This window comes from Streptomyces sp. NPDC032126 (assembly GCF_055580085.1).
The window spans coordinates 1-113,661 of sequence record NZ_JBVIMA010000008.1 but is presented as its reverse complement, the minus strand read 5'-3'; the positions used below and the strand labels follow the sequence as shown (position 1 = coordinate 113,661).

The 113,661-nt window shown below is 69.3% G+C and carries 96 protein-coding genes and 7 pseudogenes (1 of these 103 only partly in view); 56 read left to right on the top strand and 47 right to left on the bottom strand.

All coding sequences use genetic code 11. The features are described from left to right. Positions 1-192, top strand: partial view of a right-handed parallel beta-helix repeat-containing protein gene (locus ACZ5NW_RS27970; protein WP_468746700.1) — the 3' portion only. It extends 2,922 nt beyond the left edge of the window; only the last 192 of its 3,114 coding nucleotides appear in the window; its start codon lies off the left edge, out of view; its stop codon occupies positions 190-192. 297 nt (positions 193-489) lie between these two features. After that, positions 490-3,597, top strand: coding sequence for a DUF1349 domain-containing protein (locus tag ACZ5NW_RS27965; RefSeq protein ID WP_468746699.1), 3,108 nt, complete (start codon positions 490-492; stop codon positions 3,595-3,597). 582 nt (positions 3,598-4,179) lie between these two features. On the opposite strand, the gene ACZ5NW_RS27960 is transcribed toward ACZ5NW_RS27965, so the two are convergent. Continuing rightward, complete coding sequence (locus tag ACZ5NW_RS27960; protein ID WP_468746698.1) at positions 4,180-6,459, bottom strand: MMPL family transporter; 2,280 nt, start codon at positions 6,457-6,459, stop codon at positions 4,180-4,182. A gap of 175 nt (positions 6,460-6,634) precedes the next feature. Between ACZ5NW_RS27960 and ACZ5NW_RS27955 the strand changes: the two genes are divergently transcribed. After that, positions 6,635-7,807 (top strand): sensor histidine kinase, encoded by a 1,173-nt coding sequence (locus ACZ5NW_RS27955; RefSeq protein WP_468746697.1) that lies wholly within the window; start codon positions 6,635-6,637, stop codon positions 7,805-7,807. Next, entirely contained in the window at positions 7,782-8,444 is a 663-nt protein-coding gene (locus ACZ5NW_RS27950; protein ID WP_468746696.1) for a response regulator, read from the top strand. The genes ACZ5NW_RS27955 and ACZ5NW_RS27950 overlap by 26 nt, the downstream gene beginning before the upstream one ends. A 174-nt stretch (positions 8,445-8,618) precedes the next feature. Here ACZ5NW_RS27950 and ACZ5NW_RS27945 read toward each other — a convergent pair whose 3' ends face one another. The 8 genes from ACZ5NW_RS27945 to ACZ5NW_RS27910 form a co-directional block, all read right to left on the bottom strand. Further along, positions 8,619-9,119, bottom strand: coding sequence for a GNAT family N-acetyltransferase (locus ACZ5NW_RS27945; RefSeq protein WP_468746695.1), 501 nt, complete (start codon positions 9,117-9,119; stop codon positions 8,619-8,621). A gap of 150 nt (positions 9,120-9,269) precedes the next feature. Next, on the bottom strand, positions 9,270-9,680 hold the full coding sequence (locus tag ACZ5NW_RS27940; protein WP_468746694.1) for an SgcJ/EcaC family oxidoreductase: 411 nt from the start codon (positions 9,678-9,680) through the stop codon (positions 9,270-9,272). Positions 9,681-9,727: 47 nt separating this feature from the next. Continuing rightward, entirely contained in the window at positions 9,728-10,729 is a 1,002-nt protein-coding gene (locus ACZ5NW_RS27935) for an RNA polymerase subunit sigma-70 (RefSeq protein WP_468746693.1), read from the bottom strand. A 100-nt stretch (positions 10,730-10,829) separates the two neighbouring features. Further along, on the bottom strand, positions 10,830-11,717 hold the full coding sequence (locus tag ACZ5NW_RS27930; RefSeq protein WP_468746692.1) for a carbohydrate ABC transporter permease: 888 nt from the start codon (positions 11,715-11,717) through the stop codon (positions 10,830-10,832). After that, positions 11,714-12,691 (bottom strand): carbohydrate ABC transporter permease, encoded by a 978-nt coding sequence (locus ACZ5NW_RS27925; protein WP_468746691.1) that lies wholly within the window; start codon positions 12,689-12,691, stop codon positions 11,714-11,716. The genes ACZ5NW_RS27930 and ACZ5NW_RS27925 overlap by 4 nt, the downstream gene beginning before the upstream one ends. Before the next feature lie 100 nt (positions 12,692-12,791). After that, positions 12,792-14,132, bottom strand: a complete 1,341-nt coding sequence (locus tag ACZ5NW_RS27920) for an ABC transporter substrate-binding protein (RefSeq protein WP_468746690.1) — start codon at positions 14,130-14,132, stop codon at positions 12,792-12,794. Between the two features lie 68 nt (positions 14,133-14,200). After that, a complete protein-coding gene (locus ACZ5NW_RS27915; RefSeq protein ID WP_468746689.1) occupies positions 14,201-17,170 on the bottom strand; it encodes a glycoside hydrolase family 2 TIM barrel-domain containing protein in 2,970 nt (989 codons plus the stop codon). Between the two features lie 150 nt (positions 17,171-17,320). Continuing rightward, positions 17,321-18,316: a LacI family DNA-binding transcriptional regulator gene (locus tag ACZ5NW_RS27910; protein WP_468746688.1), complete on the bottom strand. Its 996-nt coding sequence runs from the start codon at positions 18,314-18,316 to the stop codon at positions 17,321-17,323. Between the two features lie 365 nt (positions 18,317-18,681). Here ACZ5NW_RS27910 and ACZ5NW_RS27905 point away from each other — a divergent pair, with 365 nt between their 5' ends. Both ACZ5NW_RS27905 and ACZ5NW_RS27900 read left to right on the top strand, forming a co-directional pair. Next, the gene (locus ACZ5NW_RS27905) at positions 18,682-21,474 is read left to right on the top strand and encodes a DNRLRE domain-containing protein (RefSeq protein WP_468746687.1); all 2,793 of its coding nucleotides are present in this window, start codon (positions 18,682-18,684) and stop codon (positions 21,472-21,474) included. Between the two features lie 82 nt (positions 21,475-21,556). Continuing rightward, a complete protein-coding gene (locus ACZ5NW_RS27900) occupies positions 21,557-24,454 on the top strand; it encodes a glycosyl hydrolase family 95 catalytic domain-containing protein (protein ID WP_468746686.1) in 2,898 nt (965 codons plus the stop codon). Between the two features lie 92 nt (positions 24,455-24,546). On the opposite strand, the gene ACZ5NW_RS27895 is transcribed toward ACZ5NW_RS27900, so the two are convergent. Next, a complete protein-coding gene (locus tag ACZ5NW_RS27895; protein ID WP_468746685.1) occupies positions 24,547-25,533 on the bottom strand; it encodes an RNA polymerase subunit sigma-70 in 987 nt (328 codons plus the stop codon). 169 nt (positions 25,534-25,702) lie between these two features. On the opposite strand from ACZ5NW_RS27895, the gene ACZ5NW_RS27890 reads away from it, so the two are divergent. Both ACZ5NW_RS27890 and ACZ5NW_RS27885 read left to right on the top strand, forming a co-directional pair. After that, on the top strand, positions 25,703-27,199 hold the full coding sequence (locus tag ACZ5NW_RS27890) for an MFS transporter (RefSeq protein ID WP_468746684.1): 1,497 nt from the start codon (positions 25,703-25,705) through the stop codon (positions 27,197-27,199). A 227-nt stretch (positions 27,200-27,426) separates the two neighbouring features. After that, complete coding sequence (locus tag ACZ5NW_RS27885; RefSeq protein WP_468746683.1) at positions 27,427-27,996, top strand: DUF5317 family protein; 570 nt, start codon at positions 27,427-27,429, stop codon at positions 27,994-27,996. Positions 27,997-28,735: 739 nt separating this feature from the next. On the opposite strand, the gene ACZ5NW_RS27880 is transcribed toward ACZ5NW_RS27885, so the two are convergent. Then, entirely contained in the window at positions 28,736-29,542 is an 807-nt protein-coding gene (locus ACZ5NW_RS27880) for a LysR family transcriptional regulator (protein ID WP_468746682.1), read from the bottom strand. Between the two features lie 238 nt (positions 29,543-29,780). Between ACZ5NW_RS27880 and tcuA the strand changes: the two genes are divergently transcribed. After that, on the top strand, positions 29,781-31,253 hold the full coding sequence (gene tcuA, locus ACZ5NW_RS27875; RefSeq protein ID WP_468746681.1) for an FAD-dependent tricarballylate dehydrogenase TcuA: 1,473 nt from the start codon (positions 29,781-29,783) through the stop codon (positions 31,251-31,253). A gap of 102 nt (positions 31,254-31,355) precedes the next feature. Here the strand turns inward: tcuA and ACZ5NW_RS27870 are convergent, their stop codons facing one another. From ACZ5NW_RS27870 to ACZ5NW_RS27855, 4 genes are read right to left on the bottom strand one after another with little or no spacing between them, the layout of a single operon-like run. Continuing rightward, complete coding sequence (locus tag ACZ5NW_RS27870; protein ID WP_468746680.1) at positions 31,356-31,949, bottom strand: TetR/AcrR family transcriptional regulator; 594 nt, start codon at positions 31,947-31,949, stop codon at positions 31,356-31,358. Between the two features lie 29 nt (positions 31,950-31,978). Then, complete coding sequence (locus ACZ5NW_RS27865) at positions 31,979-32,314, bottom strand: hypothetical protein (RefSeq protein WP_468746679.1); 336 nt, start codon at positions 32,312-32,314, stop codon at positions 31,979-31,981. After that, entirely contained in the window at positions 32,301-32,930 is a 630-nt protein-coding gene (locus tag ACZ5NW_RS27860; protein ID WP_468746678.1) for a hypothetical protein, read from the bottom strand. The genes ACZ5NW_RS27865 and ACZ5NW_RS27860 overlap by 14 nt, the downstream gene beginning before the upstream one ends. Next, positions 32,927-34,102 carry a DUF4331 family protein gene (locus ACZ5NW_RS27855; protein WP_468746677.1) on the bottom strand — a complete coding sequence of 392 codons (1,176 nt, stop codon included), beginning with the start codon at positions 34,100-34,102 and terminating at the stop codon, positions 32,927-32,929. Before ACZ5NW_RS27855 ends, ACZ5NW_RS27860 begins: the two co-directional genes overlap by 4 nt. Before the next feature lie 275 nt (positions 34,103-34,377). Between ACZ5NW_RS27855 and ACZ5NW_RS27850 the strand changes: the two genes are divergently transcribed. The 4 genes from ACZ5NW_RS27850 to ACZ5NW_RS27835 all read left to right on the top strand — a co-directional run bounded on the left by ACZ5NW_RS27850 (position 34,378) and on the right by ACZ5NW_RS27835 (position 38,187). After that, positions 34,378-34,986 (top strand): hypothetical protein, encoded by a 609-nt coding sequence (locus ACZ5NW_RS27850; RefSeq protein ID WP_468746676.1) that lies wholly within the window; start codon positions 34,378-34,380, stop codon positions 34,984-34,986. A gap of 13 nt (positions 34,987-34,999) precedes the next feature. Then, entirely contained in the window at positions 35,000-36,340 is a 1,341-nt protein-coding gene (locus ACZ5NW_RS27845) for a Dyp-type peroxidase (protein WP_468746675.1), read from the top strand. A 27-nt stretch (positions 36,341-36,367) separates the two neighbouring features. Further along, positions 36,368-37,456, top strand: coding sequence for a catalase family protein (locus tag ACZ5NW_RS27840; protein ID WP_468746674.1), 1,089 nt, complete (start codon positions 36,368-36,370; stop codon positions 37,454-37,456). A 104-nt stretch (positions 37,457-37,560) separates the two neighbouring features. Beyond that, positions 37,561-38,187 (top strand): TetR family transcriptional regulator, encoded by a 627-nt coding sequence (locus ACZ5NW_RS27835; RefSeq protein WP_468746673.1) that lies wholly within the window; start codon positions 37,561-37,563, stop codon positions 38,185-38,187. 227 nt (positions 38,188-38,414) lie between these two features. Here the strand turns inward: ACZ5NW_RS27835 and ACZ5NW_RS27830 are convergent, their stop codons facing one another. After that, on the bottom strand, positions 38,415-40,028 hold the full coding sequence (locus ACZ5NW_RS27830) for an MFS transporter (protein ID WP_468746672.1): 1,614 nt from the start codon (positions 40,026-40,028) through the stop codon (positions 38,415-38,417). A 188-nt stretch (positions 40,029-40,216) separates the two neighbouring features. On the opposite strand from ACZ5NW_RS27830, the gene ACZ5NW_RS27825 reads away from it, so the two are divergent. Together ACZ5NW_RS27825 and ACZ5NW_RS27820 are read left to right on the top strand one after the other, a co-directional pair. Beyond that, positions 40,217-40,855, top strand: a complete 639-nt coding sequence (locus ACZ5NW_RS27825) for a TetR/AcrR family transcriptional regulator (RefSeq protein ID WP_468746671.1) — start codon at positions 40,217-40,219, stop codon at positions 40,853-40,855. 35 nt (positions 40,856-40,890) lie between these two features. Continuing rightward, entirely contained in the window at positions 40,891-41,661 is a 771-nt protein-coding gene (locus tag ACZ5NW_RS27820; protein ID WP_468746670.1) for an LmeA family phospholipid-binding protein, read from the top strand. Positions 41,662-41,706: 45 nt separating this feature from the next. Here ACZ5NW_RS27820 and ACZ5NW_RS27815 read toward each other — a convergent pair whose 3' ends face one another. Then, complete coding sequence (locus tag ACZ5NW_RS27815) at positions 41,707-42,342, bottom strand: TetR/AcrR family transcriptional regulator (RefSeq protein WP_468746669.1); 636 nt, start codon at positions 42,340-42,342, stop codon at positions 41,707-41,709. 134 nt (positions 42,343-42,476) lie between these two features. Between ACZ5NW_RS27815 and ACZ5NW_RS27810 the strand changes: the two genes are divergently transcribed. From ACZ5NW_RS27810 to ACZ5NW_RS27795, 4 genes are read left to right on the top strand one after another with little or no spacing between them, the layout of a single operon-like run. Beyond that, positions 42,477-43,622, top strand: a complete 1,146-nt coding sequence (locus tag ACZ5NW_RS27810) for a VOC family protein (protein ID WP_468746668.1) — start codon at positions 42,477-42,479, stop codon at positions 43,620-43,622. A gap of 23 nt (positions 43,623-43,645) precedes the next feature. Then, positions 43,646-44,584: a fumarylacetoacetate hydrolase family protein gene (locus tag ACZ5NW_RS27805; protein WP_468746667.1), complete on the top strand. Its 939-nt coding sequence runs from the start codon at positions 43,646-43,648 to the stop codon at positions 44,582-44,584. A gap of 19 nt (positions 44,585-44,603) precedes the next feature. Continuing rightward, positions 44,604-46,187, top strand: a complete 1,584-nt coding sequence (gene mhpA / locus ACZ5NW_RS27800; protein WP_468746666.1) for a bifunctional 3-(3-hydroxy-phenyl)propionate/3-hydroxycinnamic acid hydroxylase MhpA — start codon at positions 44,604-44,606, stop codon at positions 46,185-46,187. Continuing rightward, positions 46,184-48,151: an acetoacetate--CoA ligase gene (locus tag ACZ5NW_RS27795; RefSeq protein ID WP_468746665.1), complete on the top strand. Its 1,968-nt coding sequence runs from the start codon at positions 46,184-46,186 to the stop codon at positions 48,149-48,151. The genes mhpA and ACZ5NW_RS27795 overlap by 4 nt, the downstream gene beginning before the upstream one ends. A 435-nt stretch (positions 48,152-48,586) precedes the next feature. Here ACZ5NW_RS27795 and ACZ5NW_RS27790 read toward each other — a convergent pair whose 3' ends face one another. From ACZ5NW_RS27790 to ACZ5NW_RS27780, 3 genes are read right to left on the bottom strand one after another with little or no spacing between them, the layout of a single operon-like run. Next, on the bottom strand, positions 48,587-49,123 hold the full coding sequence (locus tag ACZ5NW_RS27790) for a hypothetical protein (RefSeq protein ID WP_468746664.1): 537 nt from the start codon (positions 49,121-49,123) through the stop codon (positions 48,587-48,589). Positions 49,124-49,136: 13 nt separating this feature from the next. Next, positions 49,137-50,183 (bottom strand): ArsR/SmtB family transcription factor, encoded by a 1,047-nt coding sequence (locus tag ACZ5NW_RS27785; protein WP_468746663.1) that lies wholly within the window; start codon positions 50,181-50,183, stop codon positions 49,137-49,139. Positions 50,184-50,210: 27 nt separating this feature from the next. After that, on the bottom strand, positions 50,211-51,419 hold the full coding sequence (locus ACZ5NW_RS27780; protein WP_468746662.1) for a M20 family metallopeptidase: 1,209 nt from the start codon (positions 51,417-51,419) through the stop codon (positions 50,211-50,213). 232 nt (positions 51,420-51,651) lie between these two features. Here ACZ5NW_RS27780 and ACZ5NW_RS27775 point away from each other — a divergent pair, with 232 nt between their 5' ends. Beyond that, the gene (locus ACZ5NW_RS27775; protein ID WP_468746661.1) at positions 51,652-52,173 is read left to right on the top strand and encodes a hypothetical protein; all 522 of its coding nucleotides are present in this window, start codon (positions 51,652-51,654) and stop codon (positions 52,171-52,173) included. Between the two features lie 230 nt (positions 52,174-52,403). Here the strand turns inward: ACZ5NW_RS27775 and ACZ5NW_RS27770 are convergent, their stop codons facing one another. Continuing rightward, positions 52,404-53,651 (bottom strand): RICIN domain-containing protein, encoded by a 1,248-nt coding sequence (locus tag ACZ5NW_RS27770; RefSeq protein WP_468746660.1) that lies wholly within the window; start codon positions 53,649-53,651, stop codon positions 52,404-52,406. Between the two features lie 395 nt (positions 53,652-54,046). Between ACZ5NW_RS27770 and ACZ5NW_RS27765 the strand changes: the two genes are divergently transcribed. Both ACZ5NW_RS27765 and ACZ5NW_RS27760 read left to right on the top strand, forming a co-directional pair. Beyond that, positions 54,047-56,347, top strand: a complete 2,301-nt coding sequence (locus ACZ5NW_RS27765; protein ID WP_468746659.1) for an alpha-L-fucosidase — start codon at positions 54,047-54,049, stop codon at positions 56,345-56,347. 126 nt (positions 56,348-56,473) lie between these two features. Beyond that, a pseudogene (locus ACZ5NW_RS27760) lies at positions 56,474-56,653 on the top strand (IS5/IS1182 family transposase); the annotation flags it as partial. A 248-nt stretch (positions 56,654-56,901) separates the two neighbouring features. Here ACZ5NW_RS27760 and ACZ5NW_RS27755 read toward each other — a convergent pair. From ACZ5NW_RS27755 to ACZ5NW_RS27740, 4 genes and pseudogenes are all read right to left on the bottom strand, one after another. After that, entirely contained in the window at positions 56,902-57,357 is a 456-nt protein-coding gene (locus tag ACZ5NW_RS27755) for a group II truncated hemoglobin (protein WP_468746658.1), read from the bottom strand. Further along, positions 57,354-57,674: an antibiotic biosynthesis monooxygenase family protein gene (locus ACZ5NW_RS27750; RefSeq protein WP_468746657.1), complete on the bottom strand. Its 321-nt coding sequence runs from the start codon at positions 57,672-57,674 to the stop codon at positions 57,354-57,356. Before ACZ5NW_RS27750 ends, ACZ5NW_RS27755 begins: the two co-directional genes overlap by 4 nt. Positions 57,675-58,055: 381 nt before the next feature. Continuing rightward, positions 58,056-58,190: pseudogene (locus tag ACZ5NW_RS27745) on the bottom strand (acyl-CoA desaturase); the annotation flags it as partial. A 136-nt stretch (positions 58,191-58,326) separates the two neighbouring features. Then, positions 58,327-59,610 carry an MFS transporter gene (locus tag ACZ5NW_RS27740; protein ID WP_468746656.1) on the bottom strand — a complete coding sequence of 428 codons (1,284 nt, stop codon included), beginning with the start codon at positions 59,608-59,610 and terminating at the stop codon, positions 58,327-58,329. A 542-nt stretch (positions 59,611-60,152) separates the two neighbouring features. Between ACZ5NW_RS27740 and ACZ5NW_RS27735 the strand changes: the two genes are divergently transcribed. The 5 genes from ACZ5NW_RS27735 to ACZ5NW_RS27715 all read left to right on the top strand — a co-directional run bounded on the left by ACZ5NW_RS27735 (position 60,153) and on the right by ACZ5NW_RS27715 (position 65,933). Next, positions 60,153-61,499: a flavin-containing monooxygenase gene (locus ACZ5NW_RS27735; RefSeq protein WP_468746655.1), complete on the top strand. Its 1,347-nt coding sequence runs from the start codon at positions 60,153-60,155 to the stop codon at positions 61,497-61,499. Further along, a complete protein-coding gene (locus ACZ5NW_RS27730; RefSeq protein ID WP_468746654.1) occupies positions 61,496-62,374 on the top strand; it encodes an SDR family NAD(P)-dependent oxidoreductase in 879 nt (292 codons plus the stop codon). The genes ACZ5NW_RS27735 and ACZ5NW_RS27730 overlap by 4 nt, the downstream gene beginning before the upstream one ends. Next, positions 62,371-63,798 carry an aldehyde dehydrogenase family protein gene (locus tag ACZ5NW_RS27725; RefSeq protein WP_468746653.1) on the top strand — a complete coding sequence of 476 codons (1,428 nt, stop codon included), beginning with the start codon at positions 62,371-62,373 and terminating at the stop codon, positions 63,796-63,798. Before ACZ5NW_RS27730 ends, ACZ5NW_RS27725 begins: the two co-directional genes overlap by 4 nt. A gap of 61 nt (positions 63,799-63,859) precedes the next feature. Continuing rightward, entirely contained in the window at positions 63,860-64,966 is a 1,107-nt protein-coding gene (locus ACZ5NW_RS27720) for an AraC family transcriptional regulator (protein WP_468746652.1), read from the top strand. A gap of 622 nt (positions 64,967-65,588) precedes the next feature. Beyond that, positions 65,589-65,933, top strand: a complete 345-nt coding sequence (locus ACZ5NW_RS27715; protein ID WP_468746651.1) for an SCO0607 family lipoprotein — start codon at positions 65,589-65,591, stop codon at positions 65,931-65,933. Positions 65,934-66,503: 570 nt separating this feature from the next. Here ACZ5NW_RS27715 and ACZ5NW_RS27710 read toward each other — a convergent pair. Further along, entirely contained in the window at positions 66,504-67,265 is a 762-nt protein-coding gene (locus ACZ5NW_RS27710; RefSeq protein WP_468746650.1) for a hypothetical protein, read from the bottom strand. A 127-nt stretch (positions 67,266-67,392) separates the two neighbouring features. Continuing rightward, the gene (locus ACZ5NW_RS27705; RefSeq protein ID WP_468746649.1) at positions 67,393-69,003 is read right to left on the bottom strand and encodes a flavin monoamine oxidase family protein; all 1,611 of its coding nucleotides are present in this window, start codon (positions 69,001-69,003) and stop codon (positions 67,393-67,395) included. 269 nt (positions 69,004-69,272) lie between these two features. Between ACZ5NW_RS27705 and ACZ5NW_RS27700 the strand changes: the two are divergent. Continuing rightward, positions 69,273-69,901 (top strand): annotated as a pseudogene (locus ACZ5NW_RS27700) (proprotein convertase P-domain-containing protein); the annotation flags it as partial. A 163-nt stretch (positions 69,902-70,064) separates the two neighbouring features. On the opposite strand, the gene ACZ5NW_RS27695 reads toward ACZ5NW_RS27700, so the two are convergent. Further along, complete coding sequence (locus tag ACZ5NW_RS27695; RefSeq protein ID WP_468746648.1) at positions 70,065-70,886, bottom strand: chitinase; 822 nt, start codon at positions 70,884-70,886, stop codon at positions 70,065-70,067. Between the two features lie 101 nt (positions 70,887-70,987). After that, positions 70,988-71,770, bottom strand: a complete 783-nt coding sequence (locus ACZ5NW_RS27690; RefSeq protein WP_468746647.1) for a Tat pathway signal sequence domain protein — start codon at positions 71,768-71,770, stop codon at positions 70,988-70,990. A 214-nt stretch (positions 71,771-71,984) separates the two neighbouring features. Here ACZ5NW_RS27690 and ACZ5NW_RS27685 point away from each other — a divergent pair, with 214 nt between their 5' ends. Continuing rightward, positions 71,985-72,488: a hypothetical protein gene (locus ACZ5NW_RS27685; RefSeq protein ID WP_468746646.1), complete on the top strand. Its 504-nt coding sequence runs from the start codon at positions 71,985-71,987 to the stop codon at positions 72,486-72,488. 56 nt (positions 72,489-72,544) lie between these two features. On the opposite strand, the gene ACZ5NW_RS27680 is transcribed toward ACZ5NW_RS27685, so the two are convergent. Further along, positions 72,545-72,973 carry a hypothetical protein gene (locus ACZ5NW_RS27680; protein ID WP_468746645.1) on the bottom strand — a complete coding sequence of 143 codons (429 nt, stop codon included), beginning with the start codon at positions 72,971-72,973 and terminating at the stop codon, positions 72,545-72,547. Between the two features lie 468 nt (positions 72,974-73,441). On the opposite strand from ACZ5NW_RS27680, the gene ACZ5NW_RS27675 reads away from it, so the two are divergent. Continuing rightward, entirely contained in the window at positions 73,442-73,912 is a 471-nt protein-coding gene (locus ACZ5NW_RS27675) for a hypothetical protein (protein WP_468746644.1), read from the top strand. Between the two features lie 521 nt (positions 73,913-74,433). Here the strand turns inward: ACZ5NW_RS27675 and ACZ5NW_RS27670 are convergent. The 3 genes from ACZ5NW_RS27670 to ACZ5NW_RS27660 form a co-directional block, all read right to left on the bottom strand. Beyond that, positions 74,434-75,366: a hypothetical protein gene (locus tag ACZ5NW_RS27670; RefSeq protein ID WP_468746643.1), complete on the bottom strand. Its 933-nt coding sequence runs from the start codon at positions 75,364-75,366 to the stop codon at positions 74,434-74,436. A gap of 360 nt (positions 75,367-75,726) precedes the next feature. Further along, a complete protein-coding gene (locus tag ACZ5NW_RS27665) occupies positions 75,727-77,427 on the bottom strand; it encodes a sensor histidine kinase (protein ID WP_468746642.1) in 1,701 nt (566 codons plus the stop codon). Next, positions 77,421-78,107 (bottom strand): response regulator transcription factor, encoded by a 687-nt coding sequence (locus ACZ5NW_RS27660; protein WP_468746641.1) that lies wholly within the window; start codon positions 78,105-78,107, stop codon positions 77,421-77,423. The genes ACZ5NW_RS27665 and ACZ5NW_RS27660 overlap by 7 nt, the downstream gene beginning before the upstream one ends. 207 nt (positions 78,108-78,314) lie before the next feature. Here ACZ5NW_RS27660 and ACZ5NW_RS27655 point away from each other — a divergent pair, with 207 nt between their 5' ends. The 3 genes and pseudogenes from ACZ5NW_RS27655 (at position 78,315) to ACZ5NW_RS27645 (ending at position 79,874) form a co-directional block, all read left to right on the top strand. Continuing rightward, positions 78,315-78,782: a hypothetical protein gene (locus tag ACZ5NW_RS27655; RefSeq protein ID WP_468746640.1), complete on the top strand. Its 468-nt coding sequence runs from the start codon at positions 78,315-78,317 to the stop codon at positions 78,780-78,782. A 403-nt stretch (positions 78,783-79,185) separates the two neighbouring features. Beyond that, a pseudogene (locus tag ACZ5NW_RS27650) lies at positions 79,186-79,696 on the top strand (SigE family RNA polymerase sigma factor). A 52-nt stretch (positions 79,697-79,748) separates the two neighbouring features. Next, on the top strand, positions 79,749-79,874 hold the full coding sequence (locus tag ACZ5NW_RS27645; RefSeq protein WP_468746639.1) for a hypothetical protein: 126 nt from the start codon (positions 79,749-79,751) through the stop codon (positions 79,872-79,874). A gap of 108 nt (positions 79,875-79,982) precedes the next feature. On the opposite strand, the gene ACZ5NW_RS27640 is transcribed toward ACZ5NW_RS27645, so the two are convergent. Further along, entirely contained in the window at positions 79,983-80,969 is a 987-nt protein-coding gene (locus ACZ5NW_RS27640; protein ID WP_468746638.1) for a LysR family transcriptional regulator, read from the bottom strand. A 94-nt stretch (positions 80,970-81,063) separates the two neighbouring features. Here ACZ5NW_RS27640 and ACZ5NW_RS27635 point away from each other — a divergent pair, with 94 nt between their 5' ends. The 4 genes and pseudogenes from ACZ5NW_RS27635 (at position 81,064) to ACZ5NW_RS27620 (ending at position 85,525) form a co-directional block, all read left to right on the top strand. Further along, a complete protein-coding gene (locus ACZ5NW_RS27635) occupies positions 81,064-82,446 on the top strand; it encodes an MFS transporter (RefSeq protein ID WP_468746637.1) in 1,383 nt (460 codons plus the stop codon). A gap of 220 nt (positions 82,447-82,666) precedes the next feature. Beyond that, positions 82,667-83,194, top strand: a complete 528-nt coding sequence (locus ACZ5NW_RS27630) for a DinB family protein (RefSeq protein WP_468746636.1) — start codon at positions 82,667-82,669, stop codon at positions 83,192-83,194. A 114-nt stretch (positions 83,195-83,308) separates the two neighbouring features. Beyond that, positions 83,309-84,155: pseudogene (locus ACZ5NW_RS27625) on the top strand (IS5 family transposase). Positions 84,156-84,334: 179 nt separating this feature from the next. Then, entirely contained in the window at positions 84,335-85,525 is a 1,191-nt protein-coding gene (locus ACZ5NW_RS27620; RefSeq protein ID WP_468746635.1) for a M20 family metallopeptidase, read from the top strand. Positions 85,526-85,719: 194 nt separating this feature from the next. Here the strand turns inward: ACZ5NW_RS27620 and ACZ5NW_RS27615 are convergent, their stop codons facing one another. Continuing rightward, a complete protein-coding gene (locus tag ACZ5NW_RS27615; protein WP_468746634.1) occupies positions 85,720-86,316 on the bottom strand; it encodes a TetR/AcrR family transcriptional regulator in 597 nt (198 codons plus the stop codon). A 338-nt stretch (positions 86,317-86,654) separates the two neighbouring features. Here ACZ5NW_RS27615 and ACZ5NW_RS27610 point away from each other — a divergent pair, with 338 nt between their 5' ends. After that, a complete protein-coding gene (locus ACZ5NW_RS27610) occupies positions 86,655-87,209 on the top strand; it encodes a TetR/AcrR family transcriptional regulator (RefSeq protein WP_468746975.1) in 555 nt (184 codons plus the stop codon). Positions 87,210-87,242: 33 nt separating this feature from the next. After that, complete coding sequence (locus ACZ5NW_RS27605; protein WP_468746633.1) at positions 87,243-87,665, top strand: hypothetical protein; 423 nt, start codon at positions 87,243-87,245, stop codon at positions 87,663-87,665. Here ACZ5NW_RS27605 and ACZ5NW_RS27600 read toward each other — a convergent pair. From ACZ5NW_RS27600 to ACZ5NW_RS27590, 3 genes are all read right to left on the bottom strand, one after another. Then, positions 87,628-88,740 (bottom strand): hypothetical protein, encoded by a 1,113-nt coding sequence (locus tag ACZ5NW_RS27600; protein WP_468746632.1) that lies wholly within the window; start codon positions 88,738-88,740, stop codon positions 87,628-87,630. The genes ACZ5NW_RS27605 and ACZ5NW_RS27600 overlap by 38 nt on opposite strands. A 604-nt stretch (positions 88,741-89,344) precedes the next feature. Further along, the gene (locus ACZ5NW_RS27595; RefSeq protein ID WP_468746631.1) at positions 89,345-90,367 is read right to left on the bottom strand and encodes an SDR family oxidoreductase; all 1,023 of its coding nucleotides are present in this window, start codon (positions 90,365-90,367) and stop codon (positions 89,345-89,347) included. Positions 90,368-90,423: 56 nt separating this feature from the next. Beyond that, positions 90,424-91,473 carry an aldo/keto reductase gene (locus ACZ5NW_RS27590; protein ID WP_468746630.1) on the bottom strand — a complete coding sequence of 350 codons (1,050 nt, stop codon included), beginning with the start codon at positions 91,471-91,473 and terminating at the stop codon, positions 90,424-90,426. 75 nt (positions 91,474-91,548) lie between these two features. Here ACZ5NW_RS27590 and ACZ5NW_RS27585 point away from each other — a divergent pair, with 75 nt between their 5' ends. The 4 genes from ACZ5NW_RS27585 (at position 91,549) to ACZ5NW_RS27570 (ending at position 94,811) form a co-directional block, all read left to right on the top strand. Then, positions 91,549-92,085, top strand: a complete 537-nt coding sequence (locus tag ACZ5NW_RS27585; protein WP_468746629.1) for a TetR/AcrR family transcriptional regulator — start codon at positions 91,549-91,551, stop codon at positions 92,083-92,085. Between the two features lie 227 nt (positions 92,086-92,312). Continuing rightward, the gene (locus tag ACZ5NW_RS27580) at positions 92,313-92,972 is read left to right on the top strand and encodes a formylglycine-generating enzyme family protein (RefSeq protein ID WP_468746628.1); all 660 of its coding nucleotides are present in this window, start codon (positions 92,313-92,315) and stop codon (positions 92,970-92,972) included. Positions 92,973-93,307: 335 nt separating this feature from the next. After that, the gene (locus ACZ5NW_RS27575; RefSeq protein WP_468746627.1) at positions 93,308-93,535 is read left to right on the top strand and encodes a hypothetical protein; all 228 of its coding nucleotides are present in this window, start codon (positions 93,308-93,310) and stop codon (positions 93,533-93,535) included. A 631-nt stretch (positions 93,536-94,166) separates the two neighbouring features. After that, positions 94,167-94,811, top strand: a complete 645-nt coding sequence (locus ACZ5NW_RS27570) for a hypothetical protein (protein WP_468746626.1) — start codon at positions 94,167-94,169, stop codon at positions 94,809-94,811. On the opposite strand, the gene ACZ5NW_RS27565 is transcribed toward ACZ5NW_RS27570, so the two are convergent. The 4 genes from ACZ5NW_RS27565 to ACZ5NW_RS27550 form a co-directional block, all read right to left on the bottom strand. After that, a complete protein-coding gene (locus ACZ5NW_RS27565; RefSeq protein ID WP_468746625.1) occupies positions 94,715-95,098 on the bottom strand; it encodes a hypothetical protein in 384 nt (127 codons plus the stop codon). The two genes, ACZ5NW_RS27570 and ACZ5NW_RS27565, sit on opposite strands and share 97 nt — an antisense overlap. Positions 95,099-95,128: 30 nt before the next feature. Continuing rightward, positions 95,129-95,512, bottom strand: a complete 384-nt coding sequence (locus tag ACZ5NW_RS27560; protein ID WP_468746624.1) for a peptidoglycan-binding domain-containing protein — start codon at positions 95,510-95,512, stop codon at positions 95,129-95,131. A 65-nt stretch (positions 95,513-95,577) separates the two neighbouring features. Continuing rightward, complete coding sequence (locus ACZ5NW_RS27555; RefSeq protein ID WP_468746623.1) at positions 95,578-96,000, bottom strand: peptidoglycan-binding domain-containing protein; 423 nt, start codon at positions 95,998-96,000, stop codon at positions 95,578-95,580. 340 nt (positions 96,001-96,340) lie between these two features. Continuing rightward, entirely contained in the window at positions 96,341-96,727 is a 387-nt protein-coding gene (locus ACZ5NW_RS27550) for a hypothetical protein (protein ID WP_468746622.1), read from the bottom strand. On the opposite strand from ACZ5NW_RS27550, the pseudogene ACZ5NW_RS27545 reads away from it, so the two are divergent. The 3 genes and pseudogenes from ACZ5NW_RS27545 to ACZ5NW_RS27535 form a co-directional block, all read left to right on the top strand. After that, a pseudogene (locus ACZ5NW_RS27545) lies at positions 96,721-97,088 on the top strand (Scr1 family TA system antitoxin-like transcriptional regulator); the annotation flags it as partial. The gene ACZ5NW_RS27550 and the pseudogene ACZ5NW_RS27545 overlap by 7 nt on opposite strands. 57 nt (positions 97,089-97,145) lie before the next feature. Continuing rightward, the gene (locus ACZ5NW_RS27540) at positions 97,146-97,400 is read left to right on the top strand and encodes a DUF6332 family protein (RefSeq protein WP_468746621.1); all 255 of its coding nucleotides are present in this window, start codon (positions 97,146-97,148) and stop codon (positions 97,398-97,400) included. A 37-nt stretch (positions 97,401-97,437) separates the two neighbouring features. Then, positions 97,438-97,593, top strand: a pseudogene (locus ACZ5NW_RS27535) (IS5/IS1182 family transposase); the annotation flags it as partial. Positions 97,594-97,685: 92 nt separating this feature from the next. On the opposite strand, the gene ACZ5NW_RS27530 reads toward ACZ5NW_RS27535, so the two are convergent. The 3 genes from ACZ5NW_RS27530 to ACZ5NW_RS27520 form a co-directional block, all read right to left on the bottom strand. Continuing rightward, on the bottom strand, positions 97,686-98,351 hold the full coding sequence (locus ACZ5NW_RS27530) for a hypothetical protein (protein WP_468746620.1): 666 nt from the start codon (positions 98,349-98,351) through the stop codon (positions 97,686-97,688). 984 nt (positions 98,352-99,335) lie between these two features. Beyond that, entirely contained in the window at positions 99,336-99,503 is a 168-nt protein-coding gene (locus tag ACZ5NW_RS27525; RefSeq protein WP_468746619.1) for a hypothetical protein, read from the bottom strand. A gap of 78 nt (positions 99,504-99,581) precedes the next feature. After that, complete coding sequence (locus ACZ5NW_RS27520) at positions 99,582-99,737, bottom strand: hypothetical protein (protein ID WP_468746618.1); 156 nt, start codon at positions 99,735-99,737, stop codon at positions 99,582-99,584. Positions 99,738-99,923: 186 nt separating this feature from the next. Between ACZ5NW_RS27520 and ACZ5NW_RS27515 the strand changes: the two genes are divergently transcribed. Further along, positions 99,924-100,130, top strand: coding sequence for a DUF6368 family protein (locus tag ACZ5NW_RS27515; RefSeq protein WP_468746617.1), 207 nt, complete (start codon positions 99,924-99,926; stop codon positions 100,128-100,130). A gap of 374 nt (positions 100,131-100,504) precedes the next feature. Here ACZ5NW_RS27515 and ACZ5NW_RS27510 read toward each other — a convergent pair whose 3' ends face one another. Beyond that, positions 100,505-101,665, bottom strand: coding sequence for a pentapeptide repeat-containing protein (locus ACZ5NW_RS27510; RefSeq protein WP_468746974.1), 1,161 nt, complete (start codon positions 101,663-101,665; stop codon positions 100,505-100,507). Between the two features lie 224 nt (positions 101,666-101,889). Between ACZ5NW_RS27510 and ACZ5NW_RS27505 the strand changes: the two genes are divergently transcribed. From ACZ5NW_RS27505 to ACZ5NW_RS27485, 5 genes are all read left to right on the top strand, one after another. Further along, positions 101,890-102,453 carry a transposase family protein gene (locus ACZ5NW_RS27505; protein WP_468746616.1) on the top strand — a complete coding sequence of 188 codons (564 nt, stop codon included), beginning with the start codon at positions 101,890-101,892 and terminating at the stop codon, positions 102,451-102,453. A gap of 410 nt (positions 102,454-102,863) precedes the next feature. After that, positions 102,864-103,322: an SRPBCC domain-containing protein gene (locus ACZ5NW_RS27500; protein ID WP_468746615.1), complete on the top strand. Its 459-nt coding sequence runs from the start codon at positions 102,864-102,866 to the stop codon at positions 103,320-103,322. Then, on the top strand, positions 103,319-103,663 hold the full coding sequence (locus ACZ5NW_RS27495) for an ArsR/SmtB family transcription factor (protein ID WP_468746614.1): 345 nt from the start codon (positions 103,319-103,321) through the stop codon (positions 103,661-103,663). The genes ACZ5NW_RS27500 and ACZ5NW_RS27495 overlap by 4 nt, the downstream gene beginning before the upstream one ends. 683 nt (positions 103,664-104,346) lie before the next feature. Continuing rightward, complete coding sequence (locus tag ACZ5NW_RS27490) at positions 104,347-107,829, top strand: tetratricopeptide repeat protein (protein WP_468746613.1); 3,483 nt, start codon at positions 104,347-104,349, stop codon at positions 107,827-107,829. A 142-nt stretch (positions 107,830-107,971) separates the two neighbouring features. After that, complete coding sequence (locus tag ACZ5NW_RS27485; RefSeq protein WP_468746612.1) at positions 107,972-108,094, top strand: hypothetical protein; 123 nt, start codon at positions 107,972-107,974, stop codon at positions 108,092-108,094. Positions 108,095-109,374: 1,280 nt separating this feature from the next. Here ACZ5NW_RS27485 and ACZ5NW_RS27480 read toward each other — a convergent pair. Continuing rightward, the gene (locus ACZ5NW_RS27480; protein WP_468746611.1) at positions 109,375-109,998 is read right to left on the bottom strand and encodes a TetR/AcrR family transcriptional regulator; all 624 of its coding nucleotides are present in this window, start codon (positions 109,996-109,998) and stop codon (positions 109,375-109,377) included. A 415-nt stretch (positions 109,999-110,413) separates the two neighbouring features. Between ACZ5NW_RS27480 and ACZ5NW_RS27475 the strand changes: the two genes are divergently transcribed. The 4 genes from ACZ5NW_RS27475 to ACZ5NW_RS27460 all read left to right on the top strand — a co-directional run. After that, on the top strand, positions 110,414-111,292 hold the full coding sequence (locus ACZ5NW_RS27475) for an alpha/beta fold hydrolase (RefSeq protein WP_468746610.1): 879 nt from the start codon (positions 110,414-110,416) through the stop codon (positions 111,290-111,292). A gap of 255 nt (positions 111,293-111,547) precedes the next feature. Next, positions 111,548-111,718 carry a hypothetical protein gene (locus ACZ5NW_RS27470; RefSeq protein ID WP_468746609.1) on the top strand — a complete coding sequence of 57 codons (171 nt, stop codon included), beginning with the start codon at positions 111,548-111,550 and terminating at the stop codon, positions 111,716-111,718. A 440-nt stretch (positions 111,719-112,158) separates the two neighbouring features. Continuing rightward, positions 112,159-113,178 (top strand): NAD(P)/FAD-dependent oxidoreductase, encoded by a 1,020-nt coding sequence (locus ACZ5NW_RS27465; protein ID WP_468746973.1) that lies wholly within the window; start codon positions 112,159-112,161, stop codon positions 113,176-113,178. A 118-nt stretch (positions 113,179-113,296) separates the two neighbouring features. Further along, positions 113,297-113,661 (top strand): MFS transporter (locus tag ACZ5NW_RS27460; protein ID WP_468746608.1); only part of this gene is annotated, 365 nt, incomplete at its 3' end.

Here is a 113,661-nt window from a genome sequence, read left to right as displayed (position 1 = left end):
CTCACCCGCACGGGCAGCCAGGTCAGCGGGTACTACTCCACCGACGGCAGCACCTTCACCCGGATCGGCTCGGCGGTGAACCTGTCCGGGGCGAACGCGAGCGAGGACGTGGGTGTCTTCCACACCTCCCATGACAACAAGATCTCGGGTACGGCCAACTTCAGCGGCCTGAGTATCGTCACGTCTCCGTAACCGGTTCTCCATCAAACGGGCAGAGGGTGTTCAAGATCATCTTGCGGTGCAGGGCTTGAACACCCTCTCGACCACACCGTACGCAAGCTTGGCGATGCGCTGAGCTAAATCTCAAGCTCAGGTGAAGTTCCTCCACCCCGTCGAAAACGCTGGTGAAACAGGGCCGAAGTCCCGCCGGGTCGCGACCGGGATGGGACCAGGCGCGGTGGGTGACACCCACGCATCACCGAAGGAGCCCTCGTGCTGCCACTCAGAAGAACGATCCCCTCACGCCGCCCGAGGCTGCGGATACGCGCCATGACTGCGGCGACGGCGCTCGTCGGCGCCCTGCTCTTCGCAGTCGCATTCCCCGGAACGGCTCAGGCCGCGACCATGACGACGCTCTACGCGTCCCCGTCGGGCACCGGCACCGCATGCTCCGCGAGCCAGCCGTGCTCCCTCACCCAGGCCAAAGCAAATGTGCGCGCGGTCAATGCCGGCATGACGGGCGACATCCTCGTGCAGGTGGCGGACGGTACCTACCGCCTCTCCACTCCGCTGACCTTCACTGCCGCCGACTCCGGCACCGGCGGCCACACGGTGATCTGGAAGGCCGCGCTGGGCGCGCACCCCGTCATCACCGGCGCGCAGAAGGCCACCGGCTGGACCCTGCAGGACTCGGCGAAGAACATCTGGAAGGCCGACGTCGGCACCGGGTTCGACACCCGGCAGCTGTACGTCGACGGCGTCCTGGCGCAGCGGGCCCGCTCCACGGTCAACCGCTCGGACCTGACCGTGACCACGAGCGGCTACACGTTCACCAACAGCGCGCTGAGCTACCTCAACAGCCTTGCGAACCCCGGCCGGACCGAGATCCACAGCATCGCGTCCTGGACCGACCGCTACTCCCCGGTGTCCGGCATCAGCAACGGCACCATCACCATGACCCAGCCCGCATGGACCAACAACACATTCGGCTGGGACACCCTGGAGCACCCGCTCCGGCTTGGCCCGCTCTACATCGAGAACGCCTACGAGTTCCTCGACACCGCAGGAGAGTGGTACCTCGACACCAACACCGGCACCCTGTACTACAAGCCGCTGCCGGGGCAGAGCATGAGCACCGCGGACGTCGAGGTGCCCAAGCTGCAGTCGCTCATCGACATCGGGGGCAGCTATGCCTCTCCCGCCACCCACCTCACCTTCGCCGGGCTGCAGTTCTCGGGCACCAGCTGGCTGGGCCCGAGCGGCAGCAACGGGTACGCCGCCCAGCAGACCGGGACCTACCTGGCCGGCACCTGGTCCGCCCCGTCGGACCGGCTGACCTCCTGCAGTGCAGGCTGCAAACTGTTCGAGGCGACCCGCCCGCACTGGAACCAGATGCCGGCCGCCGTCCAGGTCTCGGCCGCCGACCACATCGCCTTCACCGGCAACCGGTTCACCAACCTCGGGCAGCTCGCCCTCGGTATCGGCCAGGACGCCAACGCACACGCCACGGGTGTCGGACTCGGTGCCGACACCATCACCGCGACCGGGAACGTCTTCACCCAGGACGCGGGTGGCGGCATCGTCGTGGGCGGGCTCCAGGCGGACGCGCACCACCCCAGTGACAGCCGGATGACCAACAAGAACATCACCGTCAACGACAACGTCATCCACGACGTGGCGATCGACTACCGCGACATGACGGGCCTGCTGGTCACCTACGTCAACGGCGCGAGCGTCTCGCACAACGAGGTGTACAACCTGCCCTACTCGGGCCTCGCCATCGGCTACGGCTGGGGCGTCAACGACCCGGGCGGTAGCCCGGACTACGCGAACCGGGGCCTGTACGCCTACCAGCCCGTCTACTCGACGCCCACCACGGCCCAGAACAACACCGTCAGCGGCAACCACATCCACGACATCATGCAGCAGATGGCCGACGGCGGCTGTGTGTACACCCTGTCGGCCTCGCCCGGCAGCACGGTCACGGGGAACTACTGCCACAACACCAATAACTACTACGGCCTTTACCACGACGAGGGCTCCCGGAACTTCACCGACACCAACAACGTCGTGCGCTATACCGGCCAGTGGCTCTTCGCCCATGTCAGCTCAACCCACAACACCGGCGCCCTGACCGCCACCGACAACTGGACAGACAAGGACAACGCCAACATCAGCAGCACCGATGGCCACGGTGACACGGTCAGCGGCACCGTCGTCGTGACCGACGGCAACTGGCCGTCCGGCGCGCGGACCGTCATGGACAAAGCCGGCATCGAGCCGCAGTACCGGCCGCTGACCACCGGCGCCGTCACCGGCCCCTACAGCGCCTACTCCTCCACCCCCGCCGCCACCGGACAGACCGGCGGCTTCTTCACCGTCACCGACGCGGGCACCGACATCTGGGGCGCCGGCGGCCAGCACGACGACACCTACGGCACCGTCTACCAGGCGAACTCCGCCGTCAACGGCACCTCGGTGACCGCACGGGTCGACAACGTCGACAACACCAACTCGTGGGCCAAGGCCGGTGTCGTACTGCGCAACAGTCTCACCGGCAGCGGCTCCTCACCCGGCTACGCGACCGTGGTGGTGACCCCGGCCAACGGCGTCAGCTTCCAGTGGGACTCCAACGCCGACGGCTACCTCGACCAGCTGACCTCCACAGCCACCTCCGTCAAGGCACCGGTATGGGTACGGCTGACCCGTACAGCCACCCAGGTGTCCGGCTACTACTCCACGGACGGATCCACCTTCACCCAGATCGGCTCGGCGGTGACCCTGCCGTCCATGGCCGCCACCCAGGACGCCGGTGTCATCCACACCGCCCACAGCACCACAGTCGGCAGCGCGACCTTCAGCAAGCTCCAGATCGTCACCTCGCCCTGGCGTGCCTACGGCTCCATTCCGGCCGTGGTGAGCCAGAGCCAGGGAGTGACCTCCCTGACCAGCGCGGGCATCGACACCTGGGAAACGACCGCGCTGCACGACGACGAGTACTCCGCGGCCTACCAGCCGGCCGCCGCGGGAACCTCCTCCACAGTCACCGTCCACGTCGACAGCCAGGACAACACCAACGCCTGGGGCAAGGCCGGCCTGATGTTGCGCAACAACATCGCCGCAGCCGGCTCGTCCACCGGGTACGCCTCCCTCGCCGTCACTCCCGGCAACGGCGTCAGCCTGGAGTGGGACTCCGACAGCGACGGCTACGTCGACAAGATCACCACCAAGACCGGCCGCTCCGCCCCCCTCTGGCTCCGACTGGCCAGAAGCGGCACCTCGGTCACCGGTTCCTACTCCACCGACGGCACCACCTGGACCACCGTCGGCACCGCCGCACTGACCGGAGCGAACAGCAGCCTGGACGCGGGCACGTTCTTCACGGCCCACGCCCCGACACCCGGCACCGCGAGCTTCAGCCAGTTCTCCATCAGCTGACGAAACGGAAGGGACACCCGTCGTCGCCCTCTTCAGCCGGACCACGGCAGGATCGCCAGGCCCAGCGCCGCCTGGCGGTCCTGCGCCACACCGAGCATGGGACGCAGACATCGCGCCGCCCGGGACGGCTGATGCCGCACTCGACCGCATGCCGGGCCTTGTAGTCCTGCCGGTCGAAGGCAGGCGGACGCCCTCTGCCCCCGGCGCTTGCGGACCTGGTCGGCCGGCTCCGGGATCGTGCACCGGATCGGTTGGCGCGCGACGCATACGCCTTGTCACCCCGCACCCGCAACGGACCCAGCCGAGGACGCCCGCCACCGACGCGCGGCGCCCGGATCGCCTCCAAGGCCGGCTCGAACTGCGGGCTGTCGCCCCGCCGGCCTGCGGTGACCAGCAGCGACTACGGCTTCTGTCCGGCTCGCACGTCAGGTGGACCTTAGTGGAGAACCCGCCGCGGGATCGGCCCAGCCCGTGGTCGTCCGGTTCGGTTCCAGTGCCGCCCGGTGGTTCCTTCTGTCCGGCGCCGTCCCGGCGGGCCCCGGCGGCGTGGCACCTAACCAGAACGCTCAGCCAGGAGTCGAGTCAACGGTCAGCCAACCGTGGACGATGGGGCCCTCCGGTCGATTCCACGTCGGTGTGGTCGGCGGCGTCGATGACGACCGGGCCTCCGGGAAGCACGCGGTCCAGCCACCTCGGCAGCCACCAGTTGGCCCGGCCGAGGAGTGTCATGGTCGCCGGTACCAGCACCATGCGTACGAGCGTGGCGTCGATGCAGATCGCGGTGGCCAGGCCGAGCCCGAACATTTTGGTGGAGGGGTCCTCTGCGACGGCGAAGGACAGGAAGACCGCCACCATGATGAGGGCGGCCGACGTGATGATCCGGGCGGTGCCCGAGACGCCGTCAACGATCGCCGTGTCGTTGTCGCCGGTTCGCTGGTACTCCTCGCGTACGCGGGAGAGGAGGAACACTTCGTAGTCCATCGACAGGCCGAACAGGATGGCGAAGAGGAACATCGGGATGAACGACACCACCGGAACCGTCGTCTCCAGTCCGATGAGCGAGCCTCCCCACCCCCACTGGAACACCGCGACCATGATGCCGTAGGCCGCGCCGATGCTCAGCAGGTTCAGCAGTACCGCCTTGAGGGGTACGAGGATCGAGCGGAAGACGAGCATCAGCAGCAGGAACGACAGCGCCAGTACGGCGGCGACGAACACCGGCAGGCGTTGGCTGGTCCGGCGCCCCACGTCGGACAGGCTCGCCGCGGCGCCGCCGACGTGGGCCCTGGCCGGGCCGTGCCCGATCGCCGTGGGCAGCACGTCGGCGCGCAGCCGGGCGATGGTGTCGGCCGTGGCCTTGTCCTGGGGGCTGGTGGTCGGGAACACCACGAGAGTCGCGATGCCGGTGGCCCGATCGATGTGGGTCGGCGCCACGGACGCGATGCCCGGATCCGCCGCGACCGCTGTGACGAGACGGTCCAGCACTCCCGGCTCACCGGCGGGGTCCGCGGCGATGACGAGGGGACCGTTGATGCCCGGTCCGAACCCCTCGGCGACGAGGTCGAAGGCGCGGCGCTCGGTACGGCTGCGGGGCAGCGAGCCGTCGTCGGGCAGGCCGACGCGCAAGCCGAGCACGGGCAGTGTCGCGGTCAGCAGCAGCCCCGCCGCGCCGACCGCGTACGGCACGGGGTGCCGGCTGACGTGCCCGATCCAGCGCCGCCACCCTGCGGTGGGGGCGGCGCCCGCCGCCGTGTCCGGTCGCCGGCCGAGTCGGCCCGAACGCCTGGCCCGCAGAGCCAGGCCGATCCGACCGGCCCGGGCCAGTCGCGGGCCGGCCGCGCCAAGGAGGGCCGGCAGCAGTGTCACCGACGCGATCACCATGGTCAGGACGACGATCGAGACGGCGAACCCGCCCACCGTCATGAACGGCACGTTCGCGACCGCCATGCCGAGGATCGACACGACGACGGTGCCGCCGGCGAAGACCACGGGCCGCCCCGCCGTGGCCACCGCTCGTCCGGCAGCCTCGTGCGGATCGAGTCCGCGCGCGAGGTACTCCCGGTGGCGGGCGAGCACGAACAGCGCGTAGTCGATGCCCACGCCGAGCCCGACCATGCTGCCCAGGACCGGTGCGAAGGTCGGGACGTCCGTCACCCCCGCCAGTACCGTCATCGTGGCCACCCCGACGGTCAGCCCGAAGACCGCCATGCCGATCGGCAGCGCGGCGGCGACGAGGGAACCGAACGCCAGGAACAGGATCGCTGCCGCGGCGAGGATGCCGATCAGCTCGCTCGCGCCGCCGTCGGGGTCGGAGAAGACGTAGAAGAGGTCCCCGCCCATCTCGATGCGCAGCGGCAGCTCGGCGCGCAGCCGGTCGCCGAGATCGACGAGGGCGTCGAGGTCCTTGGCCGACAGCCGGCTCTGGTCGGGATACTGCACCCGGATGACCGCGATCCGCCCGTCGGCCGAGACAAGTCCGTCGCGCACGGCGGCGCCCCCGCCCGCGTCGAGCGCCCCCGCCGGGTCGCTCGTACCGAGCACGTGCGGCAGCCGCCCCACCTCGTCCTGGAGGCGCGTGAGAGCGGTGCGCGCGCTGCCCTGGTTGAAGAACGTCGCGTCGCCGTCGAGAGGGGTGACGACCACTTGAGCGGTCATGCCCTCCTGGCCGGTTCCGGCCCGCTCGATCAGTTCCGCGGCCCGTTGGGAGTCCAGTCCCGGAGCGGTCATCGCGTCCGAGGTTCGCCCGCCGAAGGCGATGGCGGCGAGGACGGCAAGCATGGCGGCGATCAGCCATGCCGCGATCACCCGCCAGGGACGGCGGGCGGCGCTTGTGCCCACGCGCAACAGGGCTTTCGAGAGCATCGGGTCCTCCAACCACCTCGTCGGCCGTCCTTGTACGGCCGCCGATGTCGAGGCTCCTCGCCACGGGGCTCCGAGGCATCGGCCGGCGGGCCGCGGATCCGTCGGCCGAGGGACGGAGCGACGCCCCGTCCTTTCGGCCGATGCGCGGCACGGCGAGATCCCTAGGCTGAGAAGCGTGCTGCGAGACGACGTGCGAACCCTGTGGACCGAACCCCGGCCGCCCGGCGCGCCCGCCCGGGTGTGGCGGGACTGGGCGCTGCTCGCCGCGGGACTGGGCGGTGTGGTGCTGGAGTCCATCCTGCGCGAGAACGTCGTGTGGCGGCCGGTGGCAGTGGTGTTGGCCGTCTGGCTGTGCGTGCTGCCCCTGTGGCGCCGGACCCGCCCGCTGACGGTGGTCACGCTGGCGTTCGGCTCCGCGATCCTGCTCCAGGTCGCCTCGCTGGTCGCCGCGCCGAGTGAGCCCGTCGGTTTGAACACCGGCGTGATCGTGGTCGTCCTGGTGTATGCGTTGCCCCGGTGGGGATCGGGACGGGAGATCGTGCTGGGCAGCGCGGTGATCCTCGCGGCCTTCGCGCTGTCGACCGTCACCGACGAAACCCCGGCCGCCGAACAGGTCGGGGGCTTCGTCTTCCTGCTGCTGCCCGGCTTGATGGGGGCGACCGTGCGGTTCCGGGCGACCGCTCGCGAGCGGCAACTGGAGCAGGTACGCTCCCGCGAGCGCGAGCAACTCGCCCGGGAACTGCACGACACGGTGGCCCACCACGTCTCGGCCATCGTGATCCGCGCCCAGGCGGGCCGGGTGCTCGCGGTCAGCGACCCGTCCGCCGCCGTCGAGGCGCTGGAGGGAGTCGAGGAGGAAGGGGCGCGCACACTGGAGGAAATGCGAGCCATGGTCGCCGCGCTGCGCGACCGCGGGGCAGGCGCCGAGCTGGCGCCTCCTGCCGGCATCGCGGATCTGGAGCGCCTGGTCCGCACCCCGGGCGGTCGCCTCAGGGTCGACCTGGGCCTCGACGGCGAGCTGGACTCACTGCCCCCGGCCGTGGACGCGGCCGTCTACCGCATCGTCCAGGAGTCGGTGACCAACGCCATGCGCCATGCGGTCAACGCCACCGAGGTCGTCGTCCGGGTCACCGCCGAACGGAACAAGGTACGGGTGAGCGTGCGCGACAACGGTCAACGCACCGGCCGTGGCCGCGACGGATTCGGACTCGCCGGACTGCGCGAGCGCGCGACCCTGCTCGGCGGCACACTACAAGCCGGCCCCGGCACCGACCAGGGCTGGCATGTCGAAGCCGAGCTGCCGAGAGGGAGGACCGAGAGCGGTGCCCATTCGCGTCCTCGTCGCTGACGACCAGACCATCATCCGCACCGGGTTGCGGATCATGCTCAACGCGCAGCCCGGCATCGAGGTGGTCGGCGAGGCCGCCGACGGACAGGAAGCGGTACGGCTGGCCCGCGAACTGCGCCCCGACGTCTGCCTGTTCGACATCCGCATGCCCGTGCTCGACGGGCTTCAGGCCACCGAGCTGATCGCCGGCCCGGGCGTCGCCGACCCGCTGGCCGTGGTGGTCATCACCACTTTCGACCTCGACGAATACGTCTACGGCGCCCTGCGCGCCGGCGCCCGCGGATTCCTCCTCAAGGACACGGGGCCGGAGCTTCTGGCGCAGGCCGTACGGTCGGCGTCCGACGGAGAGGCGCTCATCGCGCCGAGCGTCACCGTCCGTCTGCTCCAGGCTTTCGCGGACCTGCCCGCCGGCCGGCCCGCGGCCCAGCCGGTCTCCCCGGTCACCGCCCGCGAGGAGCAAGTGCTCCTCGCCGTCGCGCGCGGCCTCACCAACACCGAGATCGCCGATGCGCTGCACATCAGTCTCAGCACGGTGAAGACACATCTGGCCAGCCTGATGGCCAAACTCGGCGCCCGCAACCGGGTCGAGATCGCGATGTGGGCCTACGAGACGCGCCGCATCCTCCCCGGAACCTGAACACCGATCCGGACGATCACGGGCTCGTACGCTCGCGCGGCGGCATACGGGTCCCCTGGGCTGGGGCCGCACCATTCCGGACTGGGCTGACCATGCCCGCAACCGCGAGAAACGCGGCTCCCACCCACGGCGGCCGGCCGCGGAAGTTCCATCCGGCGGGATGGCTGTGACCACTCACACGGCTCGTTCCATACAGACCAGCTGATCCCGCTCGTCCCACGACTCGGTGACGGTGAATCCGAGCCGCTCATACAGGGCGATCGCGCCTACCCGCCACTTCCACACCGACAGCCGCACGGCACTGACGCCGCTTTCCGCAGCATGCACGAGCGCGGCGCTGACCAGGCTGGACGCGATGCCCCGCCCCCGGAACTTCGGGTCCGTCCAGAGCCTCTTGACCTCGGACCGTCCGTCGACAGAGGCGGTCACCACCAGGCAACCCACCGCGGTGTCCCCGCTCAACGCCAGCAGCACGACATCGTCGACGAATACGGCCTGTGGATCCGCGATCTCTATCCGGTAGCGGTCCGGCAGCCCATCCACCCCGGCGACGGCCTCACCCTTCTCGGCCTGCGTCTGCAGATGGTAGGCCGCCAGCAGATCTGCCAGCCCATACTGGGCGGAAGCGACCTGACCTGGCCAGCGGACGATGGCAACCTCGCGTTGATCAGTCATTGCGTGAGCATCGCATGACACATGCCAGGGCCAGAACGAGTATCTTGATCCACTTTCGATACCCGCCCCAATGCTGCCCTGATGGGGCGCGCTGACCCGTCGGCCTCACGGGGCGCCCCTACTGGCGCAGGGGCGCCCCGCGTTCTGCGCTTACTGCCCCGGCGCGAGGACCGGGCTGTTGTGGTAGGCGGCGATCAGCCACTGGCCGTCGCGCCGCTCGAACACCCAGGTCGCGTTCACCTTGGCCGCGTCCGGGACCTCGGTCTGGCCAGGGAACAGGATGCCGGATTCACTGATGACGATCGCGGCGTCCGTGCCGACGAAGCGCAGACTGAGCTGCTTGTTCTGGGTCGAGGTGCCCTTGAGGGGCCCGGCGAAGGCCAGGGCCATGTTGTCGCGGATGACGTCGCGGCTGCCGCGGAGGGAGCCGGTCAGGATGGCCGTGGCGTCCGGGGTGTAGTCGGCGACCATGCCGTCGGCGTCGCCGGCCTCCCATGCCTTGTAGGACTTGGCCAGGACGGCCTGGATGGCGGCTGCGTCGGCTGCGCGGTTGTCTGACATCGGGGTCTCCCTTGTGAGAGGTCCGCCCGGGGGCTCCGGGGAACTCGTCAGTACATACCGGCGGCCGAGCCGGAACTGTTCGCGTCTGCGGAAGGAAATTCTTCGGGATCGAGTCGGGGGGTCAGGCCGAAGGAGGTGAAGACCTCGGAATCCTGGAACACCGAGGTCCGGCTGATGCCTTCGGCGGTGACGGTGAAGAGCTGGAGCGTGTGCAACTCGTACGCGTCGCCGACGCGGCGGTAGGCGGCGAACCCGTGCTGGCCGTTGGCCGCAACTGCCGTGAGCCGCCAGTCCGTTCCGGCCGCCCGGAAGACCCACTCCATGAACAGGCCGTAATTGCCCGGTCCGGCGAACCAGTTGACCATGGGCGGCATCTCCATGATGACGTCCTCGGTGAGCAGCCGCTTGAGGCCCTCGACGTCGGCTTCCAGGAACGCCTTCATGTAACGGTCGACCCAGGCGCGCTGTTCGGCCGCCGTCGGCTCCGACTCGGTGTGCACTCCCTGCACGCCGGTACGCGCCCGGTGCAGGGAGCTGTTCACCGACGCGACCGTGGTGCCGAGGATCTCCGCCGCCTCGGCGGCGGAGAAACCGAGCACGTCACGCAGGATCAGCGCACCGCGCTGACGCGCCGACAGCAGTTGCAGGGCGGCGGCGAACGCCAGCCGCAGGCTGCTGCGGTTGACCACGGCGGCCGCCGGATCGCCCGCGTCGAGCATCGCGTCCGGCAGCGGCTGCAGCCAGGCCTGCTCCCCGCGGACGAGCGGGCCGAGCGGGTCCGACGCCGCCACCAGCCCCGACGGCAGCGGCCGGCGGCCACGCACCTCCAAGGCGGTCAGGCAGACGTTCGTCGCGATGCGGTAGAGCCACGTACGCAGTGAGCTGCGGGTGTTGTCGTACTGTTCGCGTGCCCGCCAGGCCCGCAGGAACGTGTCCTGGACCAAGTCCTCGGCGTCGTGCGCCGAGCCGAGCATCCGGTAGCAGTACGCCAACAGCTCCGCCCGGAACGGCTCGATCAGGCGGTCGAAGCCCTCCACCTGCTCAGTCATTCCCCACCCCTTCGCTGAGCTGCTCGCGGCCACTCTATCCAGCGCCTGTCCCACCAGGGCAGCCACGGCACCATGAGCACCAGTGCGGGTCCAGCGCACGCTACTTGAGGGAGCCCGCGGTCAGGCCCTTGCGCCAGTAGCGCTGGAGGCTGATGAAGGCGATGAGCAGGGGGACCAGCGACAGGGCCGCACCGGTGATCGACAGCAGGGGCGGCACGCCGTTGGCGAACTCCGAGCGCCACTGCACCAGGCCCACGGTGACGGGCTGGAGTGAGGAGGAGTTGAGCATGAGCGAGGGCAGCAGGTAGTTGTTCCAGATGCCGACGAACTGGAACAGGAAGACGGTCACCAGGGCCGGAGCCATCAGCGGCAGGGCGACCTGGAAGAAGGTGCGCTGTTCGCCTGCTCCGTCCAGCCGTGCGGCCTCGAGGAGTTCGTCCGGGACAGACGCCGACGCGAAGATCCGGCACAGGTAGACGCCGAACGGACTGACACAGCTGGGCAGCAGCACCGACCAGTAGGAGTTGGTGAGGTCGAGCTTGGCCATGAGCAGGAACAGCGGCAGGGCGAACATCGGCGCCGGAATGAGAACGGAGGCGAGGATGACGTTGAACACGCTTTCCCGGCCGCGGAAGCTGAACTTGGCCAGCGCGTAGCCGGCCATCGCGGACAGCAGGGTGCTGACGGTGGCGCCGACGAGGCTGTACAGCGCGCTGTTGGCGAGCCAGGTGGTGAAGATGCCGTCCTCGAAGCTGAACACGGCTTTGACGTTGTCGACCAGGTCGAAATGGGAGAACCACAGCGGCGCGCCGGTGTAGAGGTAGCCCGAGCCCTTGGTCGCGGAGACGAACAGCCACCACAGGGGGATCAGCGTGTACAGGGCCATGAGGCCCAGCACCCCGTTGACGACGACCTTGCTCGCGATCTCGGTGCCGCGGGGGGCCGGTCGGGCCGTTCGGGCCGGTCGGTCGGCGTGCAGCGCGCTCATGTCATCGCTCCCTTGCGCTGGGTGTACTTGAGGAATCCGAACGAGAGCACGAGGGTGAGCAGAGCGAGCACGACGGACTGGGCGGCGGCCAGGTTCTGGTTGCCCGTGTCCATACCGAGGGTCGTGTTCATGATCGGGGAGAACTTCGGGTCGACGCCCGGGACGCGCGCGCCGACCAGCACCGCCGGTTCGGTGTACAGCTGCGCCGTGCCGATGATGGAGAAGACCGTGGTGAGCACCAGCGCGGGACGCACCAGGGGGATCTTCACCGCCCACGCCAGGCGCCATCCGGTGCAGCCGTCGAGCGCGGCGGCCTCCATCACCTCGGAGGGGATCGTCTGCAGCGCGGAGTAGAGGATCAGCATGTTGTAGCCGGTCCAGCCCCACGTGATCATGTTCCCGATCGAGACCGGGACCCACGACGGCGACAGGAAGTCGACGTCGATCCCGATGTGGGACAGCGGTCCGGTGAACGGCGAGAGGTCTTTGGCGAGGAGGAAGGACCACATCACCGCGGCGATCGCACCCGGCAGCGCGTAGGGCAGGAAGAACGCGAGCCGGTAGGTCTTGCGCAGCCGGGCCGAGCGGGAGTCCAGCAGGAGCGCGAGCAGGAGGGCCAGGCCGAGCATGACCGGGACCTGGACGGAGCCCAGCAGCACGACCCGGACGATCGAGGCGATGAAGTCGTGGTCGCCGAAGACGTCGGCGTAGTTGGACAGTCCCGCGAACTTTGTGGACTGCGTACCGCCGAACAGCCCCGCGCGGTGGACGGTGAAGAAGCTCTGGTAGATCGCGTAACAGATCGGCGCGACCATCATGGTCAGGAAGAGCACCGCGAACGGCGCCAGGAAACCCGACGCGGTCAACGCGCTGCGGCGGCCGGCGCGCCGCGGCCGACCGGCGGGGGAGAGGCGGGTGACCGCGGGCACCGGGCGCGGCGGTGACGCGGTCCGGGTGCTGCTGGGACTGCTCATGGAAACCTCGCTGGGCGGTTCGTCGTCAGGGAGCGGGACCCCGCGGCGCCGGATAGGGGCGGCCGCGGGAATCCTTGGGGGCGGCTGGGGTTCCGCTGCCTCAGCCGTTGGTGACCGACAGTCCGAGCTTCTTGATGGCGGCGACGGTCGAGGCCTGGACCTTGGTGACCGCGTCCGGATAGGTGCCGGAGCCCATGGCGCCGGTGAAGTCCGTCTCGACCTGCTGATAGGTGGGGCCGTTGGTCCAGGTGCTGGGGACCTGCGCGGCGGAGGTCTTGTACAGGTCGCCGACCTTCTGGCCGCCGAAGAACGGGTCACCCGCCTTCAGCGACGGGTCGTCCTGTCCGGCCTTCGACGCCGGGTACAGTCCGCCCTCGATGCCCGCCTTCACGGCCTGCGGGTCGCTGGACAGGAACACGGCGAACTGCGCGGCTTCGTGGGGCGTCTTGCACCCGGTCATCACCGAGGTGGCCGAGCCGCCGTTACTGGAGCTCTTGCCGTCGCCGGCCTCCCAGGTCGGCATCGGGGCGACCGCCCACTTGCCGGCCTGGTCCTTCAGGTCCGACTTCAGGCCGCCGGCGGCCCAGGACGCGTTGACGAACGTCAGCACCTTGCCGGCTTCGGAGGCCTTGTCGAACTGCGGGTCCCAGGCGTTGCCGGTCTTCGTCACCAGACCCTTGTCCTTCATCTCCTGCCAGAAGGCGGCGACCTTGCGGGTGCCGGGGTTGTCGATGCTGACGGTCCAGCTGTCTCCGTGGGTCGAGTACCAGGACTGGCCGGTCTGCAGGGTGTAGGCCGCCATATCGTTGCCCTCGCCGGGCGGGGTGCCGAACTTCACGCTCGGGTCGGCGGCGGCGACCTTCTCGGCGTCGGCCTTGTACTCGGCCCAGGTGGCCGGCGGCTTGGTGATGCCGTACTTGGCGAACAGGTCCTTGCGGTAGAAGAGGACCATCGGGCCGACGTCCACGGGGACTCCGTAGATCTTGCCGCCGATGCTGGAGGCGGAGACGGCCGACGGGAGGTACGTGGCCATGTCGGCGCTCGCGTACTTCGTGATGTCCATGACCGTGTTCTTCACGAGCATCGACGGGATGGCTTGATACTCGATCTGGGCCAGACACGGGCCCTTGCCGGCGGTGATCGCGTTGCTGATCTGGGCGTAGCCGCCCTTGCCGCCCGACGGGATCTTCTTGAAGGTGACCTTGGTGTCCGGGTGGGCGGCGTTCCACTGGTCGACGATCTTCTCGTAGGGGGCCCAGCCCCAGAACTCCATGTTCACCGGCCCGGCCTGGCCCTTCTCCGAGTTGTCGGAGGAGCTCTCGCTGCTGCACGCGCCGAGGCCGGCCACGAGGAGCGCCGCGGTGGTGATCGTCAGAAGTCTGCGCGTGCGAATGGGGGTGATCGTCAGGAGTCCGCGGGTGCGTATGGTGGTGTTGTCCATGCGAGGGAACCTTCTGTGACAGGGGGCTGACTTGCTGGACAGCCGATGGGCGGGCGGGCAAGGCCCGCCTATCGGCCGGTGCTGAATTCGACGCCGAACGCGGTGGTGACCGCGGCCAGGACGTGCGGTGCCGACGGCCCCGGGCCGCAGGCCGTGCTGCCCAGGCCGTGGTGGGCGTGATCAAGGTGGAGATGAAGTCTGCCGTCGCGAACCAGGTCGTGCTGGTGGGCCGCGGCGGCCAGGGCTTCGGTGCTCCACGGACGAACGGTCAGGTCGATGACCGGGTCGCCGGTGATGAGCAGGGTGCCGTCCGGGGTGGTGATCCTGGCGCGGCGGACGTGGTGGCGGTTGCCGTTCTCCTGCGGGCGGACCTGAGGGATCTGCATCGCCGAGACGGTCGACAGGTGGCGGCCGACGCGGGCCGCGGCGCGAGAGTCGCGGTACGCCTCACCGGGACCGGGTCCGAACCATTCGACTTCGGCGTCGGTGCCGGGCAGCGACAGCGCGACTCCCAGGCGGGGCAGCGGCACCGACCACGGGCCGTCGGGGGTCACGACGGCGTCCAGCCGGAGCCGTGTCTGGCCCGCCGCATCCGGTGTGTCGCAGGCCGTCCAGCGGTAGACCACGCCGAGCCCCGAGACGGATCCGGCGGCGGCCAGCCGGGCGGTGACCGTCAGTCCCGACGCGTCGGCCTCGACGGCCAGGACGTCGTGGCGCATCCGGTGCAGTCCGGCGGCGAGCCAAGCGCCGATCTGGGCCTCGCCGAAGGCGCTGAGCAGGTCGTTGTCGATCGGGGCCCGCCAGACGTCCAGCCGGGGACCGTCGAGCTCCAGGTCGCCGAGCCGTGTCAGCACCCCCGTGCGGGCGTCGAATCGCGCGGGACCCAGGGCGATGTACCCGTCCCGGGCGATCGCCGGTGCCGGCGTGACGGGGGCGGGCGAGGCGGCCGGGGCCACGACCAGCCCCTGGGCCCAGGCGATCTCGTGACCGGCCCCGGCCCAGGTCTCGTCGGCGGCGAGCACCGCGGTCACGGTCAGCCACACCTCGTGGCCGGAGTCGTTCTTGCGCGCCGCGTCGAGCGCGGCGGTGACCTCGGCGGGCCATGCGACGGTGGTCGTGGCGCCTGGTGCGGTCGCGGGAACGGTCAGGCCGCCGGAGCCCACCGGCTCGCCGCCGTCCTCGACGGTCCACCGGAAGTCCAGGTAGCCGCTGCCGCGGACGTGGTGCAGGTTGTGCACGCTGATCTGTCGAGCCGTCGGGTCGATGTGGATCCGGACCGGTTCGATGACCTTCTTGTACTCGACCAGGCCCGGCGAGGGCGTGCGGTCGGGGAAGAGGAGCCCGTCGGCGACGAAATTCCCGTCGTGGATCTCCTCGCCGAAGTCGCCGCCGTAGGCGTAGTACGAGCGGGGGTCCTGCTGCCCGGTGAACCGGGCGATCCCGTGGTCGATCCACTCCCAGATGAATCCACCGGCCAGCCGTGGATGCGCCTCGATGACCTGCTGGTACTCGGACAGCCCGCCGGGGCCGGTGCCCATGGCGTGGCCGTACTCGCACAGCACGAACGGCAGGGCGCGGCGGTGGGCGTCGTCGGCCGGATCGGGCGTGGGTGCCTCCTGGCCGCGTCCCACGGCGGCCAGCTCGGCCACCTCGATGTACATGCGGGAGTACAGGTCGACGTACGCGCAGCTCGCGAAGTCGCCTTCGTAGTGGATGAGGCGGCTGTCGTCGCGCTGCCGGATCCAGGCGGCCGCGGCGGCCAGGTTGGCTCCGGTGCCGGACTCGTTGCCCAGCGACCAGACGATGACCGAGGGATGGTTCTTGTCGCGCTCCACCAGCCGCGCCGTACGGTCCAGGTATGCCTCGCGCCACGCGGGGTCGTCGCTGGGGTTGCGCCGCCAGCCGCCGGGTTCGAAGCCGTGCGTCTCGAGGTCGCCCTCGCAGAACACCCACAGGCCGTGCTCGTCGCACAGGTCCAGGAAACGGTGGTCGGGCGGATAGTGGCTGGTGCGCACCGCGTTGATGTTGTGCTGCTTCATGAGCAGCACGTCGGTCAGCATGGTGTCCTCGGTCAGGGTCCGCCCCGTCAGCGGGTGCCATTCGTGGCGGTTGACGCCCCGCAGGGAGATCCGCCTGCCGTTCACGGTCAGGACGCCGTCCACGACGGCCACGGTGCGGAAGCCGATGCGCAGCGGTATCCGCTCTCCGGCTTCGGAGACCAATTCCCCGGTGTACAGGCGCGGCTGCTCGTCCGACCAGGGCTCGATGCCGTCGATCACGTGCGGGCCGGCCGGATCGGCAGCGGATATGCCGAGTTCGGGCACCGACAGGGACACCCGGGTGGGGGCGGTGACGTCGACGGCCAGGGTGCCCTGCCCGGTGGTGTGGTCGTAGGCGGCGTGGACGAAGAAGTCCTCGACGCCGCGGGCGGCCACGGACACCGACCGGAAGATCCCGGACAGCCACCACATGTCCTGGTCTTCCAGGTAGCTGCCGGACGACCACTGGTGCACGCGGACCGCGAGGACGTTCCGGCCGGGCCGCAGCGCGGCGGAGACGTCGAACTCGGTGGTCAGGCGGCTGCCCTTGCCGTCGCCGAGCCGGATCCCGTTGAGCCACACCGCGAACGCGGAGTCGACGCCCTCGAACCGGAGCACGGCGGCCGATACCGGAAATCCGTCCGGAACCTCGAACTCGCGGCGGTACTCGCCGGTCGGGTTCTGCCGGGGCACCCGCGGCGGGTCGACCGGGAACGGGTACAGGATGTTGGTGTAGGCCGGGGCGCCGTAGCGGGGTTCGCCGGGCAGGCCGGTCATCTGCCAGCAGGACGGCACGGCGAGTACGTCCCAGGCGGTGTCGTCGAAGTCCGGCGCGGCGAAGTCCCCCGTGAGGTCGTCCAGCCCCGACGCCAGCCGGAATCTCCAGTCGCCGTCGAGCGCGATCGTGGGCAGGTCGGAGGTGAACGCGGCGCGCGGCCGCAGCCGTCCGGTGCCCGGCGACCGGTCTTCGACGTAGGCGTTGGGGTCGAGGAGGTTCATCAGTGAAGGTGTTTCCTCTCAAAAATGCCCCGTCATGGCGGGAAACGGCATGGAAGGACTGCGCCGGCCGCTCATAACGTGTGCCGGCGGCTCACAAGGCGGGTCGGCGGCTCACAACGTGGGCCGTGGCAGGTCAGGCGGTGCCAGACGCTATGCGGTCGCCCCGGGCGGGGGGCCGCTGCTGTCCCGGACGGTCAGGGTCGGGCGCAGCAGCGATACGACGTTGGTCGGCGGGCGGCCGGAGTCGACGGCTCGGAGCAGTAGTTCGACGGCCTGCTGGGCCATCTCGCGTTTGGGGAAGGTGACCGTGGTCAACGCCGGTCGGATCCGCCCGACTTGGGCGATGTCGTCGAAGCCGACGACGCTGACGTCCTCGGGCACCCGCCGCCCGGACCGGACCACCGCTTCGATGGCACCGATGGCCAGGACGTCATGGGTGGCGAAGATCGCCGTCAGCTCTGGATCCGCTTCCAGCGCCGCGCAGGCCGCGGCGAAACCGCCGGCGGCATCGTCGCTGGTGCAGGCGAACACCTTGCGGTCGTCAAGGCCGTCGGCGGCGAACGCCCGGCGCAACCCCTCGACGCGCGGCGTGTGCGCGGGGAGGTCGGCGATCACCGCGACGTTCCGGTGGCCGAGATCCCGCAAGTGGGACCCGGCCAGGAACCCGGCGTGCTGGTAGTCGATGGACACCACCGGGAGTGTGGTCGGCGGTTCGCCCTCCCAGGCGAACAGCGCGACCGGGAAGTTGGCCTCGGCGAGCATCGGCAGCTGCTGTTCGACGCCGTTGTCCCCGGCGACCAGCAGTGCGTCCACCGAGCGCGCGGTGAGGTTCTCCAGGTGGGCCCGGGTGTAGTCGGGATCGTCGCGCGTCGTGGCGAGCAGCAGGTTGTATCCGTGGCCGACCAGGAGATTCTCCACCTCCTCGACCACCTCCGAATAGAACGGGTTGGCCACCGACGGCACGAACAGCCCCACTGTCGACGTGCTGCCGGTGCGCAGTGAACGCGCCACCAGGTTCGGCTTGTAGCCGAGTTCTGCGATCGCCTTGTTGACCTTCGCCAGGGTCTCCGGCCGCACCTTCTTGCCGGACACCACGTTGGAGACGGTCTGCTTCGTGACTCCCGCCCTCGCGGCCACATCCGCCATTGTCACCACGTAGGCTCCCGAACTTTTATCGATCCACGAAAGTGGCGTCAGCGTAGGGCGGCTGTCGCAGCAGGGCAAGGCCTCGTACCGTGGCCGTGATGCAGCCGTTACGGAGCGCGGTGAGGGTGCGACGAGCAAGTTACGGCTGTTTTCCACGAGTTGAAGCGCGCGGAGCATTGACGGTTCCGGAAATGCGGCAGTAACGTCCCCGCCACGCCGATCACATGGATCGGTCAACGTGATGGTGCCTCCTTGGCCCACCGCGCGCGGTCCGGCCGCAGCATCGCGAATGCTCCGCGCCGTCTCCAGCAGGCGGCGAGCGCCTGAACAGACCTGGAGAGGTCTCGTCCTGAGGAGAGGCAGACATGATCAGACCGGCCGGCGGCGACGCCGACCCGAACCCGGCCCCGGCGCGACGCAGTTCACGCGTGAAGCGCTTCATCGCGGCCGCTGCCGGCGCCACCATCACCGCGGCGAGCCTCATGCTCACCGGCGTCGGCCCCGCACACGCCGCCACCACGGTCCACACCTACGCGCCGACAGGAGTGGGAGGCGGTACGACGACGTCGCCGGACGTGGCGTCCACCAAGTACCAGGTGCAGGTCGCCGGCACGCCCGTCCAGGCTGCGCAGTACACCGAGAACGGCCACAACTTCGACATCGCGCGCTTCGCGTCGGACTCCCGGACACCGACGATCACGGTCACCCTGCCCAGCACCACGATCGACACGGTGAACATCTACCCGGCGCGCTACTACCCCTCCGGCAGCGTCTCGGTGAGCGCGGACAAGCACACCCTGACGTTCCAGCTGTCGGCCGCCGCCGGGTTGAACCAAGCGATCGTGATGGTCAACGGCGACTCGACCAACGCCACGGGCCAGCCCTACCTGGCAGTCGTCAACGACCCTCTGGAGGACCCGGCGCAGCGCCCGGACACCACGAGCGCACCGGACGGTTCCGGCGTCAACCTCCAGACCGGTGTCCTCAACTTCCAGGAGTTCGCCGCGAAGTACCTCGCCGCGCACCCGAACAGCGCGGCACAGAAGCCTCCCGCCGCGACGACGAGTTCCATGGCCGGCAAGACCGTCAACGGCACCGCCATCCCCGCCGGGCAGAAGACCTCGGCCGGGAGCCTGGTGAGCGCGGGCAGCGCCAATGTGCGCTACCCGAACGTCCGGACGATGGCCGCCACTGACGTCACGTACGCCCTCCAGGCCGCCCTCGACACCATCAAGGCCAACCCCACGGCGCTCAACACGCTCTACTTCCCGAACGGCACCTACGTGTGGTCCGGGCTCCTGGTCAACGGTCTGGACGGCAGCAAGCTCAAGGGCGGCAAGCTGAAGATCTACACCGACGAAGGGGCCCTGCTGAAGAACCGCGTCCAGGCGTACATGGAGGCGTTCGAGCCGGCGATCGGGATCATCAACTCCAGCGACATCGAGATCGACGGCCGGGGCGTCTTCGACGGCGCCGGTGTGGCGAACTACCGCATTGATTCGCACGACGCCTACCGCAGCCAGCACCAGGGCGGCGTCACGGTGATGCACTCGTCGGACATCACGTTCGACGACACCTACGTGCGCGACGCGAAGCAGTGGAACTACGAGACCCACACGGCCAACCGGGTCACGTTCAACAACATCAAGGCCCTCACCCCGTACCGCCAGCCGTGGATCGACGGGACGGACTTCGCCAGCGGCCAGGACATCACCGCCAACGGCGTCTTCACCCTCGGCAACGACGACGCGTTCGCGTCCGGCCACTACAACCCCAGCGACGGATTCACCCCGCTGGCCTCCGGCGTGTGGAACAACTTCCAGCTCGGCACCTCCACCGCCGACGTCCAGGGCTATGTCAACGCGGTGGCCGCCCATGACACCGTCGCCGACGACCTCGGGTTCGACAACTACCACTGGGACCACGCGGACTCGAAGAACATCTCGGTCAGCAACACGCTCAACTGGTCCGTCGCCGCCGGAAACGCGATCCGGATCGGATGGAACGCGTACGGGTTCCGGCTCACCAACTACACGTTCGACAACTTCAACTCCGTGTCACCGGCGGCCGGCGGCATCTTCACGCACAACAGCCCCAAGCCGTACCCGCGGATCCAGAGCATCGTGGTGAAGAACAGCTCGATCGACACTTCCCGGTTCACCCAGGGACCGGTCGCCATCAACGGCGGCAACGGGTCCACCCAGACCATCACCGCCGAGGACCAGGCGACGTACGGACTCGCCCCCAACCCCGACGGATCGGGCAGCACGTACACCTACACCAGGAGTCCGATCGGCACGTTCACCCTCGACAACGTGTGGTTCTCGCGGCAGAACGGGAGCAGTTCGATCACCGGCGTCACGAACGCGACGCTGAAGAACCTTCGGGTCGGGGGCCAACTCGTCCAATACACCAGCCAGTTCCCGCTCACCACGAGTGGGGTCGGCACACTGACCAGCACCTACACGGACGCGAGCGGCCAGACCCGGAACGTCAAGGCCGGCGCTCTCACAGGCGGTGACACCTGGGTGGGCGCGTGGACCGGCGACCAGACCAAGAACAACTCCTCGGACCTGACCCTCATCACCCGCAACACCGGGGTCGGCCTGATGGGCGAGCAGTACACCACCGGATCCGGGGACGGAAAGCTCTCCTACCTCCAGTTCCCCCTCAGCAGCCTCACCAGGGCACCGAGCCAGGCGACACTCCACCTCACCTACGTCGGCCACCGCTATACGTCGGTCCCGTCGACCGACACCGACCAGCTCCTCGTACAGCCCGTCAGCGACACCACCTGCACCAGCGGCGGCACCTCCTGCCCGGTCACCACCATGACCTGGCAGAACCGGCCGAGCTTCACCGCCACCGCCTCCTCCGTCGCCAAGTCGGCCACCGTCACGCTCGGTTCGACCGTCATCCCGGAGGGCGGCGGGACGCACCAGGGCAACGCCGTCGACGGCCGTGACATCACCGTCGACATCACCTCCTTCGTCCAGAACGCCTACGCGGCCAACCAGTCCACGCTTCTGCTGGCCGTCGGCAACGCGGGAGGCACCAACCACGAACTGCGCTTCGTCAGCTCCGAAGGCGCCACCGGCTCCGGAAAGCTCACCAACGGGACCGCCGATATGGCGCCCGGAATCACCGTGACCCCGTAGCCACTCCAGGCCGGTCCGTCCCCGGGGGGCGGGCCGGCCTCAGCTGCCCAGGTGCACTCCCCACCGACAACGGAGTCGACCCATGTCACTGCCCGACCTTCCCCTCAACCGCCGGCGTTTCCTCACCACGGCCGCTCTCGCCGCCGGCGCCACGGCCCTGCCCGGCTTCGTCTTCGCCGACCGGGCCGCAGCGGCCGTACCGCCCCAGGTCACCCTCCCCGACCGCGGCATCTGGGACAACGCCACCGCTTCGGCCTGGACCGACGGGTTCCTGAGCGGAAACGGCGAGTACGGGGCCGTCTACTACGGGGCGCCGACGCTCGAGAAGGTGATCTTCAATCATCACCGGTTCGTACTGCCCAACGGCAGCCGGAGCGTCATGCCGCCGGTGATCTCCGGCAAGCTGGATGCGGCCCGGGACAAGGCGCTGGCCGGTGACTACGCCGGGGCCTCCACGACCTTCGCCAACGGCTGGAGCCTGCGCTGGACCCAGACCTTCCACCCCGGCTACGAACTCCAGCTCAGCACCCCGGGCATGTCCACCGTCAACGACTTCGCCCGCATCACCGACTTCCGCACCGGCGAGATCACCCACACCTGGACCGACCAGTACGGCACCTGGCAGCGCCACGTCTTCGTCTCCCGCGCCGACCAGGTCATCGTCCACGAGCTGCTGCCGGCCCCCGGCCGCACCGTGGACACCACCATCAGCGTCAACACCGCTCTGACGGGCGTGCCGACCAGCGTGTCCTTCTCCACCACCGCCACCGTCACCAGCGGCGACGGCTACCTGAACCTGCGCGGCGCCTATCCCTCCGGCGGCGCCTACGGCTACGAGGGCGTCACCCGCGTCGTGGTCTCCGGCAGCGCCTCCTCCGTCACCGCCGACGGACAGACCCTGGTCGTCGCCAAGGCCACCAAGGTGCTGCTGCTGACCAAGCTCGGCCGGTACGAGACCGCCACCGGCTGGAACAGCCGGCCCCTCCAGACCGCCCTCACCGCGCTGACCGCCGACTACGCCACCCTCCTGGGCCGCCACGCACCGAAGCACCAGGCCATGTACGACCGCTCCAGCATCGACCTCAACGTCTCCGCCGCCGACCGCCGGCTGGCCACCAGCGAGCTCATAGCCCGCCAGAACAGCAACGCGTCCGCCATCGACGTCGCCCTGCTGGAGCGGATGTACGACTCCGGCCGCTATCTCTTCATCAGTTCCAGTGGCGTCTTGCCACCCCGCCTGACCGGCATCTGGACCGGCACCTGGAACGGCTCCTGGGCCGACGATTTCACCACCGACGCCAACATCAACCTGCAGGTCGCCGGCGGCAATATCCTCGACCTCACCGACGCCATGCAGGGCTACTTCGACCTCATCCTCGGCCAGCTCGCCCACTGGCGCGACAACGCCACCAACCTCTACGGCGCCCGCGGCTTCCTCGCCCCGTCCCGCACCGACGGCGAGTACGGGCACATGCTGCACTTCAACAGCGGTAGCTTCCCCGGCGAGGCCTGGACCGGCGGCGCCGACTGGCTGCTCTACCCGCTTCTGGAGTACTACCAGGTCACCGGCGACAGCGCCTTCCTGAAGAACAAGCTCGGCCCGGCCCTGATGGAACTGGCCCTGTTCTACGAGGACTTCCTCACCCGCACCGACGCCGGCGGCAAGGCCGTCTTCGTCCCCTCCTACTCCATGGAGAACACCCCGACCAGCACCAGCCAGGCGTTCTCCATCAACGCCACCGGCGACATCATGGCCGGCCGGCACGCGCTGGAGGCCGCGATCGACGCGGCCAACACCCTCGGCCTGGAGCAGGGCAGCGGCCAGGGCGTGCAACGCTGGACCGCCCTGCTCGCCAAGCTGCCCGACTACACCGTCAACAGCGACGGGGCGCTCGCCGAGTGGTCCTGGCCGGGCCTGACCGACCGCTACAACCACCGGCACGTCCAGCACCTGTACGGCGCCTGGCCGCTGCACGAGATCAACCCCGAGGACAAGCCCGACCTGGTCAAGTACGCGGCCAAGGCCCTGGACAAGCGAGGCGACCAGAACTATTCCGCCCACGGCAGCCTCCACCGGGCGCTGGCCCGCGCCCGCCTGAAGGACGGCCCCGGCGTCTACGGCAACCTGCTGAAGATCTATGGCAAGAACATGGTGTGGCGGTCTCTGATGACGTCCCACAACCCGGACCTGACCACCTACAACTGCGACGCCGCCAACACCATCCCCGCCGTCCTCGGCGAAGCACTCGTCTACACCCGCCCCGGTGTCCTGGAGATCCTCCCCGCTCTCCCCGACCAGCTCACCAAGGGCACCATCAAGGGCGTCCGCGGCCGCAACCGCATCACCGTCCAGTCGCTGTCCTGGGACACGGCCGCCCGCACGGCCACCGTCACGCTCACCTCCGACATCGACCAGAACATCACCTTCATCTGCCGGCGCGGCATCACCTCCATCAGCACCGGCGCGACGGTCACCACGTCGTCGCTGGGCAACCACGCCCGCATCGTGTCGCTGACCGCGGGAACGAGCACCACGATCACGATCGGCCTGCTGACCGGCCCCTTCAAGCTGGTCAACCGCAAGAGCGGCAAGGTCCTGGACGTCTCCGGCTCCTCCACCTCCGACGGCGGGCCCGTCATCCAGTACACGTGGTCCGGCAGCGCCAACCAACAGTGGAAGCTGCTTCCCGACCACGACGGCTCGTTCCGCCTGTCCAACGTCCACAGCGGCAAGGTGCTCGACGTCCCGGCCGGCTCCACCAGCAACGGCACAGCCCTGGACCAGTCGTCGGACACCAACGGCACCAACCAGTGGTGGAAGCTCGTTCCAGCGGCTACCAGCGGCTACTACCGCCTCGTCAACGTCAAGAGCGGGCTGTGCGCAGACGTGCAGAGCGGATCCACCGCCGACGGCGCCAAGATCATCCAGTGGCCCGCCAACGGCGGCCCCAACCAGGAATGGCAGCCAGTGGGGCTGTGACGGCCCTGGGCAGGTGACCGGAGGCGATCCGACTCGCCCTGTCGGGTCGGCGTCGGGATCGCCTCCCCATCCGCCGTGCTTCTGGTGACTGTTCACGCTCTTTGGAGCGTGCGCGGACATCCGAAGCGGGCGATCAGTCCTAGGTTGCCGAAGCGGGTGAATGCGCTGATCTGGTTGCCTCGCAGGGTGAGTACAACCAGGCCGTTGGCCCGCCAGAGGGGTGCGGCGGGGTCCGGTAGGTAAAGGACGAGGGCTGGTTGGCCGTTGGCGCGGGTGGGCACCAGTTTGAGGTCCTGGCCATGGTGGGCTTGCAGGAGGAATTCGCCGACGGCCTCGGGCCCGCGGAGTTCGAAAGGCTCGGGTGGCATGGTGAGCCTGACGTCGCTGGTGATGAGTGCTACAAGTTCGTCCAGGTCCAGGCGCTCGAACGCGGCGACGAACCGGTCGACGATGGCGGCCTCGGCGGGGGAGTGCGGCAACGGCACATCGTCCGGGTCAGGGGTGGGCGGGAGGTTGCCCCGGGCTCGGATGAGCGCGCTGTTGACGGCTGTCGGGGTGGTGCCGAGAATGCCGGCGGTCTCGGCGGCAGAAAAACCGAGCACGTCCCGCAGCACCAGGACGGTTCGTTGCTGGGGTGGCAGGTGCTGCAGGCCAGCCACGAACGACAGGGCGATCGACTCACGTGTCGCGTACCGCGCCTCGGGGCCTGGGGTCAGGCCGCTGAGGTCGTCCGGGTAGGGCTGCAGCCACCACGGCTCGTCGGACCGGACCGGCCCGCTCCAGCGCGTGTCCTGATCAAGCGGGTCAGCCGGTTGCGGGCGGCGGGATTCGCCGCGCAGGTAGTTCAGGCAACGAGTCGTGGCGATCCGGTACAGCCACGCCCGAAGTGATCGGCCGTCGAACCGGCCGATCGAGCGCCATGCGGCCAACAGAGCCTCCTGAAGCACGTCCTCGGCGTCCTGGACGGATCCGAGAATCCGGTAGCAATGCGCCTGCAACTCACGTTGATAGGGCTCGATGAGCTCGCGGAATGCCTCACCGTCGCCGGCCTGTGCGCGGGCGAGGGTCACCTCGGTCATGGCGGACCCGTCCTTTCACCTGTCCAAAGGGCATCTCACTACCCACCTGGGCCGGTGGATTGCGCCTCCTGACAGTGCAACACCGTCTGCGGCGCGAATTCATCGGCGAATCGCCACGACGGCCGGTGTTTCAACCTACGGACCTGATCAGCGACGAACGGAGGCAGACATGACCGCGACAGACCTCAGCAACGACATCGGCGGAGGCCCGGCCGTCGCATCAGGCCAGGTGCGCAGGTGGCGGGCGTTCTCGCTGCTCGCCGTGGCGTGCTTCATGACGGCGGTCGACATGCTGATCGTCAATGTCGCCCTGCCGACGATCGGCCATGAGCTGCACTCCGCGCAGGCGGACCTGCAGTGGGTGGTGACCGCGTACGCGCTCACCTTCGGCGGGTTCCTGCTGCTCGGCGGCCGAGCCGCTGACCTGCTCGGGCGCAGGCGCGTGTTCACAGCCGGGCTGGCTCTGTTCACCGCGGCCTCGCTGGCCTGTGCGCTGGCCGCCGACGGCACGTTTCTGATCATCATGCGCGGTGTTCAGGGCCTGGGCGCCGCCATGGTGCTGCCCGCCGCGCTGTCGATCGTGATGAACATGTTTCCCGAGGGCGCCGAACGTAACAAGGCACTCGGCCTGTGGGGCGCCATCGGCGCCAGCGGCGCGACCGTCGGCGTGCTGGCCGGCGGCGCCCTCACCCGGTACGCGGGCTGGCCGTACATCTTCTATCTGAACGTGATCGTCGGCGGGGCCGCGCTGCTCCTGACCCGGCGAGTGGTGCCGGAAAGCAGGCTGCGAGGAGTACGCCGCCGCTACGACCCGCTGGGCGCCATCACCGTGACAGGTGCCCTGGTGATCCTGGTCTACGCGGTCTCACAGGCACCGACCGTCGGATGGACGGCCGCCCGGACCCTGGCCCTGCTCACGTCCTCGGCGGTCCTACTGGCCGCGTTCGTAGCCATCGAGGCCAGGTCGAAAGCGCCGCTGCTACCGCTGCGGCTGTTCCGGCTGAAGACCCTCGCCGGGGCCAACGCCGTCGGGCTCCTGCTCGGCGCCGGGTTCTACGGGTACATCTTCATCGGCACCCTCTTCATGCAGCAAGTACGTGGATACTCCGCGATGAACACCGGCATCGCCTGGCTCACCGTCGGCCTGACCGGAGTAGTCCTCGCAGGGCCGGCGCAGATGCTCGTCACCCGCACCTCCATCCGCCTGGTGATGGCGGCCGGACTGACCCTGACCGGCGCGGGGATCCTATGGGCGACCCAAGCCCCCGCCCACGGCAACTTCTGGGCGGGCCTGGCCGGGCCCCTCTTCCTCACCGGCTCCGTCACCTGGATCTTCATCCCGGTATCCATCGGAGCCCTGGCCGGCGTCACCGAACGGGACGCGGGAGTCGCTTCCGGCCTCATCGACTCGTCCCAGCAACTCGGCGGCGCGATCGGGATCGCCATCGCCTCCACCGTGGCGGCCACACGGACCCAAGACCTCCAGGCCCGAGGTCACTCCATCACCTACGCACTCACCGGCGGATTCCACACCGCCCTGTGGGTCTGCGGACTCATCACCCTGTCCGCCATCCCCATCGCCTTCCTCCTCATCCGGCGCGCCGGCATCGCCCAGCCCACAACCACCCGGCAGCGCCAAGTCGCGCCCCCGCTGAGCAGCCGTTGATCGGCGAGATCAATGACACCGTCCCCAAGCCCTGCCACACTGGCCGACGGGTCGCCTTTGGCCCCAGGCAACATGGACCGCCCGGGGGTACGAATGGACATCGGACGCGGGTGCGGGGGCCTCATCGCGGTCCTCACGACGGCGCGCCTCCGATCGCTGGGGCGTGGAAGTCCTGAACCCGGGCGCGTCGGGTGACAGGGTCGGCGCTCGTTCTGTTCGCCGGGCCGGTGGCTTCCGGGATTGCGCTGGGCTATCTCACCGGTGGTCGGCTGAGCCGACTGCTGAGTGTGCGCCTGCGTCAGCTGTGGTTGTTGTGGCTCGCGGCTGCTCTACAGATCGTGCAGCTGGCCACCGCCAACAGCCACCTCCTCCGGACGCCCCTTCTGGCATTGGTGTTCGCCCTTTCCCTGCTCTGGCTCGGGCTGAACGTCCGAGGCCGTCCCTGGCCGCTGACGGCCGCCGTGGCGGTTGCCGCTGCCGGCGCCCTGCTCAACGCCCTGGCGATCGCCGCCAACGGCCGTATGCCCTATAGCCCTTCCGCCGCGGCAGCCGCTGGACTGGCCGCCGGATCCCAGACGGCCAAGAACGTGCCCGCAGGGCACACCACGCATCTGCTCGCACTCGGCGACACCATCCCCATCCCGGCACCGCACGCCGTGATCAGCATCGGCGACCTCCTCCTGGCCGCCTCCGCCGTACTGCTCATCTCCACCGCCATGCACCACAACGCCCAGCCCACTCACGCCCGCTACGAACAGGAGACACCATGTCCAAAACCCTCACCTGGCAACGCCTGACCCTCATCGCTTTCACGCTCGCCAGCATCGCCGCCCTGCTCTACACGCTCGGTGCCCCCGACGTGACCGGCGGTTGATCACTCCAAGCACGCCGGCAATACCGACCCCGAAGGAGCCCACATGCTGCGCACGATCCCCTGGCAACGCCTGGCCGTCGTCGCTTTCACGCTCGCCAGCATCGCCGCCCTGCTCTACACGCTCGGTGCCCCCGACATGACCGGCGGCTGACCCGTCCGCGCCCGGAACCATCCCCGTCGACGCATGACTTCGGCGGGGATGCGGGCCCAGCCGGCCCCCACTCCGGAGCCCATCAGTACCGCGGCGACCGTCCGGGAACCCATCACGGCGCGAGCACCTACGAACATGCGGCGGCCGCCCGGCCCCATCGGCGTCAACCAGGGCAGGGCCGTGGCCGTCGGTGTCGCGCCTCCACTCCCGCGCAGCGTGATGAGCTGCGCGCCGCAATCACCACCTACTTGACCCGCGCCACCAGTGCACCGCGCACCCTTGCCCCCCGCCCTCTGTGTCGGCGGTGTTGCCGCCCTAGGCCTTGGCGGCCTGGATGCGCTCGGCCTGCTCCCGCAAAGCGGTCCCCGCCTGACGCTAGAGGGCATGCCGGCCTCAACGGCCACACACTCGGCCGCTCCCGCGTCCGCTCGCGCAGCTCGGCAGCCACGGGTCCTGGGCACGCCCCGCGGGACGGAGGCGATCGCCGGCAGGCACACCGCGGAACGCCTGTCTACGAACGCAGGGTCCCGGCGGTCTCGATGAACAGTTCCGCGATGGCCTGGGCCGACGGTGTCGGCGGGTTGTCGCGCAGCCGGGTGAGCAGGATGCGGCGAACCGGGGCCGAGGGGCCAAGGTCGATGGTGGTGACGTCATCGCGCAGGCCGGCCAGGGCGAACCTGGGGGCGAGCGTAATGCCCAGGCCGACCGCCGCCATGGCCTGGGCCTCCTGGTAGTCGTGTGCCCGGTAGGCGATCTTCGGCTCGAAGCCGGCGGCACGGCAGCTACGGTTGAGCAGCTCGGCGACCGGGTGATCGCCCCGAACGATCCAGCTCTCCTCGGCCAGTTCCTCAAATTCGGCGGAGTGCCGGGCGGCGAGCGGATGGCTGGTGGCGACGACCAGGCAGGTGTGGTCGTCCAGCAGATGGATGACATCGAGGTTGGTCTCGTCCAGGCGCCGCCACGGGTAGTCCCACATCAAGGACAGCTCGATCTCCCGGCTCTCCAGGAGGTCCATCAGGCCGGCGTTGCGGTCGCTGTGCACGGCCAGCTCGACCTGCGGGTACCGGGTGCGAAAGGCGCGCACGACGTGGGGCAGCAGGGATGCGGCGATGGTGGGGAAGGTGCCGATGTGCAGGGTTCCGCTGTGCAGGCCCGCGATGTCGTCGAGGGATCGGCGTGCGGCCCGCAACTGGCGATCGATCCGTGCGGCATGCTCGGCCAGCGTGCGGCCGGCCTCGGTGAGCGTGACGCCCCGGGGGTGCCGCTCGATCAGCGGCTGCCCGGCCTCCGCTTCCAGCCGGCTTATCTGCTGGGACACCGCCTAGGGCGTATAGCTCAGGGCGATCGAGGCCGCGGTGATGGAGCCCCGGCGAGCCACCTCGGCCAGCACCAGCATGCGGCGTACGTCGAGGCTCATCCCAACCGCCTTAAGCACTTATGAAAGCAGCTTCAATTTCTTTCGATTGTACTGATGGCACTGCTGGCGCATCGTCGTACTGACCGGCAGGCGGGCCGCGCAGCCGTCGACCTGCTCACCGGAACTGATGGGAGTACACATGACCGAGCAGTGGGACGTCGTCGTGGTCGGCGGCGGGAACGCCGGCTTCAGCGCGGCTCAGTCCGCCCGACAGCAGGGAGCACGGGTGCTGCTGCTGGAGAAGGCCCCCCGCCAATGGGCCGGAGGCAACTCCTACTTCACTGCCGGGGCGATGCGTACCAGCCATGGCGGGCTCACCGACCTCACCTCGCTGGTAGAGCCACTTCCCGAGGACCGCGCGGGACGCGTCGACCTCGCCCCCTACACGGACGACGACTTCCTCGCCGACCTGACCCGGGTGACCCGGGGGAGGACCGATCCCGAACTCGCCGGGATCCTGGTCGGTGAGTCCCGCGAGGCGATGACCTGGTTGCGCAGCCTCGGCCTGCGGTTCGAGCTCATGTTCCACCGGCAGGCTTACGAGGTGGACGGGCGCTATCGGTTCTGGGGCGGACTGGCCGTCGGCGTGGTCGGCGGGGGCAAAGGAATGATCGACCAACACCTTGCCGCCGCCGATCGCAGCGGCATCGAAGTCCGCTTCGACAGCCCCGTCACCGGCCTGGCCACCGGATCCGACGGCTCCGTCCGCGGCGTGGTGCTCGCCGACGGGCAGCGCATCGAGGCCGACGGCGTGGTACTCACCAGCGGTGGCTTCGAGGCCAACCCGCAGATGCGGGCCGGCTATCTGGGTGCGGGCTGGGACCTGGCCCTGGTGCGCGGAACCCCGTACAACACCGGCGACGGCATCCGCATGGCCCTGGCGGCCGGCGCGCAACCCTACGGCCATTGGAGCGGCTGCCACGCGGTGGCCTGGGACAGCAAGGCCCGAGCGACCGGCGACCGGGAGCTGACCAACCAACTCACTCGCGGCGGCTACCCGTTCGGCATCGTCGTCAACGCCGAGGGCCGCCGGTTCGTCGACGAGGGAGCGGACTTCCGCAACTACACCTATGCCAAGTACGGTGCCGAGATCCTCAAGCAACCGGCAGGCGTCGCCTACCAGCTCTTCGACGCGACGTCCGTACCGCTGCTGCGCCCCGAGGAGTACGCCTCGGCGGGTATCACCAGGGTGGAGTCCGACACCGTGGAGGGCCTGGCCAAGGAACTCGGCATGGACGAGGGCCGACTGGCGGAGACGGTCGAGCGGTTCAACGCCGCCGTTGTCCCCGGTCGCTTCGACCCGACGGTCAAGGACGGCTGCCGGACCGAGGGCATCGCCCCTCCCAAGTCCAACTGGGCCCAGCCGCTGGCCACTCCTCCGTACGTCGCCTTTCCGGTGACCTGCGGCATCACCTTCACTTTCGGCGGGCTGCGGATCGACGCCGACGCGCGCGTGCTGGACCTGAGCGGCCGCCCCGTCCCTGGGCTGTACGCGGCCGGCGAACTCGTCGGCGGGCTCTTCTGGTTCAACTACCCTGGCGGCTCCGGCCTCACCGCCGGTTCGGTGTTCGGCAGGCGCGCCGGGCGCTCAGCAGCCGCCGACACGCGTTGACAGCGCCTAAGTAGACACCCAACATGAAGAGATCCGAGTCTGAGGGAGGCTCCGGAGTGCCCGAGTTGGACGGGCATTCAGAAGTCCGGCGGCACCGGGTCGCTACGGTGCCCACGCCCGTAGTGCCGCATCCACCACCGCGTCGACCGTGTCGTGTCCGAGCCGGGCGCCCACGAGGAACCGCTGGTAGACGAGCGGGCCGACGGTCGTCATGGCGAACGTCTCGGCTGTGACGTCGTCGCGCAGGTGCCCCCGGGCGACGGCCGTGGTGATGGCGGGGCGCAGGGCATCGACGAACTGGGTCAGGAGGGTATGGCGGAGGTGCCGCATCCCCTCGTCGTGCTGGGCCCCGCCCAGTACGGCGGCGAGTACGGCCCCGGCCTGGGCGTCGTCGAGCCGCTCGCCGAGCTGGCGCAGGTAGTGGATCAGCTCGGCGCGCGGTTCGGCACCGGACGCGCCCCGCACGTCCTCGGGTGCCGGTGACAGGGGCGGCATACCGGCCTCCAGTGCCGCCAGACGCAGGCCGAGCAGCTCCGGCCAGTGGCGGTAGACCGTGGCCCGACCGACTCCTGCGCGGGCGGCCACCGCCTGGTGCGTGACGGCCTCCAGGCCCCCCTCGGTGAGCAGCTTGGTGGCTGCAGACACCATGGCCTGGCGGCTGCGCACCTGTCGTGGATCGGTTCGCTCCTCCGGCATGCGCCACCCTTCGTGTGAGACAACTTGCCTCACATGCTAGTCGCAGGGTGTCTCGGTCCGCAGGCGTCGTGGGCCGGCCGATCGCTTGCCTCGCGGGCGCGCCGGACCAGGGCGTACGAGCGGTTCGTCTGGCGCATGACCAGGGTCTGGAGAGCGAGGCGGAGTCCCCGGTCGACATCGCCTCCGACCATGAGCCAGAAGTCGGCGGCGTGATCCGCGTACGCCTCCGGGTGACGCGTCACCAGTTCCTCGTAGCGCACCGCCGCCCGGTCCCGCCATGGCTTGGCCTCCTGGTAGTGGCGGCCGGCCGCTCGCAGGGTGAGCGCGAGGTGGGCGGCGTACTCGGGATCGTCACTCGTCTCCACGAGCGGGCGCAGGCAGGCGACCGCGGTCTCGGGGTCGCCCAGGAGGAGGTGTACCTCGGCGAGATGGCCGGTCGCCGGTGCATAGCCTGGCGTGCTCCGCCTCGGCGGTCTCGCCCCGCTGTGCCTGGAGGACGGCCAGCGCCGACAGCATCCTGAAGTCGGACGGGCGGGGGGCCGCGCTCCGCAGCAGTTCGTGGGCTTCGGCATGACAGCCGACCGCCCGCAGGATCGCTGCCCGTTCCGTGTCCAGGGTGGCCTGCGCCGCGCCGGCCCGGCCCGCCGCGTCGAGGTCGGCCATGGCCTCGGCGAAACGGTGCAGGGTCGCCCGGGTGCGGGCCCGGGCCAGCAGGGCGGCACTGTCGTCAGGCGCGCTGCACACCATGCCTTCGGAGAGCTGTGCGGCCCGCTCGTAGTCGGCGACGCGGCCCAGGAGGTGTCCGCGGAGTGTGAGGAGGTCGACCAGGGCCGCCTGTTGTGCGACGGCGAGGGGCGCGGTCGAGCCGGCCCGGCTCACGGGCGCCGCCCTGCCGTCGATCTGGGCCGACAGGTTCACCAGGGCCAGGGTGCCGTTGGTCGTGACCGGTTCCCGGTCGGCGTGCACGGGCCGGCCCGTCATGCCGCTTCCACCTCGGGTTCCGGTGGGGCGAGCAGAGCGGTCATCAATGTCACGAGATCCGGCGGGCTCGGGTTGGGGGCCACGAGGTACGGGAAGTCGTGCGTGGCCGGCCGGGTGGCCTGGTCGACGCCGTCGCTGATGCGCGGGCTGTCGACGCCGCCCACCAGGAGGGTGTAGAGGGTGTCCACGATGTCGTCGTTGGGCGCACGGCCGCCGCAGGTCGCGTGGGGGCGTCCGGCGAGCAGCGCGGTCTCGATCTCGAAGCAGCTGTCCTCGGCGAACGGCTTGGAGATGTCGACGACGAGGAAGTCGGCCAGGAGGAGTTCCGTCAGCGGGTGGGTGCCCTGGTCGTCGGGCGGCCAGACGAGCTCTCCGTCGAGACGGTCGAAGAAGGCCAGGTTGGCGTTGAACCGCGCCCGGTAGGCCTCGGCGTAGTCCGGTCGTAGAGCGAAGGCATCCTCCTCGTTGTAGAGGTCTCGGATCTCCAGGTCGCTGTTGACGGGGTCGTAGCTCTTGCTCGCCAGGACGGCATTCTTGATCTCGGGTCGGCCCATGCGTTCGAGCCGGACCGGGCGCCCGCCGGACGTCACGGTCTCGCCGACGACGCCGAGCAGGGGGCCGCACTCCAGGCCGAACACCACCTCGGGGTCCACCTCGACGACGATGCTCACCACGTTCGTCCCTTCGAGGACGTTGTCGGCGCCGGGACGGACGGCCGGCTTTTGCGTGACGTCGGCGGCCAGAACGCCTGCGAGGTCGATGAAGAACGGGTCGAGTCGTGGTCCGGCGAAGATCCTCAGACCTTCGGCCTCGGTGGGCTTCTCGTCGCCGACCAGGAACAGGACCTGCTCACCGCTGGACGTGGTGCAGGTCCCTAGCTGGACCGGTTCGTCGCTGCCGGGGATCCGGCCGGGCGCGGCGAAGGTGAAATCGAGGCCGTACTCGGTGTCGCCGACCGTGAACGCGGCCCGGCCCGCCGCCTGCTCGACCGGCCGGACCCGGAAGCGGTAGGTGATCGCGTCGGAGAACAGCGCGGTGGGAGCGGCGGCAGGAAACACGTCGAGGACGAGTACCAGGCAGCCGGGGCGGTCCGGGCTGGGAAAGGCGAAGACGTCGGCGATGTCGGACGCGGGGTCGAAGAGGATGCGCGGTCCGGAGAAGTGATCCGCCATCGGGAACTCCTTCGAGTGACGGGTGGGTCGAGGTGCCCCACCTATGAGACACGATGACTCACAGATGCGCTGTGGGTCAACCTGTCTCATAGTGACGCGAGTCATGTGACCGCTCGCGAGTGGTGCGTTGACAAGCCGAAGGAGCAAACTGATGATGTAATCAGTCCTGTGGAGATGGTCAGAAAGTGGGGCTCGTCCCGCTTGCATGCTGCCCCGCAGTGGCCTATTTGTGGCGATACGTAACGTGTTGCCGCCCATGCCCAAGGAGAGGCGCCATGAGCGAGACAGACCTGCACGCCAAGTTCCAGCAGTTCCCCGATGCCGTCCGCGAGAAGGTCGAGACCGCACTGTCGGACGCCAAGATCGCCCTCAAGCTCAAAGCCGCCGAGATCCTCGCCGACAAGGAGGAGATGGCCGAGCACGCCGTCACCACCGCCGGCCGGATCGGCGCCAAGAGCGGTGAGGTGTCCGAGCTGACCACGATCCTGCCGCTGAAGCCCAACGGTGCCGCGCGGCTGCGGAAGTTCTTCGGTCTGGTCGGCGGGAACCTGGCGGGCGCAGGCCAGGTCGGCACCCTGCACAACATGCGGTTCGTGTTCCTCGACAACGACACGAAGCTGCTGTTCGCGACCGCCTTCGACGGCGAGTGGGACCCTTACATCGACGACTTCGCGACGAAGATCCCCGAGTTCATGGACTACCTGTTCAGCAACGTGGAGGGCTGGCCCGGGATTACCTCGCCGGACGTGAAGGACTTCATCGTCAAGTACCAGATCCCGGCGGAGGCGTGGTTCGTCGCCCACCCCAACCTCACCGTCGCGGAGGGCCACCGGCTCAAGCGGCAGGAGGCCGCCGTGCAGCGTTTCCTCGCCGACCTCAACTGAAGGCAGGAACGCCATGCCTTCCCCGCTGTTCCGGCGGCTGCGCCGCCCGCCCACCCTGGACCTCGACGACATCCAGGCGACGTTGCTGCGGGCCCGGCCCGAGCCCTACTTCGGCACCCACGCGATCCTGGAGATCACCGAACCGGCCGCGGGCAAGGAACTGCTGCGCCGACTGGCGCCAAGGGTGACCTCGGCGGCACGCTGGGACGAGCCGCAGCCGTCCTGGCTGGCCCTCGCCCTCAGCTATCAGGGTCTGGTCGCACTGGGGCTGCCGGAGACCTCACTGGCCTCCTTCCCGGCCAATTTCCGCGCCGGGATGGCGGCTCGCGCCGAGCGGCTGCGGGACACCGGCGTGAACGCGCCGGACCGCTGGGAGTTCCCCTTCGGCACCCCGCGCGTGCATGTCGCCGTCACGGTGTATGCCGCGAGCGAGGACGACTGGCGGGCCGAAGTCGCCGCGTACGAGAAGGAGTTGGGCGAGGTCCCGGGCGTAAAGCTGCTGTCGCACCAGGACTTCGCGGCCGACGGGTTCAACGTCTTCGGCTACCGGGACGGGTTTAGCCAGCCGGTGGTCGAGGGCAGCGGCGCCGAACCCCTGCCCGGTGACGGACGGCCCATCAAGGCCGGTGAGTTCGTCCTCGGCTATCCGAGCGAGACCGGTGTACCGCTCCCCGTACCGGCTCCGGACGTCCTGGGCCGCAACGGCACGTACGTCGTCTTCCGCAAGTACCACTCCCACGTCGCGGCCTTCAACAAGTGGCTGCACGACAACGCCTCCACCGAGGCCGAACGCGAGCTGCTGGCCGCCAAGTTGGTCGGCCGCTGGCGCAGCGGCGCACCCCTAGCCCTCTCGCCCGACCGCGACACCCCCGCGATCGGTGAGGACCCGAACCGGATCAACGACTTCGACTACTCCGCCGACCCGCGCGGACTGCGCACCCCGCTCGGCTCCCACATCCGCCGGATGAACCCGCGCGACACCAAGCTGACGGTCCTCACCGACGTCAACATCCGCCGCATCATCCGGCGCGGCACCTCCTACGGCACCCCGCTGCCCCCGGACCGCCTCAAGGACGACGGCCGGCCGCGCGGCCTGGACTTCATCGCCCTCGGCGCCCGCGCCATCGACAACGTCGAGTTCCTCCAGAGCGAATGGGTCGGCTCCGGCAACTTCATGGGCCTGGGCAAGGAGAAGGACCCGATGATCTCGCTCCAGGACAAGGGCGCCTACTTCACCGTGCCCGGCACCCCGCCACGCCGGGTGCAGAACATCCAGTCCTTCAACACCCTCCTCGGCGGCGAGTACTTCTTCATGCCCAGCCTGTCCGCCATCCGCTGGCTCAGCAGCAGCTGACCCCCACCCCGCGCGGAGACACTCCCCATGACCTCGTACGTCCGCTACAGCCCCGACCTCGAACAGCCCTTTCCGGACGAGGACGAACTCGTCCGCCAGGTCGTCGCGGCCATGGGCAAGGCCAACCAGCAGGTCGCCGACAAACACCGCCACGGCCTGCGCGACGCTCACGCCAAGAGCCACGGCGTCCTCGCCGGTGAGCTGCGCATCCAGCCCGACCTGCCCGCCCACCTCGCCCAGGGCCTCTTCGCCGCACCGGCCACCTACCCGGTGATCGTCCGCTTCTCCTCCGCCCCCGGCGACCTGCGCTCCGACCAGGTGCCCGTCCAGCGTGGCCTCGCGATGAAGGTGATTGGCGCCCCCGGCCCCCGCGCCCTCGACGACGGCTTCACCACCCAGGACTTCCTCCTCGTCAACCACCCCACCCTGCCGTTCGGCAACATCGCCGAATACGCCAAACTCCAGGGCATCCTGGAGAAACAGCCCGGCCAGAGCGACCAGCAGCTCCAGCTCACCGGCGCGGCCGCCCGAGTGGCCGCCAAGGCCCTCACGCGCGTCGGACGCCCGCTCCCGCCGGCTGTCGAGACCCTGGCCGCCGCCAACGACCACATCCTCGGCGAGACCTTCCACTCCATGGCCGCACTGCGCTACGGCGACCACGTGGCGAAGATGTCCGCCGCGCCCCGCTCGGCGAACGTCAAAGCCCTCACCGGCAGCCACGTCGACAAGAAGGCCGGCGAGTCCGCCCTGCGCGACCTCGTCGTCGACTTCTTCGCGCACAACAGCGCCGAGTACGACATCCGCGCCCAGCTGTGCACGGACATCGACCGGATGCCGGTGGAGGACGCCTCCGTCCTGTGGCCCGAGGAACTGTCACCGCACCAGACCGTGGCCGTGCTCCATCTGCCCGCCCAGGACGCCTACAGCGACGCCCGCCGCCGCTACGCCGACGACGTCCTCTCCTTCAGCCCCTGGCACGCCCTGGAGGCCCACCGCCCGCTGGGCTCGATCATGCGCTCCCGCCGCGCCGCGTACCCCGCCTCCAGCGGCTTCCGGCACCGCTTCAACGGCATCGAGCCGCAGGAGCCGTCCGACATCAAGGAGCTGCCCGCCTGACCACATGTCCCGATCGACTCCGGATGCTTCCGCGGGTCGGTCGGGACTCGCGTGCCAGAATGGAGAAGTCCGTTCTCCGCCCTGTCTTCTTCGAGGTTCCTTTCGTGTCCCAGCCCGTCGGCCGTGTGCCCCAGCGACGCAACGCACGGTCCAACCGGGCCCGGATCCTCGCCACCGCCCGCCAGGAGCTCGGGCGGAACCCCGACATCACCCTGGAGGAACTCGCCCGCGCCGCCGGTGTCGTACGGCGCACGCTGTTCGGGCACTTTCCCGGCCGGGCGGCACTCCTGGACGCGCTGGCCGAGGAGGCCGCCGAGGCGCTCCAGGCCGCCGTCGCGGTCGGCGCGGGGGCGATGGAACCGGCCGACCGGGCGCTCGCTCACTTCACGTTGTCGCTCTGGCCCGTGGGGGACCGCTACCGGATGCTTCTGGCGCTGGCCCGAAGGGACCTCGGCATGGACCGTGTCGCCGGGATCCTGGAGCCCGCCCGGGTCAGGGTCGCGGCCATCCTGGAGCAGGGACAACGGGACGGCGTCTTCCACACCCACCTGCCGGCCTCGGTGCTGAGCGTCGGCCTGGAGGCGATGACGGTCGCCCTGCTGGAGGAGGTCAACACCGGGGCGCTGGAGGACGACGGCACCCGGGTGGCCGTCACCACGCTCATCGCGGCGGGTGTGCCGGAGAAGCGGGCGCGGATCGTCGTCGACGAGGTGGCCGCCGCCGAGGGGTGAGATCGCCCCTGCAGCACGACGTGACCCCGGTGCGAAGCGCCGGGGTCTTCAGCGTGTCGACGTAAGCCTGGTCCCGGGGGGATCTGGACGGCGACGGCAAGCACAAAAAGGGGACGGTGCCGGGTGTCCCTCCCGGCACCGTCCCGGGGCCGTGCGCCGCTCAGGCACAGCCCGTCCTGGGGGTGGAGGAGGCCGGAATCGGGGTTCCGGCCTCCGGTGAACGCGGCTCAGGCGTCCACGGTCTCGGTCTGCTCCTCGGTAACCGGTGCCGCATCTGCCTCACCGTGCTTGGCGGTGTGCTTGCGGCCGGGCAGGACGGCGATGACGATCAGGGTGCCGGCGGCCATGATGATGCCGCCGATGAGGCTGGTGTGGGCGATGGCGTGGGCGAAGGACTCGTGCACCGCCCCCAGCAGGGTCTGGGCCTGTTCGGCGCCGCCCTGGGGGTTCTTGGCGACCTGTTCGGCGACCGCGACGCCGCCGCCGACGGAGTCCTTGGCGGTGTCCATGGCCTCGGCCGGGAGGTGGCCGCCGACCAGGTCGGTCAGCTTGTCCTTGTAGGACGTGGCCAGCAGCGAGCCGAGGATGGCGATGCCCAGCGAGGCACCGAGTTCCAGCGCGGTGTCGTTGGCCCCGCCGCCGACGCCCAGCTCCGACTCGGGGAAGGAGCCCATGATGGTGTCGGTGGCCGGCGACAGGCTCAGGCCGATGGCGAAGCCGAGCAGCAGCAGCGGGGCCAGGAAGTCGGTGTAGGTGGAGCCGGAGTCGATCCGCGTGAGCAGGAAGACGCCCACGGTGCCGATCACCATGCCGGTGCCGACCACGATCTTCACGCCCAGCTTCGGAGCGAGCCTGCCGGTGACGGCGGCGCCGACGAACACGGATCCGGCCAGTGGCAGCAGGCGGATGCCGGTCTCCAGGGCGTTGTAGCCGAGGACGAACTGCAGGAACTGGGTGGAGTAGTAGATCGAGCCGAAGGTGCCGAAGAAGAAGAACAGCACCGCCATCATCGAGCCGCCGAAGGGACGCTCGGTGAACTTGCGCACGTCCAGCATCGGGTTGGGGTGCTTCAACTCCCAGGCCACGAAGGCCAGCAGACCCACCCCGGCGACCACGGCCGCGGTGATCGGGCCGACGCCCCAGCCGAAGTGCGGGCCCTCGATGGTCGCGTAGACCAGGCAACCGACCGACACGATCGACAGCAGACCGCCGACGTAGTCGATCCGGCCCATGCCCTCCGCCTTCGACGGCGGCACCAGCAGCAGGGCGCCGACGACGCCGAGGACGGCGATGGGCACGTTCATCAGGAAGGTGGAGCCCCAGGCGTGGTCCTCCAGCAGCCAGCCGGCGGCCAGCGGACCAGCGGCGATGGCAAGGCCGGAGGTCGCAGACCAGGCGGTGATCGCCTTGGCGCGCTCGGCACGCGGGAACATCGCGACCAGGAGCGACAGTGTGGCCGGCATGACGACGGCGGCACCGACACCCATGATCGCGCGGGCGGCGATGACGAGGTTCGTCTCATCGACCAGGCCGCCCATCACCGAACCTCCGGCGAAGATCAGCAGACCGAGGACGAGGGCGCCGCGGCGGCTGTACTTGTCGCCTATCGCGCCCAGCACGAGCATCAGCGCGGCGTAGGGGACGGTGTAGCCGTCAATGACCCACTGCAGGTCACTGCTGCTCAGCCCCAGGTCCTTGGTCATGTCGGGGGCGGCCACGATCAGTGACGTGTTCGCCATGACGACGATCAGCAGGCTCAGGCACAGGACCAGCAGGGCCCACCAGCGCCGGTGGTAGGGCTCCGTCATCTTCTCGACGGGTGTCTTCGGAAAGAGCGGCATGGTCAGGCTCCTCGGCAGGAGGTGAAGCGGAGGCTTCGGGGGTGCGGAATCGAGTGGATCGGTGCACGTGAGGCCAGGAGGGGCCCTGCACCGGGGCCATTAATTGCCCACTGATGTGCAGACTAGTTTATTGCCCGTCGGTGTGCAACTATCGAGTCGCCCTCCCCCCCGTCGACCGGAGGCCCGACATGATCCACGCACCTGTGTCAGCCCCTTCGGGACGCAGCCGAACCCTGCTCACACGGGCCCGCATCCTCGAAGCCGCCCGGCAGGAACTCGGCCGCGACCCGGACGCGAGCCTCGGTGACATCGCCGAGGTGGCAAGGGTGGTGCGCCGTACGGTCTATGGCCACTTCAACGGCCGGGCCGCGCTGGTGGAGGGGCTGGTGGAGGAGGCCACGCGGGCCTTGCGGCAGGCGCTCGCGGTCCCGCGCGCGCCGGTGGCGGATGCCGTCACGGAGTTGGCGCGCTTCGTCCTCGCGGTGTGGCCCGTCGGAGATCGCTACCGCATCCTGCTCCGACTCGCCCCCCAGGACCTCGGGGCCGATCGTCTCTCTGAAGTCCTGGCCCCCGCACGGGACATGGCGGAGTCGATCATCGGCCGGGGGCAACGGCAGGGCGCCTTTCAGACCGGCGTACCCCCGGTCGTCCTGGCCCGGGCACTGGAGGGGTACCTGCTAGGGCTTCTGGACTGCGTGAACAGCGGGGCCTGGAGCGACGACGGCACCGGCACCGCGACCGCCGCCCTGATCGCGATGGGCGTGAACGCCGGCCAGGCCGCCACCTGTGTCCGGGGGCTCGTCCAGCCCGCGAACGACGCCGCGTAGGCGCACTGCCCCAACACCACTCGAAGAGGAGAACGATGTATCAGTCCCACCGCGACGACGAGCCCTACTACGGCGACGGCGCCGTGTATGCGAGCCCCCCGACCCGGACCAGACGGCGCATGATCATCGCCGCCACGTCCCTGGCCGCCCTGCTGGTCGGCGGAGTCTCGGTCGACCGGATCGCCGCGGCTCGCGCGGAGAGCCGTACGGCCAAGGCGTTCCAGGACGGCATGGGAACCGCCGATCGGCCGTCGGTGCAGGTCAAGGGATTTCCCGTACTGAACCAACTGGCTGCGGGCAGCCTGGACCACGTCGACCTGACCGCCCACGACATTCCGGCCGGCGGCACCACCCGGCCGCTCCCGGTGACGAGGCTGACGGTCGGGATGGACGGGCTGAAAACCTCGGGGAGCGCCGACGAGGCTCACGCGGACAGCGTCACAGCGACCGCGTTCCTGTCGTACGCCGACGTGTCGAGCGCGCTCGGCGTGCAGGTGTCACAAGGGGACGAGCCCGGCCGGATCAACGCGACCGCGAGCCTGCCGCTCGCGGGTGACGTGACCGTGAGCGCGGCCGTCTCGGCGGCGAGCGGCAACCGCATCGCCTTCACGGACGTACGCGCGGAGCAGGGTGAACTGCTCCCTCCGCTGAAATCACTGCTCGACAGGGCCCTGGACGAGCCCATACCGCTGCGGAACGTGCCCGTAGGGCTCCGCCTGCGCTCGGTCACCACCACCGAGGACGGAATCGACGCCCGCTTCACAGGCCGCTCGGTCACCTTCCGCCCGGATGCGTCGTCCGCGTGAGGTCAGGCTGCGTCAGTGGCGTCGGGCAAGGGGCGCCGCATGACGTCAGGCGGCGTCGGGCAAGGGGCGCCGGGCGACCTCGTGCGCTTCGTCCGCGGGTAGGCCCAGCATTCGCAGGACCATCTCGGCGAGGTTGATCGCGGCCTCGTCGCCGTCCACCTCGGGGCGGGTGAACCGCAGTTCCACCAGGGACAGCAGGGTGCCGCCCAGTGCGGACAGGGCGACCACGGGGTCGACGGGCGTGAAGCGGCCGGAGGCGATGCCGATCTGGAGATCACGCAAAGCGCGTCGGGACAGTCCCTTGCCCGAGTGGATGTGCCCGAGGCCACGGCGGCGCAGGACCTGCATCAGCTCCGGGTGGGTGTCGGCCATGCGGGCACTGAGCCGGAAGCCGGCCGCGACCAGCTCCGCCGGGTCGTCGATCCCCGTCAGGCGCTCGTCGAATTCCTGCCCGAACTCCTCGAGGGCGTCGACCACGGCCGTCTCGAACAACTCCGCCTTGGAGTCGAAGTGGTTGTAGAAGGAGCCGAAGCCCACGTCCGCGCGCTCGGCGATCGCCTGGATGCTCGCGCTGGTGTCGCCGCTCTCGGCGAGGATCTGCCGGGCCGCTCGCACGAGAGCCCCACGGGTCTCTGCGCGACGCCGCTCGAACCGGTTGCTGGGCGGGGCTGACGTAGACATGCGCAGATTCTAACGGTCGCCCCACGGCGATCGCAGTCCTGATGAATTCATCATTTCCTGCCGCGAACATCTTGACGACGGAACTGTCACAGTTGATGATTTCCTCATTACGGCAATGTTGCTCGGAGGGCACCATGTCTGAAACCCGCGTCAACGGGGCCGACGTCATCACGGCCCACCAGGACCTCCACAGCGAGCAGGGCGCCCTGCGCGGCGAACACCCGGGCCGTTCCCGGAACCCCGTGATCAAGGTGGCGGACCTGGCCTGGCTGGAGTTCGAGAAGCCCGACCTGGACCGGGCAGAGGTCTTCGCCCGCGACTTCGGCTTCGGCGTAGCCGCCCGCACCGCGAGCGAGCTGTGGCTGCGCGGCACCTTCGCGGGCTCACCCTGCATGGTGATCCGCCGTGGTCGTACGTCCCGCTTCATCGGTCCGGCGTTTCGCGCCGCCGAGCGGGCCGACCTGGACCGGCTGGCCCGCGCCACGGGCCGGGACGTACGGGACGCGGATGTGCCCGGCGGTGGCAAGGCGGTCGACCTGCTCGACCCGTCCGGCTTCCCCGTCCGGGTCGTGCACTGCGGCGAACAGCTCCCCGCCCTGCCGGAACAGCGGCCGCTGCTCCTCAATTTCGGTACGGATCACCGTCGTACCAACGCCACCCAGCGGCCGCCGCGCGAGCCGTCCCGCATCCAGCGCCTGGGCCATGTGGTGCTGGAGACGCGGGTGTTCGGCCGGGCCCTGGACTGGTACCTGGACACCCTCGGCATGATCGTGTCCGACTTCCTGTTCCTGGACGGGCAGCGCGGGCGCGGGCCGACGATGGCGTTCATCCGCTGCGACCTCGGCAGCGTGCCGGCCGACCATCACACCCTCGCGATGCACCTGGGACCCGGCACCGGCTACGTCCACTCCGCCTACCAGGTCACCGACCTCGACTCCATCGCCGCCGGCGGTGAATACCTCAAGGAGCGCGGATACAAGCGCAGTTGGGGTATCGGCCGGCACATCCAGGGCAGCCAGCTCTTCGACTACTGGCGCGACCCCGACCACTTCATGCTGGAGCACTTCGCCGACGGCGACCTGTTCTCCTGCGACGTCGAGCCCGGCTGGGCGCCGATGTCGACCAGCGGCCTGGCCCAGTGGGGCCCGCCGGCCACCCGCGACTTCCTCGGCGCCAGTCCCTCCCCGCAGCGCATCCGCGACGTCATCGAGGCCTTGCGCGGCGACAACGAGATGGACCCGGCACGACTGTTCGGCCTGCTCAAGGCCGCCAACTCCTGACCCACTTCACAGAGAGCCATGTCATGAGCACCAATGTTCTGCGCACCGCCGACGGCTGGTGGGTCGTCCGTGGCGACCGGGCCGTCCCTGTCGAGACCAAGGCCGACACCACCGCCGAACTGGTGGCCGACCGCGCCGCCGTCCGGGAGGCCGCCGCCTCCGGCGAGCCCGGCACGCCCGTCGCCGACCTGGTGGCGCTCTCGCCGGTCACCACTCCATGCCGGGTGGTCGCCCAGATGGTCAACTACCGCAGTCACGCCCGCGATTCAGGCTTCAAGGGCGACATCCCGCCCGCGTTCTTCCGCAAGGCGTCCGGCTCGGTCAGCGGCCCCGGCGACGCCGTCGTCCGGCCGTCGCACGTGAAATTCCTCGACTACGAGATCGAGTTGGGCCTCGTCGTGGGCGCGCCCCTGCCCGTCGGCACGGTCGTCGAGGAACGGGACCTGCCGTCGTACGTCGCCGGACTGGTGATCACCAACGACGTCAGCGCCCGTGAGGTGCAGCTGACCAAGACGCAGTTCTACGAGAGCAAGTCGTACCCGACCTTCACGCCGACCGGTCCGTACCTGTCGTTGCTGGAGCCGGAGGACTTCGCCCATCTCCTGGACTTGCGGCTGAAGTTGAGTGTCAACGGCGAGCTGCGCCAGGACCGCACCCTGGCCGACATGATCGTCCGCCCGGCGCAGGCGCTCACCCTGCTGGCCCGCTTCCAGACCCTGGACGCCGGCGACCTGCTGCTCACCGGCACCCCCGGCGGCACCGCCCTCAAGGCCCCGCCGAAGGCCGTCGAGAAGATCGGCGCGCTGCTGCCCCCTGCGGTGAAGTGGAAGGCGTTCTTCAAGAGCCAGGCGAAGAACCCGCACTACCTGAGCCCGGGAGACGTGATCACGGCGACGATCGCGACCCCCGACGGCCGCATCGACCTCGGCGAGCAGCGCACGCCCGTCGCGGCCGCGAACTAGCACCCGAGGTGAGCCGCACATGACCGTCGACGAAGCCGCACGTGTGCCCGTCGTGATCGTCGGGGCCGGGCCGGTGGGCGTGACCGCCGCCCTCCTCCTGGCCCGGCGCGGCGTCCGCAGTGTCGTCCTCGAACGCCACCAGGACGTCTACCCGCTGCCACGCGCCGTCGCCACCGACGACGAGGTGTGCAGGATCCTGCAGGCCGCGGGCGTGGGAGAGGAGTTCGCCGCGATCGCCCGCCCGGCGAACGGGCTGCGGCTGCTGGATGCCCGGCACCGGGTGATGGCCGAGTTCCGCCGCACCGAGCAGGGCCCGCACGGCTATCCGCAGACCAGCATGTTCGACCAGCCCGAGCTGGAAGGCGTGCTGCGCGACGCCCTGGCCCGGCGCCCGGAGTGCGAGCTGCGCGGGGGAGTGGAGGTCACCGGCATCGGCCCGGACACCACCGGGCCGGTGCGCGTGACGTACCGCGACGACGACGGTGAGCACGAGCTGTGGGCCGACGCGGTGCTCGGCTGTGACGGCGCGAACAGCCTTACCCGCGATGCCATCGGTGCTGTCTGGGAGGACCTGCGCTTCGAGGAACGCTGGAAGGTCATCGACGTCCGGACGGACGCCGACGTCCGCTGCTGGGAGGGCGTCGACCAGGTCTGCGACCCGCAGCGGCCGGCCACCTTCATGCGGGTGGGCGAGGACCGCTACCGCTGGGAGTTCCGACTGCGCGAGGGGGAGGAGCAGCCGGTCCGCGAGCTGGTCGCCCCGTGGCTGCCGCCCTCGTACGACGGGGACTTCGAGGTCGTCCGCGAGACGCAGTACACCTTCCGGGCACGCGTCGCCGACCGCTGGCGCAGCGGACGCATCTTCCTGCTCGGTGACGCCGCCCACCTCACCCCGCCGTTCATCGGCCAGGGCCTGTGCTCGGGCCTGCGGGACGCCTACAACCTCACGTGGAAGCTCGCCCGCGTCCTCCAGCAGGGCGGTGAAGAGCGGCTGCTGGCCACGTACGAGAGGGAACGCAAGCCACACGCCCGGCATGTCATCCGGCTCGCGGTCGCCATGGGCTGGGCCATGACCGGCGGCCAGGACGGCGCCGCCGCGATCCGCCGCAGGGCGTTGGCCGCGGCCTGCCGCATACCCGGCCTGACGGAGATGGCCGGCCGCGACCTCAGCCCGCCCCTGACCGCCGGGCCGCTCGTGCGGCGCGGGGTCCGCCGGGGCCTGGAAGGCACGCACTGCCCCCAGCCGTGGGTGAGCGTCGGCGGACGACGTACCCGTCTCGACGAGGCGCTCGGCGACTCCTTCGCCGTGCTGACCGCCTCCGAACCCGGACCCTCCCTGACCGCGCTCGCGCACGGTCTCGGCGTGCACGCGGTCGCGGTGGCCGACCTCGGCGACGACGGCACCCTCGCCGCCTGGCTGCGCGCCGGACGCGCGGACGCGGTCCTGCTGCGGCCCGACCGCGTCGTGATGGACGTCGTCCCCTCGGGCAGTCACGACTTCACGGCGACCGCCGCCTGGGCTTCCCTGCTGCACACCACCCGAAGCCCCGTCCCTTCCCAACGGACGGCGCCGAAAAGCCTGTTGAGGAGTACGACGCGATGAGCACGCCCTTCTTCACACCCGATCCGCAGACCGTGGCCGCCAGTCGCATCGCGGACTTCGCCCGGCTCCAGGGCATGGACCCGGAGGACTACGCCGCCCTGCACCGCTGGTCGGTCACCGACCTGGAGGGCTTCTGGGGCGCGGTGTGGGAGTACTTCGACATCGACGCCGACACCCCCTACGAGCAGGTGCTGGCCGAGGAGCGGATGCCGGGCGCCCGCTGGTTCCCCGGTGCCACCCTCAATTACGCCCACCACGCCCTGCGCAACGTCACGGACGAGGGTGTGGCGATCATCGCCCTGGACGAGACCGGCACCGGGTACGAGGTGACCGGCGCACGGCTGCGCGCCCAGGTCGCCTCGGTCGCCGCGACCTTGCGCGACCTCGGCGTCGGTGAGGGCGACCGGGTCGTCGGCTACCTGCCCAACACCCCGCACACGATCGTCGCGTTCCTCGCAGCCGCGAGCCTGGGCGCGATCTGGTCGGTGTGCGGACAGGACTACGCACCGAAGGCGGCCGCCGACCGCTTCGCCCAGCTCGAACCCACCGTCCTCATCGCCGCCGACGGCTACCTCTTCAACGGCACCACCCACGACCGCCGCGACGCCACCCTAGAACTCGTTCACGCGCTGCCGACACTGAAGGCCACCCTGCTGGTGGACCACGTGGGCCTGCCGTGGCAGTCGCAGACCTACCCGTCCTTGGTCGTCCCCTGGGAGGACGCCTCGACGCGCACCGAGGAACTCACCTGCCAGCCGGTGGCGTTCGACCACCCCCTGTGGGTCGTGTTCTCCTCCGGTACCACCGGCCTGCCCAAGGGCATCGTCCACGGCCACGGCGGTGTCCTGCTGGAGCACCTCAAGACTTTGGGCCTGCACTCGGACCTCGGCCCCGGCGACCGCCTGCTCTGGTACACCACCACTCACTGGATGATGTGGAACCTGGTCGCCTCCACCCTCCTGACAGGCGCCACGACGTGCACCTACGACGGCAGTCCGGCCCCCTTCGCCAAGCCCGACCGCCTTTGGGAACTGGCCGCCCGCCACCGCGTGACCGTCTTCGGCACCAGCCCCCAATACCTGCTGGGCATGGCCAAGTTCGGCATCGACCCGTCCGTCCACGACCTGTCGGCGATCCGCGTCGTCGGCTGCACCGGCTCCGCGCTCCCCGCCTCCGCCTATCCCTGGGTCCGCGACCACGTCGGCGACCACGTCCTGCTGGCCTCCATCAGCGGCGGCACCGACATCGTCTCCGGCTTCGCGGGCAGCGCGCCCAACACCCCGGTCTGGGCAGGGGAGTTGTCCGCACCGCACCTGGGCGTGGCGCTGGCCGCGTACGACGTCGAGGGCTTCCCCGTCATCGACCAGGTCGGCGAGCTGGTCGTCACCCGGCCCATGCCCTCGATGCCGCTGTACTTCTGGAACGACCCGGAGGGCACGCGCTACCGCGACGCCTACTTCTCGGCGTACGCCGGAGTGTGGCGGCACGGCGACTGGATCACGGTCACGGGGCACGGCTCGGTGATCATCCACGGCCGCTCCGACTCGACGCTCAACCGCAACGGTGTACGGCTGGGCAGCGCCGACATCCATGACGTCGTCGAACGCCTCCCCGAAATCGCCGAGGCCCTGGTCATCGGCGCGGAGGAACCCGACGGCGGCTACTGGATGCCGCTGTTCGTGGTCCCCGCGCCCGGCGTGGAACTCGACGACACCCTCCGGGAGAGGATCAAAGACGCCATCCGCACCGGCGCTTCACCCCGCCACGTCCCCGACGAGATCCTCGAAGTGCCGGGCATCCCGCACACCCGCACCGGCAAGAAGCTGGAGGTGCCGGTCAAGCGACTGCTCCAGGGAGCCGCGGTCGAACAGGTGGTCAACCCCGCCACCGTGGACAACCCCGACCTCATCGCCTACTACGCCCGCCTGGGCGCCGAGCGCCACAAGGCCAGAACCACCGAATGACCCTCACGCTCGCCCTCGCCCCGTCCCTGGCCTCCCTCCCACTGGGCCTGGCCAGCTCGCCGCCGTGCCGGTGAGACGGCAGGCGGCTGCCCACCTCTACCGCGTCGTCGGAGCCCTGGAGGGGGGCGGGGCCGCGGACTTCAGGGGGCTGATCTGGACGTCCCTGGGCGCGGCCGCCGCGACAGGCATTGCCTCGCTGATGGGCGCGGCGGCGGTGCTCCACCTACGCCACGGCGACCCGCCGCCCAGGGCCGCCCCCGCCGCTGCACTGGCCCTCATACCTGCAACGCACGAAAGTCAGACCCACGTCGGAGGTCCTCTCCCCGTGGCCGGCCGGCCTTTACCGGGTCTGCACCGCTCGCATCGTGGGCTGGACTCAGCCCGGCTGTGCGCAGGTCGAACCGGACCTTGTGCTTTGGGCGCATCTCCAGATGATCACGCGTCATCGATGTCGTTCGGCCAGGCGGACCCCACGTCCACATGGCCGAGCTCCACGCGCATCCCGGGAAGCGCCCAGGGGGCCGGGCTCGGAGAGAGCAGGGCGGTGAGAGACCGGCGAAGGCCGCTCTCGTCGCCCTCGGGGTGCTCCGCGTGCAGGCGGTGAGGCCGGAGGTCCTGAGCCAGGACCCAGCTCGGGTCCCAGACGCCGGTGCGACGGCCCCGTACGACCGCGACGGGGTCCACGACCGTGCAGTGGTACGTCACCCGGACGGGGAAACGCGCCGCGGAGTCGGACGTGCGCAGGTGCCATGTGGCGAACAGCCGCACGTCGGGGCGGACGTCGACCAGGGTCACGGCGGTGGCCCGCGTCGTGTCGACGTCGACGGCCCCCGTTCGGTGTTCCCCGTCGATCTCGTGTACGAGGACCTCACCTGCCCCCGCGACCAGCGGAGCGCGCCGCTCCCGCCACGCGCTCCATCGCAGCCGGGGCCGCAGTTCGCGGTGGCGGAGGATCGGGTACCGGGTCGTCACGCCGCCGCCTCCTTCAGTACTGCAGGGCCGTGGCCACGTCCCCGCCGATGCGCTTGACCGCCGCGAGGTCGAGACCGTAGTGGACGTAGCGGCCGTTGCGTTCCACGCGCACGAGCCCCAGGTCGCGCAGGGTGCGAAGGTGACGGGAGACCTGGGGGCGAGTCATCGACAGCCGGTCCGCGAGGTCGGCCGTGGTCATCGCCTGGCGGGCGATGAGCCGGCACAGCCTCACCCGGCGAGGATCGGTGAGCGCCAGCATGCGGCTGCGGGCCAGGGTGACCCCGATCTCCGGGGCGTGCACGGGGAAGTGGACGACTGGTGGGAGCCCCGGTTCGTCCTTCACCAGCAGGTGCGGGGCGCCGTATCGGGTGGGGATGAGCAGGATCGGCGTACGCGCCGGGCTGATCACCGCGTGGTGCACCTTGTCGAAGACGACCCGCGACGGACCGGCCGGCCGTGCGCTGGACGGGCTGAGTGAGAGCAGGGCCGCCTCCGGTCCCTCGTCCGCGAGCCGCTGCCGCACGAGGTGCGCGGCGCGGGCGAGGGCGGGCTCGGTCGTCGCCCACAGCTCGGCGAAGAAGACGCGGCGGCACAGGTCGAGGAAGGCGAGGATGTCGGTGCGCAGTCGCTCCGGGTCGCGCAGCAGGTCTTCGGCGAGGGTCGGGTGCGGTTCCGGCAGACCGGAGGCCGCCCGGCGCAGGGCGGCGGCCTGTGCCGGGTCGTGGAGCAGGCGGCTGAAGTCGAAGCCGCGGTAGCCGCTGACACAGGTGTGGGCGGTGAGTTCGGCGAACCGGTCCGTCGTCAGTTCCGGCAGGGGCGCGTTCAGCCCCGGGTAGAAGCCCCGCCAACGCAGCGCCGTCCACAGCGGGGCGAAGCGACGCAGGCCGGCCCGGAAGGCGGGCGGGGCCTCGCGGGTGGTCTCCTCGGCCCAGGGCGCGTGTTCGGTGTGGTGGGCGTGTTCCGTCAGGACGTGCAGGCTCGCTGCCAGTTCCGCGAGCGGCGACACGGTGACGGTGAAGCGGTCGGGGGCGGCCCCTTCCAGGACGATCACGACCGGCATGACGGGAAGTGTAGGCTCGCGGGCCGCTCACGTCAGCACCTCGGCTTCAGCGGCGACCTGTGCGAAGTCCGCTCGCACAGCCGCCAACAGCTCCTCGTCCGTGAGCAGTTCGGCGACCACGCGGGCCAGACCGGTCGCCGCGATCTCGGTGCGGTCGTGGGCGAGTGAGGTCGCCGCCGCCTCGCGCATCGCCTCGGAGTGGGCGGGCGTACCCGGCTCGGCGATCTGGATGTACGGGTGGATCACCGGCAGAAGCTGCGAGAGGTTGCCGATGTCGGAGGAACCGGCGGGGCTGTCCGGACCGGCGGGCGCGATGTCCAGGCCCAGTGCGCGCACCGCCTGTCCGAACCGTTCGGCGAGCACGGTGCTGTCGCGGCGCTCCGCGTAGAGCGGTCCGGTCTCCGACACCTCGGCCGTGGTTCCGGTGGCCAGCGCCGCTCCCTCGGCGGCCGCGCGCACCCGCTCGACCAGTGCCCCGGCCGATACGGCCGTACGGTCCCGTACGTACAACTCGATGGCGGTGTGGGCGGGAACGACGTTCGGGGCTTGCCCGCCGTCCGTGACGACGCCGTGCAGGCGTGCTGTCGGCGGGACGAACTGCCGCAGCGCGTCGAGGGCGGTGAGGAACAACTGGGCGGCGGCCAGTGCGCTGCGGCCCTCCCACGGTGACTTCGCGGCGTGCGCACTCACGCCGGTGAAGGCGACGCGCAGGTGCGCCGCGGCCAGCGAGTGCTGGGTGGTGACGGAGCGGTCGGCCGGGTGGAACATCATCGCCGCGTCCACGCCCTCGAACACTCCGGCCTCGGCCAGCCGGACCTTGCCGGCGCCGCCCATCTCCTCGCCGGGCGTGCCGATGACGGCGACCGTTCCCGGGTGCGCCGGCAAGGCCCGTACGACCGCGATCGCGGCCGCGGCGCACCCGGCTGCGATGAGGTTGTGCCCACAGCCGTGCCCGACGCCGGGCAGCGCGTCGTACTCCGCCAGGACGGCGACGTACGGGCCGGGCCGGCTGCCCTCGTGCACGGCCACGAACGCGGTGTCCATCCCGCCCACCGGCTCCGTCACGGCGAAGCCGGCTTCCTTGAGCCAGCGGGTCAGCGCCTGCTGGGCGTGGAACTCGGAGTACTTCAGCTCCGGCCGCGCGTGGATCGCCAGGCTGACCGCCTCCATGCGGGGGCGCAGCGCGGCGAGTTCAGCGGCCAGGGCCCCCAGCGGGGGCGGCGTGGTGGTGGGCATAGGGGCCTCCGTCGTCGTACGGGTCGAGCACCGGGACGTACGGAATGAGCCGTCACGGTGTGCGTCGAGACTGCGGCAGCCGTCGCGTCGTCGGCCCTCGATTACCGCGCCGCAGGTAACCCAGGCGGACTGCGCGCCCCGGACGGACAGGATCCGTGACGAAGTGAATGCAGGGGTGCCGGCCCGGGTCCTGCCGTGTGACTCGGGACGCTGAACATTGTGGAGGGGCAGCATGGGCTCGGAACAGGGACGACGGACCTCCGTGCGGGATCGCGCGGAGGCACTCGGTCTCGGCGAGGAGCGGGGAAGTTACGCCGTCGCAGGGCCGTGGGGAGCCCTCGCGCAGCTCGCACGGCGGTTGCTCGCAGGGCTGTTCGTGGCCTTGCTGGTCTGTCGGGTCGTCATCTCGCCGGGATTCCAGAAGGGCGTCATCGCGACGGGACCCGTGCTGCTCGCACTGTTCGGTCTCACGCTGGCCTGGCGCGGTCTCAGCGCCAGGTTCGGGCTGCGCCGGTGCTACCTCTACACCCGCGGTCTGGTGGTCACCGGCACCTTCGGCCGAGTGCGCCATGCGGTGGCATGGAGCGAGGTGACCGAGCTGAAGTGGATGTCCAACCTGACGCTCCTCCTGGCCTTCCACCGATTCGAGATCGAACGGCGCGGTGCCGGGCGCGTGGCGTTCCTGGCCCTCGGCATCAAGCCCCGACTGGTGGAGGCCCTGCGGACGCAGGCGGCAGCGAGTGGTGTCCGCTGAGAGCGGACGGCGAAGCCGACGGCCCTTCCTCAGGGGCGTGGGGGCATACGTCGGTGCCCCGGTTGACGCCCAACCGCGCGGCAACCGCAATGTTGCCGGCGCCGTCCGCGCAGGCCTCCAACGTCCGTCGCTCGCCATCGGACAACACCAGCGGCGAAAGACTGTTGTCGCCCATTCCCACAGCAGACCGCCGACCGCAGACCACCGATGTCCGCCGGCCCGGACGGCCGTCACACCGCGCGTCGCTGGATCTGCTGGTTGGCGCCGCTGCCGCAGGTCCACTGGATGAGTCGGGCGCCATCGGCCGTGGAGGCGTTCGCAACCTCGAGGCACTTGCCGCTGTGCCGGGCGACGAGCCGGTAGTAGCCGCCTCCCTGGTCCTGGAACAGCCACTGCTGGTTGGTGCCGGTGGTGCAGTGGTACTGGTTCACGAACGCCCCGTCCGTGGCGGAGGCGCCCGCGACGTCCAGGCACTTGCCGCTGTGCTGGGCGAGTACCTGGACGTAGCCGCTGCCGGCGTCCTTCAGCCGCCACTGCTGGTTGAGGCCGCTGTTGCAGGTGTACTGCAGGACGACTGCGCTGTCGGCGGCCGAGTTGTCGGAGACGTCGAGGCACTTGCCGCTCTGCCGGGCCACCAGGTTGTAGTAGGGGCCGCCGCCCACTCCGGTGACCGTGCCGGCCGCGGTGTCGGGGGAGATCTGCGGGTACCACGGCAGTGCCATGGTGGTCCGGGTCGGGAAGGTCAGCGGGAGCCAGACGTACTGCGAGTCGTTGACCGTGCCGCCCATCGAATTGCCCCAGCGGTCGCCCATGTAGAGGTAGGAGGTGCCCGAAGTGCCCTGCACAGGCAGCACGAACGTGGTCTGTGAGCCGTAGCCGGTGTCGTCCCCGACGTCGGTCATGGCCGTCCACGGCCCGGTGATGCCGGTGGCGGTGGCGTACTTCTGCTGGTTGGGCTTCCAGCCGCTGTTGCCGGAGGTGAGCATGAAGTAGACACCACCGCGCTTGAACAGGGCGGGGGCTTCGCGGTAGGTGCCGGGCCAGGGGTTGGCGGCGAGGCTGTCGTAGGCGGTGTAGTCGGGGGTGAGTTTCCAGATCTGCAGGTCGGCATTGCCGGCGGAGGAGGTGATCTGGTAGGCGGTGCCGTTGGCGTCCGCGAAGAGGGTCATGTCCCGGGACGTGGTACCGGTGGGGGGCCGGAAGCTGCCCTTGTAGGCGTAGTCGCCGTCGACGGTGTCGGAGACGGCGACGGCGGCGCGGGCCTGGGCGTCGTTGCGGTTCTCGCCGAACCAGTAGTAGTACGAGCCGACCTTGATCACCCCGCCGCCGTGGGCGTGGACCACGGCACCACTGGTGTCGGTGAACTGTGTGGCGTTGGTGACGGTGACCGCGGCGGCCTGGGCGGCGGACCCGGTGACAAGAAGCGCGGTTGCGCTCAGGAAAGCGGCCAGCACACAGGTGAGGGCGCGTCGAAGCATCAGTACCCACCTCAACGGGGGTGGCAAATTGTTGAGTTATGTGCGGCTCCGTTTGGACCGTAAGCGGGAAGCGGGGGCTTCGTCAACACCTTGACTCGACTGAATATCCGATGTCTTCGTGCTGTGAGCGCCTTGACGGACTCAACCACGTGCGAAATCAGCCGGATTCCGCCTGACCTCTGGACACGACGTGGGCTGTTGACTGTTAATACATCCGATGTCACCTCGATGAAACACACGCCTCCGTGCGGCTCTCCTGTGTCTTGCCGACCTTTGAGTGATTCATTCGATCTGTTCTACCCGGATGCTGAGCCGCAGCATCCGGGTGCTGTTCTGTGGACAGTCAGGAGAGAGCCTTGTCGTACCCGCTCACTCGGCGAAGAGTGCTTGCCGGCATGGCCGCCATGACCGTGGCGGCGGCCGTCACGCCCGCACTGGCGACGGCGGCGCACGCCGCCTCGTCCCCCCAACCGCTTCCCCTCCCCCCGCTGCGCATCCCCAAGGCGGACATGGGTCTCGAGCAACAGCCGGACTCCAAGGTTCAGTGGCTGCACGACGCCAAGCTGGGCATGTTCATTCACTGGGGGGTCTACTCGGGCCCGGCCAAGGGCGAGTGGTACATGCACAACGCCCCCGTCACACCGGACAACTACAAGAAGTACGTCACCGACGCCACAAGCGAGCAGTTCACCGCGGACGCCTACAAACCCGCCGACTGGGCCCAACTGGCCAAGGATTTCGGCGCCAAGTACACGGTGCTGACCACTCGTCACCATGACGGCTTCGCCTTATGGCCGCTCAACCACCCGAACAGCTGGAACTCCGGCCAGGCACCCCTGAGCCGCGACTTCGTGAAGGACTACGTGGCAGCAGTGAGAGCCGCCGGGCTGAAGGTCGGGCTCTACTACTCGCCGATCAACTGGCGATACCCCGGGTACTACGACGTCTACGGCACCAACTGCGTGACCAACCCCTGGGGTTACACCACCGATCCCGCGCACAAGGAGAACGCGCGGATCATGAAGACCGAGGTGTACCAGTCCATCAAGGAACTCGTCACCCAGTACGGCACCATCGACGACTTGTGGTGGGACGGCGGCTGGATCGCGGAGCAGGGCAGCGACGCCGACGGCGCCTTCTTCTGGGAGCCGGGCCAGTACCGGGACACGGCCAATCAGTGGCCGGTGGACTCCGCCTACGGCGAGACCGACAGCGGCGGCAAGCCGCTGGGGCTGATGGGTATGGTGCGCAAGCACCAGCCCGACATCGTCGCCACCTCGCGATCCGGCTGGATCGGCGACTATGCGAGCGACGAGGGCGGGTCGGTGCCCACCGGCGCGATCCGCACCGGCACGCTCGTCGAGAAGGTCTTCAGCGTCGGCAGCACCTGGGGCTACAACTCCGACGGCAAGGTGATGAGCTACGGCACGGCCATGAGCATCCTGGTCAACTCCTGGGTGCGTGACATCACCGTGATGGTCAACGTCGGGCCGGACCGGCACGGGACCGTGCCCTCGGGCCAGGCGAGCCTGCTGCGCCAGATCGGAACCTTCATGACGGCCTGCGGTCAGGCCGTCTACGGCACCCGGGGCGGCCCGTGGAACCCCGTCGACGGCCAGTACGGGTTCACCTACAAGGACAACACCATCTACGTCCACCTGCTGCCCGGCTACAGCGGCACCACCTTCACCACCCCCTCCATCGGCGACGCCCAGGTCACCCGCGTCGTCGACGTACGCTCCGGCGCCAGCCTGTCGTACTCCGTCGGCAGCGACGGCCGGGTCGCCGTCTCGGGCATCGACCGCACCACCCATCCCGAGGACAGCGTCGTCGGCGTCACACTGGACCGCTCCGTGCAGCCCGCCGACATCGCCGCCGGCAAGACGGCCACCGCCAGCAGCGAGGAGACCACCAAGGGAAACACCGCGGCGAAGGCCGTGGATGGCTCCACCGCCACTCGCTGGTGCGCGAGCAGCGGCAGCACCGGCCAGTGGCTCAAGGTGGACCTGGGATCCACCCGGTCCCTCACCGGCACCCGCATCGCCTGGGAGTCCGACGCCACCAACTACCGCTACAAGATCGAGGGTTCCACCGACAACGGCACCTGGACGACCCTCGCCGATCTGACCGCCACCACCAGCACCAACCAGGTACAGGTCTCCGTCTTCCGGGCCCAGGCCCGCTATATACGGGTGACAGTCACCGGGCTCCCTTCCGGAACCTGGGCGTCCATCCGCAACCTGGAGCTCTACGACCGGCCCTTCACCGCCGATCTCGGCACCTTCCAGCTGGTGAACCGCAAGAGCGGCAAGGTGCTGGACGTCAGCGGCGCCTCGTCCGCCGACGGTGCCTCCACCATCCAGTGGCCCTGGACGGGCGGCACCAACCAGCAGTGGAAGCTGCTGCCGAATGCCGACGGCTCCTACCGGCTGGCCAATGTCCGCAGCGGCAAGGTCCTGGACAGCCCGGGGAGTTCCACCCAGGGCTCGTCCCTCGACCAGTGGAGCGACGACGGCGGCGACAACCAGTGGTGGAAGCTGGTCCCCTCTCAGACCAGCGGCTACTACCAGCTCGTCAACGTCCGCAACGGATGGTGCGCCGACGTCAAGGACGCCTCCACCGCGGACGGCGCCCAGATCATTCAGTGGCCCTCCACCGGCGGGTCCAACCAGGACTGGCAGCTGATCGCCCTGTGACGGCGTCGCGCGAGGGGGTCTGTGCCACAGCGGCGCGGGGCCCCTCGCCTTGGCTTGGGCGGATGCCCTCTTCGAGCTCACCGACGCGGCGCTGTGCTCGGACGGAACCGGTCACCTCGCTGGTCTCCGCCGGCCGAGGAGGACGACAACGCTGCCCCACCGCAAGGTGCGTGCGCGGGTGGAGCATGTGATCGGCCGGATGAAGAACAACAAGCCCCTCCGCGACTGTCCGCAGCGTGGCGAAGGGGGCTCCACCACGCGGTCCAGGCCGTCGCTCGCATGCACAACCTCGCCCTCGCGTCATGACCACAAGACCGCACCCTTCAGAGCGGCAGCCATGCGTCAATAAGAGACCGGGTCACGCCCGCCGCGTCCCGCCGAGCCGAGGGCCGTGCCGTGCGGCTGGGGCTGCTGCACCACTCATATCCCGCCAGGTGCAGCGCCCGAGCCACAGCGACGTCCCCGCCACGGCGGTTTCAGCGAGGGGGTTTTCATTACCAGCGCATCTCAGCGCATCTGACCGGAGCCGCCCACAGGGCTTGCCCCGGCGTGGCTCACATCAGCCCGTCCCAACCCCAGCGCGGCGTCGGCCCTGGGTCGCCGAGGTCCTCGCCGACCGGCCCGGCCGAGACGTCGCGGGCGATCCGGGTTCCCCAGTCGAAGTACTCCAGGACTTGGCGACGTAGCCGCTCATCCTCCGGGAGCTCCTTGTCGACGGCGGCGGCCATCAGTTCCATCCAGCGGGTTCGCTGTTCCTCAGTGATCGACAGGCCGAGATGGCTGCGCAGCAAGGCTTGGTGACCGCCGAGTTCGGCGGTGAAGCGCGCGGGACCGCCGAAGATCTCGGCGAGCCAGACGGCGACATGCTCGACGTGCGTCCGGGCGAAGTTCGCGAAGACCGGGGAGAGCAGTGGGTCCGCCAGGACGCCGTCGTAGAAGGTGTCGCTGAGTCGGCGGAGTGTGTCGATGCCGCCTATGGCGTCGTACAGGCTCTCGGCGCGCTCGGTCATGCTTCCCCTCCGCCGGCGGATACCACGGACGTCCTCGTGTAGTGCTTCATCTCCTCGATGTCGCCGATGTAGGGGCGGATCGCGGCGAGGAACGCCGGGAAGTACGGGCCGCCGCGGAAGCCCTGCTCATGGTCCTCGACGGAGGTCCACTCGATCCGCAGGATGTAGCGGTCGGGTTCCTCGATTCCGTGGGAGAGCTCGTATCCGAGGCACTGCGGGGCGAGGTCCAGCTGCTCGGCGGCAGCCGCGTAGGCCTTCTCGAAGTCGACTTGACGTTCGGATTCGGCGATGCGGTAGCGGATGTATTCCACGATCATGTTGATCCCTCCGTAGGTCGCTGTCGCCAGGATTCCAGCGGCCGTCACAGAGCCGGCGATGTTCGCGGAAAGCGCATCCAACATATGCTCCCGACGAAGGCCCAGCTTGGCGGTCAGCAGCAACCTCCCTGGGCGCCTGTCCGCACTAGGTGCCGATCAGGGCCCAGGTCATCCCGGGGGCGAACCGGCGTTGACAGGGGAGGACAACGGCCAACCGCGTCGGCGCGGGTCCGAAAGACGTCGCAGGAGAGGCCCCGAGATGGGAGGCCGGCTGCACCGCCGGCCGCGCGCTGACGCTGCTGCCGCCCATCGTCCGTGGCGGATCTCGCCGATCCCGGCGGTGTCGCCGGTACGGCCGAGAGATCTCAACCGATACCGGGTTCAGGCTGCGACGAGTTCCTGCTCGCGGTCCGGCGTTGTGACCTCGGGCTTCTTGTTCGGCAACGAGAGCCGGAAGACCTTGCGCCACGCGGAGAACACCTGCTGGGGCAGCGGCCCGGTGACGTACTCGATCTGCTCCGCGGTCCTCGAAGTCGTCCGCCGGATCCGCGGCACCCGCGGCTTGCACGACGATCACCACACGGTCGATCGACAGACCCGGGGTCAAGGCGCGGAGCGTCCGGGGGATGGCCGGGCGGGTGGGAGATCGCGGTCAGGGCCTACGACCCCTGTCCTCGGCCATGGGCAGGACGTGGGCCGAGCCCGGGCGGCGGGTTGTCCACGCATGCGGCGGCCAGGGTGCCGTCGGGCGGAAGAAGCGCGCCGTGGTCACCAGGGCCACGGCGAGGGCGGCGGGTATCGCGTAGGCGATGCGGAAGTGGCCCGTAGCCCCCAGACCTCCGCTCGCGCCGGCTCCGACGAGCACGCCGACGTAGTTGAAGACGTTGAGCCGGGCCAGCACTGTCTCGGGGGCACCGGGTCGCAGCCGGCCGGCCGCGGCGACGCACAACGGCGTCAGGGCGGCGACTCCGAGGCCCGCGAAGCCTGCCGCGACGACCGCGTACGGCCAGCTCGGGGCCACCGCCAGACAGGCCAGGGCGATGGCCGCGAGCAGGGCCGCGGCGCGGACCACCGTCACCGGCCCGACCCGGCGCACCATGAGGTCGGCGCCCGCCCGGCCGGTCACCGTGCCCGCCTGGTAGGCCGCGTACGCGAGCGGCGCGGCGGCCAGGGACGCGGCGAGCGTCTGGTGGAGGTAGGCCGTCGACCAGGCCGAGACCGTGGAGTCGACGACGTAGGCGACGAGGAGAACGACACCGAAGGGGATGAGCCGCGCCCACACCCGCCGCCCCGGGATCTCGTCGTCCGGCTCCGGTCGGTCGCTGGACGAGGAGGGCACGGGCGCGAGGGCGTGGGGCCGGACGGTCAGCGCCAGGAGGGCCACGAGTGCGGCCTGCGCGGTCAGGACGTACTGGACGGGCCAGCCCAGGCGGGAGAGGCCCGCCGTCAGCAGCGCGGCTGCCACGCCCGCGGCGCTCCATGCGGCGTAGAAGGAGGAGAGGATGCTGCGCCCGTAGTGGCGTTCGACGGTGGCCGCGCGGGTGTTGACGGACACGTCGATGGCGCCCAGCGCCAGCCCGAAGAGGACGTACGCCGCCGAGGCGGCGGTCCGGCCGGGTGCCCACGCCACGGACAGCAGGGCCGCGGCCGCGGTCAGCACCGCCGCGCGCATGACGGCGACGGGACCCGAGCGACGTACGGCGGCCAGACCCGCGAAGCTGCCAGCGCCGGCAGCCAGGGTCAGGGCGATCGTGAGGGCGGTCATCGCCAGGGACGACAGTCCCAGACGGCTCTCCACGGCGGGCACGGTGGTGGACACGGCGGCCACGGCCAGGCCTTGGGCGGCGAACACGGTGGCCGTGACCCGACGGGCTCGCGCGAGCGAGCCGGCGCTCGCGGGCCGGGGCGGAGCCGTCGCTCCGACGGATGCGGTCATGGGGGACCCTCCTCCTGTCACGGACCGTGGACGGGCCGGCGTGCGCGCATGGGAGCAACCGTAGAAATGCGGACCGACCGGCCGGAGGACACCGACGGCCACACGGGGGACCTTGGCGGCCAGCGGCGGACGGCCTGGGGCCGGTAGCCGATGACTTCGGGGGCAAGAGCCCACGGCGGCTGGTGCCGAGGAGCCGGCGGTCGCCGGGCTGTCGGCTCCCGGCCCCCAGTCGTCCGTTTCCGGCCGCGCGCCCTCGGACGCTGACCCTGTGCCTCTCGCTCTCGGCCAGTGGGCGGTTGGCTCCCCGTTGCCCGGGCCGTCGGTTCCTCGGTCCGGGCCTCGGAAAACGGACGGGCGGGGGGTGTCTCACGGGCGGGTTCGCCGTCGGCCGGCCGGCAGGGGTATCGGTCTGTGGCGCGCCGGGGCGGTCAGTGGGTTGGCCGCTGCGGCCCCCTTTGTGGCCGCACGGGCCAGTCCGCCGGTGCTTGCGTGCTGCCTAAGTTCCTCTCACGCCGAACGTGGCGACGAGAGGAGGTGGACTCGTGAAGGAGTCCGAATTCGACACGTGTGTGATCGGTGCCGGTCCCGCTGGGCTGGCAGTGGCACGGGCGCTCGGTGAGCGACGGCTTCCCTACACGCACATCGAGCGGCACACCGGTCCGGGCGGCCTGTGGGACATCGACAACCCGGGCAGCCCGATGTATGAGTCGGCCCATTTCATCTCCAGCAAGACCCTCTCGGGCTTCGGCGGCTGGCCGATGCCCGACCACTTCGCCGACTACCCGTCGCAGCGGCAGATCCTGTCGTATCTGACGTCGTTCGCCGACGCGTACGGGCTGTCGGAACGCATCGAGTTCGGCACCGCGGTGCGCGACGTGGCGAAGAACGCGGACGGCACCTGGACGGTCACCCGTGCCGACGGGCGCACCAGCAGGCACGCGCAGGTGGTGGTCTGCACCGGCTCGCAGTGGCACCCCAACATCCCCGAGATCCCTGGTGACTTCAGCGGCGAGATCCGGCACACGGTCGGCTACCGCAGCAGCGACGAACTGCGCGGCAAGCGGGTCCTGGTGGTCGGCGCGGGCAACTCCGGCTGCGACATCGCCTGCGACGCGGCCCGTGCCGCCGGCCACGCGGAGATCAGCATGCGCCGCGGTTACTGGTTCATCCCCAAGCACCTGTTCGGCAGGCCCGTGGACACCCTGGAAGGCGTCGGTCCCCGGATGCCGAAGTGGCTGGAGCAGAGGCTGTTCGGCGCGCTCCTGCGGATCATCAACGGCGACCCGACCCGCCTCGGCCTGCAGAAGCCGGACCACAAGCTCTTCGAGACCCACCCCACGGTCAACTCGATGCTCCTGCACCACCTGCAGCACGGCGACATCACCGCGCGGCCCGGCATCGTGCGCGCCGAGGGCCGCACCGTCCACTTCACCGACGGCAGCAGCGACGACTTCGACCTGATCCTGCTGGCCACCGGCTATGTGCACAAAGTGCCCGTCGCGCAGGCCTACTTCGGCGACGAGCAGCACCCCGACCTGTACCTGTCGTCGTTCTCCCGCGAGCACGAGGGGCTGTTCGGCGTCGGCTTCATCGAGACTAACTCCGGCGCCTACCAACTCTTCGACGCCCAGGCCCAGTTGATCGCCGGTTTCATCCACGACACCCGCCAGGCCCTGCCGAACGCCGCGCGGTTCGCCCACATGATCCGCGGCGACCGCCCGGACCTGACCGGCGGTCTGCGGTTCGTGGACTCCCCGCGCCACACCGGCTACGTCGACAGCGCCGCGTACACCAAGTACGTCACCAAGGTCGCGGCCGTCATGGGCTGGCCCACCGAGGGCCGCCCGCCGGCCATGCGGGCCGTCTTCGGCAAGGAGACGGTGGCATGAGCGGCTACGACTACATGGGCAAGGTGATGCTGGTGACCGGTGGCGCGGGTGGCATCGGCAGCGCGCTGTGCCGGCGGTTCGCGGACGGCGGCGCGGTGTGCGTCGTCGTCGACATCGATGGTGAGCGCGCGCGGCGGGTCGCGGACACCCTGCCCGGCGCCGGTCACCTGGGTCTGGGCTGCGACCTGCTGGACCGGGCCGGGGTCGCGGACCTCTTCGAACAGGTCGGCGCCGCCTTCGGCCGCCTCGATGTGCTGGTCAACAACGTCGGTATGACCAGCACCGAGCGGTTCGACGTGCGCCCGGTGGAGACCATCGAGCGGGAGATCGACCTCAACATGATCTCCCCGCTGGTGGCCACCCGGCTGGCCGTTCCCCTGCTGAGGGCCTCCACCGATCCCCGTGTCGTCACCACGGTGTCCCTCGCCGGCATCTTCCCCCAGGGGGAGACTCCGATCTACGCGGCGTCGAAGTTCGGGCTGCGCGGCGCGATGCTGTCCATCGCCCTCGACCTGGGCGCCAAGGGCATTCGCGTCGGCTCGGTGCTGCCGTCGGCCACCGACACCCCGATGCTGCGCCGGGAGGCCGTGGACGGCGGCAACTCCCTGCAGTTCCAGGACCCGCCGCAGCAGCCGTCCGACGTCGTCGCCGCGGTGGTGAGCCTGCTCGACCGGCCGCGGCTGGAGGCGTATCCACGCGTCGGCGAATCGCTCCTGGTGCGCTTCTCCATGCTGGTGCCGAACCTTCTGCCACGGCTTCTGCCGCTCTTCCGTAAACGCGGCGAGCGTGGCCTGGCCCGGTACCTGGAGGATCTGCGGCGCAGAGGACTGGCCCGGCAGGTCGACGGCCGCTGGGAACTGGTGCAGGAGGCATGACCGTGACCACGCACACGGACGACCGCCTGCTCACCGTCATCAACCCGGCCACCGGGGAGATCCTCGACACCCTGCCCGCCGCCACCGCGGCCGAGGTGGACACGGCCGTGGACCGGGCGCACCAAGTCTTCGACAGCGGGGTGTGGGCGGCCCGGCCGCCCCGGGAGCGGGCCGCGGTCCTGCTGCGCCTCGCCGAACTGATGGAACGCGACGCCGAGATCCTGGCACGCCTGGACTGCGAGGACGCGGGCAAACCCATCACGGAGTGCCGTACCGGCGATGTGCCGGGCGCGATCGAGTCGATCCGCTGGTTCGCGGAGGCGGCCGACAAGGTCTTCGGCCGCACCGCCCCCACCGGCCACGACCACCTGGGTCTGATGAGCCGGGAGCCCGTCGGAGCGGTCGCCGCCGTCCTGCCCTGGAACTACCCGCTCGCCATGGCCGCCTGGAAGATCGGGCCCGCCCTCGCCGCGGGCAACAGCCTGCTGCTCAAGCCCGCCGAGGCGACCCCGCGCTCGGCCCTCCACGTGGCCCGGCTGGCGGCGGAGGCAGGACTGCCGGACGGCACCCTCGCCGTGCTGCCCGGCTACGGCGCGGAAGCGGGCCGGGCGCTCGCCCGCCACCCCGGGATCGGCGCGCTGTCGTTCACCGGCTCGACGGCGACCGGACGGCGGATCCTGGCCGACGCCGCGGAGACCAACTTCAAGCGGGTCTCCCTGGAGATGGGCGGCAAGAGCCCCCAGGTGCTGATGCCGGACGCGCTCGGCTTCGGTGTCGACCTGATCGACGACATGATCGAGGCCGCGTTCCTGACGATGGGCCAGAACTGCACGGCCGGCTCCCGGATCCTGGTCCACGAGGACATCGCCGCCCAGGTCGTCGCACGGTTCACGGCCGCCGCCGGGGCCCTGGTCATCGGCGACCCGGCCAAGCCGGACACCCGTACGGGGCCGCTGATCAGCGCTGCGGCGCGAGACCGGGTCGCCCGCGCCGTGGACGAGGCGGTCGCCACCGGAGCCGTGGCCCACACCGCCGGGTTGCCGGCGGGCCTGCACCCGCACGGGGCCTACTACCCGCCCACCGTCGTCGTCGGCGCCCCCGACGGCAGCCGGGTCCTCACCGAGGAACTGTTCGGCCCCGTGGTCACCGTCCAGACCTTCGCCTCCGAGCAGGAGGCGATCCGGACGGCGAACGCCACCCCTTACGGCCTTGCCGCCTCCCTGTGGACCCACGACCTCGACACCGCCTTCCGCCTCGCCCGCGGCATCCAGGCCGGAGTGGTCTCCGTCAACTCCTACAGCGAGGGCGACGTCACCGCCCCCTTCGGTGGCTGGAAACAGTCCGGATTCGGTGGGGCGGAGCGGTCCACGGACGCCTTCGCGCAGTGGACCAGGGAGAAGACCGTCTGGATCCGTACCCGCTAGCGCGGCCGAAGCCGGACGCGGATGCCTAAAGTGGTCGCGATTACGGCCCTGGAGAGAAACCATGACCGAGGCACCCCGTCCGGAGAACGGCACCACCCGCAGCACGTCGGCGACGATCTCCCCGAACATCCTGCGCTACCTGCGCCAGATCACCGAGGAGTACGGAGTCGACCTGCAGCCGGAGCTGGACCAGGTCGGTCTCACCGAGACCCTGATGCGCTCGGCGGCCCTGCGCGTCTCGTACCGCCAGGGCAGTGCCGTCATCCGGCGCGCTGCCGAACTCACCGGGGACGAGAACCTGGGCCTGCGGGTCGGAGCCGCGCAGCACCTCACCGCCTGGGGGCTGGTGGGCTTCGCCATGCTCGCCAGCGACACCCTCCAGGTCGCCATCGACGCGGGGGTGCGCTTCCAGAACGTGTCCGGGGCGATGACGGTCTGGTCGGCGGGCCGGGAGGGCTCCGACTACGTGGTCCGAGCCGACCTCCCGGACCCGATGATCGACCCGGACGTCGCCGTCTTCCTTGTCGAGGAGGCGTTCTCGAGCGTCGTCACCCTGGGCCGCCTCGCCGCCGACGCCGGCCTCGCACCCCAGGAGGTCCACTTCGCCTTCGCCACCCCGCGTGACGTCCAGCCCTTCCGCGACCTCTTCCGCTGCCCCCTGTACTTCGGCGCCTCCCACAACCGGCTCGTGGTACCGCAGGCATGGATCAACCGGCCCATGCCGGGCCGTGATCCGGTCACCTACGCCTCGACGCTCGAACTCCTCGAAGGGCAGATGGCCTCCCGCCGTCGCCAGCAGGACCTGCTGGAGATCCTGGAGATCTCCGTCGCACAGAGCCTCCCGGTCGTCCCCTCCTTCTCCGAGCAGGCCCGCAGACACGCGTCGAGCGAGCGGACGCTGCGCCGCCGCCTGGCCGACTGCGGCACCTCCTACGAGGCGATCGTCGAGGGCGTCCGCCGTGAGCGCGTCGAACTGCTCCTGCACCGCCCTCACCTCACCCTCCGCGAGGTGGCCCGCCAAGCGGGCTTCTCCGACGAACGCGCCCTGCGCCGGGCTGTCCGCCGCTGGCACGGCATGGCACCGTTGCAGCTGCGCGTAGGCTTCTCTTCGCAGGCGGCGGGAGCAACGCCGAGTCAGGGGCGCCGGGAACTGCGCGACCAGCCGTAACGGGACCCGTCGCCGCCCCACACCAGCGAACCCCCCACGCTTGAAGGCGGTTTGGGCCGTGAGGAACTGGGCTGATGTCCTGCAGCGTCCGCGCTGGGCCTCTTCTGCCAGGGCGCGGTCCTGTCCGCCGACTGGACCGCTGCTGATCGGCACCGGCACCGACGCCCTCCACGACCTGCCGCACCTGCCTTTGGCCATGCTCGCACCTGGCGACGGCAATGACGGTCGGGTCGCGGAGACGGCGCCGGCCATGGCGGAAGCGGGGCGGTGGTGGAAGTGCTGTTCCTATCCGACCAGTCCCTGACCGGCCTGCACCGCCCGGTGCCCCGCATCAGGACGCCGCGCCTGGGGCCCGTCCTGCCGCGGAACGGACCTGAGGTGCCTTCGGCCTTACCCATCATCCTCCTGCCTCTGCGCTGTTCCGCGCACGCTGCCGGCTCACCGGCTCGACCGGGACCCTCCGCTGCATGCGGCGGCTGGCGGACAGCACCCGGATCGCCGAACTGCCCAGGGATACAGGCATGTTGAGCACCCCTGCGGGCGCCTTCTGAGTACGCGTACTCACGCCACGGCGTCCGTCCGGAGGCGAGAGTGGGGGCACATCGAACGCCTGGAGAGAATCATGAGCACGCTCCGCAGGACGAGCCGCCCCGCCACCGTTGTGTCGCCCGGAAGGGTCCGCCTCGTCGCGGCCGCTCTCGCGAGCGCGGCCGCCGTCGTGGCACTCACCGGATGTGCCGGTTTCGAGTACAAGGAGGACATTTGCAGCAGCGGCGAGTACCCCGTCCTGTCCGTGGGCGGCACGGGCTCCGCCTGCGTCTCGGACAAGGCAGAGCCGCCTACGGGATTCGTGAGATACCCGCAGGGAAAGGTTCCGCAGGAGGTCGACGACAAGTGGGACGTGTACTGGCAGACCCACACGGTCGACGAGGATGGCAACATCGTCGACGTCCCGCATGCGGGCTGATCCCCAGGGCTGATCGGCGCGGATCCATGTCAGGGCTGGGTGGTCCAGAGGATCACCTCATCGCCAGCGGCACTGGCGAGTGTGCTCCCATCCGGGCTGCAAGCCACAGCGCGGACCGCCGTAGGGCGCCCCGTCAAGGTAGTGAGTCTCTCGAGTTCGTCCTCGCCGTGCAGGATCCGGTAGTGGGTGTCCTCGATGAGGACGTTGACGATCTTTCTTTCCCGCATGTCGCGGGCCGAGCTCGATGAACTCGCCGTTGATCACGAAGCGGCCGCTCGCGTGGACCTTGCGCTGGGCCCGGATACCACCAACAGGCAGGGGCGGAGGGGGCAGCGGGGACGTCGCCGTCCGTGCCTCGTCGATTTGCCCCAGCCGGTCGGCCGAAACGGGGCAGGGCCACGTTCCCATCAGGGCGTTGTCGGCGATGGCGTGCATGAGGTGTCCGTCGAGAGGCCACATGATCAGCATCACGTGACTCCCCACCCGCACGGTCACGCTTGCCGATGGGGATGGGGGTTGCGAGTGGATGGCCAACGGTAGGGGAAGGCCCAACCCCGCCTCTCCCTGCCGTTACGTGTGCAGCGGGTCGACCGGCGGCCATGGGTAGCCCAGTTGCTCGGCATCATGCGAACCTCCCCAGACCTCGGCGGTGGCACGGGGATCGCCTGCCGTCAGCCGCGCTTCGAGGCGCTCGGCTTGGACCGATGGGGCGTCCGCGGAGATGGGGAGGGTCATCCCGAACTGGAGCCAGGGCAGATCGGCATCGGCCCGGTTACGGGGATGCCTCAGGACGACGTGGATTCGATCGGGTTCCTTGCGGGAAGCCCAGACGCCTTCCAACTCGCAGTCCCACCTGACGAGCCAGTCCCCGCATCCCGTCAGCCCCGCCTCAAGCAGCCGCGCAACCGCTCCTGCCGGCCACTCCCAACTGCGGTCCTCTCCGGCTCGCAGGACCTCGGCCTCGTACAGACCTGCGGCGAACCGAAGCTCCGGCAGGTCGAAGTCCTGATTGGCCAGGTCGCGCCAGCCCGACCAGACAACATGATCCCCGTTACGCGTGACCGTCATGTACAGCGCGCCACAGCACTCCTCGACGCCGCACCCGGACCAAGCCAGACGAACCTCGTGGGGCGTCGCCGTGGCATGCAACGGCCCGGCCTGGCCCAGCAGATCCCTGGGGCCTACACCCAGATACCGGGAGCCTCCCACGCCACCGGAGACCACCTCGGCCAGAAGATCCCGACCATTGACGATCGGGCGGACCTCCACGACGCCCTCGTCGGGTGGAGGGCACACGACGCTCAGAGTGAGAAGGTCCGGTCTCGTGGTCATCGGCCAATGATCGCGAAGCTGGCTCGCACCTGTCATGTGAATTCGCGCGGCCTCCGCTCAGGGCGGTTACGTTTGACTGGCCCCAGGGCAGCATGACGCCGTACCGATGACCACCTCCGACATCGCTTCATGCGGCCATCACCCTTGTGTGGATGTCGGTCACGACCTTGCGGGCCGAACTGAACGCGCCGTGCTGCCAGGCGATGACATGGCTGAGCCAGTCGCCGGCGAAGTAGACGTGCCCGGCCGGCTGGTTGAGCAGCTTGTACTCCGGACCGGTCTGCGAGGGCCAGCCCACCCAGCCGGCCTCGATGTGAGGCGTGCGATGCCAGGCCACGCTGAAGGAGTGATCGAGTTCGGTGCGGTACTTGTCACCGTGGATCTTCACACCCCGGCTCACCGCCCGCGCGACGCGCTGGGCATGCGGCAGATCGCTGTACGCGACGGCGTTGGCACCGAAGTTGTAGTAGCCGATGAGTGTGCCGCGGCGGTCCTGGTAGCCGTACGAGGGGTACCAGATGGTAGCCAGGTCCGTGTCGGTCGGCGTGATGCCACCGTAGATGTGCTCGTCCGTCTCCCACCAGCGGCTGCGGTACTCGAGCCCGACCTTTCCGACCGGCGTCGGGACGGCGTACTTCAGCGCGGCGGTGATGTCGGCCCCCAGATTGTGCTTGAGGCGGGCCATGACCATCGGCGGCATGGCCGCGACGACGAAGTCGGCGCGCTGGGTGCGGGTACGGCCGCCGGAGTCCTGGTACGTGACCTCGGCACCGTCCGGCAGATCCTTGACCTCCAGCACCGTGGCGCCATAGCTGATGCGGTGCTGGCCGACCGCCTTGGCCAGGGCGTACGGGATCGCGTCCATGCCGCCCACCGGCTGGAACATCAGCATGGCCTGGTCGTAGCCGAGTTCGAAGGCGAAGCGCTGCCCTATGCCGCTGGCGACGACGTCCGACAACGACGGCACCGGGCCCAGGACCGTGCCGTCCTCGAAGGCCGCGCCCGGTTCGACGGAGTAGCCTCGCCGGTCACTGCCGGTGTAGGCGTAGCCGTCGGCCTTGCCTTTGATGGCGCCGAAGCTCTGCAGGAAGGCGATCAGCCGCTCCTTGTCCAGCGCGGTGAGCTGTGCGTCGAGGGCGCCCTGGTCGGTGGCCTTGGCGAGCAGTTCGGAGATGTAACCGTAGACGTCGGCCTTCGCCGTACGCCAGCGTATGGGCTTGCCGGCGAGGGCGGCACTGCTCTCGTGGTAGATGTACGCGTTGGCGTTCTGGTTGGTGAACACCTGGAGTTCGACGCCGAGTTCGCGGCAGTACTCGAGGGTGACGTGGGACTGCGGCAGCCGGGCCGGGCCCGCGTTCATGTACTGGCCCTTGGTGAACGATGCCGTCTGCGTACGCCCGTCGAGGTCGGTCAGTTTCGTGCCGCCGCGGACCGTCCAGTTGCGGCCTCCGGGACGGTCGTTCGCCTCCAGGATCCGGCAGTCGTAACCGGCCTTGTCCAGTTCGTAGGCCGTCGCCAGGCCGGCTATGCCGCCGCCCAGCACGAGCACCTTCTTGCCGGCGCGTCCCGTGAGCGCGAAGTCGCTCCGCTGGGGCGGGCGGTACTGGTCCGCCAGCACGTCGGGCACCGGGGCGAGTCCGAGTGCGCCCAGCGCCGAGTACATCACTCCGGCACCGCCCGCGGCGCCGACGGATCTCAGGAAGTTGCGGCGGGAGGCGGGGGATTGCTCTGCGGCCATCAGTTCCTCCTCATCCGAACCCCTGGGGGCTCGCGCCGTCCGGGGAGCGGTTGTTCGGTCAACCCGGTCACGTGGGGGGCGAGTTGCTGAGGAGACCGGAGGTGCGTCGTTATGAGCCTCCGTCAGGACTGTTACAGGGTCATGCCGCTGACGTAACCTGTCCGAGCCGTGAGCCGTGAGCCGTAAGCTGCGCGCCTGGAGGAAGGAGCGGGCGGGGGAGCGGCCACGGTCGGGGGGCGTGCCGACTGCACGGGAGACCGGCTTGATTGGCCGCGATCAACGTGGGCCACCGCATCGCCCTCGGCGTCAACCTCACCCCGACCGCCGACCAGATCAGCGGCATCAACCAGAGCGTCAGCCTCCAACTCGACGCCTACACCACCAACACCGGCGCCGCCTTGACCTACGAGGCCACCGGACTGCCCGACGGCCTGAGCATCAGCCCGACCGGTCTGATCAGCGGCACCCCGACGACCGTCGGCACCAGTCACGTCACGATCACCGTGACCGACAGCACCGGGGCGACCGCCACGGACACCTTCACCTGGAAGATCGGCTACGTCTACGCCAGCAACACCCGCGTCGACATCCCCGACGTTGGGCCCGCCGTGGAGTCACCACTGACCATCACCGGCCGCGACGGCAACGCCTCCACGACCACCTCGGTCTACGTCAACATCGTCCACACTACCGCGGTGACCTCACCGTCGACCTCGTCGGCCCCAACGGCACCGTCTACTCCCTCCTCAACCGCAGCGGCGGCTCCGCCGACAACGTCGACCAGACCTTCACCGTCGACGCCTCCGCGCAACCGATCAACGGCACCTGGACCCTGCGCGTGCAGGACTGGGCAGCCATCGACGTCGGCTACATCGCCCGCTGGCAGCTGACTCCCTGACACCCACGCCGACCGCACGACGCCGCCCGGGTCCTGGGGATCCGGGCGGCGCCATGAGGAACATCGGCCGAGGCCGAACTCGCCATTCCCAGCTCAGGTCCGGAACATACTTCCCGCACTGGCTACGGGAGCGACGCCGCCGGACCGATGGCAGCGGCCCTTCTCAGCCCGTGTACCGGACGAAGACCTTGAGGTAGTCGTACTGCTGCTGCGACACGCCGCTGCAGGAGTCCCCGTCGGAGCCGGTGGTGCACGGTCGGTCGCGGTTGACGGACCAGTAGGTGAGTCGGGCGATGTGGTGCTGCTGGGCGTAGGCGAGCATCGTCTGGAAGTCGGAGAGGCGGACGAGCTCCCCGGCGTCGTCGGTCTTGCCGTTCATCGAGGACAGCCCGATGTGGGCGTAGGCGGTCGAGTCGCTGTAGCCGTAAGCGGACTTGACGCGGGCCTTGAGGCCTTCCATCGCCTGGGTGGTCAGCGTGCCCATGTTGGTGGTGCCGCCGCCGAAGTCGAACGGCATGATGCACCAGATGTCGTTGGCCAGGCCGGAGGTGGCCGCGCGCTTGATCATGTCGACGCCGGTGGAGTCCGGGCCGGTGGTGGCGGTGCCGAAGGTGATGATGGTCTTGAGGCCGGGGTTGTTGGTCTTGACGATCTTCAGGGCGTCGACGACGCGTTGGCGGACCGTGGCGCTGGCCCACTCGGTGTTCTCGATGTCGATGTCGATGACCTTCAGGCCGTACGCGTTGACGACCTTCTGGTAGGCGCCCGCGAGCGCCGAGGCGCTGGTGCACTTCTCGCCGAGCTTGTTGCCGCTCCAGCCGCCGATGGACGCGATGACGTCACCGCCGGCCGACCGGATCGCGTTGATCTTCGATTGATCGTCCCCGCCGGTCAGCCGGCGGGAGCCGTCCCAGGCCGGGTTGCAGGTGCCGTCGGAGAGGATGAAGGCCAGGAGCGGAGCCGGTTCGGGGGATGCAGGGAGCATGTTAGGAAAGTTTCCTAACATCCAACAGGCGTGAGTCGGCCTGGTTTTCAAGGGCATGCGGGCCCTGGAGTGCGCAGTGCGAGCGTGTTCCGGTCGCGCCCTCAGGCGAGTTGGTAGCCCCGGAAGTTCCTGAGCAGCAGGTGGCAGTCCCGGAGCGAGCCCGAAGTGTCGCCGAGGCTGCGGTAGATGCCCCACTTGGGACGCACCCGGTCGGCCAGGAAGGTGTCGACGCCGGTGCGCGACTTGTCGATCAGGGTGGTGCCGCTCTGCTTGAGGATCCAGCGCACCGAACCGGACGTACCGTCACCGACCTTGATCTGGAAGTCGACGTCGGTCCACGTGTCGTGCAGCGGGTCCAGGGAGGTGCGGCCGATGAGGATCCCGGAGATCGGCAGCTGGAGTTCGATGGTCTGGGCGCCGTCGACCCGCCGCAGGGACTGCACGACGATCGGCGAACTGCCGCTGCCGGGCTGTTTCATCTGCATGATGTGCGTGAAGGTGGTCGTGGCCTTCAGCGAGCTCGGGATGTACATCGAGTACGTCACCCGCCAGGTCTGGCCCGGCAGCCACTGCAGGTAGCCGGAGGGCGTGCGCAGGCCGGTGACCTCCTGACGCTGACGGTCGGTCATGGTGTCCCGGTCCACCATGTGCATGTTGAAACGCCAGTGGTCGCTTTCCGGGTAGATGTGCGGCTGACCGGCCGGGTGCGAGTCCGCGCGGTCGTCCTCGATCGTCTCGAAGGCGTTCAGGCCGTCGGTCTGTGCCGACGGGGACCACTTCAGGACCCAGGATGCGGCGCTCGCGGGAGTTGCGGAAACTCCGACAGCGGCGGCGGCCGCGCCGCCCAGGGCTGCGCCCAGCACTGTTCTGCGGCTGGTGTTCATGGGGGCTCCTTTCGGAGGGATGGAGGGACATGTACTTGAACGTGGTTCGCCCATGCGTTCAGTGGTGCGGTACAGCGTCTCGGCGGGACTCGTTACGGTCAATGGTCTGGACCGATTTTCCGGCGGGTGCATTTCGGCCAACTCCGGTGTGCGGCCACTGACTTGCGGGTCAGTCATGCCGGTGCTGGTGAAGGGGCCAGTAGCCTCGGACGCCATGGGCATGGAGATCAATGTTGTGGTGGGCTACCCCGTCGATGACGAGGTGGAGAGAGTGCTGGGGTTGGCGGAGGCGGTCGGCGAGCCCGTCTCTGTGACATTCGTGTGGGAGGGGCGTGAGGAGCCGGAACGCGTGGTGCTGGTGCCTGCGGCCACGCTGGCACTGTGGGAGCACTGGGCCCCCACCGCGTACTCGCCGAGTGGCGTGGGGGAGGAGAGCCGGGCAGTGGTGCAGAGGGCCGAGCTGGCCCACCCCGTGGAGTTCGGCGCGTTCACGCTGTTTCGTCGTCGGGTGGGTGGGCGTACGGCGGTTGCCCGCGAGGGCGTAGTGGTCGCCGAACTGCTGGATCCGGACGAGGCGCACTGGCTTCAGGAGCAGGCGCGCAATGTCCGCCAGGGCTTCATGGATCCGACGCAGAAGGCGGCGTTCGAGGAGTTCCTTGCCCGGCAGGCGTCACGTGGGTCATCCACTGACGGTGTCCTCGGTTTCCCAGCGCAGTAGGTCGCGTGGCCGGCATTCGAAGGTTGGCGGGGGTGATGCCTACGCGGTCCGCGAGCTCACCCACGGACACGTTCCGTCGTGCCGGCATGACGTCGAACGGTCTCGACGGGGACCTTGGTTATGTGGGACAGGAAGGGCCGGCTCAGTGGAGGGGGGCCGGCAGTCCTCGGCGGGCTGAGTCGGCAGGACGGGGCAGGCGTCGAAGTCCTCGGGCTCGACGCCGGCGCGTAACTGCCGTGGCGGTCGAGGAAGCGAACCGTGACCCAGTTCCCGGCCGACGTGCGGTCCTTCAGCATCGTATGGAGGGCGGCCGGGTCGTGGGCGAGGGCCGACATCTTGGAGGCCCCAGCGTCATGGGGTGAGGTCAGCTTGTCGTGGGCGGTCTCGTCGCGGACCTGCTGGTCGCGCTGGTCGAGGAAGGACATGCCGACGATGCCGGTGAGGGTGCCCCGGCGTGCCTTGGCGGCGATTTGGTAGGTGGCCATGCCGCCCGCACTGAGCCTGTACAGGACGATCGGACCGTCGTCGCGGGACTGCGTACGCGAAGAAGCCCAAGACGAGGTCGACCCTCCCGGCCGCGGGGGCGGCCAGGCCGTCGGTGTAGGTCGTCCCCAGGTCGGGCGCCTGGGCCGTGGCCGCGGCGAGCAGTTCCGCCGCGTGAGCCGGGCTGTCCTGCCACAACCGGACGGCGACTTCCAGCTTCACCGTCAGTATGGCGAGGACCGTCTCCTCGGGCGTGTCCGCGTCCTCGGCCGCCGCCAGCGTTACGCCGCCGACCTGCTCCAGCCGTGACAGGACGACCTTGACGATCGCCTCCTCCTTGCTCCCGACGTACCGTCTCCGACATCGTCAAGGAGGCTCAACTGTCGCGCCCGACCGTCTACAAGTGTAGGAAACAGCTGCGTTAGCGTGCCAAGGCTCCAGTGGGGCTTTCGATGTGGAGGGGGTCAGGGATGGGTTATGACCTGAATGCGGTGATCGCTGAGGGAGAGGTGCTACGCAGTGCTGCACGGGACCTGTCGGCGGCGCGGCTGGCGTCGATTGGACAGGGCCTGTCGCTGATGCCGATGACTGACGCCCTGTTCGATTCCGTTGCAGATGTCAGTGGTGTGGCCGTGTTGGGGTTCTGGCGGTTGCCGGGAGGGTTCGACGAGGTCCTTGCTGCCTGGTCTGCCGATGGGCCGGTGGCCTACGTGGAGGCGGAGTACTTCGGCGGTGCGGGCGAGCAGCGGGCTGCCGTGTGGGACCGGGGCAGCCTCGTTCTGGGACCGCTCCACTTGGAGGAAGGACGAGCCATTCCGCCTGCAGGCTCACCGATCTCTCAAGCGCTGCGGCGGCTGGGCGTCGTGGCAGGCAGCGGCGAGGATGAGTTCACGGCTGCGGGGTTGGACCGGCATCGACACAGCGAGGCGTGGATCGCCTGAGGCGGACTACGGTGTGGCGTGTCATACAGGGGAGGGCGAACCGCGGCGGTCTGCTTCGAGTTGGTGGTCGGCGACCGTGTGATCACGGGTGGGAACCAGGGCGCCGGACGGCTCGGACGCCGTGATCACACCTGACAGCACTAGATCATCTCAACTGCCGACCATGCGCGGTGAGCCAGGACTGTGGGGCAAGGAAACGGCTTTGCACCTTGTGTGATCGGCATGGATCCAGCCTCGCTGGAGGTACTGAAGATGACCAACGTCGTGTTGAAGCTGTCAGTCCGAGATTTGGTGCATGCGGATCTGGCGTCGTGCGGGTGGGCGGGGTCTGACCACCACCTGGTCAACGTCGCCCAGCAGTTGGACCCGGGGCAGTCCACCCCGCATTGCAGTCGTGCGGGAGGCGAACGGATGCGTGTCCGCGGCTGAGCACAGCGTCCCCGAGCGCAGGGCCGGCGCCGCTGGCCGGCGACGGCATCCGGCTGTTACTGACGTTGTTTTGTTCGGTCGCCTGTGTGTCGTCACGGTCTGACGGCTGACGCGTCGAGGTAGACGATGCGCTCTGCCGGTTCGTCGTCGCGTTGATCGAAGCGTTTCGGTATGCCGGCAGGGAGGGCCGGAGCCAGCGCGTGGAACACCGCTGCGTACGCGTCGGGGCCGTAGTCCCGGTAGTTCTTCGTCGCCTGTAGCCACAACGCGCCCGACGGCAGGCGGACGACCTCATGGAACGCGCCGGTGGCGCGCAGGGCACCTGCACCGCCGAGGGGTTCGGCCAGTTCCTTTGGGCAGATCGTCCACCACTCGTATCCACGCAGTGCCTGACGGCTCATCGGGATTGTCTCGTAGGGGAACTTCCATGGAGGACCCAGCGTGCGTTCGAGACCCGTTTTCCCCAGCCCGTCGTCGTAGGTGATATTGGCGAAGGACGGGTCCATACCTTCACTGATGCCGCGCAGAAAGCGGAGCACTACCTCCTGCTGTGTGGGGTCGAGCAAGTCTCTCTCGGGAATTCTGCAGGACAGTACGGCCCAATCGATCGCCTCCGGCCCATCCCGGGCCTCGGGGCGGTCGACCGTAATGCGCAGAGGGCTTCTGCCTGGGTAGCCGCGTTCGTCGAGGACCGAGAGCCCGATCGTCGCGGTGCGCGGGGGATCGTCCAGCTGGCGCAGGAACCACGACATGCTTCGCGCCGAGATCACCCGGCTGGAACTGCGCAGCTGCCGCCCGTCGTGGCGGGTGATCGAGACGAAGCCCCAGGCAGTGTGCGGCGGTCCGCATGGCATGCTGCGCCGCATTGCTTCCGCAGGCAGCTTCGGTCCCTGCTCCAGTGCCTGTCGATGGCTGCCTGCCAGGGTGGCAAAGCCCCCATCCAGCCACGCGCGCGCCAGATCCTCGTAGGTCGTGGGATCGGGCCACTCCACGTTGATCTCGGCAAAGAGGTAGTGATCTGTCATGCAGGCATCCCATCAGACACCACCGACATTGGGGGCGTAGCCCAAGGCGGCAGGTCGCACCACGCTGAGGTTCTGCCCACGCGTGAGCGCAGGGTCGGCTATGCCCCGAAATGGGTCGGCCGATCCGTTTTGTGGAGAGGCTGGGCAGCTCCGAGACATAAGTGCAGAAGGCGACGAGCACCAGGAGCACGCCGATGCAGAGCCGTACGGACCTCCAACGGAGGGCGGGGCGGGTGCCCGCAGACCAGCAGCAGCGGAAGGCGCCTCGACCTCGCCCGGTCCAAACAAGGTCCGCGCGCTGGCAGATGTGACCCGCATGCCTCAGATGGGGCACGAAGTGACCCTATCCGTTATGCCGATTCAACGAACACGGCTGCCCCATGCCGGCCTGTGCCGTGCGGTGGGGGCGGCGAGCAGTTCGTCGGCGGCTTCGGCCATGCCTTCGTCCCGGAGGATGTCGGCCAGGCCGATGACTTCCCAACGGGGTGCCTGTCGTGCGACATGACGTAGTAACGCCTGCAGGTGGTGGTCGCGTCCGGCTGTGATGAGGGCGCGCGCAAGGTCGGGTACGACGTCTTCGAGGGGCTGGTGTCCGGCGTTGTGAGTGAGCAGCGCCGGAATGTCGTCAGGCTGGTCCCAGGCATGCAGGAGTTCGCTGACCAGCGGCTGGGCGTCCTTGTGGGTGAGGGGCAGTCGTACGGTGAACCGGGCGCCTGCCTGCTCTTCCTCGCTCGGGGCGACGGTGAGGGTGCCGTGGTGGAGTGTGGTGATGCGGCGGGCGATGGCCAGGCCCAGGCCGGTGCCTCCGGCGTCCCGTGTGCGGGCGTCGTCGAGCCGGCTGAAGCGTTCGAAGATCCTCTCGTGGTCTTCGGGTGGGATGGGCGGGCCGTCGTTGGCCACGTCGAGTACGGCTTGTCGGCGTTCGTGATCCAGGGTGAGCGCGACGGTGATCGTGGTGGCCGCATGGCGTTCGGCGTTGTCGAGAAGGTTGGCCAGGACGCGGGCGAGCAGGCCTGGGTGGCCGGCCATGGGCGCCGGTTCGTCGGGTGCGGTGACGACGAGGCTCAGGCGATCGGGTACGTCACGGCGAGCGACGGCCTCGCGGACCAGGTCAGGCAGGTCTACTTGCTGGGTCAGGAGGGTTTTCGAGTGTGAGGCCTGGGCGTCGAGGCGAGCCAGGAGCAGCAGATTCGTGGTGATCTCCTGGACATGAAGAGTGTCGTGCAGGGCGTCACGGGCCGCGTCTGGCCAGCGCGCTGTCCCGGACGGGGTGAGCGCAAGTTCGAGTTCGGCGCGCAAGCAGGCGAGCGGGGTGCGCAGTTCATGGGCGACGTCGGAGGTGAACTGCCGTTGCCGGGCGGCCGCCGCATCGAGGCGGTCCAGGGCGCTGTTCATCGTCTCCACCAGCCGCGTGAATTCCCGGCCACCGCGTGGCATCGGTATGCGCTGGTCGAGGCGGCTCAGACTCAGCGCGGCGAACTCCGTCCGGATCCCCTCCACCGGCTTCAGGACCTGGCCGAGGAGCAGCCATGTCGCGCCGGCTGTCAGTAGGGTGAGTCCCAGCGTGCCGCCGGCCAGCCACCACCCGGTGGTGTTCAGCCGCTGCTGATCTGTCCAGTAGCCGGGATAGAACGCGTCGTCCTCCCAGTCCGAGAACTCCAAGGCCGTCCCAGGGCCTGTGAGCATCGCCGCGGGCTGCGCGTCGTCCGGGTCGGTCCACGGCCACAGAGACAGGTGTTCGCCGCGGATGGGGGGCAACGCGTCGCGCTGACTGATGTACCGGGTCAGCTGATCGGCGTACGAGTCGGGAGGCGTAGACGACTCGCACCAGGTGTCGTCGTCCTCGCACACCGGCGCCTCGGCCATGTCGGAAATGGGGCTGTCCGAGACCCGCCGATACGCCGAGGCGACCAGTTCGTTGCGCATGGCGACGGCCGAGACACCGGCGGCCAGGGTCAACAGGACGGCGGCGAGGGCCGTCGCGGCCAGGGTCAACCGCAACCGCACACTGCCCGCCCGCGAGCCGCGCCCCTCTCGCCGCCGCCGGCCCAGCCTCAGCATGCCGTCTCCGGCCCAACGTCGAGCCGGTAGCCGATCCCTCGGACGGTACGGATGGACCGCCGCCCGAAGGGAGTGTCGATCTTGCGGCGCAGGGTGCTGACGTAGACCTCCACCACGTTGACGTCCCCGTCGAACCGGTCGTCCCAGACGTGCTCCAGGATCTCCGTCTTCGTGACCGTCTGGCCACCGCGCCGCGCCAGGTACTCCAACACCGAGAACTCCCGTGCCGTGAGGGCCACCGGCACCGTGCCGCGTCGGCAGTGCCGGGTCGCGGGATCCACTTCCAGGTCCCCGACGCGCAGCACAGCGGGGCGTTGCGGCTGTCCGCGCCGCATCAACGCCCGCAACCGGGCCAGGAGTGTCACGAACGAGAACGGCTTGGTCACGTAGTCGTCCGCCCCGACGTCCAGGCCCTCTGCCTCGTCGTATTCACCGTCCATCGCGGTCAGCATCAGAACCGGCGCCCATATGCCCGCCTCCCGAAGCCGGCCGCACACTCCATAGCCGTTCAGGGCCGGCAGCATCACGTCCAGGACGATCGCGTCATACGGGTTCTCGCTCGCCCGCTCAAGCCCTGACAGCCCGTCGTGCGCGACGTCGACCGCCCATCCCTCACCGACCAGGCCGCGCCGCAGCAGCTCCGCCATCCGCCGGTCGTCCTCAACCACCAGTAAGCGCATGACTCCAGCATGAGGCAGAAAACCTGTGGCCAACCTGAGGACCGCACAGCGCATCAGAGTCGACGCACCTGCCTCTCAGGAATCTTCAGGTTCCCCACAGCCCCTCGCTGCCAGAGTCGTCGCCTGGCACCGGCCGGGCCCGCCCGTACGGACGGAACAAGGGGCCGGTGCTCTTGGATCCGTTTGTCTGCAACGAGAGGAAAACACGTGAAACCGCGCAACCGCATGGCACTGGCGATGACCACCGGTGTTGCCGCAGTCGGTCTCGCCCTGGCTGCCCCGGCCGCCCACGCCGACATCGTCCCGGCCTCCCATCCGGCGGCTGTCCACACCGCTTCTGCCCCCGTCCAGGCCCAGGGATGGCACACGATCTGGCAGTCCAAGTTCAAGCCCCGCCACGCCAAGTGGATCTCTCAGCCCTGGGGTGTCCTTGGCTACAGCGTGACCGTCAAGTACCGCTGCTGGAACGGCGGCGACGGCACGAAGGTCACCGTCAAGCTGATACAGGGCGAGTACCCGAACACGCAATTGAAGAAGAGCCGCGCGTACTGCAACGGCGCCTGGCACTCCTTCAGCAGCACGAAGGTGAAGCCGAGCACCCCCTACAAGATCGTCACGGTGCAGGACCACAACCGCACGCACACCGAGGAAGTCGGCGTCTACGAGCGGTCCTGACAGGCGGCAGCGTCAGCTGCGTCTCGGCCACCTAACGCCTCCTGGCGGATCATCGGCAGGGCTCCTGGCCAGCGCGAGGGGACTGGCCAGTGCCCGGCTTGCAGAGGCAGCCGCTGGTCCGCTGAGGGCGACACCGTGAGAGCCAAGACGTCACCTGCTCTGCCTCCTTACCGCTAGCCGACTGAAGCCCCGGCCCCTGCCAGAGCCGGGGCTTCACCCCCGACCCGCCAACCCCTGACCCGGGGCTGTATGAAGCCTTCTGCGGATCACCCTCGCAGCCACAACACGCTCATGCCGGCCGCGTCCGTCATCCCCTGGCAGAGACATGCTCACAGCCCGACAGAAGCCGACCACCGTCATCTCCCCTTCCTGGCCGTTCATGCCGCACACAAGGGATCTGATCATGGACGTTCGCACGCACGTCGGTGAAGTACCGGACTTCGAGGAATACCTACGGGCGCGGCACGACGCCCTCGTGCGCAGTGCCCAACGCCTGATGGCCGACCCTCACGATGCCCAGGATCTGCTTCAGACCGCGCTCCTACGCACCTACCGACGATGGGAGGCCCTCGCGGACAAGCGGCTCGCGGACGCCTACCTGCGCCGCGTGATGATCAATACTCGCACCGAGTGGTGGCGAGCCCGGAAGCTGAAAGAGCTTCCCGCGGAGCACCTGCCGGACGTGCCCGTCACGGACCAGACCACGCAGCACGCCGACCGTGCACTACTCATGGGCATCCTCGAGGCACTGACATATCAGCAACGCAGTGTCGTGGTACTGCGGTACTGGGAACAGATGACCACAGCTCAGACGGCCGCCGCGCTCGGCATGGTCGCCCGGAACGGTCAAGAGCACCCTGCACCGAGCACTCGCCCGACTCCGCGAGGAGATCGAGGGACCCTCGGCTGGTTGAGTCGAGAGTTCAGGCCCCTCACCTTCTCCGAACTACCGCCAGAGGTTGGCTGATGTTCAGTTGTGTCGCCGAGTGCGACCGGATCAGCGACAGCCGGGCCGACTTCTCCCAGAAGCGCCGCCGCCACGGCGTGAACGTGGAGGTCATCGCCGAACCCGCGGGCAACCTACACGCTTGACCTGCTGTTGCCCGTCGTGGGCCTCGGCCGGCAGCAGACCTTCAACCCGCGAGGCTGGCAACAGTGCCTGGCCGCAGCCCTCATTGAGCAATTGTCAAATTTTGTGGATCAGTTGAGGCTGTTCGCGCTGCGAGACGGGCAGGACGTTCGACGAGGTGTGGTGCGAGGTCCGGCTCCGGACGCCAGTGCCGCCTGTGAGACCTCCGGCAATGGGTCGGCCCGGCGGGCGAGGTCGAGGAGGCTGTGCAGCGAGGGCTCGGCCAGGCCACGGCGGGGGTGCCACTGGGCGACAATGCTGACGGGCCGGAGGCGCTCGGCGAGCCGGAGCTCGACCAGTTCGCCGTTGCTCAACTCCCGCGTGACCGCCAGCTCCGGCAACAGCGAGACGCCGTGCCCGTGTCCGGTCAACCGCAGCAAGGCGGACAGTGAGCCTTGGATCGTCGCGAGCTGTGCCCCCGCGAGCAGGTCCCGTCCGAAGCGGTCCACCAGCATTTCCGAGGTGCAGCCCGGTTCGGCGACGAGGAAGTCGTAGGCGAGCAGCTGCTCCGGCGTCACCAACTCCTGCCGTGCCAGCGGATGGGTGGGCGCGGCCACGAGCACCGTGCGGTCGTGCCCCACTACAGTGTGCGCTCCGAGGGCCCGCATCCCGTTGTCGTACTGGAACACCAGGTCCAACTCCCCGGCGCCGTAGGCGCGCTCAAGTGAGCTCCGGTTCGCTACCGTCAGCTCGACATCGACGCTCGAGCCGGGGCCTCCCGCGCCGTACTCCAGCGCTGCCAGGACATCGGGCATCCACACGTGTGCCAGCGACTCCTGGGCGCCGATCCGGAGCCTGGGCCGGTCGCCGCGCGCGGCGCGGCGCATCCGCTCCTCCAGCTCCAGCGCCTCGCGCGCGTGCGGCAGCAATCGTTCCCCGGCCTCGGTGAGCCTCGCGCCCGTTCCAGCACGCACCAGTACGGTCGCCCCCAAGTCCGCTTCCAGGCGCTTGAGCTGGGCGCTCACGCTCGACTGGGCATACCCCAGATGCTGGGCGGCCGCGGAGATCCCGCCCTGGTCGGCGACCGCGACGAAGGCGCGCAGGTAGCGAGTGTCCACGTCGTCAGCCTATCGAGGCCCATCGGATTTCCCGATGGGGCCATCGAAGTTACCCCGTCGCCGAGCAGGGGGCTGTCCGGTCACGCTTCCCCCCATGACTCTCCAAAGCGGCGCCCGCGCCACCGATACCGCGTCACCGGCTTCACCTCCCTCATCAGCATGGTCTCGTCTCACCTTTGCCGGAATCGCCACCGGAAATCTGCTCGTCCTCCTCGACACCTCGATCCTCAACGTCGCCGTCCCCGACCTCGAAAGCTCCCTCCACCCCGCCGCCGCTGCGCTGCCCTGGGCCGTGGATGCGTACACCGTCGTCTTCGCCGGATTGCTGCTCGCTGGTGGTGTGTTCGCCGACCGGTGGGGCGCGCGCCGCGTCTACGGCTCCGCGCTTGCCGCCTTTGCCGTGCTGTCCGCACTGTGCGCAGCTGCGCCCAACGTCGGCGCCCTCATCGTTGGCCGCGCCCTGCTCGGCGCCGCCGGCGCCGGCCTGGTGCCCGCCTCGCTTGCCCTGCTCATCCATCTCAACCCGGACCCCGCCCGCCGCACCCGCGCCGTTGGTGCCTGGACCGCCTTGAGTGGCCTCGGTGCCGCGGCCGGTCCCGTCCTCGGCGGCGCGCTGGTCGAACTCGGCGGCTGGCAGCTGGTGTTCCTGGTCAATCCGCCTATCGCGCTTGCCGCCCTGCTGCTTGCCCGGCATCTCCCGAATCCTCCCACCCGCGCCGTTCGTGCCCTGGATCGCACTGGCCTTGTGCTGTCCACCGCCGCGCTCGGCGCGCTCACCTTCGGCTTGGTCGAGGCGGGCATCGAGGGCTGGGGCTCGCCGTACGCGTGCGGCCCGATCGCCGGTGCGCTGCTCGCCTTCGTTGTGCTGGCAGTGGTGGAACGCAGTGTCGCAGCGCCCGTGCTGCCTCCCGCGCTGCTCGCTCTGCCGCGGGTGCGGGCCGCCATGGTGGCCGCGGCGGTGTCGTGCTTCGCCTTCTTCGGCGGGGCGTACATGCTCGGCGTCTGGCTGCAGCACACCTACGACCTCTCGCCGTTCAAGGCCGGCCTGGCCTCCCTCCCTCTGACCTTTCCGGTCTGCGTGATGCCCTTCTTCACCGGCAGGCTGGTGGCTCGGTACGGGGCGCGGCCGGTACTGCTGACCGGCATGTCCGCGTCCGTGGTGTCCGGCGTGCTGCTGACCTTCGCGACGGCCCATCACCCCCCGCTCGTTCTGATCATCGCGGCTGAGATCGCGCTTGCCGCCACGGGCACCCTCTCCATCCCCAGTGCCGCCGCCGAGATGGCCGTCTCCGCGGCGCCCGAGTACGCCGCTACCGGCCAGGGTGCGCTCAACGGAATCAGGCAGGCCGGCTCGGCGCTCGGCGTCGCGGTACTCGGAACACTGGGCGCCCTGTCGGGGGCGGGATTCGTGCTCATCGGCGTCGGACTGGTCGCGGTCCTGATCGTCGCCGGCGCCACCGCCAAAGCCAGCACGTGACAGTGCCTGCCTCACCTCTGGATCCCGACGAGGACCCCGGCAAGACCGGCCGGGAGCTCTCTTCAGGGGATCGGTTGAGGCTGTTCACGCTGTGAGAGCGGCACGATTCTTTTCGACGATAGGCGCCCGGGAGGTGGCAGGGGCAGCAGAACGGTCACGGTCCACGGACCTGCCATTTTGCCTGCTTGAACCCTCCAAGATGGCGGTGCAGGGTGGATCCATGACATGGACAGCACCACCGGTCGAGCGCACCATGCAGCTAGGTGACCTGGGTACCGTAACTGAGCGTCACATGTTGGAGGGTTGGCTGAGCTGGCACCGGGAAACGTTGCTGGCCAAGTGTGCCGGGCTTGAGCCGGCCCAATTGGCGCAGACGACCGTAGAGCCGTCGAATCTCACCCTCCTCGGCTTGGTCCGGCACATGGCGGAGGTAGAGCGATGGTGGTTCCGGCGAAGCTTCGCCGGCGAGGATCTCGACGATGTCTTCACCGGCCCGTCAGATGGCAATGAGGGACTCGACGGAGTTCACGCAGCCGATGCGGAGAAAGACTTCGGACTGTTCCAGACCGAGGTCAAAGCGTGCGACGCGGCGGTGGCCGGGCATGACCTCGACGAGACCTTCATGTCCTCGCGCGGAGTATCCCTCAGTCTGCGCTGGGTCTACGTGTTGATGATCCAGGAGTACGCCCGCCACAACGGCCACGCCGACTTCCTTCGGGAGCGGACGGACGGGGTAACGGGCGACTGAGGTTCTCCGGACCGGCCCGGCAGCAGGTGCCCGCGAGATGGCATGAGCATCGGAACGGGCACGGGTCCACGTGATCATGGAGTTCTCTACGCTCAGTGATCACGAAGGACAGCCGTGCCCGCACTGCCATCTTGGCTGCTCGAACCCCTCTGGAACCAGTTCATGACGCTCCTGCCCGCTCGGGAGGAGTTCGCCGCGGGCCACCCGCTTGGCTGCCGCCGCCGCGTTCCCAACCGGACTGTGTTCGAGCACGCGGTGCTCGCTTTGGTCCACGGCTCGGGCTACGAACGGATCTCCAGCCCCGGATGCTCTGACCGGACCATCCGTCGACGTGTCAAAGAGTGGGCTGAGCAGGGGATACCCGAAGTGGTGCACGTTCTCGCTCTGGAAAGCATACGACCGGATGGTCGGCCTGGAACTGTCCGAGATGTCCGTGGATAGTTGCATCACCAAGGTCCCGTGTGGCGGCCAGAGTGCGGGCCGATCCCCGGTGGACCGCGGGAAGCAGGGCCTGAAACGCTCGGTCGCCACTGATGCCCGCGGCGTCCCGCTGGGCCTGGTCGCGGCGGGAGCCAACCGCCATGACTCGCCCCTGCTCGGACCGACTCTCCTCGCAGCAATGGACCAGGTCGGGCCACTGCCGGACGTGAACGTCAACCTCGACCGGGGCTATGACAGCAACACGTCCCGCGCTTTGCTCCGGGAGTTGGGCTTCACCGGTGAGATCGCCCGCAAGGGCGCGCCCGCCCCGATCCAGGCCGGCAAGCGGTGGGTCGTGGAACGAACGCACTCGTGGATGAACAGCTACGGCAAGCTTCGACGCTGCACCGAGAAGAACAGCACCGTCGTCGAGTGCTACCTCCACCTGGCCGCAGCACTCGTCACTCTCCGCATGCTGATCCGCCACGCCACCATTCACTACCGTTGGGATCAGCGTCCCACCACACGCCGCCTCAAGTGATCCATTTGCCGGTCGGTCCAAGGACCTGGCCGCGCCCTCATAAGCCGACGGGCTGGGCCAGCGCGGGCGCCCTGCAGACTGCCGAGCACCTCGCAGCGCGGTGCTCAGTCGGAGTTAGGGTGCCTGGCTGTCGGTAAAGATCGGGCAGGTACGGCACAACTGGAGGGCGAGGGAGAAGCGTGATCGAGGATCTTCAGCAAGCGGCCCAGGCTCGTATGGCGTCCGTGGTCGGGCTGGCGAGCGAGCTGATCCGCCGTCCGAGCCGGGCGGGGATCGACGACTACGGGCCCGTCCTTGGCGTGCTGGAAGACTGGCTGGCCGCCTGCGAGCTGCCCCACCGGCGTCTGCATGACACGACGGGTGCCCTGGTGGGGTTGCTGATGGAGGTCCCCGGCGGGCGGCCCGGCGCGTGGTGGACGCTGGACGCGTGCGTGGACACCGCCCCGTACGGCGACGAGACCGCCTGGTCCTTCCCGCCGGCCTCGGGCGACATCGTGGACGGCTGGCTGCGCGGCCGCGGTGCGGCCGACTCCAAGCTCGCGGCCGCGATGTTCTGCCACATCGCCGCCGACCTCGCCCCCCGCGCCGGCGACCTGGCCGGCGGGCTCGCCGTGCTCCTGGACGTGGATGAGCACACCGGCGGTTTCGGCGGCGCCCGCGCCTACCTCGCCGACCCGCACGCGGCCCGCCCCGCCGGGGTGATGATCGGCTACCCCGGCCTGGACGAGGTCGTGGTCGGCGGCCGCGGCCTGTGGCGGGCCACGATCACCGTGCATGCCCCCTCCGGACACTCCGGCTCCAGCAGGACCGTCATCGGTGCCATCTCCCGCGCCGCCCACCTCGTACGGCAACTGGACACGGCCGGACTGCCCGGCGTGGTTGACGGCTCGGACTTCCCGCTGCCGCCGAAGCTGTCGGTCACCGCCTTCCACGGAGGCCGGGGCTTCTCGGTCACGCCCGACCGGGTCGACATCAATGTGGACGTCCGGACCACTCCCGGCTTCGGCGCGCACGACGCCGAGACCCTTGTCCGCAAGGCGGTCGCCGAGCTCGACACGGAGCTGCCCGCCCCGGCGCCCACCGAGGTCACCCCGGTCGCCGCGTGGCCGCCGTTCCGCCTCGCCGAGGACGAGCAGCCCGCCGCCGCCCTCCTTGGCGCCGCCGCCCAGCAGGGGCTTGCCGTCCGGGCGAAGACCGCGGGCCCGTCGAACATCGGCAATCTGCTCGCCGGGCAGGGCATCGCCGCCACGGCCGGCTTCGGCGTGCCGTACGAGGGCCTGCACGGCATCGACGAACGCGCCCACCTTGCCGAACTCCCCACGGTGTACGCGGTCTACCAGCGGGCCGTCCTCAGCCTCCTCGGGGGCTGACGTCCCAGCAGCATCCCAACTTCCTCCCAGATATGGCACTGTCGATGGCCTGCGCGATGACGGCCAGCCCGATGCTGCGCTCGCGCAGGTCCGCGCCGAGGGTCACCAGGTGGAGCACTGAGCGGGAGAGCCGGTCGAGCTACGCAGATCGCCTGCGGGAATCGCAAGGACACCGAGGTCGAGCGCTAACCGCTTCAAACTCTGGCCTCTGTGGTCGGCTTGAGGCCGTTGAGGAGGTAGTCGACACGGGTGGCGGTGTTATCCGGGTCGAGAGGGTCGGTTCCTAGGAGCAGGCGATAGTAGATCGGGCCGAACAGAAGCTCGATCACGGTTCGCGTCGGGACGTCGGCACGAAGTTCGCCAGCTTCCACGGCTACGTCGAGGCGTTCTTGCCAGCGCTCGATGCGGGGTTCGAAGAAGCTGGCGCGAAGTTCCTTGGCCAGTCTCTCGTCGCTCTGCGCATCCGCGACCACGCCGCGCCAGATGGTCCCGAGGCTGGAGTCGAGCAGGCGGACGACGGCCTGTGCTGAAGCAGTGATATCGGCGGCGGTGTCGCCCGTGTTCGGTACGTGGGACGCGGGTCCGGTCCGGTCGTTGAGGGCCTCAAGGACGACGGCCGCCTTGCTCGGCCACCAGCGGTAGATGGTCTGCTTGCCAACGCCGGCGGCTGAGGCGATGGCATCCACGGACACCTTGGCGTAGCCGTCACGAACGCATAGCTCAAGGGCGGCATCCAGGATCGCCCGATGCGCGCGCTGGTTCCGCAGATTGGGGTTAGGGGCTGGGGTCATGCCCAGATCCTTTCACAAGACAATTCGTCTCGTCTTGACGCGATCGGTGCGGGTGCACCAGGATGATCACCGGTCAGACGAGACATGTCGACTCGTCTCGCTGGGGCCCCGAAGCCGTCTGCGCCCTGCCGGTGACGGCATGCAGGGCGGATTCGGCGCTGTCTACGCCATGGCCTGAAACGGCGGCGACTACCAGAACTGGTGCTAGTACCAACGCCGTTCAGCTAGGCGTGGAGGCTGCTCGTCAAGGCTGGTGAACGAGGCAGCAAGAGTGGAGGCGCCTCCACTTACTTCTGATGAGGAAGGGCCCTTTCGTGACTAGGGACACCGGGCGACCGATGCGGGCCGACGCGCGGCGCAACCGGGAGAAGATCCTCTCCGCAGCCGTCCGCGTCTTCGCTGAGGAAGGGCTGGATGTGCACTTGGAGCGCATCGCCAAGGAGGCGGGCGTGGGCTCGGGCACTCTCTACCGGAACTTCCCCACTCGGGAGGCGCTGATCGAGGCCGCCTACCGCAACGAACTGAGCCGGTTGTGCGAGGCCGCTTCCGAACTCCTGGCGGCCATGCCGCCACGCGAGGCGCTCCGCGCCTGGATGGGGCGCTTCATCGACTACGCCACCGCGAAACTGGGGATGGCCGAGACCCTGCGTGCCGTCGTCGACTCCGGCGTCAACCCCTACGACCACAGCCGCGAGCTGATCATGAACGCCCTCACCTCGCTCATGGACGCCGCGACCGCCACCGGGACCATACGCTCGGACGTACGCCCGGCCGTCATGCTGGCCGCCCTCACCGGCGTCGCCCTCGCCTCAGGAAAGCCCGAGGAACGCGAGCAGGCCGAACGCCTGCTCGACCTCACCCTCGACGGACTCAGGTACGGCACGGCGGACTGATGAACTCCCGCAAGTGCCGACGGGCTCGCCTCCGTGCGAGCCCGCGGCCGGGCCGGCGCGCGCTGGCCGAAGCGCACCGAGGACGCGGCCGCGCTCGCCAAACGGCCTTATGACGAGCGGGCGGAAGCCGTCCAGCACGAAGCCCTGGAACCGCTCGACGAGGCCAAAGCACGTGAACGGCTCGTCCGGATCCACGGCTCGCAGCGTGCTGTAGCCCGGGCTTTGGGCAAGTCCAGCGGCTGCGTTGCCCAGCGCCTGGCGCTGCTGAAGCTCACTCCGGAGCTCAAGCAGGCCCTGGAAGACGAGGCACTCCCAGTCAAGATCGCCCGCACTGTCGGGCAGTTGCCCGAACAGCAGCGGCATCACGAACGTGGCGATCCCGACCCTGTTCGCTTCGGCCAGGGCGGCGCGCAGCAGCTCATACACAGAAGAGGCCGGAGCGCATGTGTTGCGTGAGGTTCTCGAGGATCTCGCGCAGCCGCGGGCTGCACTCGGCCGGCAGCTGGGTCAGGGTGTGCCGGAAGATGCCCTGGTCGACCTGGAACAGTTGATGGGGGCGCGGCGCGGGCGGGTCGTCGCGGAGAACGCCGTCGGGCACGGTGCCCGACGCGGGGAGGCGTAGGTGCGGCTCGGGGAAGGCCAGCCACATCCACACCCCGAACGGCAGCGGCACCGGATAGGCCGATGCGGGCTGGCCGGCCGGGCTCCAGGTCTCCCCTGTCTGCGGATGGGTCGGCACGAGCAGTATGTCGGCGTCCGCGTCAGGACCGGACAGTCCCGGTCCGGCCAGCACAGCGTGCCGCGTCGGCCGGCCTCCGGGCAGGAGGGCGTCGAGGGCACGCTGGAACACTTCCGCGGTCAGCCCGTTCGGGACGGTCACCGGCTGACCGTTGGAGGCTGCCAGCAGATGGGCGAGCGCCCGGCCGGCAGCCGCCTCCCACTGCGGACTCCATGACCACCGGTGGCCCGACCCGAGCAGCGAACCCCATCTGGTGATCGGCTCGTACGGGGGCGTCCGCTTGCCCTCCACCAACAGTTCCGCCCAGGAGAGCGTTGTGGGGGCGGCGTTGTCGACGGGGAGGCGGCGCACGGCGTCCGGCGCGAGCCAGACCGCTTGCCAGAGTGAGCAGTCGTCGATCCGGCTCGCCACGGCCAGGCCGCACGCCTCACAGGCCATGTTCGGGCCCTCACCCCAGTCGAGGCCGCAGCAGTAGCCGCCGGCCTTCTCCGGGATGAGCACAGCGCCGCGGGTGTCTCCGGGTGCGATGACGACCGTGCCGGGGGTGCCGTCGGACCAGGAGAAGCTCGGCGCGTGGATGTCGCGGGCCGTCGCCTGCTCCGGATCGGTCTCATCCCATCTCCGCCATGGCGGCCCCAAGCGGTTTGGGTCTACGGCAAACGTGCCCGACTCCATGAGCACCGGCAGCTGAACCCCGTTCCCGTACTTCTGATGGGCGTGAGCCGGCAGCACGACCTGGGACAGCGGGACCGTCAGCCTGGCGCCGCACCCAGCACACACGAAAATGAACAAACATCCTCCGCCGAAGAAGCGGAGAGCATCCTCGCAGCTCCGCCACGGACCGGCCAACGTGTTTCATCCGCTGCGGGGCCGGACACGGCCACGGCGTGAAGCATCACTGTTCGAATCCTCGACGCGCCAGGTTCCTCCCGAAGTTGTGAACATCTGCTTCCCGTTCTTGCAGCGCGGGGCGATGTAGTAGGTGCGGTCGAAGTAGACGGGCTCGACCTGGTCTAGAGTGACGAAGTCGGGAATGGCGACCGGTGCGTTCGCTGACCCGCCGGTTACGGATCCGGTCCGAGGTGCCACGCTGCTGCTGGTGGAAGTGGACCGTGTGGTCCTCGGTCGCGATGAATACGCCCAGGGCATGCTGACCTTCTCTGAAGTGGCGCGTCGTCGAGCTCCCGTCGGCTCTGCGGACTGGTCTGCGGCAGGGGCGTAGCGGGGCCATGCCAGCCCGGAGGTTCCCGTCCCCGCTCAACCACCGGGGAGATCAGGCGGCCCGCACCGAACGCTGGTGCGGCGCCAGGGCCGGCGGACACAGTCGTTCCGCGTCACCAGCCCAACGCACACTTCGGTGCCTTAAGGCTGCCGCGTCCGTCGGGTACCGAGCCGGTCATTTCCCGACGCCGTGGGCGAGGAGGCTCTCGGCGGTCTCCGCGATGGTGTCCTCGAGGGGACGTGCCCGCCAGCCGAGAAGCCGCTGCGCCTTGGCGCTTGTGGCGTCGAGATCCCGGCCAAGCTGGTGCCTGAGCAATCGCAGTTCCGGGTTCACGGTGCCCAGCATTCGCGCGAGCCACACGGGCAGTTCGCGGTCCGGGGCTTTGGCGGCGCGTTCTCCCAGGCGGTCACGGAGAATGCGCGCGATCTCGACGACACGCAGGCTGTGCCCGGCGGTTGCGAGGAAGCGCTCTCCGGCGGCCGCCGGATCGGTCATCGCGCGCAGGTGCAGATCCGCGACGTCGCGCACGTCGACGAAGCCCATCCCGAAGGGAGGGCAGGCAGGCACCCTTCCCTCGAGCATTCTGCGCACCAGGCGCAGGGAGGGCGGGTCGTCGGGGCCGAGCAGTGGTCCGAGGACCCCCACGGGATGCACCGCTGCCAGTTCCAGCCCGCCGCCTTCGTCCGCGACGAACTGCCAGGCGGCGCGTTCGGCGAGTGTCTTGGAGCGCTGGTAGGGCGGGATGTCGCTGTCGACGTTGGTCCAGTCCTCCTCGGTGAACGGGGTCGAGCGTGGTGGGTGCCCGATCCCGATGGCGCCGAAGGCGCTCGTCAGGACGACCCGGCGCACGCCGGCGTCGCGGGCGGCGCGCAGCACCCGCAGGACGCCTTCTCGTGCCGGGGCCACCAACTCGTCGTCGGTCGCCGGGGTGTGGCGCAGGGTCGGCGAGGCGACGTGGAGGACGAAGTCGCAGCCGGCGACGGCGTCGTCCCAGCCCTCGGCGTGTTCGAGGTCGGCGCGTACGACCGTCAGACGGTCGTCGTCGAACGGTGTGGCCGCGTGGAGCCAGGAGCGCAGAGCCGGTGCGCGGCGCAGGTCTCGGACGGTGGTGCGGACGGTGTGCCCGGCCTCGAGCAGGGTCAGGACGCACCAGCTCCCGATGAATCCTGTCCCTCCGGTGACCAGTACCTGTGCCATCTGTGTGCCCTCAGCTCGGGATTCGGATATCAAGGGGTGCCTCTCGGTAGGGCGGTTCATGCGAGAGCCATGCCGGGAACGCGCTTGCGGATGGCCTCCAGCTCGGCCTCGTCGGATACGCCCTGCCAGTCGTGGCGGGGGGTGTACGGGGCCTCGAGGGTGCGCACGTCCTCGTCGGTCAGTGCGATGTCGAGAGACGCAACGGCCTCGTCGATCTGCCGGATCGAGCCGGCGCCGACCAGGGGTGCGGTGACGACCGGCTGGCGGCGCAGCCAGGCGAGCGCGACCTGTGCGCGGGTGACGCCGTGTGCGGCGGCGACCTTCCCGACGGCGTCGATGATCGCGTGGTTGGACGCCTCCTCGGCCGGCGAGTAGAGCAGGTCGGCGTAGGCGCCGTCCGTCTCGGAGCGCGCCGTCGAACGGGCGTCGTCCCACGCGCGGGCGAGACGGCCGCGGGCCAGCGGCGACCAGACGATCGTGCCGACGCCCTCGTCCAGGCACAGCGGGATCATCTCCCGCTCCTCCTCGCGGGCGAGCAGGTTGTAGTGGTCCTGCATCGACACGAAGCGCGCCCAGCCGTGCTGCCTCTGCAGGTGCAGCGCCTTCGCGAACTCCCAGGCGTGCATGGACGAGGCGCCGAGGTAGCGGACCTTGCCGGCCTTCACGAGGTCGCTGAGCGCTTCGAGGGTCTCCTCCCAGGGGGTGGAGTGGTCGTTGCGGTGGATCTGGTAGAGGTCGATGTAGTCCGTGCCGAGGCGGCGCAGCGAGTGGTCGACCTCGGTCATGATCGCCTTGCGTGACAGGCCGCGGCCGTTGGGTCCCAGCCGCATCGGGTGGCGCAGCTTCGTGGCGATCACCACGGCATCGCGGTCGGCGAAGTCGTGGAGCGCGCGGCCGAGGATCTCCTCGCTGGAGCCGTTGGAGTACATGTTCGCGGTGTCGAAGAAGTTGATCCCCGCCTCCAGTGCGCGCCTGATGAGCGGGCGCGCGTCCGCCTCGCCCTTCGACCAGACGGGATGCCCGCGGCCGGGTTCGCCGTAGGTCATCGCACCGATCGCGATCGGGGACACGTCGAGGCCGGTCATGCCGAGCTTGATGTATTGCATGCCGCTCCTTAAAGTATGCGGAGAGCTCTCCGGATAACGTAGTGGAGAACTCTCCACTTAGCAACGTGAGGTCCCGTGGTCCGTTCGGACGCCCGTGAGAACAGGGCACGCATCCTCGCCGCCGCACGCGAAGCGCTCGCTGCGGACGGCAGTACGTCGATGAACCAGATCGCCCAGCGCGCCGGAGTCGGCGCGGGCACGCTGTACCGCAACTTCCCGACCCGCGAGGCGCTCGTCCTGGCCGTCAACCAGGACGAGGTGGCACGCATCACCGGCACCGTGCCCGACCTATTGGCCCAGATGCCGCCGCTGGAAGCCCTCCGGCACTGGACGATGGACCTCGTCGAGGCCATGCGGCGCAAGCACGGCCTCGGCGACGCGCTCACCCCGGCCGTGCACCAGGCGATCAACGAGCAGAGCTACGGCCCGGTCATCGGCGCGATCACAGAACTCCTCGATGCCGGCAAGAAGGACGGAAGCATCCGCGTCGACGCCGCACCCGAGGACTTCCTCCAGCTGACCGGCGCGTTGTGGCGTGCCGCGTCAAGCCCCGTGGACCGGGCCCCCCACATGCTCGCGCTCATCCTCGACGGACTCCGCACGCACCGGTAGCGGAGGGCCTCACAGCTGCAGGGGTGCGCTGCCGTGCCGGCCTGCGATGTCGGGGAAGTTCGGGATGCCAAGCTCCAAGGCGGTGCTGCGGCGGGCTTCAAGTCCTTCCAGCTCGCCAAGCCAGCCCTCGCGAGTTGATCTGGCTCCACCGCCGATCGGAAAGATCAGTAGAGCGATGGCAGACGCCGGTAGGGTGGCCTGTTGTGAACGCGGGGGCAGGAAACGAGATGGTTGCGGTCCCGTCGGGACAGGTGACGCTGTCGGACCGGCGGACGCAGAGCAGTTGGCCGGTCGAGGTCGCGCCGTTTCAGATGTCGGCGTTCCCCGTCACGCAGTCCTGGTACGCACGAGTCACCGGCCGACGGCCGAGTAGCGCCCAGGGTGAGGGGCTGCCGGTTGAGGGCGTTTCGTGGTGGGATGCGGTCCAGTTCTGCAACGCCTTGTCCCGGCATGAGGGGCTGACGCCCGCGTATCGCCTGCGCGTCGACGCCGAGACGGCCGAGTGGGACACCTCCGCAGACGGATACCGGTTGCCGACCGAGGCCGAATGGGAGCACGCCTGCCGTGCGGGCACTACTGGCCCGCGGTACGGCGAGCTCGACGAGGTCGCCTGGTACCAGGGCAATTCCGATGGGCGGATCCACTCTGTCGGCGGCAAGCAGCCCAACGCGTGGGGCCTGTACGACATGCTGGGCAATGTGTGGGACTGGTGCTGGGACGTCTACGACGCCGAGGTGTACGGGGCCTACCGGGTGCTCCGTGGTGGCGGATGGGCCGACGAGCACTGGAGCTGCCGGGCGTCGGTGCGGCGGCGCAGTCACCCGACCTTCCGGATCGACGACGTGGGATTTCGCATCGTGCGCTCCACACCGCTGCCTCGGCCGTAACAGCCTCATTCCGGATCGGTCGGTTCAGCGGGGGTGGCTGCGTCCGAGGTCAGCCGACGTGCCCTCCTTGGAGTGACTGCACTGGTCCGTCCGCCCGACGGCGGCACGGTTTGTGTGTCGATCACGGTCCTGTCGGAGGCCATGTTGCTTGATCACGGTCACGTCGCCAGGCCGGGATGGGTTTGTCGCCGACAGAGCTGTTCGCTGCGATCCGGAGGGACAAGCGTGTTGATCCGGAGCTGTCGCAGCGGGCTCTGGTGGAGAAATACGGAGTGCACCGCCGGACGGTGAGGGAGGCGCCGCTGTCTGCTGTTCCGCCGCCGCGGAAGAAACCGGTGCCCGGGGCCGCGGTCCTCGATCCGGCCAAGCCGTGGATCGACGAGATGCTGCGGAAGGACGCGAGTGCGCGGCGAAAGCAGAAGCACACAGCCCGCCGGATCCATCAGCGCCTCGCCCAGGAGTACGACTTCGACCTCGTGTCGTACTCCACGGTCTGCGACTACGTGTGCTGGCCAGGCGCCCGCAGATCGAGGCCGAGGTCATGGAAGGCCGTCGGCACCTGACGGGCATGGTCCCCCAGGTCCACCTGCCCGGCGAGGAAACCGAGGTGGACTTCGCTGACGTCTGGATCCGCCTGGCCGGCAGGCCCAGGAGTCGTTCATGGAAGGGCACGTTGAGGCGTTCAACGTCCTGGGCGGAGTCCCGACCAAGCACATCCGATACGACAACCCCAAGCCCGCGGTGAACCGCATCTGCACCGGCCGCAGCCGCATCGAGTCCCAGCGGTGGGTGTCTTTCCGGGCCCATTACGGCTTCGACGCCTTCTACTGCATCCCCGGCGAGGACGGCGCCCACGAGAAGGGCGGGCGTCGAGCACGAAGGCGGCCGCTACGCGAAGATCGTCGAGATCGATGCAGCCGAGGACGAAGGGATCCTCGCCGGCAGGCTGACCACCGTCGGCTTCAACTTCTTCACCGAGGCCGACCAGCTGACGCCGCCGCCGTTCGAGGAGTTCGAGTGCGGCATCAGCCTGCCACACGGGCTGGTCGACGAGCCGCGGCGACGCCTCCGGCTGCCGGCGGTACGGATCCAAGAACCGCTGCGGCTGCTACAGGTCCGGACGCCGGCCGCCGCGGGGGTGCCGCCAGCCCGGGATCGGGCCCATGCTCGACGCTGACGCCGGCCAGTTCACCCATGCCCTCGCCGACGCCGAACGGCAGCTCATCGAACGGATCACGGACCTGGTCGCTCGCTTCGACGTGCCGCACCGGCTCGCCGAAGCCGACCGGGCCCTGCGGGCCCGAGCGCGCCTGCACGATCCCGGACCGGACGCCCGGCCTCGGCCTCGGCCTCGGCTTCGACGCCGACGACACGGCCGCGCAGCGCGAGGACCCGGTGCCCGCCCCGGTGCTGGTCCCGAAGGACTTCGACGGCTTCCTGTCCCGGCTCGAACACCTGCTGGAAGACCCCGAGCACATCGAGCTGGTCAAGCGCGGCCAGGAGACCGGGACCTGGGAACCGGACCGACCCGCCCGCACGCCCGCAGCGAGAAACCCAGCCTTCTGCGCACCGCCGCTACGCCGGAGCCGCCGCCGCACTCTGCGGAACCACTTTGGCCGCGTCGGCCTCGGCCACCGCGCTGACGCTGCGGCCGCATTCGGCAGCCACAGCTCGGCGCCGCGCGCCCGCACCACCGCCGCCTGCCCCGCAGACCGGGACGGGCAGCGGCGGGTGCGGCGCCGTCAGCAGCTGGTGCTGGAGCTGATCTTGATGCCCGTGATGGTGCCCGTCGAACCGATGCTGTTGTACCCGTCGGTCGCGTTGGAGAGACAGCGGTAGATGTCACCGGTGCCGTAGTTCATGCGGATCCACACCGTGTCCTGGTTCCTCGTGTTGACCACGCTGAAGCCCGGCCCGTGGTAGGTGCTCTGGTAGTAGCTGGTGATGTCCCGGAACTGGGCCACGATCCTGGCGTTGTCCGTGTAGTTGTCGTAGATGCACACGTACGGGTAGGGGCAGCCGTTCTGGGAATCGGCCTGCGCGCCCGTGGCACCGAACAGGGACAGGCCGAGCACGGAGACGCCGACCGCGCCGGTCGCCGCCAACTTCTTGAATGCGTTGCGCATGGTTTTCTCCTGCTTTCGTGTGGGTGTCGGTCAGTAGGTCGGGACGTACGGCAGGCAGAGGCCGCTGGGACCGGCGTACGGGTCGCTCCAGTCGAAGTTCATCAGCTTGGTGCCCGTCATCGGGCCGACGACGCCGTCGGCCTGGCTGCTGCCGAGGACCATTTCCTGGAAGTACCGCACGGCGGAATCCGTCTGCGGGCCCCACTGGCGGTCCTCGCTGATCTGCGTCCGGCCGGCCAGCCGCAGGTAGTCGTTGACCAGGTGCTGCACGCACCACACCCCGGTGCCGGAGGTGGTGTGGCCGTAACCGAGGTAGGGCGCACCGGGCGCGGCGTTCGCGGTGTCGGCCAGGGCGGCAGTGGAGAGCAGGACGGCGGTGGCCGCGATAAAGGCGCGGCCGATCGACTTCTTCATCAAGGTGACCCTTCGGTGGGAGATGACTCGGATGACTCGCGCGGGCGGCGCGCCGGGCCCGGTGCCTACGCGCCGTACATGTGGGGGCTGGGCACCCGCCAGTAGCAGTCGTGGGGGCCGTCCCACGGGGTTCCGTTGACGGACGGATCCCCGTAGACCAGGAGCTGGTGGCCCGTCGTCGGCCCGACGATGCCGTCCTGGTCGTAGCCCCAGTGCGCCTGGAACCAGATCACCATCGCGTTGGTCCTCGGGCCCCACTGGCCGTCCTCGTCCAGCGACCAGTACGGCGCGCTCCCGCGATAGGCCGAGCCGTTGTTGTTCAGGTAGTAGTTGATGCTGTGCTGCACGCACCACACACCGGTGCCGGAGGTGCTGTAGCCGTATCCGAGGTAGGGCGCACCCGGGGCGGCGTTCGCGCTGCCCGTGAGACCGAGCACCGAGGCACCGGCTATCGCCAGCGCCGCGGCCCCCTTGCCAATCCTGGCCATGATGTTCATCGACGTTCCCCCTGTTCGGTGACGATCACTGGGCCAGGACTCTAGCCACCACCGGGGCGTGGCGGACCTGCTGTCACCGTGGCCCACAGCCGTCCCACCTGTCCCACCCGTCCCACCGGACCGTCCCACCACGGCTGGCCTGCGGCGGTCGGTGGGGGGCGTGGGACAAGCTGAGACGTCCCGGCTTCTCCCGGCAACCGGGCGAGGGCGGCCTTGGGGGAGGAACAGGACCGCCCGCCCTTCCCGCCGCCCGCGTTCGACGACGAAGGGCGAGGGCGACACCGCCGGTCTCCCGGTGCCGGTGCGCCCTCGGTCTTGATGAGCTGTTGGCTCACCGGGGGGTGATCGTGGCGGTGATGTCGCCGACGCCGGGGCCCGGGGTGTCGCCGGTGACCCTGGCGGTGGAGGTGACGGTGGCGACAGCGCGCACGACGACGATGGCGCAGACGCCCGCGCCGGGGGCGATCGCCGAGTAGGCGCACGTGACGGTGTCGGTGGAGCCGACCGCCGCGCTGGCGCACCTGCCGGTGACGGAAGTGGCGCCGACGAAGCGGGCATCGGCCGGAAGACCTTGGGCAAGGGTGACGTTCTCGGCCGAGGTGCGGCCGCTGTCGCGCACCGTGACCGTGTACGTGAGGCCGGCGAGTCGGCCACGGGCTCCCGCGGTGGGCCGCGAGCGTGACGCCGAGGTCCGCGAGCGGACGGACGACGGCCGCACACGTCGCCCGCTCCCGCTTCCTCTACGAGGGCGGTCACCGCTTCGTCGCCCTCATGGAGGAGTCCGTCCTGCGCTTCCGCACCGCCGACCCTGACGCCATGCGCGGGCAGCTGCGCCACCTCCTGGCCGTGATGCCGCTGATGTCCGTCTCCCTCGGGATCATCTCGTTCACCGCCCAGCGCACTGTGCGGCGCCTGGAGGCGTTCTACCTCCACGACGACGTCCAGGCCGTGGTGGAGACCCTGACCGCCGAGATCGACGTCACCCGGCCCCGCGAACTCGCCGACTACGCCAAGGCCTTCACCAGCTGGCGCAGATGGCCGTGTACAGCGACGCCCCGGACGCCTGCTCGAGGTCGTGATCCGCGCACAGGTAGACATGGCCCGCAGGATGCGGACCGCGATGTGAGACTTGCAGCATGGACATGGGGCGTGAGTCGCGGTGGGAAAAGGACGCCATGACGGTGGAGATCGTTTTCGCCCTGGTGACTGCCGCCGTGCTGGCTGCGGTGATCTTCGCCGTCGCATGGAGCCTCGCCCTGGCCCTTGGCCTCTCTGGTTCAGCAGAGAAAAGGGTGTTGGTGGGGGGCGCACTGCTCGGAGCGGTGGCCGGGGTGTGGCGTCTGGTACGGGTGCTGCTTCGGTTCGACGAGCAGCGCCGAATGGGCCGCTGACTGTGGGCCTTCGCCTTGCGGTCGGTAGCCACCCGGGGTGGGGATCGTTGAGCGGCTGGTGCCGGATGAATTAGGGCAGTTGTCCCAGCGGGTGGTTCCAGAAGCGTCATCGCGGCCGCAGGGCGGTGGCCGGTGTCGCCACGGGGACCGCGAGGTGTTGGCGGCGATCGTGTTCGTGGCGACGTCAGGCTGTGGCGGCCGGGCAGTCGAATGTTGTCGGCTGCGGCTCTCTGTAGTGGCTCGGGGCTGGAGTCGAGGATCCTTGGGGTCGTTGCCGCAGGTATGTCATGTCTGAATGCCGTGGGGCTTCTGTGTTGGCTTCGGCTTGTCGGTCGTCTTCGTGGCCAGCCGGTCTGCGGCACCCCGGTAGGCCGCCCATGCAAGGAACAGGATCTCGACGCCCGCGGTGATGCCCGCGGTCCGGAAGTTCCCTGAACCTGTCGAAGGAGTGCCCAGCATCATCGGGATCTTCCCCTGGGGATCTACGGTGACGGTGACGGTCTGGCCGGCTTTCAGGCCGTCGCCGGACACCTTGCCTGGCAACGGCTGTCCCGACGGATCAGCCAGCTCTGCGACGTGAGATGGCGGATCGGCATCGTGGTCGACCCAGTACACGTCGGTCACCGTCGCCCGCTCCTGCCGGCCTCGGGCGTGCAGCACCCGCTGGTCCAGGCCCGAGTTGGTCTGGTACGGCACGACCACGGCAGCGATGGGCACCACGATCATCGCCAGGATGACCATGGCCTTGGACCAGCCCTCGAACTCCTCCATGTGCGGCACCATCAGCCCGAGGAGAAGGAAACCCAGGAGAAAGAGCGTGGGATACACGAGCAAGGCCAGCCAGATGTTCTGCGTGACGTGCAGCAGGATGCCACTGCCACCCTCAAGGCCCAGGGGCACGACCGTAGAGCCCACCAGGAACAACGCGGCCAGGCCCAGCAGGCGCCCCAACCTCAGTATCCGCCCGGCCACAACACCCCCACCATCGAAATGTTCCGCGTCTACTCGTCACCGAGAAGCGCGGTCGACTAGCTTTCGTGCTCCTCGTTCAACGTCACTTGAACAGTGCGCCATCGACCTCGGTGGCATCAAGTGGATTCGACTCAGGAGCCCTTGGCGAAGGCGTTCCGCACTGGCCAACCATCGTCGCGAGTCGCCAACTATCACTGCGGATGTGACCGAGCGCTTCTGCTGGCCGCAGGAGAGCTGCCAGCGCCGCGGGGTCAAGCGCCGTTCGATGCGAAACCGTAGAGCTCGCGAAGCCTGGTGGCGATAGCCCTGTCGCGGCCTGGCTGGCGCGAGCGTATCCGCCTCGGCCAGTGCCTCCAGATACCGTTCAAGACCGATCACCCGGCCCCTGAGCGCGTCTTCCGCGTCCGCCAGAGCCGCCCGCACCCGTTCCAGCTCGGCTTCGAGTGCCTCCGCCCGCCCCCCGGCGGCCTTCCGCCGCGCTTCCAACACCGCCCGCATCGACGGCATTCGCCACTGCCCCCCACGACATCTAGGCAAGCAACGACCCGAGGCTCCCGCTACAGCAGCCATCTGAAGCCTGATCAGCGAGAACCACACACGAGGTTCGGAAAGTTCAAGAGTGAATACTTCTGGAAAGCCGCGATCGACTCCGCGGGTGCCGTCGCTGGCGCCGTCCCATGCCGGCGCCCGCTACCACGGCCCGGCCGGACCCCATGGCCGGACTTCGGCCTGGAGCAACAGGCCAGCATCGTTGACGAGTGGTGGGCCCCGGACAGCCATCAGGGCGGTCGGCAGTTCCCGTCCGGTGCGCAGCGCTCGACTCGCCCCAAGGACGACCCATGCTTCCGCTACTTCGCCGAAAACATCCCGGAAGAACGAGCCTCTGTGCGAGCAAGGGTCAATACCTGTGGATGTTGAGGCGCCCCGCCAGGTGCAGGCGGGGCGTGGGGTCGCGCGAATAGGTCAGACAGCCCAGAGGGTCGGGCCGTCCTGCCCCCTGCTCGCCTCGGTCGGGTAGATGTAGGCGTAGTTGATGGGGCACGGCATGTACACGCCGGTGTTGTTGTAGCCGGGCTGGGTTATGTCGTTCCAGTTCAACCTGTAGGTGTTCCCGCAATTGTCGTTCACCACAACGTAGAAGCGTTCGTCGGTGGTGGCGTTGCCGTTGCCGACAACCCAATAGACATGGTTAGTGCCTGAATCGCTGCCTTAATCGCAGATGTAGTACTCGGCCCCGTAATAGCTGTGGTACCGATGCGTGCACCCGCCAATGACGGCAGCACTCGCGTTGCCTGCGGTGCCGACCACTCCGGCGGCTGCCAGTCCGAGCGCGGCGACCGTGCCGGCGATCCTGGTGAGACGCATGCCTTTCCCCCTTCTCGGCAGGCCACTGGCGCGGCCCCAGAGTGGTCTGCACACCAGCGATGCCCACGTTCGTCCCGTTCGGCTGTCAACTCGGCTATACATTGGCTGACTTCCGTCCTGCCCCGCGCCGGGTCTGGGCGGGTATCAGGGTCTCGGCTTCGTGCGCCTGCGGAGCCGTCCGCGCCCGTGAACGCCTGCGAGCAAGGCGTAGCAGCCCTCACCCAGTATCAGGCCCGGGAAGGACGCCTACGGGCACTGTTGGACGGGCAGGCGTCGGTGGCCGCTGGCCTTCCGGGGGTGCTGGGGATCGCGGACGATGACTGGATGGCCCTGGGAACGGCGGGGTTCCTGCGGGCCTGGGTTGGGCACCCCGCCTTCCGGCTGGTCAAGTAGCCCAGACCGTCCGCGGCGGAGGTGCTGCTGTGTCCTGGAACCTTCGCCTGGTTGCCTGATCATGCGGCGAAAGCGGGTCGGCCGCCCCGGCCGATGCCTTTCTTGCTGCCCGGGTCTGCACGGTGTGGTTGGGGTGGTTTGAGTTGGCGATGGTGAACTGCCGCAGCGGTCCGAAGTGCGCTTCGGTCGGCTTCGACCGTAGCGTTGCGCGGTCGGCGCAGGACCTCGTCCGGCTCGAAGGCTGGGCCGGTGCCAAGCGGCGTGCACGGGCCGTCACCTCTCCCAGGGGGGCTCTGCGCGATCAGGACGCCGCTGAGGAGGAGACGCCGGTCAGGGGGTTCCCGGTCGCCGCAGTCTTGACGGGCGCGTCTTGGTCAGGGAGTGGACCTCAGTGGGGGTGCCTGCCGCGTTATGCCGGGTGGCTGGAGTAGGGGCGAGGGCTCGGGTCCGGGGTCATCGGTGTCGACGACTCCGGCGGCCGTGTGGTCGAAGTCGGCGGGCCAGCGGGTGTGCTCACTGGCCAGGGCGCCGGTCAGGCGTGCTTCGACAAGGTTGGCGGTGCTCAAGTCGGTGCCGCGCAAGTCGGCCATGCGCAGGTCCGCGCGGTGGAAGACCGCGCCGTGGGCCTTGGCCTTACGCAGGTTTGCCTCCCGCAGGTCGGTCTCGGTGAAGTCGGCGTCACGCAAGTCGGTTTCGACCAGCTTTGCGGCCCGTAGGTCGGCCAGAATGCAGCGGGCCCGGCGGAGAATCGCAGTCGTGAGGTCGGCGTGCCGCAGGTTGACCGAGACCAGGGACGCCTGGGTCAGATTGGCGTGGTACAGGCCCGCCGCCTCCATGCAAGTGCGGTCGAAGTTGACCTCGCAGAACCACAGTCCGTCGCAGTCGGCCCGGCGCAAGTCGGTGATGCTGAGATTGACCCAGGACTGCTCCCGGTGCCGGCACAGCACGCCGAGCGCGGTCAGCGCCACCTGGGCGTCGGCAGCGCGGGTTTCCAGGGGTGCGATGTCGTTGATGGGCACGTCTGCCGCCGGTGATTCCGGCCCGGTGGGTGGCCAGGGCAGGTGTGTACGCAGATACGCGGCCTGGATGGAGATGATGGCCTCCCGGTCGCGGGCGGACTGCTCCGCGATCCGCCACAGCGCGTGCAACCCGCCGATGCGCACATCCAGCTTGTCGCTGCCGAGCTGGTCGACGGCCCGGCTGAATCGGTCGGTGACGTAGCCCTCCTGGGTGGCGCGCAAACCGTCCTGACTCACCCGCAGTTGCCGCCAGGTGGCGTACGCGCCGAAGAGCACGACCAGGCCGCCGACCACCTGCAGAAGCGTCGTACGGACATCGTTCACCGCCTTCAGCCGATCCTGCGCGGCGACGCTCGCCCCGGCGAGATCGTGGTCGACCACCACCCCCGGCAGCACGACGAACACCGTGCCCAGGATGACCAGCCCCGCCCCGGCCAGCAGTCCTGCGGCTACACGACGCCTGACCAGCCCGTCGTGCCATGCTCGCCGCCCGCGGTCTGGTTCCCCCGTCTCCATGGGCATGGGAGCCTAGGCGCCGCTCAGAAGACGATCAAGAGTGCTGTGTCACTGGCCCGTGACATGTGAACGGCCGTACGGGTTGGGCGAGTTGTGAGGCTTGCCTGGGCCCGTGTGGCCTGTTCCCATTCCTGCCCTGTCCGGCATCTCGCGCGCACACTTCGGCGGGTTGCTCGAAGAACTTGCGTCCCGGTGACAGGCCGCACGGGAGTCGGATCGGCGGGTTGTTCGAAGAGCTCGCGCCCCGGTGGCAGGCTGCGCGGGAGTCGGCGCTGCACGAGCGGCGTGGCGGAGGCGGGCGGCTGGCGCCGGGGCGCGAGCAGTGCCTGGTCTTCGTCGGCCGGCTCCTGGTCGCGCTGGCCCAGCGGCGGCTCGGGATCCCGCACGCCGCGCTGGCTGAACTGTACGGAGTGGACTGCTTGACCGTATCCGGAGCGATCCGCGAGGACCGGCCGCTGCTGGCGATTCGCGGTTTTGCCGTCCCCGACCGGCCGGGGGTGTGGCTGCGGACATTGGAGAACCTGTTCGCCTACGCCGACGCGGCGGGGGTTGGCATGCGCGTCGACGGCACCGAGGTGCAGGTCCGCCGGGCCTGCGCGCACCGCCCCGGCCGCAAGGCGTTCGTCTGCGGCAAGAGGAAGCAGAACACCATCAAGACCGCCACCTTCAGTGACCCGCAGGGGCGCACGTTGCTCAGCGGCGTGGTCCGGCCGGGCCGCATGCACAACCAAACCGCCGTCCGCATCGAGGGCATCGCTGAGCAGTTCCACCGGCACCTCAGGGTCTAGGCCAAGGTCGACGAGGCTGCCGGGGCCGGTCAACGAGTTCCCCCGGCCAGGTCAGCGCCCGGCCGAAGAAGCCGAAGGACGACGCGCCTCTGGGCGGGCACCACGCCTGGCGCGAGCAGCGGCGCCGTCAGCCCTCTACGCGAATCCGCGGGGAGCACACCAACGCCGAGTGCAAGCAGTGGCGGCCCCTGTGGCGGTTCACCGGCCGCCGCGAGACCTATGCGGAACTGGTGCTCGCCCGGCAGGCCGCTCGCTGATGACCCGGCCAGTCAAGCCGCCCGGCCAACACGCGCCGAACTCGGCCTGGCGGGATCCAAGCGATCGCTCACCTCACGTGCAACTGATCGGTTGCGCATTGACGTCCGGATGTGCAACCTTGAGGTAGCGCATCCGGATGAGATGAGATTGCAGTGATCCCCAACACGATCGAACGCGCCGTCCTGATCAATGCCTCCAGGGAACGGGTCTGGTCCGTACTGTGCGAGCCCGCTTTCCTTGGCCGCTGGTTCGGCAATGGAGAGGCGGTCAAGATCGACCTGCGCCCGGGCGGCCTCCTGGTCTTCGACCACGGCATCCATGGCGTCATTCCCGCGCGTATCCAGACCGTCGAGCCGCCACGCGTCCTGTCCTGGCGATGGTCTCAAGGCGCCGCCGGCGAGGAACCGGACGACTCCAACGCCACTCTGGTCGAGTTCACCCTGACCGAAGACGACTCCACAGGAGGCACCCGGCTCACCATGGTCGAAAGCGGCTTCGCGCACCTCGGGTTGCCCACCGGCGAGGCCGCCGACCGCCACCGCGCGAACAGCCAGAACTGGCCCGGCAAGCTCGACCAACTGCGCGCGGACTGCGAACAGGCCACGCCATGACCCGCACCGCAGAGGGCGAACAGGCCCCCGAAGACGTCCTGGTGGCCCTGGCCGACCCGATCCGGCGAGAGGTCCTGGCCGTCCTTGCCCGCGAAGGCGGCGCGACCTCGACATCCCTGGCGGCATGCCTCCCCGTCACCCGCCAGGCGGTGGCCAAACACCTCGCCGTCCTTGACCGCGCCGGACTGGTACGCGCCCACCGGGCCGGACGGGAGGTCCGCTACGAAGCCGATCTGCAACCGCTGAGGCGGACAACGCGGTGGATGGAAACTCTCGCCACCCAGTGGGAACGCCGCCTCAGCGCCATCAAGGACCTGGCGGAGGGGGCCACGGGGCCCTGAACCCCGCAGCACCATCTCAAAGGCCCATCGCAGTGCGGAGTCTTCTCCAGCAGAACAGTGCGCACCCCCGGGCGAGGAAGGCCTCGTGGATGTCGTCGCGTATCTCCCAGCGGATCCGCAGGCGGCGGAAGCCGTGCAGCCACCGCACCCGGTCGCCTGGCCACGCCGCATCAAGACCCGTCCCTGGCTCGCTGAGCCAGGCCACCGTGGCGACAGTAGGCAGGGCCGAGGCGCGAGGGCCCATGAGGCTGCGGAGTGCAGTTCGCGTACGCCGGTCACCCGCGGGTGCCGGTCGGCGAGTTCGGTGACGATGCGGCGGATTGCGGGCCGGTCGCGGACCTCGCCGGGGCTGCTGGCCCTATAGGCGTCCAGGAGTGCGCGGGCGGCCGCAATGCGCGTAGCCGCCGGACGGCCGGCGAGCCTCACGCGGACCGCCTTGCTGGTGGCGGTGCCGCTGGTGTTGCCGGTCTTCTTCGTAGTCGCCTTGACGGTGATCTCGCGCCGTTGCGTTTGCCAGTCGCTACGGACGGCGGGAGACTGGGCGTATCAGCGTGACAGCGCCGCTGGAAGCGGGGCGGGCCGATGTCAAGGACACCCGCCCCGGGAGAGATGCTGATATCAGAACCACTGCCTGACAGCGGCGGCACACGCACATCGAGCCGTTCCGAGCAGGGCGAGCGGTCATGGCTTCCCCCAAGCATCTCATCAAAGAGACGTTCCGCATCACGGCTTCCGAGTCGGTCGTCGCTGCTCGTCGAGGGCGGCGAATATGGATCTTGTGGCGCCAGACGCTGGGGAGCCTGAACAAGATCCTGATCATGATGGGCGTAGCCTGCGTGGCGCTGATCACACTGGCAGCGACGGGTACCGATCACTTCAGCGCGGTGCCTCCTGTGGGTTGGGCAGGCGCGGGCCTCGCCGCGCTGCTGGCGGCCGCCCTCTTGTGCCGCCCCCGTGCGGTCCGCATCCTGCCGTTCAAGTACCTCGCCGACGCGGCAGCCGACCCCCAGCGGGAGGCCGTTCTCGCACCGGGTTTCGCCGAACTCCTTGACGATGAGATCCGCCGGATCGTCGACCTGGTCCATCAAGAACCGTTCATGACGCCGGCTGACGTGCTCAATCCGGCCGGGCGCCGGGGCGACATGGTTCGACGGTCGTCCGCCCGGGTGCCGTTCAAGACCGGCGTGGCGGCGACCGGTCTGCTGCCGGCGGACATCAAACCGACCGAGGTCGGCACGGTCGCTCTGGGCCCGTTGAAAGTTCAGGTCGGTACCGTGCTCGCCTGGCTTGAGCGGTTCTTCGGCACGACCCTCCAAGGATCACTGGTGGAGGCGGACGGGATCCTGCGGGTCGTCGCGGCTCAGTCGGGGTTGCGCGGTGGCCCCAGCTGGTCGGCACAGGTGCAGCTCGACGGGGACACCCGCTCGTCGGCCGCGCGACTCGCCCGGGAGTTGGCGCACCGGATCGAGTTCGAGCGTCCCCGGGCCACCGAGTCGGGAGCCGATGTCGTGAGCTTTCAGCGGCTGGTGGACGGTCTGGAGAGCTATAAGCGGTTTCAGGAGGAAGGCGCACTCCAGGACCTCGACGACGCGGAAGACCACTTCCGGGCAGCCCTTGCCCGTAGCCCGCAGTACGCCGCGGCCTACCACAACCTCGGCCTGGTCTACCACGAACAGCTGCGCGTCCGAACGGACATCCATCTCAGGGTGTCGGATGCCGTGGAGGGTGGCCCGATCCGCATGTGGCAGAAGGCCGTCGCCCTGGACCCGACACTGGGTCCTGCTCGCGCCCAGTTGGCGCGGGCCTACATCGAAGAAGCTGACCGGCCGGGCAAGGGGGACGACAGGCGAGCTGATCTCCTGGAGCAGGCAGCGCAGTCGGCGCGCTGTGCACTTGAGCAGCCTTCCGGGGCTCATCCCATGGAGAGTGCGCTCGCCTGGTACTGGCTCGGATGCGCCCTGCGCAAGCAAGCACACGAAGGGAACCGGTCGAACGCTGTGACGGAGGAAGCGCTCAAGTGCTTCTGCCGCACGGAACAGGCCCTGTGGGACGAGCGAGGCCGACGACTGGCGATCGACGCGGACATGACCGCGGTGCGCCCGTTGGCCGAGCGGATTGCTCAGGTCGTCGGGCAACAGGCCTCATGCTGGGCCCAGCTCGCAGACGGCTTGAACGGCGCGGACCGAGAACATTGCATCAACAGGGCCAAGGACCGCGCTCGCAAGGCAATCTCCTGGGCTCCTGGCATACCGGAGTTGCACGCCATCCGCGGCAGTATCCTTCTGCAGTACGGCGACAGCGAGGCTCGACACGCTGTCATGGAGGCCCTGCAGAGGGATCCCGAGAACCATCACCTGACGTCGGAGAGCCTCGGTGTGTTCGCCCCCGTCACCGGCGACAGGGACGAGGAGCGGCAGCTGGCCGTGGATCTCTTCGTCCTGGCTGCTCACAGGCACCCGGACGACGCCATGGCCTGGCTCCTGCTCGCAAGGCTCGCGGGCAACGCTCGCGACGCCCGGTCGCTCGCAGGCAAGGCGCTGGCGCTGGCCCCGGACATCCGCGAAGTGTTGCATGCGGTCGACCAGTTGCCGACCGTCGGTGCCCCCGACGCCCAACGGCAGTTCAGCAGGAGGTGGGCGGAAGCTTGGGATGCCGCCCGTCAGGCGGAGCGAACCGGCAACGCACCTCGCCTGCGTGACGCACTCCGCTCCGTCGAGTTTCTCAGCGATATGTACCGCCGGACTCGACGACCCGAAGTGTTGTGCGTCTCGCGTGAGATAGGACTCCTGCACACATCTCTGGCGTTGCTGACGGAGCCCTCCAAGGACCGGCGCACGCACTTGGGCGCAGCGGTCGATCACTTGGACAGGGCCGTGACGCGCACGCTGCCCTCGGGAGTGGAGGTGCCCCCGCTGTGGTACGTGGAACTCGCCGACGCCCACGCCGCGCTCGCGGACGCCCGGTCCGGGAAGGGACGCGACGACAGGGCGGCGCGCAGAGACTACGAAGCGGCTATCAGGAACTACAATCAGGCCATCAACCGGTCACCCAAAGCTGTCCGTCCCCGGTATCGCACGGGGAGCACGGGCCAGGAGCGGTTCGTAGAGCTGACCGCTGAACAGCCCGACCTGGCCCCGCGGGCACGCGCGACGGCGGGCCGGGCAGAGGTCTACGCGAGGCAAGGACGCGTCAACGACGCTATCCGGGACTGCCGCGACGCCCTGAAGCTGGCTCCACTTTACGCGTATCCGCGATTCACGCTGGCGTATCTGTACCGGGAGCGCAGAGCACAGTACGACCTCGCGCAGCAGACCCTCAAACGGTTGATCGAGCTCTTGCCGGCAGGCGTGGAACGAGACAGGGCCCGGCTCGATCTGGCACGCACGTACCGCATGCACGCCGAGGCATCACCGCCCGAGGACCGCCACAGGCTTCTGATCCTGGCCCTACAAGGGTTGGACAAGGCCACGCGCGAGGCCTCGCTGAGCGCGCTTCTCGAGGAAGGGATGTACGAGGAGATGGCCACTGTGCTGGTTCTTCTGGGCCGTCCCAGAGAGGCCATCGTCGCCCTCCGCTCCATTGGCGATGCCAACGACGCGTTGCATGCCGCCCAGCACCACGAGCGAATCGCTCGCTTGATCGCGGAGGGTGCACAGCCTCTCGAAGTGGAGCAAGAACTGAAAGCCGCTCAGGAAGCATGCCGGAACCGGCTGAAAAAGATTCGTGGCACCGATGAGGAGCAGGTGCTCAGTGCAGACCTTGTGAGGCTGACGGCGCAACGTGCAATGTTCTACGCGGAGCAGGGCATCAGGCTCAAGGAAGCTCATCACATTGCGAGGACCGCTGGGAGGACCACGCCGCGCGTCAAGGACCCGCACACTCTGGCAGTGTACGAAGAAGCCCGGGGGTGGGTCGCCTATCGTGAGGGCCACGTCCACAAGGCCGTCCGTCTCCTGAAGAGCGCAGTGGAATACTCTGCCGGTGACGCCCACGAACGGATCCATCTGGCCCTCGCGCTGGAAGCGCGCTCGAAATCCCGGCTCCGGCACCGGGAGAGAGACCTCGACCAGGCAAGGGACATCTGGCGGCAGGTGCTTGATCAATGCCCCGAGGGTCCTGCTGCAGAGCAAGCCAGGCATCACCTCGACCTGCTGCCCGAACACTGAGGCCGCCCGAGGCCGCTGGCGTCCCGGCGGCTCAAGGGTCGGCGTTTGTATGTCATCGGATGCCGCTGGAGGCGAGCCACTACCGTCCCCAGGCCGCTTTGATGCCGTCCCAGCCTTAGAGGTCCTAACAAAGGCGTTGGCCGTGGCGGTGGGTGATGAGGCAGGTGGCGAGGCCGAGGAAGGCTTCGTGTCCGTGCTGCTGGCGGTGGCGCTGGTCGGTGACGAAGGCAACCGCGTGGTTTCGGCCAGCAGTCGGGGATCGTGACCGTCGGCGGCAGCCTCGGCTTCCAGGAACCCGCTGAGTTCGACGCATCCTCGCCAGGGGCGGGTGAGGGTGCTGTTGCTGCGCGGCGGATCGGCGGTGAGCCGGGCGTCCAGGTGGTCCCGGAGGTGGTCGCGGAGGCACCCTTCATGGCTGGCCTGCCGCTGCCGACGGTCACACCCGCCGGCACTGGCTCGACGGCGAAGGCACCACCCGCGCCCGGTGGCGGGGGGCCTCGTCACCGCACGACGCGATCTCCTGGGTATTGCGCACGTTCACGACGACGAGGACACCAACGAGCGTTGACCCTGCAGGGACTGTCAGATTCCCTCAGCCTCTCACGCACCTGATCGTGTTCCATGGATCGTCGGGGGCGGTGTTCGTGGCGACGACTGCAGGGCCGTATTGGTACTGGCAGGCATCGGTCCAAGACAGCCGACCTTCGGCCCTGATCGGCTCGGAGCTTCCGTCCGCGCGTACGCAGGTCCAGTCTTTGACGGTCTGGAGATCGTCTCCCTCTGGGCGTGATGATGCGAACCCCTTGTGCACGCAGTAGGCGAGGACGTTGATCGGGCGGCCGATCTCCGTTGAAGACTTCGCCGGCGGTCGCGACGGTTCACTGCCGTTGTCCGGCTGGAGGCCGACATACGTCAACACCCCGATCAGTGTGCCCAATACAGTGAAGGCCACTCCGATCTCCGCACAGGTCACACGTCGCATTACCAATGACCAGGCCTTCCGTGTGCAAGGTGAGCGCGACCCAGGCGGCCTCAGAGTATGTGAGGAGCGGCCGACCACGACGGCGCCGCGCTCACCAACGTGATCGAAGGAGAGTTACGTAGCGCCTTGCACCACCCCGGCCGGACGGGGACGTTCTACAGCAGCGGTTCAAGGGCGACCGCCGCGCCGCACTCCTCGCAGGGAACTGCCCCGGCCGTTGTCCGCGGGACGTCGAGTGCGTCGAACAGTACTGGCGAACGTGGCTATGCGAACCTGCGGAATGGTTGAGCGTTCGGTGAGGCTGCCGAGCGGACCCGACCCGCAGTCAAGGCCAGTCGGGGTGTGACACCGGCAGCAGTCCGTGATCGATTGGTCGGAGTTTCTGCAGCTGCCACGTGCCTCCAGGCGGCGGCCGAAGTACGACCGTCTGCTGGCGGCGAGTCCTTCGGCGACTGACCGTGCAGTTCAAGGGCGGTGCGTAAACCTGTGGGCGGTGTCTCCCGCGGCGTCGAAGTGGGCCGACAGCATCAGATGCCTGTGCAACGAGGCCGGCCGTGCCCTTCTCAGGTGTGGCGCGGGCGAGGCAGCAGGGCGAATGCGCTCTCCGCAATCGAGGTCAGGCGCGCGGGACTGTGGCCGAACGCGCCTATGACATCGGTCCCGCGGATGACGCTCAGCAGAAGGTACGCAAGCTCGTCGGGATCCGCGTCGGGGTCGATGTCGCCGTTGCGCTGTGCCGCTTGCACACACTCGGCCACCGCCGTCGCGACCACGGAGAAGCAGTCGTTGGCCAGGCGTTTTACCTCGGCGTCGGAGGCGCCGATCTCCAGGGCCATCTTGGCGGCGAAGCAGGCCGCCCCCGCCCGGTCGGAGGCGGGGGGTACGTCGTCGGCGAGTGGCACCCCATGGACGGCGAGGAGCAGGTACTGGTGCAGTCGTTCCAGGGCGCCCTCGTCCGGTCCGGCGAGCATCTTCCGCGGACCCTGCGCCAGCCGGGCGAAGTAGCCGGTCATCGCCTCCAGCAGCACGCCGTGCTTGCCGTCGAACGCGCCGTAGAGGCTGCCGCGGCCCAGGCCGGTGGCGGCGCTGATGTCGTCGACGCTCGTGCCGTTGTAGCCCGAGGCTCGGAACTGCCGCTCGGCGGCATGGAGGACGTGGTCGCGGTCGAAGTTTCGTGGTCTCGCCATACAAAGAAGGTAAAGCCGATCGGCCCATATTGACAACTCAGTACAGAACCGCCTAGGTTTCGGACTGTTCAGTCAATAACCGTCCTGAGCTGGCCGGACAGGCTTGGTCCGGGCTTGCAGGATCAGTGCGGACCGTGTCGGCCTCAGCGCGGGCGACCCCCGGCGAAGTCATGCCCGCAACAACCCACGTGCTGCTCCCCCTCACTGCCACCGACCCGGACACCATCCCCGACCCCCAGCGGTGCCCTGCCGACCAGTCCACGCCGGGACCGGTGGGGCGCGTGCCGGCGAACCGGGCGGACACACTGCGCTGAGCCTGGTCGGCCACGGGTCAAACCTTGACCAACTTCACAGACCAGCGAAATGAGGAGAATGCCCGCATTCCGGCATTCTCCTTGCCTGAAAGGACAGAAGTATGGGACGCAACGAGTCTCCCGACGCAACGTACGCGAGAACCTGGAGCAACGGCCGCGGCGAGGTGCGGTTCTTCACCCGGGCCGATGGCTCGCGGCTGCGCTACTACACGGTGGGCACCGGCCCCGCCCTCGTGCTGATGCACACCGTGCGCGGCCAGCTCGACTATTTCCAGCGGGTGATCCCGCTGCTGTGGGACCACTACACCGTCTACGCGCTGGATCTGCCCGGGATGGGGTGGTCCGACATCGTCCCGGGCGCCCAGTACGAGGAGCCGCAGCTCCGGGCCGCGGTCGTCGAATTCGTCCGCGGACTGGATCTTCACGATGTCACCCTGTCGGGCGAATCGCTCGGGGGCGCCCTGTCCCTGTCGGCATCCATCGACCTGAAGGACCGGGTCAGCCGGGTCGTGGCGTTCAACAGCTACGACTACCCCCAGGGCGGAGAGCGGGGAAACTGGCTCTCCCGCGTCATCATCTCCAGCGTGCGGATGCCCGTACTGGGCCCCGTCTTCGCCCCCCTCGAGCCGCGGCCCGTCTTTCGGGCAATTCTGCAGGGCGGCTACGTCGACAAGACCCGGCTGCCCGAGGACTTCATCACCGAGCTACTGAGGAGCGGCCGTCGCAAGGGCTACGCCAAGGTGTCCCGAGGGATCTTCCGCAGCCTCAAGGGATTCGACCGGGCCCGCGAGCGTTATCCGCGAGTGTCGGTACCCGTCACCCTCGTCTACAGCGAAAACGACTGGTCCAAGCCCGCCGAGCGAGACCGCGTGGCCAACGCGCTGACGGACGGCCACCGCATCACCGTGCCCCGCACCGGGCACTTCTCCGCCCTGGAGCGCCCTGACGAGATGGCACGGATCCTGCTCGGCGCGGCCTGACCCCAAACGACCGGCACCTCCGCCCCCTCCCCGTCCTCGATCGTGACCCCGGGCGTCTCGCCGCCGTCAATCTCGGCCTGGGCGACCCACTGTCACAACGACTCCTGCCCTGCCCCGACCTGCTTGGACACTGTCAGCACCGCCGCGGTATTTGGTCGGGTACTCGGCACGGTGCTACAGCAACAGCCGGTCGGCGGGCCCCTAGCTCGGGATCCACCTTCTTCGGCATGACACGCATCCTTCCAGCTCGGAAAGATGCGACATCAAACCGGCCCCTACCTGGTCTGGCTGAGTCTCGATCAGGGCGCGGCACTGCGACCTTCTGCTGTTCGTCCCGGCAAGGACTCCGCCGGCATCTTCGGGCCCGAAACCATGGAGCGGTTCGGGCTGCCGCTCGGCGCCATGCTCGCCGAATGGGCGTCGTGACGGTGGGTGATGTACGTGAACGTCGCCTTCGCGGCCTCCGCCCTGATCGGTGCCTTGCTGCCGGCCATGCCTGTGATCACCAAGAAGCCCCAAATTCGACATTCGGGGCATCGTCATGGTGCGCGAGGGTGCGACCTTTCGCACTTGACAACTCAGTACAGAACCGCCTAGGTTTTTTTACTGTTCAGTACATAACCGTCCTGAGCTCCCCGGACAGACTGTGTGCACGTCTGGCGCGATCGAGGGCAACCCATGCCTTTGAACTCCTCCGCGCCACCGGGCGTTGCGACGCCTTCCAGGCAAACCGGGGCCCGGACTCTCCACAACAGCCCCCGACGGTCGCCGACCACTTCCTGGGCTTCCTGAACAGCTGCCCCCTGCAACCACCCAGAACTCGAAGGGTTGACCGAACCATGACTGACAAGGAAAAGCAGGAGGCCATGGCTGTGACGACACCTCCGTACGCGAGCGACGCACTGGTCGAGGGGACCGTCGACGCGGTGGTGATCGGCGGGGGTGCTGCGGGGCTGAACGGCGCACTGATCCTCGCCCGCTCCCGCCGCTCGGTCGTCGTGATCGACAACGGCTCCCCGCGCAACGCGCCCGCCGATGCCGTGCACGGCCTCATCGCCCTGGACGGCACCCCGCCGTCCGAGATCCTTCGACGGGGCCGGGAGCAGGTGCGCCAGTACGGCGGACGCGTCGTGTTCGGCGAGGTGGTCTTGGCCGAGTCCGCCGCCCCGTCGGTTGACGGGGACCTGCGGTTCACCGTCAGCCTGGCCGACGGCCGCCGCATCACCGCCCGCCGCATCCTGGTGGCCACCGGCCTCACGGATGTGCTGCCGCAGGTGCCCGGGCTCGCCGAACACTGGGGGCACAGTGTGGTGCACTGCCCGTACTGTCACGGCTGGGAGGTGCGCGATGAGCCCATCGGCATCCTCGCCACCGGCCCGGCCTCCATCGGCCACGCGTATCTGTTCCGTCAGCTGACCGAGGACCTGACCTACTTCACCCACGGCACCGACCTGGACGAGGACAGCCGCGCCCGCTTCGCCGCCCGCGGCATCCGCGTCATCGACACCCCGGTCACCGAGGTCGTCAACGATGAGGACGGTGCCCTCGCCGGAGTGCGCCTGGCCGACGGTCAGGTCGTGGCCCGCCGCGTCCTCGCCGTCGGCCCTCAGATGCAGCCCCGTACTCAGGGCCTGGAAGGTCTGCGCCTGCCGGTGCAGGACCTGCCGAACATGGGCCGCGGTTTCGCCTCCGGCATGGCCGGCGCCACCGAGGTGCCGGGTGTGTGGGTGGCCGGCAACGTCACCGATCCGGTCGCCCAGGTCGGGGCCTCCGCAGCGGCCGGCGCACTGGCCGGCGCCGACATCAACAAAATGCTGGCCATCGCGGACACCGACGCGGCCCTTCAGAAGATCGCCGAGGCAAGGCCCGAAGCGGCCACACGATGATCTCGAAGCCCTGAGATCTCAGCCCGTCACCCTCGCCTCGCCTTCAACGGTGAGGAAACCAATCAAACCAATCAGTTTCCAGACGGCTTTCAGCCGTGCCCACCAAGCAAGGGAAAAGATGAGTACCAGCATCGACCGCGGGGCGCCCGCCCCCGGAAAGAGAGAATTGGGCCTTCGCGGCTCACATGCCGTGCGCTGGTGGGTGCTGGTCGTCATAGGCGTGGCACAGCTCATGGTCATGCTCGATGCGACCGTCGTGAACATCGCGCTGCCCGAGGCGCAGCAGGACCTCGGCTTCAGCGACGGCAGCCGGCAGTGGGTCATCACGGGTTACGCCCTGGCGTTCGGCAGCCTGCTGCTGCTCGGCGGCCGACTCGGTGACCTGCTTGGCCGACGCACCCTCTTCGTGATCGGCTTGGCAGGTTTCGGGGCCGCGTCCGTCGTCGGCGGCTCGGCCGGCAGCTTCGAGATCTTCGTCGCGGC

Excerpts from the sequence above, each read along its gene's own strand:
- ACZ5NW_RS27715 (WP_468746651.1), top strand. The coding sequence starts at position 65,589 with ATGAGCACGCTCCGCAGGACGAGCCGCCCCGCCACCGTTGTGTCGCCC.
- ACZ5NW_RS27825 (WP_468746671.1), top strand. The coding sequence starts at position 40,217 with ATGATCCACGCACCTGTGTCAGCCCCTTCGGGACGCAGCCGAACCCTG.
- ACZ5NW_RS27910 (WP_468746688.1), bottom strand. The coding sequence starts at position 18,316 with ATGGCGGATGTGGCCGCGAGGGCGGGAGTCACGAAGCAGACCGTCTCC.
- ACZ5NW_RS27815 (WP_468746669.1), bottom strand. The coding sequence starts at position 42,342 with ATGTCTACGTCAGCCCCGCCCAGCAACCGGTTCGAGCGGCGTCGCGCA.
- ACZ5NW_RS27665 (WP_468746642.1), bottom strand. The coding sequence starts at position 77,427 with ATGCTGAGGCTGGGCCGGCGGCGGCGAGAGGGGCGCGGCTCGCGGGCG.
- ACZ5NW_RS27775 (WP_468746661.1), top strand. The coding sequence starts at position 51,652 with ATGGGCTCGGAACAGGGACGACGGACCTCCGTGCGGGATCGCGCGGAG.
- mhpA (WP_468746666.1), top strand. The coding sequence starts at position 44,604 with ATGACCGTCGACGAAGCCGCACGTGTGCCCGTCGTGATCGTCGGGGCC.
- ACZ5NW_RS27555 (WP_468746623.1), bottom strand. The coding sequence starts at position 96,000 with ATGGCCAGGATTGGCAAGGGGGCCGCGGCGCTGGCGATAGCCGGTGCC.
- ACZ5NW_RS27635 (WP_468746637.1), top strand. The coding sequence starts at position 81,064 with ATGACTCTCCAAAGCGGCGCCCGCGCCACCGATACCGCGTCACCGGCT.
- ACZ5NW_RS27930 (WP_468746692.1), bottom strand. The coding sequence starts at position 11,717 with ATGAGCGCGCTGCACGCCGACCGACCGGCCCGAACGGCCCGACCGGCC.
- ACZ5NW_RS27840 (WP_468746674.1), top strand. The coding sequence starts at position 36,368 with ATGACCTCGTACGTCCGCTACAGCCCCGACCTCGAACAGCCCTTTCCG.
- ACZ5NW_RS27680 (WP_468746645.1), bottom strand. The coding sequence starts at position 72,973 with ATGGCCACCTACCAAATCGCCGCCAAGGCACGCCGGGGCACCCTCACC.
- ACZ5NW_RS27510 (WP_468746974.1), bottom strand. The coding sequence starts at position 101,665 with ATGGAGACGGGGGAACCAGACCGCGGGCGGCGAGCATGGCACGACGGG.
- ACZ5NW_RS27595 (WP_468746631.1), bottom strand. The coding sequence starts at position 90,367 with ATGGCACAGGTACTGGTCACCGGAGGGACAGGATTCATCGGGAGCTGG.
- ACZ5NW_RS27480 (WP_468746611.1), bottom strand. The coding sequence starts at position 109,998 with ATGGCGAGACCACGAAACTTCGACCGCGACCACGTCCTCCATGCCGCC.
- ACZ5NW_RS27685 (WP_468746646.1), top strand. The coding sequence starts at position 71,985 with ATGGGCATGGAGATCAATGTTGTGGTGGGCTACCCCGTCGATGACGAG.
- ACZ5NW_RS27830 (WP_468746672.1), bottom strand. The coding sequence starts at position 40,028 with ATGCCGCTCTTTCCGAAGACACCCGTCGAGAAGATGACGGAGCCCTAC.
- ACZ5NW_RS27805 (WP_468746667.1), top strand. The coding sequence starts at position 43,646 with ATGAGCACCAATGTTCTGCGCACCGCCGACGGCTGGTGGGTCGTCCGT.
- ACZ5NW_RS27560 (WP_468746624.1), bottom strand. The coding sequence starts at position 95,512 with ATGAAGAAGTCGATCGGCCGCGCCTTTATCGCGGCCACCGCCGTCCTG.
- ACZ5NW_RS27940 (WP_468746694.1), bottom strand. The coding sequence starts at position 9,680 with ATGTCAGACAACCGCGCAGCCGACGCAGCCGCCATCCAGGCCGTCCTG.
- ACZ5NW_RS27905 (WP_468746687.1), top strand. The coding sequence starts at position 18,682 with ATGATCAGACCGGCCGGCGGCGACGCCGACCCGAACCCGGCCCCGGCG.
- ACZ5NW_RS27495 (WP_468746614.1), top strand. The coding sequence starts at position 103,319 with ATGACCCGCACCGCAGAGGGCGAACAGGCCCCCGAAGACGTCCTGGTG.
- ACZ5NW_RS27490 (WP_468746613.1), top strand. The coding sequence starts at position 104,347 with ATGGCTTCCCCCAAGCATCTCATCAAAGAGACGTTCCGCATCACGGCT.
- ACZ5NW_RS27845 (WP_468746675.1), top strand. The coding sequence starts at position 35,000 with ATGCCTTCCCCGCTGTTCCGGCGGCTGCGCCGCCCGCCCACCCTGGAC.
- ACZ5NW_RS27630 (WP_468746636.1), top strand. The coding sequence starts at position 82,667 with ATGACATGGACAGCACCACCGGTCGAGCGCACCATGCAGCTAGGTGAC.
- ACZ5NW_RS27465 (WP_468746973.1), top strand. The coding sequence starts at position 112,159 with ATGGCTGTGACGACACCTCCGTACGCGAGCGACGCACTGGTCGAGGGG.
- ACZ5NW_RS27660 (WP_468746641.1), bottom strand. The coding sequence starts at position 78,107 with ATGCGCTTACTGGTGGTTGAGGACGACCGGCGGATGGCGGAGCTGCTG.
- ACZ5NW_RS27770 (WP_468746660.1), bottom strand. The coding sequence starts at position 53,651 with ATGCTTCGACGCGCCCTCACCTGTGTGCTGGCCGCTTTCCTGAGCGCA.
- ACZ5NW_RS27740 (WP_468746656.1), bottom strand. The coding sequence starts at position 59,610 with ATGACCGCATCCGTCGGAGCGACGGCTCCGCCCCGGCCCGCGAGCGCC.
- ACZ5NW_RS27855 (WP_468746677.1), bottom strand. The coding sequence starts at position 34,102 with ATGGCGGATCACTTCTCCGGACCGCGCATCCTCTTCGACCCCGCGTCC.
- ACZ5NW_RS27755 (WP_468746658.1), bottom strand. The coding sequence starts at position 57,357 with ATGACCGAGCGCGCCGAGAGCCTGTACGACGCCATAGGCGGCATCGAC.
- ACZ5NW_RS27795 (WP_468746665.1), top strand. The coding sequence starts at position 46,184 with ATGAGCACGCCCTTCTTCACACCCGATCCGCAGACCGTGGCCGCCAGT.
- ACZ5NW_RS27780 (WP_468746662.1), bottom strand. The coding sequence starts at position 51,419 with ATGCCCACCACCACGCCGCCCCCGCTGGGGGCCCTGGCCGCTGAACTC.
- ACZ5NW_RS27570 (WP_468746626.1), top strand. The coding sequence starts at position 94,167 with ATGCCCTCGCCGACGCCGAACGGCAGCTCATCGAACGGATCACGGACC.
- ACZ5NW_RS27960 (WP_468746698.1), bottom strand. The coding sequence starts at position 6,459 with ATGCTCTCGAAAGCCCTGTTGCGCGTGGGCACAAGCGCCGCCCGCCGT.
- ACZ5NW_RS27925 (WP_468746691.1), bottom strand. The coding sequence starts at position 12,691 with ATGAGCAGTCCCAGCAGCACCCGGACCGCGTCACCGCCGCGCCCGGTG.
- ACZ5NW_RS27475 (WP_468746610.1), top strand. The coding sequence starts at position 110,414 with ATGGGACGCAACGAGTCTCCCGACGCAACGTACGCGAGAACCTGGAGC.
- ACZ5NW_RS27580 (WP_468746628.1), top strand. The coding sequence starts at position 92,313 with ATGGTTGCGGTCCCGTCGGGACAGGTGACGCTGTCGGACCGGCGGACG.
- ACZ5NW_RS27965 (WP_468746699.1), top strand. The coding sequence starts at position 490 with ATGACTGCGGCGACGGCGCTCGTCGGCGCCCTGCTCTTCGCAGTCGCA.
- ACZ5NW_RS27900 (WP_468746686.1), top strand. The coding sequence starts at position 21,557 with ATGTCACTGCCCGACCTTCCCCTCAACCGCCGGCGTTTCCTCACCACG.
- ACZ5NW_RS27820 (WP_468746670.1), top strand. The coding sequence starts at position 40,891 with ATGTATCAGTCCCACCGCGACGACGAGCCCTACTACGGCGACGGCGCC.
- ACZ5NW_RS27540 (WP_468746621.1), top strand. The coding sequence starts at position 97,146 with ATGGACATGGGGCGTGAGTCGCGGTGGGAAAAGGACGCCATGACGGTG.
- ACZ5NW_RS27690 (WP_468746647.1), bottom strand. The coding sequence starts at position 71,770 with ATGAACACCAGCCGCAGAACAGTGCTGGGCGCAGCCCTGGGCGGCGCG.
- ACZ5NW_RS27850 (WP_468746676.1), top strand. The coding sequence starts at position 34,378 with ATGAGCGAGACAGACCTGCACGCCAAGTTCCAGCAGTTCCCCGATGCC.
- ACZ5NW_RS27750 (WP_468746657.1), bottom strand. The coding sequence starts at position 57,674 with ATGATCGTGGAATACATCCGCTACCGCATCGCCGAATCCGAACGTCAA.
- ACZ5NW_RS27935 (WP_468746693.1), bottom strand. The coding sequence starts at position 10,729 with ATGACTGAGCAGGTGGAGGGCTTCGACCGCCTGATCGAGCCGTTCCGG.
- ACZ5NW_RS27520 (WP_468746618.1), bottom strand. The coding sequence starts at position 99,737 with ATGCGTCTCACCAGGATCGCCGGCACGGTCGCCGCGCTCGGACTGGCA.
- ACZ5NW_RS27470 (WP_468746609.1), top strand. The coding sequence starts at position 111,548 with ATGCGACATCAAACCGGCCCCTACCTGGTCTGGCTGAGTCTCGATCAG.
- ACZ5NW_RS27565 (WP_468746625.1), bottom strand. The coding sequence starts at position 95,098 with ATGCGCAACGCATTCAAGAAGTTGGCGGCGACCGGCGCGGTCGGCGTC.
- ACZ5NW_RS27785 (WP_468746663.1), bottom strand. The coding sequence starts at position 50,183 with ATGCCGGTCGTGATCGTCCTGGAAGGGGCCGCCCCCGACCGCTTCACC.
- ACZ5NW_RS27670 (WP_468746643.1), bottom strand. The coding sequence starts at position 75,366 with ATGACAGATCACTACCTCTTTGCCGAGATCAACGTGGAGTGGCCCGAT.
- ACZ5NW_RS27895 (WP_468746685.1), bottom strand. The coding sequence starts at position 25,533 with ATGACCGAGGTGACCCTCGCCCGCGCACAGGCCGGCGACGGTGAGGCA.
- ACZ5NW_RS27590 (WP_468746630.1), bottom strand. The coding sequence starts at position 91,473 with ATGCAATACATCAAGCTCGGCATGACCGGCCTCGACGTGTCCCCGATC.
- ACZ5NW_RS27915 (WP_468746689.1), bottom strand. The coding sequence starts at position 17,170 with ATGAACCTCCTCGACCCCAACGCCTACGTCGAAGACCGGTCGCCGGGC.
- ACZ5NW_RS27720 (WP_468746652.1), top strand. The coding sequence starts at position 63,860 with ATGACCGAGGCACCCCGTCCGGAGAACGGCACCACCCGCAGCACGTCG.
- ACZ5NW_RS27675 (WP_468746644.1), top strand. The coding sequence starts at position 73,442 with ATGGGTTATGACCTGAATGCGGTGATCGCTGAGGGAGAGGTGCTACGC.
- ACZ5NW_RS27695 (WP_468746648.1), bottom strand. The coding sequence starts at position 70,886 with ATGCTCCCTGCATCCCCCGAACCGGCTCCGCTCCTGGCCTTCATCCTC.
- ACZ5NW_RS27810 (WP_468746668.1), top strand. The coding sequence starts at position 42,477 with ATGTCTGAAACCCGCGTCAACGGGGCCGACGTCATCACGGCCCACCAG.
- ACZ5NW_RS27765 (WP_468746659.1), top strand. The coding sequence starts at position 54,047 with ATGGCCGCCATGACCGTGGCGGCGGCCGTCACGCCCGCACTGGCGACG.
- ACZ5NW_RS27945 (WP_468746695.1), bottom strand. The coding sequence starts at position 9,119 with ATGACTGATCAACGCGAGGTTGCCATCGTCCGCTGGCCAGGTCAGGTC.
- ACZ5NW_RS27890 (WP_468746684.1), top strand. The coding sequence starts at position 25,703 with ATGACCGCGACAGACCTCAGCAACGACATCGGCGGAGGCCCGGCCGTC.
- ACZ5NW_RS27710 (WP_468746650.1), bottom strand. The coding sequence starts at position 67,265 with ATGACCACGAGACCGGACCTTCTCACTCTGAGCGTCGTGTGCCCTCCA.
- ACZ5NW_RS27610 (WP_468746975.1), top strand. The coding sequence starts at position 86,655 with ATGCGGGCCGACGCGCGGCGCAACCGGGAGAAGATCCTCTCCGCAGCC.
- ACZ5NW_RS27920 (WP_468746690.1), bottom strand. The coding sequence starts at position 14,132 with ATGGACAACACCACCATACGCACCCGCGGACTCCTGACGATCACCCCC.
- ACZ5NW_RS27860 (WP_468746678.1), bottom strand. The coding sequence starts at position 32,930 with ATGACGGGCCGGCCCGTGCACGCCGACCGGGAACCGGTCACGACCAAC.
- tcuA (WP_468746681.1), top strand. The coding sequence starts at position 29,781 with ATGACCGAGCAGTGGGACGTCGTCGTGGTCGGCGGCGGGAACGCCGGC.
- ACZ5NW_RS27730 (WP_468746654.1), top strand. The coding sequence starts at position 61,496 with ATGAGCGGCTACGACTACATGGGCAAGGTGATGCTGGTGACCGGTGGC.
- ACZ5NW_RS27705 (WP_468746649.1), bottom strand. The coding sequence starts at position 69,003 with ATGGCCGCAGAGCAATCCCCCGCCTCCCGCCGCAACTTCCTGAGATCC.
- ACZ5NW_RS27725 (WP_468746653.1), top strand. The coding sequence starts at position 62,371 with ATGACCGTGACCACGCACACGGACGACCGCCTGCTCACCGTCATCAAC.
- ACZ5NW_RS27870 (WP_468746680.1), bottom strand. The coding sequence starts at position 31,949 with ATGCCGGAGGAGCGAACCGATCCACGACAGGTGCGCAGCCGCCAGGCC.
- ACZ5NW_RS27615 (WP_468746634.1), bottom strand. The coding sequence starts at position 86,316 with ATGACCCCAGCCCCTAACCCCAATCTGCGGAACCAGCGCGCGCATCGG.
- ACZ5NW_RS27645 (WP_468746639.1), top strand. The coding sequence starts at position 79,749 with ATGTTCAGTTGTGTCGCCGAGTGCGACCGGATCAGCGACAGCCGGGCC.